The organism is Pseudomonas sp. R4-34-07 (genome assembly GCF_003852375.1).
GTDB lineage: Bacteria > Pseudomonadota > Gammaproteobacteria > Pseudomonadales > Pseudomonadaceae > Aquipseudomonas.
Genome location: NZ_CP027760.1, coordinates 1,889,104 through 2,002,919, shown reverse-complemented (window position 1 = coordinate 2,002,919; position 113,816 = coordinate 1,889,104). Strand labels below are relative to the sequence as shown.

The following is a 113,816-nucleotide window of genomic DNA, read 5'->3' as shown; positions in this document are numbered from 1 at the left end:
TCGTCCTACAGCATGTTAGACTTCGCGCCTGCTGCCTACAGTACTTTCTCATTGCAATGCTGTGCCCTACTAAAAAAATCAGAGACAACTGTTTATGACTGCTGCCCCTTCCCTGCTGCAACGTTTAATGCGCGTCAGCCTGGTCACCCAAATTATCATCGGCCTGATCGCCGGGATTCTGCTGGCCCTGTTGCTGCCTGAGGCCGCCAAGGCCACCGGGTTTATCGGCAAAGTGTTCGTCACGGCGCTGAAGGCCGTCGCGCCGATCCTGGTGTTCGTGCTGGTGATGGCGTCTATCGCCAATCATAAACACGGCCAGGAAACCCATATCCGGCCGATCCTGTTCCTGTATCTGCTGGGTACCTTTGCCGCTGCCGTGGTTGCGGTGGTTGCCAGCATGCTGTTCCCGTCGTCCCTGGTACTGGCCACCCATGACGCCACCGTGAGCGCCCCCGGCGGTATCGGCGAGGTGCTGCAAAGCCTGCTGCTGAGCGTGGTCGATAACCCGGTCAGCGCACTGATGAATGCCAACTTCATCGGCATCCTGGCCTGGGCCATCGGCATGGGCATTGCCATTCGCCATGCCGGCGAAACGACCCGCACGGTGCTCGATGATCTGTCCAACGGTGTGACGCTGATCGTGCGCGTGGTGATCCGCTTTGCCCCGCTGGGGATCTTCGGCCTGGTCGCCTCGACCCTGGCCACCTCCGGCTTCGGCGCCCTGCTCGGCTATGCCCACCTGCTGGTGGTGCTGATCGGCTGCATGCTGTTCGTAGCGCTGGTGGTCAACCCGGCCATCGTGTTCTGGAAACTGCGCCGTAACCCGTATCCGCTGGTGCTGCTGTGCCTGCGCGAAAGCGGTATTACCGCGTTCTTCACCCGCAGCTCGGCGGCGAATATTCCGGTGAACCTGGCGTTGAGCAAACGCCTGGGCCTGCATGAAGACACCTATTCGGTGTCGATCCCGCTTGGCGCTACGATCAATATGGCCGGCGCCGCGATCACTATTACGGTGCTGACCCTGGCGGCCGTGCACACGCTGGGCATTGCCGTAGACCTGCCCACCGCCGTGCTGCTCAGTGTGGTCGCGGCCATTTGCGCCTGCGGGGCTTCGGGCGTGGCCGGTGGTTCGCTGCTGTTGATTCCGCTGGCGTGCAGCCTGTTCGGCATTCCGAGCGAGATCGCCATGCAGGTGGTGGCTGTAGGCTTCATCATCGGCGTGCTGCAGGATTCGGCGGAAACCGCGCTCAACTCGTCCACCGATGTGCTGTTCACTGCGGCGGCGTGCCTGGACAAGGATGAACGGTTGGCTTGAACGCCAGCTGTAAAAAAGCCCGGGCCGTTCGTTGAAGAACGCACCCGGGCTTTTTAGTGGGTGCTTAGAAAGCGCCCATGTAATCACGCTTGCCCACTTCAACGCCGTTATGGCGCAGCAAGGCGTAAGCGGTAGTGACGTGGAAGAAGAACTGCGGCAGGCCGTAGGTCAGCAGGTAGGACTGGCCGCTGAAGCGCTTCTCTTTCGGGGTGCCTGGGCGGGTGACGATTTCGATGCCTTCCTTGCCGTCGATCTGCTCGGGCTTGATGGTATCGACGAAGGCCAGCACCTTGGCGATCAGCGCTTGCAGGTCGGCGAAGGTGACTTCGCTGTCTTCGTACTTCGGCACTTCGATCTCGGCCAGGCGCGCGGAAACGCCCTTGGCGAAGTCGACGGCGATCTGCACCTGGCGCACCAGCGCGAACATATCCGGGAACAGGCGCGCTTGCAGCAGAGCGTTCGGCTCGATGTTCTTGGCGGTGGCGTGGGCTTCGGCCTTGTTCAGCACATCGCTGAGGGCGTTGAGCATTTGCTTGAAGACTGGGATAGAAGCGGCATACAGGGAAATGGTCATGTCAGTCTCGTGGTAATGGCAGGGTTGGAACCAGCGACGATTATAGCCATGCCTGCCGCTTGTCTTTTATTTTTTCCGGCTTAGGCTAGTGGATTCACTGCATAGGGAAAGCGCGATGACCGCCGAGCACGACACCGACACGCCTGAGCCGCGCCTGAACAGCACGGAAATCCGCATCCTGGGCTGCCTGATCGAAAAACAGGCGACCAACCCGGAAACCTACCCCCTGACCCTCAACGCCCTGGTGCTGGCGTGCAACCAGAAGACCAGCCGGGAACCGGTGACCAATCTCAGCCAGGGCCAGGTCGGCCAGAGCTTGCGCGTGCTGGAAGGCCAGGGTTATACCCGGCTGGTCATGGGCAGCCGCGCCGACCGCTGGGAACACCGCGTGGACAAGGCGCTGGAACTGGTGCCCGCGCAAATGATCCTGATCGGGCTGCTGTTCCTGCGCGGCCCGCAGACGGTCAATGAGTTGCTGACGCGCAGCGGGCGCATGCATGACTTTGAGGACGCCGAGCAGGTAGTGCATCAGCTCGAACGCCTGATTGCACGGGGCCTGGCGCTATTGGTGCCGCGCCAGGCGGGGCAGCGCGAGGACCGGTATACCCATGCGCTGGGGGACCCGGCGGATATCGAAACGATTATTGCCGCCCGCGGCAACCCGGTGGAGCGCGGCGGCGGGGGCGTCTGCGTCGAGCGTATCGAAGAGCTGGAAGCGCGAATTGCGGCGCTGGAAGAACGCCTGGCGCAGTTGGAACAGGCCTGACGAGGGTCCAACTTGGAACATGCTGCCAGTTGTAGGAGCGAGCAAGGGCTAGCCGCCCGCCTCGCTCCTACATCGCTCCCCGCTTAAACCGTCAGGTGCGGGCGAACGCCACGGCCGCCTGAAATTGCTCCGGTGTAGGACGCACGCCGGTATACAGCACAAACTGCTCCAATGCCTGGATTGCAATCACTTCAAGGCCGGTAATCACCCGCTTGCCCTGGGCACGCCCGCGCACGATCAACGGGGTTTCAGCGGGGATCGCCACGACATCGAACACCGTTTCGGCTTGATCAACGGCATCGGTCTCGAACGCCAACTGATCCGCCTCTGCCCCGCCGGTCATGCCAATCGGTGTCACGTTAACCAGCATGCGTGGGCGCAACCCGCCCAGTTCAGCCTGCCACTCATACCCCAGGTTACGTGCGAGCGCCCTGCCCGCCACCTCATTGCGCGCCACGATCACGCCATTGGCGTAACCGCCGTCACGCAAGGCGCTGGCCACGGCCTTGGCCATGCCGCCGCTGCCGCGCAGGGCGAAGCTTGAGTCCTTCGGTACCTGGTGTTTTTTCAGCAGTTGCTCGACGGCAATGTAGTCGGTGTTGTAGGCCTTGAGACGGCCGCCGGTGTTGACGATGGTGTTCAGGGAATCGATGGCTTGAACCGAATCGTCCAGTTCGTCCACTAAAGCGATGGCAGCCTCCTTGAACGGCATCGACACGCCGCAACCCCGGATGCCCAGCGCCCGTATGCCACCGATCGCGCCGGGCAGGTCCTGGCTGCTGAAGGCTTTATAGTAAAAATTCAGGCCCAACTGCTCATACAGATGGTTATGGAAACGCAGGCCGAAATTCCCGGGACGCGCCGACAGTGACATGCACAGTTGGGTGTCCTTGTTGGGGTGCATCTGCATGGGTAGCTCCTTGAAGTAAGCAAATCGGTACAGACCTTACACAACCTTTACCTATCGGCTGTGCTGTTTTTCAGAAATACGTTGTCTTAAAAGTATCCCCGCGACAATCCTTGAGTCTATTGATTGCAGACCACAAGCGCAGGGGCTAACCGAGGAATGACCATGATGCGTAAAGTCCCCAGGATCGCCTTGCTTATTGGCGCACTCGCGATGGCAGGCCAAGCCTCCGCCCACGGTGGTGGTTGGGGCGGCCCGGCCGTATTGGGTGCTCTTGTCGGTGCAGCCGTTGTCGGCTCCGTGGTTGCCAGCCAGCCTCGTGAGGTTTATGTGCAGCAACCGGTGTACGTCCAGCCGCAGCCGGTGTATGCCGCTCCGCCGCCGGTCTACTACGCACCGCCACCACCGGTGTACGTGCAGCAACAGGTTTATTACCGCCCGGCGCCGGTCTATTACGGCCCGCCACGGGGTTACGGCTACTATGGCCCGCCCCACGGCTACTACCGCCACGGCTGGTAACACATTGCTGTACATGCAACAGGCCTCGCCCACACGCGGGGCCTTTTTTTGCCTTGAACGTCTGGATTTATCTTGCAAAGGTCGTTGTGAGGACAATGCTCGGGCGGCAATCCCACATGATCCGGTTGGGATCTCCTCTTGCTCGACTGGTACGAACGCTGTCATGTTTGTGTCACGAGCCCGTTTCACTATCGACCTTGTCCACCCAATAACAATTACGGACGATTGACCATGCCTACACAAAATCCGCATCGCACCGCTGGCCTCTGCACATCCAGCAAGGTTTATAGTGCCCTGACCGAACTCAAGCACCTGGAAGGCCACCGCAGCGCGAAGTTCCTGGCATTGCTGGCAGAGAACCTGGTGCGCAAGGGCCTGCTCAGCGAACAGGAAGTGGTGCACATGCTCGATCAGGTGGTGGACTGACGCCTGCCGTTGATGTTGACTATCGAGCCAGGTGATTTTTCCTACGCGCGATCGCACCGTAAGGTGACCTCCATAACGTTTGGAGGTACTTATGCCCACTGTTCAGATCATGTCCGTCATCGGCAGCGCCGTTCCCGCCCCTCTTCGCAAGCTGGGCTTGCTCGCCTGCTGGTATGTAGTACGCGATGGCGAGCCTATCAGCGGCCCGCTCACTTCGTTATCCGACGCCCAACTGCAACTGGCTGCCAACTACGGGCTTGAAGCCTAGGGCAACGGCAATTTGACGCGCGGCTTGGTTTCCACGAACAACGCCCAGCAGGAAATGAACAGCGCCGCGACCAGCGGCCCGATCACGAAGCCGTTCAGGCCGAACACCGACAGGCCGCCCAGCGTCGAGATCAGGATCAGGTAGTCCGGCATCTTGGTGTCCTTGCCCACCAGAATCGGGCGCAGTACGTTGTCCACCAGGCCGATCACGAACACGCCGAACAGCGCCAGCACCACGCCCTGCCAGATCGACCCGCTCAACAGGAAGTAGGCGGCCACCGGCCCCCATACAATCCCGGCGCCCACCGCAGGCAGCAGGGATAGAAACGCCATCAATACCGCCCAGAGCAACGCGCTGGGAATATCCAGGAACCAGAAAATAAAGCCCCCCAGCGCACCTTGAGTGACGGCCACCAGCACGTTGCCCTTGACCGTGGCTCGCACCACCCGGTTGAACTTGAGTTGCAGGCGGCGCTTTTGCGGCTCGGCCAATGGCACCGCCGTGCGCACCTTGCGTACCAGTTCCGGGCCGTCGCGCAGCAGGAAGAACAGCAGGTAGAGCATGATGAAAAAGCTCACCAGGAAATCGAACGTACCCTGGCCGAAGCTGAACGCCTGTGTGGCGAAGAACTGGCTGCCCTGCATCGCACCTTTCACCACCTTTTCCCGCAGCCCTTCCAGGTTGCCCATGCCGAAGCGGTCCAGCAGGTGCTGGAAATACGGCGGCAGGAAATGCTTGAACTGCTCGATATAACCGGCCACATCCAACTGGCCGCTTTCGACGTTCTTGTAAAGGGTGGCGCCCTCTTGCACCAGCAAGGCGCTGGTAATGATCACCGGCAAAATCGCGATCACCAGGCACACCGTCAAGGTGGTCAGGGAGGTCAGGTTGCGGTTCCAGCCAAAGCGCTGCTGCAGGCGGCGCTGCATGGGCGCGAAGATGATGCCGAGGATCACCGCCCAGAACACCGCGCCGTAGAACGGCAGCAATATCCAGATGAAGGCGACGGTCACCAGGGCCAGCAGTAACAGCAGGGTCTTGAATTGCAGGTTGGTTTGATTCATGTCCGATCCATGTCAAAAAAGCACAGGGCCGGTGTCGGCCCTGTTGCTTAGTCCGCAGCGAAACCTGGGAGTGCCCTGGTTGATCGAACAAGCATAGATCGGCTTATCTAGACGTGGGTCAATGCACCACGCCAAGGCCTGCACTACCCTCGCGCCTTTTGCGGCTCACACCTCCATGCTCCCACTGATCGCCCCCGAACTGCTCGCGCCCGCCGGCACGTTGAAGAACATGCGTTACGCCTTTGCCTATGGCGCCGATGCGGTGTACGCCGGCCAGCCGCGCTACAGCCTGCGCGTGCGCAACAATGAATTTGACCACGCCAACCTGGCCCTCGGGATCCAGGAAGCCCATGCACAGGGCAAGCGTTTCTACGTGGTGGTGAACATCGCGCCGCACAACGCCAAGCTGAAAACCTTTCTCAAGGACCTGGCCCCCGTGGTCGCCATGGGCCCGGACGCGCTGATCATGTCTGACCCAGGGCTGATCATGCTGGTGCGCCAGCATTTTGCGCAGATGCCGGTTCACTTGTCGGTTCAAGCCAATACCGTCAACTGGGCCAGTGTGGCGTTCTGGCAACAACAAGGCATCTGCCGGGTGATCCTGTCACGAGAGTTGTCCCTGGAAGAGATCGGCGAGATTCGCCAACACGTGCCGGCCATGGAGCTGGAGGTGTTCGTCCATGGCGCCCTGTGCATGGCCTATTCCGGGCGTTGCCTGCTATCGGGCTACATGAACAAGCGCGACGCCAACCAGGGCACCTGCACCAATGCATGTCGATGGAAATACCAGGCCACCCCGGCGGTGGAAAACGCCACGGGTGACATCGTCCAGGCATTCGAACCGACGCTGGGCATCGGCACGCCGACCGACCAGGTATTCCTGTTGCAGGAAGCCAATCGCCCCACTGAGCAGATGCCGGCGTTCGAAGACGAACACGGCACCTACATCATGAACGCCAAGGATCTGCGCGCCGTGCAGCACGTGGAGCGCCTGACCCGCATGGGCGTGCATTCACTGAAGATCGAAGGCCGCACCAAATCGCACTTCTATTGTGCGCGCACCACCCAGGTGTATCGCCGCGCAATTGATGATGCGATGGCCGGTCGCGCCTTTGACCGCCGCTTGATGACCGACCTCGAATCCCTGGCCCAGCGCGGTTACACCGAAGGTTTCCTGCGCCGCCATGTGCACGACGAATACCAGAACTACCAGAACGGCAGCTCCGTCTCCGAGCGCCAGCAGTTTGTCGGTGAATTGACCGGCGAACGCCGGGGCGAGCTGGCCGAGGTCAAGGTGAAGAACCGCTTTGCCGTGGGCAATCAGCTGGAACTGATGACGCCGGCCGGCAACTTTCACTTTGCCCTGGCCACCTTGCATAACGCCAAGGGCGACGCCATCGAGGTAGCGCCGGGGGATGGGCACACGGTGTATGTGCCCCTGCCGGCCGAGCTGGACCTGGCGTTTGGTTTGCTGATGCGCGACGTGTAGGTCAGATCCTGAACTGGCCCACCAACTGCCCGAGGCGCTGGCCCAGGTCCGCCAGGCTGCGGGAAGTCTGGGCGCCGAGCTGGGTTTCATCGGCCACACTGTCCACCGCCACGGCAATCTGGTGCACGCTGCGGTTGATCTCTTCCGCCACGGCGGTTTGTTCCTCGGCGGCGCTGGCGATCTGCGCGTTCATCGAGTTGATGGTGCCGATCAACTGGGCCATGGTGTCGAGCGACGCGCCGGCCTGGTTGGCCTGGGCCGACGTGCCGTCACCAGCATCGCTGGAGCGGCGCATGGCATCCACGGCGGCTTCGGTGCCTTTTTGCAGGCGGTCGATCATGCCCTGGATTTCCTGGGTGCTGGTCTGGGTGCGGCTGGCCAGGGCGCGCACTTCATCGGCGACCACCGCAAACCCACGTCCGGCCTCCCCTGCCCGCGCAGCTTCAATTGCCGCGTTGAGCGCCAGCAGGTTGGTTTGTTCAGCAATCGAGCGAATCACGCCCAGCACACTGACAATCGACGACACGTCCTGTTGCAGGCTGTCGAGGGACACACCGCTACTGCGGATATCGTTCACCAGCGCGTGAATCTGCGCGATGCTGCCGTCCACCACACGCTTGGCGGCCTGGCCCTCGGCATCGGTCTGCTGCGCGGCGACGGCGGCCCCCTGGGCACTGCGCGCCACTTCATGGGCGGCGGACGACATCTGATTGATCGCGGTGGCGACCTGGTCGGTTTCGTGACGCTGGCGTTCCATGGCCGTTTCCGAGCGCTGGGCTTGCTCGGACACCTGGCTCACCAGGCCGGTGAGTTGCGCGGTCATTTCGGTGATCTGGCGGACCAGGCCGTGGATCTTGTCGACAAACCGATTGAACGCGCCGGCCAGGTCGCCGAGCTCATCCTGGCTGGTAATGGCCAGGCGGCGTGTCAAGTCACCTTCACCGGCGGCGATATCGTCCAGATTGGCCTTCATCAGGCTCAGTGGGCGCAGGATCGTGTTGGCCACCAGCAGGCCGACGGCAGCAATCACCAGCAATACCACGACCGCCAGACCGAGAATGCTCAACAGTACGCCTTCCATGCGTTTCTCTACCTTGGCCTCGACCACCGCAACCTGAGCATCGATGCCATCCAGGTTGACCGAGGTACCGATGACCATGTCCCACTTGGGCAGGTATTCGGTATAGCCGAGCTTGGGCACCAGCTCGGTCTGGCCGGGCTGGGTCGAGCTGTATTGCAGGTAGTGGGTACCGTCCTTGCCGACTTTGACCAGGTCGCGGTTGACGTAGACGCCGTTGGGGTCGCGGTTGTCCTTGAAACTCTTGCCCACGCCGTCCGGGCTGTTGCCCTTGAACAGGCGAATGGTCTCGGAATCGTAGCCGAAGAAATAACCGTCCTTGCCGTAGCTGGTGTTGGACAGCAACTTGACCACCTGCGCCCGCGCTGCCGTATCACCGGGGGCGGCCGCATCGTAGAACGGCTTGATGGTGGTCAGGGCCACCTCGACATAACTGTGCAGAGTGGCCTTGGCGTCATTGAGCAGACGTTGGCGGGTTTCATCCACTTCGTTGCGCGCCTGGCCCTGAAGTATCCACACGGTGGTCAGGCTGATCACCAGGGCGAACAGCAACACCGGCACTATGGCAAGGGTCAGGACTTTGGCCTTGAGGCTCAGACGCATGGCTTTTCTCTCTTATTAGGGGCGGCTTGAGAGGTTAGCGGCCAAACGTCAATTTTCTAGAGCACTCTCTTGTGGCGAGGGAGCTTGCTCCCGCTCGGGTGCGCAGCGCCCGCCAGCTTTTGGGGCCGCTTCGCAGCCCAGCGGGAGCAAGCTCCCTCGCCACGATGGACGCCTCAGAGCGTCATCGCCGCCAGCCAGCCAAACGCCAGCAGCGGCAGGTTGTAGTGCAGGAAGGTCGGCACCACGGTGTCCCAGATATGATGGTGCTGGCCGTCGATATTCAGGCCGGAGGTCGGCCCGAGGGTGGAGTCCGACGCCGGTGAACCGGCGTCACCCAAGGCCCCGGCGGTGCCGACGATGCACACGATCGCCAGCGGGCTGAAATCCAGCTGCACGCACAACGGCACAAAAATCGCGGCCAGGATCGGCACCGTGGAAAACGACGAACCGATGCCCATGGTCACCAACAGCCCCACCAGCAGCATCAACAGCGCCCCTACTCCACGGCTATGGCCGATGAACGCCGCCGAGGCCTCCACCAGCGAGCGCACATCACCGGTGGCCTTGAGCACTTCGGCAAAGCCCGACGAGGCGATCATGATGAAGCCGATCATCGCCATCATCTTCATGCCTTCGGTGAACAGGTCATCGGTGTCGCGCCAGCGCACGATGCCCGACACCGAGAAAATCAGAAACCCGGCCAGCGCACCGATGATCATCGAGTCCAGCCACAACTGAATGATGAACGCCGAAGCAATCGCCAGGCCGGCGACCAGCAGGGTCAACGGGTTGTACTGCACCGCCACCTGCTCGACACGCTCGATTTTCTCAAGGTCGTACACGCGCTTTTTGCGGTAGCTGATAAACACCGCCACCAGCAGGCCGACCACCATGCCCAGTGCGGGCAGGCTCATGGCGTGGGTTACGTTGACCTGGCTGATGTCCACGCCGCTCTTGGCCACGTTGGCCAGCAGGATCTGGTTGAGGAAGATATTGCCGAAGCCCACCGGCAGGAACATGTAGGGCGTGATCAAGCCGAACGTCATGACGCAAGCGATCAGGCGGCGATCCAGTTGCAGTTTGGTCAATACATATAACAGCGGCGGCACCAGCAGCGGGATGAACGCGATGTGGATCGGCAGGATGTTCTGCGAAGCAATCGCCACCGCCCACAACAGGCCGATCAACAGCCATTTGACGTGATTGCCGCCGCTGGCTTCCTGGCGATCGACCAACAACAGCGCTTTGTCCGCCAGGGCATGGGCCAGGCCGGATTTGGCAATCGCCACCGCGAAAGCGCCGAGTAATGCGTAGGACAAAGCCACCGTCGCACCGCCGCCCAAACCGCTGTTGAACGCTTTGAGCGTGGCGTCGATACCCAGGCCACCGGTCAAGCCGCCCACCAGGGCGCCCACGATGATGGCGATGACCACATGCACGCGGGACAGGCTGAGCACCAGCATGGTGCCGACCGCGGCGATAACAGCATTAATCATGGTTACCTCAAGACAGAAACATAAAAGACAGGCATGCCCGCGCCTCAGCGGCCATTGAAGGTGCTGTCGGCGTACGGGCTCAAAGAGGTCTTATTAGAGGCCGCGCACTTTGCAGCAGCCGGGCGGCCATGTCAAAAAGCGACGCCGTTTTTAGGGTTAAATTGAATGTTTGAATAAAGAAAAAACCAGCGCAGCCGATAACAATTTTTTCTATGTGTATTCAGGTAAAGGATGTCCCGATGTCGCTCAGGCAGCTCTCCATTCAATGGAAAATCACCCTGCTCGCGGGCCTCTGCCTGCTGGGGATCGTGACCCTGCTGGTGGGTCTGTCGCTGTATCGCATGGCGCAGAGTTCCGAGCAGGTCAAAGCGTCCAGCATGCAGATGCTCGATGAGGCCGCCCAGGCGCGCATCGAGGCTCAAGGTGAAGTGCAGGCGCTGGGCATTCGCCAGCAGTTCATGGATGCCTATCAGTACGGCCATGGGTTTTCCCGCCAGGTGCTATTTTTGCGCGAGCAGGCGGAAAAACGCTTTCTCGACGCCTTCGACACCCGCGAAGACCTGACCCGTCAGGTCAGGGCCGCGCTCCAGGCCAACCCCGACCTGCTTGGCTTGTCGCTGGTGTTCGAAGCCAATGCGCTGGACGGCAAGGATGAGTTGTTCGCCAACCAGGCGGAACTGGGCAGTAACGACACCGGCCGCTTCGCCCTGTACTGGTCGCAGCCGACGCCCGGCAAAATCACCTCCATGGCGCTGCCCGAAAGCGACATGAGCGACACCTCCGTCGGCCCCAGCGGCGAAAAAGCCAACGCCTGGTTCACCTGCCCGCGCACCACCCTCAAGCCCTGCGTGATCGAGCCTTACTTTTATGTGATCGACGGGCAGAATGTGCTGATGACCAGTATCGTCTTTCCGCTGATAGTCAACGGCAAGGTCATTGCCTCGCTGTCGGTGGACATCAACCTCAACAGCCTGCAGGCCGTGAGCCAACAGGCCAGCCAGAAACTGTACGACGGCCAGACCCACGTCAGTATCCTCAGCCCCACCGGCTTGCTTGCCGGCTACAGCCCGGACGCCAGCAAGCTCAGCCAGCGCCTGGACCAAGTCGACACGGCCAACGGCGCAGAGTTGATCACGGCCCTGGCCAGCAGCACACAAACCCGCAGCCTGCGTAGCGATCAGCAACTCAAAGTGCTGGCGCCCTTTGCCCCGATCCCCGGCGGCAAGCCGTGGGGCGTGCTGCTGGACGTACCGAAAAAAGTCCTGGTGGCGCCGGCCGAGGCGCTCAAGGCCCAACTGGATGCCGACAATACCCAGGGCACCCTGCTGGAACTCGGGCTGGGCCTGCTGGCCGCCGTGGTCGGTCTGATCCTGGTGTGGTTGATGGCGCGCAGCGTGACCCGGCCGATCCTCGGTGTAGCGCACATGCTCCAGGACATCGCCAGCGGCGAAGGCGACCTGACCCGCCGCCTGGCCTACGACAAACAGGACGAGCTGGGCCAACTGGCGGGCTGGTTCAACCGTTTCCTCGACAAGCTGCAGCCGATCATCGCCGAGGTCAAACGCTCGGTGCAGGACGCTCGTGGCACGGCCGACCGATCCGCCGCGATTGCCAGCGAAACCAGCGCCGGCATGGAGCAGCAGTATCGCCAGGTTGACCAGGTGGCCACCGCTTCCCACGAAATGAGCGCCACCGCCCAGGACGTCGCCCGTAGCGCAGCCCAGGCAGCGCAAGCCGCCCGCGATGCCGACCAATCCACCCGCGATGGCCTGACCGTGATCGATCAGACCACCAGCAACATCGGCCTGCTGGCCGCTGACATGAGTACGGCCATGGCGCAGGTTGAAGGCCTGGCCAGCAGCAGCGAAAAAATCGGCTCGGTTCTGGAAGTGATTCGCGGCATCGCCGAGCAGACCAACCTGCTGGCGCTCAATGCCGCCATCGAGGCAGCCCGCGCCGGTGAGGCCGGCCGTGGCTTTGCCGTGGTGGCCGACGAAGTGCGCAACCTGGCACGGCGCACCCAGGAGTCGGTGGAAGAAACCCGCGTGGTGATCGAACAATTGCAAAGCGGCACTGAGGAAGTGGTCGGTGCCATGGGCAACAGCTACCGCCAGGCCCAAGGCAGCGTCGAACAGGTCGGCCAGGCCGTCACCGCGCTACGCCAGATCGGTGACGCCGTGACCGTGATCAGCGACATGAACCTGCAAATCGCCAGCGCCGCCGAAGAGCAAAGCGCGGTGGCCGAAGAGATCAACCACAACGTGGCGACCATTCGGGATGTGACGGAGTCGCTGTCGGAACAGGCCAATGAATCGGCGCGGGTGAGCCGGGCGTTGAACAGCCTGGCGAATCAGCAGCAGGGGTTGATGGACCAGTTCAGGGTGTAACCACTCTTATCCTGGCGCAGATCCAATGTGGGAGGGCGGTGCGACGATTCGACTTGCCCCCGATGACGGCCTGACAGCCGACCAGGATGTTGGATCTGAGCGAGTACATATCCGTTGCTGCGGTAACGGCTGCTATGGGTTCCGCCCTTACGGCGTCTCACTTTTGAAAAGCAAAAGTAAGCAAAACGCTCTTGCCCCACCACTCGGCACCTCGCCCCGGCTCGGTGTGCCCGTAATCCGACAGTGTGGTTTAACGGGGCGCCTAGATCAAAAGCAAGATCAAGAGCGGCTCGCTTCGCATCGTGGTTACCGTAGGCTGATGCTAGTTGTGTAGATACCTATGGCCATCGGGGGCAAGCCCTAATGCCAGTCAGTTAAGAAGTAGCAGGAGCGAGAACTAACTTGTGGCGAGGGAGCTTGCTCCCGCTGGGGCGCGAAGCGGCCCCAAACAATGGGACTGCTGCGCAGTCCAGCGGGAGCAAGCTCCCTCGCCACAGGTTCGGTGTCGCCTTAACTGACTGGCATTAGGGCAAGCCCCCCCCACATTTTTAAATCGGCACTACCGCCTGGGCAATTCGATCAACGCTTTGAGCCCGCCCAACTCGCTTTCCTGCAACTGCAACGTCCCGCCCCACACCTCGACGATATCGCGCACGATGCCCAGCCCCAGACCGTGGCCGTCGACCTGCTCATCCAGGCGTGCGCCACGGCTGAACACTTGGTCACGCTGGGTCTCGGGAATGCCGGGGCCATCGTCTTCGACGGCCAGCAGGTAGCTGTGCGGCGTCTCACTCACGCTCAGTCGTACTTCGGCATCCGCCCATTTACAGGCGTTGTCCAGCAGGTTGCCAAGCAACTCGAGCAAATCTTCACGGTCCCAGGGCAGTTGCAGGCCGGGGGCGACGTGGTAGCGCAGGTCCAGGTGTTCGCCGTGGATCATGTTCAGGGTGGCCAACAGCCCCGGCAGTTCTTTTTCACAGTCGAACAACGCCCCCGGCAGGGTTTCGCCAGCCAGGCGCGCGCGATTGAGCTCGCGGTTGAGGCGCTGCTGCACCTGCTCAAGCTGATCGCGCAACAACTTGCTCAACTGCGGCTGATCCCTGAGTGCCTCGCTCGACGCCGCACTCAACATCACCGCCAATGGGGTTTTCAGCGCGTGCCCCAGGTTGCCCAGAGCATTGCGCGAGCGCTTGAGGCTGTCTTCGGTGTGTGCCAGCAAATGGTTGATCTGCGCCACCAGCGGCTCCAGCTCCAGCGGCACCTGGGTGTCCAGTTGCGAACGCTGGCCCTGCTGCAACTGAGCAATCTGATTGCGCGCAGTTTCCAACGGGCGCAAGGCGCGGCGCACGGTGATCCGTTGCAATACCAGCACCACCAGCAATGCCGCCAGCCCCAGTACCAGGCCGATCTGGCGCATCAGGCGAAAGCTTTCCCGTACCGGCGTGTAGTCCTGCGCCACGCTGATGGAGATCGGCAGGCCGAAGCGTTTGTAGTCGGAGCGCAATACCAGCAGTTTCTGGCCTTCAGGCCCCAGTTGCAGGTTGCCCTTGAGCCCGGCCTCGGGGAGTGTCGGCAATTCCTGGTCCCACAAGGAGCGGGAGCGCCAGTGAGTGTCGGCAAAATCGATGCGGAAGTAATGCCCCGAGAAGGGGCGTTGATAGGCGGGCGACAGGCGATGCTCATCCAACTGTACGCCGTTGGGCCCACGCACCAGCGCCACCAGCAGGTTTTCGCTGTCGTTGCGCAGGCCGGCCTCCAGATAACGCTGCAAACCGGCTTCGAACAGCCACAGGCTGGTTTGCGCCAGCACCACGCCGACGATCACCAGCACGCTGATCAACCCCAGGCTCAAGCGCCGCTGGATCGATTTCATGCAGGGCTGGCGCCAAACCGGTAACCCTGGCCGCGCCGGGTTTCGATCACGCTGCGCCCCAGCTTGCGGCGCAGATGATTGACGTGGACTTCCAGCACGTTGGAGTCGCGCTCGGTCTCGCCGTCATAAAGATGCTCTGCCAGATGGCTTTTCGACAGGATCTGTTCGGGGTGCAGCATGAAATAACGCAACAGGCGGAACTCGGCGGCCGTGAGCTGGATCTCGTCACCGTCGCGCAGCACGCACTGGCGGCCTTCGTCCAGGTGCAGGCCAGCGGCTTGCAGGGTCGGTTGGTTGGCATGCCCGTGAGACCTTCGTAACAGCGCCTGAATACGCAAGTGCAGTTCTTCGGGGTGAAACGGCTTGCTCAGGTAATCATCGGCGCCGGCCTTGAGCCCTTCGATACGTTCGGCCCAGGAATCACGCGCCGTCAGCACCAGCACCGGCGTAGCCAGGGCTGCCGCGCGCCACTGCGCCAGCACCTCCAGCCCCGGCAAACCCGGCAGGCCAAGGTCGAGGATAATCAGGTCATAGGGTTCGCTGCGACCCTGGTACGCCGCGTCGCGCCCATCGGCCAGCCAGTCTACCGCATAGCCTTGGCGCCGCAGGCCGGCCAGCAGCTCATCGGCCAGCGGGACGTTGTCTTCCACCAGGAGCAGGCGCATCAGTCTTCCTTATCTTTGATCAATGTACCGTTGGTTGCGTCGAGCTTGATTTCGCGCACCACGCCTTCGGTGGTCACCAGTTCCACTTCATAGGCATATTCGCCGTGCTTTTTCTCCAGCTCCGCCTCCAGCAGCCGGGCTCCAGGGTAGCGTGACATGGCCGTATGCAACAGGTCCTCCAGCGGCAGGATCACCCCCTGCTGGCGCAGCGCCAAGGCTTCATCCTGATTGAGATCGCGAGCAGCCAGGCTTGAGCAAAAGGCCAGGAGCGCCAGCAGCACCAGACTACCGGCGCGTCGATATAGCGTCATTACGTGTCCTGATGATTCTTGAGAACGTGCCCGGTGAGCGCATCCAATTCAACGTCCCACTCAAGGCCATGGGCATCTTCCAGTTCGACCTGGTAGACGTACTTGCCGTACTCCTCGTCCAGGTCAGTGCCCAGCAAGGTGGAACCCGGATGCAAGGCCAGGGCCGTGGCTTCAAGCTGATCGAAGGCGACAATGGTAACAGTGCCAGGCAATTTCAGCGGTTTGTCGGGGTCCATTGCCCAGCCCTGCGTGATCGAGGATGCAATGATACCGGCGGCGACCAGCGCTGTAAGGCGCTTCATGATGAGTCTCCGTTTCAGGATGTTTTTCCTACACCTGATCACGGTACGCGCGGCAACTTAACTGAAACTGAATTGCCACCATGGCAATTTCGCTTCGATCTCCCACGCCATACTGTTTACTCTGGATACAACCATTATCGTTAACGTTTTTCGCGAGCACCCTCGCCCCTGCCCGAGACGTGTATGACCGCCATTCACATCAAATTCCCCGCCCTGACGCTCAAGGCCGGCACGCGCGCCTTCGCCCGTATTCGTGAGCAAGGCCTTGCGCCTGCTGACGTAGGCATCCTTCCCGGCGCGGCCGGCGGCCCCAAGGCCCTGGGCATTCAGGGCCTTGACCTGGCGCTGTTCGGCGACTGGCTGGCGCGTGCGCCTCGGGAGCGCGCGCTGATCGGTGCGTCCATCGGTTCCTGGCGATTTGCCAGCGCTTGCCTGCCCGACCCGGTGCAAGGCTTGCTCGACCTGGGCCGCCTGTATAACGAACAGCGTTTTGCCAAAGGCGTGACCATGACCGAAGTCAGCCAGAGCTGTGAGCGTATGCTCGACGACCTGCTGGCCGGCCGCGATGCACAGGTGCTGGACAACCCCGACTACCGCCTGAACATCATGGTGGTGAAAAGCCACGGCTTGCTCGCCGATGACCACCGAGGCCGGCTGGGCCTGGGCCTGTCCTCGGTGATCGCCGATAACCTGCGCGGCCGCGCGCGCTTGTCGCGGCATTTCGAACGCCTGATCGTCCACGACCCCCGTCAGGCGCCTCCGGTGCACCCGCTGAAGGATTTTCCGTCGCGCTTCCTTGCACTGGAAATGGCCAACCTGCGCCAGGCGCTGCTGGCGTCCGGCTCGATTCCCATGGTGATGCAGGGCGTACGCGACCTGCCCGGTGCGGGCGCCGGAACCTACCGCGACGGCGGCTTGTTGGACTACCACCTCGACCTGCCCTACTGCGGCGACGATATCGTGTTGTACCCGCACTTTACCGACCGGGTCATTCCCGGCTGGTTCGACAAAGGCCTGCCATGGCGGCGCAGCAATCCACAGGGTTTGCAGGATGTCTTGCTGCTGGCACCGTCCAGGGACTACCTGGCCCGTCTGCCTCACGGCAAATTGCCGGACCGTAGCGACTTCAAGCGCTTCATGGGCGACGACAAAAGTCGCAACAAATACTGGCAGACGGCAATGAGCGAGAGTCGGCGGTTGGGCGACGAGTTTCTGCATCTGGCGGACAACGGTGGACTGGGCGAGCGTTTGCAAGCACTTTGACCCAGCGGTATGCGCGGCGACGGGTCAAGCTGTTAAACTCGCCGCCTGCCAGATACCTGACCGAGCTGAAAATACCGTGGAAATCTTCAAAGAGTTTACGTTCGAATCCGCCCACCGCCTGCCCCACGTCCCCGATGGCCATAAATGCGGACGCCTGCACGGGCATTCGTTCAAGGTGGCGATCCACTTGAGCGGCGACCTGGATCCCCATACCGGCTGGATTCGCGACTTCTCGGAAATCAAGGCGATTTTCAAGCCGCTCTACGAGCGTCTCGACCACAACTACCTCAACGACATCCCCGGCCTGGAAAACCCCACCAGCGAAGTGCTGGCCAAGTGGATCTGGACTGAATTGAAACCCTTGCTGCCGGAACTCAGCGCGATTCGCATCCATGAGACGTGCACCAGCGGATGTATCTATCGCGGCGAGTAAGCCCTGGACTGTTGGAAAAACCACCTGCGCGTGGTTTTTTTACGCCTGCCATCCACTGATCCAATTTGTATCACGGCTGCACCGCTTTCGCGCTTGATGGGCCAGCAGTTCCCCTTGCGCCGACGACTTCCCTGCGTTTGGCTATAACTACCGGGCGCCCCAAGGTGCATGCACCCGCGCCGCCGTTTTGGCACGCACGGTGCAACAGGCCTGCGTCATTATCCAGGGAGCAAGGCACATGACCCAGCAAGAATCCGGTAACGATTACCCGCTCAGCGAAGTGCCCCTGCATGCGCGCAAGGGCCTGGCCTCCACGGCCATGGTGCTGCTGGGGTTCACGTTTTTTACGGCGACCATGTTTGCCGGCGGCAAGTTGGGGGTGGCGTTCAGCTTTACCGACATGCTCGGCGTTGTGGCCCTGGGTAACCTGCTGCTGGGTATCTACGCCGCGGGCCTGGGCTACATCGCCTTCAGAAGTGGTTTGAACTCGGTATTGATGGGGCGTTTCTGCTTTGGTGAAATCGGCAGCAAGCTCAGTGACCTGATCCTCGGTTTCACCCAGATTGGCTGGTATGCCTGGGGCACCGCCACGGCCGCCGTGGTACTGGGCAAGTATTTCGAGCTGAGCCAGGGCAGCGTGCTGGCATTGATGGTGGTGTTTGGCCTGGTGTTCTGTGCCACGGCATACGTGGGGTATCGCGGGCTGGAAATCCTGTCTTACATCGCGGTGCCCGCCATGGGCATTTTGCTGGTGCTGTCGATGTGGGTCGCGACTGTAAAGGTTGGCGGGCTGGACGGCCTGCTGGCGGTGGTGCCGACCGCCGAGCTGGACCTGTCCACCGCGATCACCCTGGTGTTCGGCACCTTTGTCAGCGGCGCGACCCAGGCCACCAACTGGACGCGGTTTTCTCGCTCGGCCAAGGTCGCGGTACTGGCCAGCCTGATCGGCTTTTTTATCGGCAACGGCTTGATGGTGTTGATCGGAGCCTACGGCGCCATCGTCTATCAGCAGCCGGACGTAGTGGAAGTCTTGCTGCTGCAGGGTTTCGCCATGGCGGCGATGGCCATGCTGCTGCTCAATATCTGGAGCACTCAGGACAACACCATCTACAACTTTGCCGTCGCCGGCTGCAACCTGCTGCGCACCCGGCGGCGCAAAACCGTGACCCTGGCCGGTGCAGTGATCGGCACCCTGCTCGCCTTGCTGGGCATGTACGACATGCTCGTGCCGTACCTGATCCTGTTGGGCACGGTGATTCCGCCGATTGGCGGGGTGATCATGGCGGACTTCTTCTACCGTTATCGCGGCCAGTACCCACGCCTGGCGGATGCCCGCCTGCCCGCGTTCAATTGGCCCGGGCTGGCGGCGTACGCGGTGGGCACGCTGTTGGCGTTCAACTCACCCTGGGTCGCACCGCTGGTGGGGATCGCTGCCGCGTCGCTCACCTACATGCTGCTCATTGCTTTACTGCGCGTGCGCGAACCTCTGGCCGACGCCCCGGCATGAGCCTGAGCACTGCCAATGGTAACCTGATGGCCGCCTGATTGAATTTAGCCAAGAGGAACTTGCCCATGCACATCATCAATGCCCGCCTGCGCAACCGTGAAGGCCTGCATGATCTGCACCTGGAACATGGCCGGATCGCCAGCATCACTGCACAAACAAGCATTCCGACCTTAATGACCGGCGACCTGGATGCCGCCGGCAATCTGGTGATCCCGCCCTTCGTCGAACCGCATATTCACCTGGACGCCACCCTTACCGCCGGCGAACCACGCTGGAACATGAGCGGCACCCTGTTCGAAGGCATCGAATGCTGGGGGGAACGCAAAGCCACCATCACGGAGGAAGACACCAAAACCCGCGCCAAAAAAACCATCCAGGCCCTCGCCGCCCACGGTATCCAGCATGTGCGCACCCACGTCGACGTGACCGACCCGGACCTCACCGCGCTCAAAGCCATGCTGCAAGTGCGCGAAGAAAGCTCGCACCTGATCGACCTGCAAATCGTTGCCTTTCCCCAGGAAGGCATCGAGTCTTTCCGCAATGGCCGTGAGTTGATGGAAGAAGCCATTCGCCTGGGCGCCGACGTCATCGGCGGCATCCCCCACTTCGAGTACACCCGCGATCAAGGGGTGAGTTCGGTGAAGTTCCTCATGGACCTGGCCGAACGCACCGGCTGCCTGGTGGATGTCCACTGCGACGAAACCGACGACCCGCACTCACGCTTTCTCGAAGTGCTGGCCGAGGAAGCACGCAGCCGCGACATGGGCGCTCGCGTCACCGCCAGCCACACCACCGCCATGGGCTCCTACGACAACGCCTACTGCGCCAAACTGTTTCGCCTGCTGGGTCACTCCGGCATCAGCTTCGTCTCCTGCCCCACCGAAAGTATCCACTTGCAAGGCCGCTTTGACAGTTTCCCCAAACGCCGGGGGGTCACACGCGTCAACGAACTGCTCGAAGCTGGCATGAACGTATGTTTCGGCCAGGACTCCATCGTCGACCCCTGGTACCCCTTGGGCAACGGCAACATCCTGCGCGTATTGGAAGCCGGTTTGCACATCTGCCATATGCTCGGCTACCGCAACCTGCAGAACGCCCTGGACCTGGTCACCGACAACAGCGCCAAGGCCATGGCCCTGGGCGACCGGTACGGCCTGGAACCCGGTCGACCGGCCAACCTACTGGTGCTCTCGGCAGACAGTGACTATGAGGTGATTCGCAGCCAGGGCCTGCCGTTGTATTCGATCCGCAACGGCAAGGTGCTGATGAAACGTCAGCCGGCGCAGGTGGAGTTTGTGTAATGCACTGAGCTAGACGATCGCGTCGATGTCCAGTATTTGCGCTTTTCCCCGGTCGCTGTGGAGGGGTGACGGAACACTGGCTACCTGGGACAAGGCGCAGTTTTCCCGGTGAGTGAACCAGCGTTTGAGACCCAGTTGCAGGTTGGCGCCGTGGGCATGGCTACCGTACACATCGCGCGCATCGAGGCGGCGCCAGCGCAGGCTGGCCAGGCGCTCGCGGCTGGTATGCAAGCGGTCTATCTCGGCGTTTAAGGCGTCGTTGTGCTCATGGGTACGGTCATTGGCCGGGCGCAATCGGGCAAGCTCGCGGCGTTTGGTCCTCAACTGCTCGCGCATGTCTTCGAGGGCGCGATCCAGCAGCTCGAATTCCCGCGCGGTCACCAGAGGGCCCTGACTCTCCAGGGTTTGCTGCCAGCGCCGCAATGTCGCCCAGGCTGCGGGAATGTAGCTGGCGGTCATGAAGTGCTGGTTGGCCTGGAACAGTTGCCGCAACAGGTTGTCGCGGTCGGGCATGTCGCCGTGTAACTGCAGCGCTCGATTACAACCACCCTCCTGGATCGACTCACAGCCAGGTTTCCACAACACCGAAGCCTGCGTGCCATCGGCAAGTCTAATCGGCATGAAGTGCTGCTGTTCACCATGGTGCTGGTAGGCACTCCCACCGACGCGTACCAGGCCAGCGGCAAACAACAAGCCGCCGGCGGTGGGGGCACTGAATAAGGTGACGGCGCCTGGCACCCAGAGTTTGACAGTGGTGTTCATCCACGGCGCCGGCACACTGGGGACGGGATCATTGTGGTTGACGATTCGGTGATGGACCAGGGCGCGGGCGCCTGCGGTGAATTCGGAATCGGCGGCGCGGGGGGCACCGTAGGTATAGAGCAGGATGTTGTAGTTGGCGTCCGGGATGCGGCGCAGCCCTTCAGCAAGTAGCAAGGCAATCGCGCCGCCGAGGCTGTGGCCGCAGATGACCACGCGTTGATCAATGTGGTATCGCGAAAGGTAATCCAGGACAAAATGATACAGGGCCTTAAATCCTTGGTAAAAACCTCGATGAGCTTTACCTGCACCTTCGACGAAAGGGACTTGATGAGCATCTGCGTCGCGCAAGGCATCTGCGCCACTGGCCGTACCACGCACAGCTATGAGGACAACTTCATCGTGATGACAAATGAAAGCTTGAGTGTCAGTGCCGGATTCAACGTCGTTAAAAAAATGTATACGCTCCGGATGCTCACCAGGCGGTTGATTGCGCTCATACAAAAGAGGATCAAAGGGCAAAATCTCAAAGCGACGGGAGTAGGCGACGTCTTCATACAATGGATAAAACCGCTGCACTTGTTCTGAGTCGAACTTCCAAGCCTCCCGGTAACACGACAACTGCTCTACAAACACGTTTCCTATACTAGGATTCAGCGGGAAACTGACCGTATCCCCATCTCCCGTTGGAGGATCTTGACCAAATTCGCAGTAGCTCAATGTGGCCATAAGCGCCAGCTGGTAAAGGTTCAATGCACAAAACTGATCATCCGTGGAAATGATCGGCCGTAGCGCTCGTAGAGGACGTATCTCCAATACCGTAAATTGGTTCGGCAATAGCGCCAACCCCTTGAATAAGGATTCCGGAGGACCGAATCCCAGGTCCGCCATCAGCCTGAGCGTATTGTGCGTGGGACGGCGAGCTTCAGACGACGGCGGAGGTAAGTGGGCTTTGTACCGAACCAGATCACTGACCTCCACCTGATGAAAACGATCTGCTTTTTGCCGTGCCGGGTTATTTTCGACACGCTGACCATCCTTGTTCTGAAAACATGTTTGCTCTGCGCGTACTTGAAGCTCCGTAATGGGTAACGCGTAATTAGGCCGCGACATAAGCCGGCGGTAAGGCGCTTCTCCTCCCGAATAAGGCTCGTCCATCAAAAGGATTACCGGGCCACAATAAATACCCTCTAGCTTGGCAAACCCGCTCCCATCCAAACGCCCTTTGTATTGCTGCCCTGCACTGTCCAGGAGAGTGTAAGGCAGGCCGCCATAGGCCTTGCCGTTCCCCGTTTCATCTACTAGGCAAAAGGACAACCAATCGCCGCGCAACGGGCAAGCAGGCATCCTGTCGTTAAAAAACTGTCGCTTCCATGCATTCTGTTTCATGAGGTTTCTCCATTATTAATTACACGCTGGATAAACGTCGCATAGGCGGCCATCTGGCATCTTGAAACGCTTGAAGTCGACTACATTCCCGCGACAAAACGCGAATAGATCCTCCTCGCTTTCGCCCCTGCAACGCCTCCAGCCACCGGCAACCTTTACCCAGTTATCAGCCACAGCCGGTTCTTCTTCCTCTGTAAATGCCAATACCATTCTTAACGTCTTCCCGGACAATCCGTCACGGTGCACATGCCCGCCAGGCCGGGCCCTCTTGAGTTTTCCAGCAGCATCCAGTGATTTGCACCAAAGGATTTTAAGAATGGCGTGCTTAGGGCCAGCGGTACGAAATAACCACTGGCATTGCCCGGGAAGCTCCTGGACTCCGTTCTCAGGCATCACAGGCATTCCAGCCTCCCATCTATCGTGGAAATAGATGAGGGCATAGTCCCTTCCGATGTCCGACCAACGCTGCCCCCAATTGGCATTAATTGCGAAAACAAGGCGGCGCAATACTAAGGGGCAGCCATTTACTTGCTCCGTGAGGGGCACTTCAAAACTAGCCCTGTTGCCGACGGGCTTGCTGGCAGCCTTGAATATCTTGAGTTCAGGACGCCTGCCATTTCTTTTAGGCAGTTTGCAGACTTCGCCTGATGCAGGTGCATATGAAGCGTCGCCTAACACGTCAAATCCCGCCGGCAAATCCACCTCCAGCGTAAAGCTATCCGCCGCCCTCCCCGCACAGCCCGCAAGCCACGCCACTCCAACAGCCAGCAATGCACCTCTCATCCACCTACTCATCCCCGAGCGCCTCCTTGCGCCACTGCTCCAGCACACGTTCAAAATGCTGTGTCGGTGCCTCCCCCTCCAACGGCTGCCACCGAATGACACTGCCCCGAGTCGCCTCTTCCAACCGGCCCACCACCAGAAACTCAAGTTGCTCAGGCGAACGCCATTGCCAGCTTCGGGCCTGCTCCAATACTTGGGCCAGCCAGATCCTGGGGTCGTGAAACTCCACCAGAGCAGCCAGGTCTTCACTGTGTTCAGCCAGCAGGTAGCGCAGGATATTGGCCTGCAGAATGGTCGCGGCCTGAGGGTTGGGCGCCTGCAACCAGGGCGCGGGATCGGGGACCGCATACTCGCCCGGCGCGGGATTGTCGTGGCTGCACCAACGGCCCTCATGCCAGTAGCACACGCTGGTCAGCGGGCCCAGGTAGATGGGCCATTGCTCTGCCGGCAGATATGCAAGGGCACGGGCCAGGGTGCGGTTGTCGTGGAAACGGTACAGGGCCTTTTTGCCTTCTGGCCCGACCAGCAGTCGCTCCCGCCAATGTCGGGTCACAGCGACCAGGTCGTCGCTGGGTAAACTGCCCAGCCAGCCCCGGTTTGCCTCAGGGTTCTGCAGATGATTGGCCAGCGCAGGCTCCCCCATCCGATCCAATAACAGGATCACGGGGCCCTTGCTCGCCAGTTCCACTACTGCTGTTTCGCTATAGAGTGGGCGATACTGCGAGAGGTCGCGCGCCGCCATGAGCGCCTGGCAGTGCTCGTTGTTCGCTTCGAGTATCAGGCACAAACTGCGCCCCGCTTGTTGCTGTTGCGCCATCCATTGATAAGGCACGTCTTGCATCACGCGGCCCTCCCGGTGATATCGCATTGACCTTCGCGACAACGCTCGCATATGGGGCAAAAATCCGCGTCCAATTGGCGGGCCATTTCCATGATGAGGCCTTGCACAACGGAAGCCTCGGGAGCGCCCGCAACAGAGGAAGGGCTGGCCGACCGTGCAGCGGATGGCGCCCCACCGACAGTGATTGGCCGGCTGCTGAAAATCCCGCCGGCCTGAATCTGCAAATGCTCGCCGCCTGCCTTGAAACTCAACTGCGCGCCTGCATCGATGACAAGGCTGGCACCCGCCTTCAGGTGAATCTGTTGACCGGCTTCGATCACCATCACCTGTGTCACCTGGGTGTGGCTGTCGCCTTGCACGGCCAGATGGTCGTTTGCCGTCAGCGCAATACTGCGGTCTCCCGTGATGTGGCGCTGCTCTCCGCTCTCAAGACGCACCGTGCTCAAGCCTCGGATGATTTCACTGCGCTCGCCGAACACTTCCAAACGGCTGTCATGGCCCACCTGCTGTTCCAGGTCACGCTGGGCTCGCAGGTAGATCAGCTCTTCACCACGGCGGTCTTCAAGATGCAGCTCATTGCTGCCCGCGCCCCCGGGGACGCTGCGACTGCGCAACACGCTGCGGGTCTTGTGCTGCGGCAGGGAATAGGCCGGCATCTGCGATGCATTGGGCAGGCAACCGTTGATCAATGGCTGGTCCGGGTCGCCCTCCAGAAAGGTTACCAACACCTCCATGCCCACCCGTGGAATCATCATGGCGCCAAACCCGGCACCGGCCCACCCGGAGGCAACCCTTACCCAACAGCTGCTCTTGTCATCCGTCTGGTCCAGGCGATCCCAATGAAACCGCACCTTCACTCGACCATAGGCATCGCAGTGCACCTCTTCATCCGCAGGCCCTGTAACAGTCGCCGTCTGGCTGCCGTTGATGGACGGCTTGGGATGTTTGAGCGGGGGCCGATGCACCGCACGCCAAGGGGTCGCAGTGAAGCGGTTGCGATACCCGACGAAGGTGTCTGTATCGGCTGCCGCTTCCTCCAGCACCTGTGGCTGATAGCCTTCGTGACGCACCGAGGTGAGCAACCACAGGTCGTTGCAGACCGGATCCGGATGGCCTTGCAACTCAAGAAAATGGCCACTGCGCAACAGGGGCTGGTCGCTCTTGCCTGACGCACAATGGCGGTCGGATTGATGTCGCTCCAGGCTGCGACGCGCCAGTTGCGCCCCCCGTGCATGGCCGGTGAAACCGGCTGGGTAACGGTAGTCTTCAAGCGCCGCGTCCGGTACACCGCCGGCGGTATCCTGCAACCGCAGCGACGGGTGTTCGAAGTCATGGTCGCGGCGCACCGTTCGCCGGCTGCGGGTCTGCAGGCGTACATCGAAGCGGTGAATACCCTTCGTTGCGGCCAGCGGATCGATCGTCGAGCAGTATCGCTGCATCGGCAGGCGCTGAAATACGGTTTGATCATCCCCAAACACCAGCAGATGAGCGTCGACACTATGGCGGAAGTGGTAATGGATACCCTCCTCCTCGCACAGGCGCTGGATGAAGTGCAGATCCGTTTCCGCATACTGCACGCAAAAGAGCCGAGGCGGATAAACCACCGGGCCGAGCTCGAAGGCGTAGGCATCTGCCAGAATGCCGTGCTGTTCAAGAACGCTGGCAATCATCTGCGGCACGCTACGCTGCTGGAAAACCCGCTGGTCGCGGCGATGGGCAAGGCAGGCCAGGCGGGGCGCGAGGGTAAGGTGATAACGGGTGAGCCGGGCACCCGGAGCATCGCGGCCGATGGTATAGACCAACCCGTGCAGGCCTTGCTCCGTTTCGCCCAGGTACAGATAGACCGGCTGATGAAGCAACGCCTCTAGATCCAGGTCAGGGCTTTCGCTGACGAATTGCACCTGGATGAAATACGGTTGATCAAGACACTCACTGCCTTTGAAAGCAAGTACCTGCAAGTGGGCAGTGACGCCGTGAATCATTAATTTGAAACGTGACGAAACAAACGCGTCAACCATCCATTGTTACCCGCCAATCAATAACTCGCTGATTAAAAGCTCTCCTCGTTGACTGCCGAATACTGGCCGAGAAAAAGCGCCTGAACGCCCTGAAGCTTAGCGATCTCAGGGAAAATTCGGCCCTTGGAAAATAAAAAAGAAGTTTCGTACGACGAGGTTGGAAGTATCTTTTACAAAATAAGAAATTCGTTTAATAAACAAATTATCAACAATAAGAAAATTCTTACTTCGACACTTCCAAATAGAACTATCCATTAAGGAAATAGCTGACCCACATCACCATGAAAATTGCTTACGCCAGTGAATGCGCGGTCCCGAAAAGACTGACGCTCGACAATGTTTCAGCTTCAACCCGCAGACGTACTGGCGCCGTGCCGCCCGGCATCACCACCGCCACTTCCCCGGCGCCGACCCAACCTGCTCGCCATGCCGCACAGGCCACCGCGCTGGCGCTGGTACCCGAAGACGCAGTAGGCCCTTCGCCGCGCTCGAACACCCGCGCGATTACCTGATTACCCGACGCACGCGCGGCCCATTGCAAATTGACCCCCGCGACACAGGGACGACCGCTGCCCACAGGCGGAGCGAAGGCGATCGCTTGCAATCGCTCAAACAGTGCAGGTTGATGCATGGCGAGATAGGTGGGCAATGCCGCCATCTGCTCGACAAGTGTTACGCAATGGGGATTGCCCACCCGCACGAACTGGCTTCTATCCCATTGCGGGTCTATCGCCGCCAACGCGGCCACGTGACTGAACTCACCCTGCTGCGCCACACCGCTATCCACTCCCGCACCGGCTGCCGATGGGCCGAAACCCGGTTGCCCCAGATCCAGCCAAAAGCCCTCGACCTGCTGGTACCCCGCAGGCTCCACCCGCGTGACCATCGGGGAAACTGCATCCGCTTTATCGTGATGCACCCGCAACTCGCAGCCTTCTGACATAACGCCTTGGTCGGTCAATGCCTGGGCAAAGATGGTTAACCCGTTGCCACTGCGCTCGGCGAGGCTGCCGTCAGTATTGACGATCAATAGATCGAAAGGTGGCGCAGCCTGAAACGGCCCAACCAGCAACCCGTCGCAGCGATGAGCCTTGGCACCGGGCGCCGGCGACACCGCTCCCCACCCGCATTCGGCAGCGATGGCCGATGCGCTCCATGCCTGGCGGGCACTCGCGGCGAGGTCGGCGCTGTCGGGCAGGTCAACACCCCGGCGACGTAAATAATCGGGGCTGGCTACCCCATAGATATTGCCGCGCGCGTCATAAAACCGAGTCACGCTGTAAGCTGCCTGAAAAAAGTCATCGGTCTGTTCGTCGGTAGCCTGAAAGAGAGAGCAACAGCGTATTACAGAACGCCCACTTCTACACACGCGACACCTTCAGGCTGGAAATACCGTCACGGGCCGCTCGCTGATCCCAAGGGAACCCGGCTCGCCCGACGAGGCCTGATGTGCAAGGATGTCACGCCGGACATCGTTCGTTGAACGCAACACCAAGGATTATTCATGACTGCCATCCCCACTTCCGCCCCCGTGGTTCCCGGGCGGCTGGAGCAAATGTCGACCCGTATCGCTTTTTTCATCGCAGGCTTCGGCATCGCGGCCTGGGCACCGCTGGTGCCGTACGCCAAGGCGCGCGCGCAACTCAACGAAGGCACACTGGGCCTGTTGCTATTGTGCCTGGGGGTAGGATCGATCCTCGCCATGCCCGTGGCCGGGGTGTTGGCGTCACGCTTTGGCTGCCGGCGTGTGTTGACCGCCGGCACGGTCTTGATTTGCCTGGCGCTGCCGATGCTGGCCACCGTCAGTTCGATTCCGCTGCTGATGGCGGGGTTGTTCCTGTTTGGCGCAGGGCTGGGCACGGTGGATTCGACGGTCAACCTGCAAGCGGTGATCGTTGAACGCGCCAGCGGGAAAACCATGATGTCGGGCTTCCACGGGTTGTTCAGCCTGGGTGGGATCGTCGGTGCGGCGGGGGTCTCCGGCTTGCTGGGGCTGGGCTTGTCGCCGCTGCAGGCAACCCTGGTGGTGATCGTCATCATGGCAGTGGCACTGCTCAAGGCCAGGCCGCATCTGCTCCCCTATGGCAGTGAAAGCTCAGGGCCGGCGTTTGCCATTCCTCATGGCGTGGTGCTGTTTATCGGCTGCTTGTGTTTCATCGTTTTCCTGGCCGAAGGCGCAGTACTGGACTGGAGCGCGGTGTTCCTCAGTGCCGAACGCGGCCTGGACGAAGCTTATGCAGGCCTCGGCTACGCGGCATTCGCCCTGACCATGACCGCCGGGCGCTTGACCGGTGACGTGATTGTGCGGCGCCTGGGCGCTACCTGGGTGATCGTGGCCGGTGGCACGTTGGCAGCGGCCGGTGTGTTCCTGGCCACGCTGTCCCCCGCCTGGGAAATGGCGCTGCTTGGGTATGCGCTGGTGGGCGCCGGCTGCTCCAATATCGTCCCGGTGCTTTATACCGCCGTGGGCAAACAGAAGGTGATGCCGGAACATATTGCCGTGCCCGCCATCACCACGCTGGGCTATGCGGGCATATTGGCCGGGCCGGCAGTGATCGGCTTCATTGCCCATGCCAGCAGCGTGGCAACCGCGTTCCTGCTGATCGGTGGGTTGCTGGCAGCGGTGGCGATCAGCGGCAAGATAGTGCGTGTATAAACGCTCGCCGGTATGAGCGGCCTGATTTGCCACCCCGCTCATACCTGCGACGCCTTCAGTTACCCTTTTCTTTCTTATCGTTTTCCAACCATCGATCGATGCTGTAGTTCTTCAGCCAGCCATCAATGTTGTGGCTCCCAAAAATGTTGGTGCCGTTCGCTTTGTTGCTGTCCAGGGAGTCGAGCAATCCTGGTCGCTCAACAATGTTCTTGGCGACGTATACCTGCTGCTCGCTGTATTTTTTCTTGGGGAACCCAGTCGCCGGGTCCCGTACGACATTACCGTTCTTGTCGGTCTCGTCAGGATCTTTGCTCATTTCGATCAGTGTGTCTGTCTTGACGTATCGGTGCTTCTCGAAAAAGAAGGTGTAGTCTTCGGATTTATCCCGCAGTTGATCAAACATGCCCCTGAACGCTTGCACGACTTGTGCATTGGTTTTCGAATGGAATGGATCCACACTTTGGGTATTGGGGTTGGTGTTGCCAACGACCAGGTCAGATGCATTGGCCAGGCTTTCAGGCGTGATTTTACCGCCGTCGACTAGAATCGCCTCGTTGAGCCTGGGGCGATTGAGTATCTCCCTGACCAACATGATGGTGCGTTCAGAGACGCTGCTTTTGTGCACGTCTTCAGCGGCAATTTGTTGCAGTCCGCTCTGGGTCAGGTGGCCATCTTTCTTGAACTTATCCAGCATGGAAAAGTTGTTATTCAGATCTGTCGCCAGCAGGCGGTCGTCCGAACTGATATAGGGATTTCCCACATTTGACATTCCGCCATACAGCCCTTGGCCGTCAAAATGCCGGCTGGCGCCATTGACCATCAAGCTGTCGGGGGCAAAACTCGAGGTCGTTCCGAGCGGCTGCTGGGTTCCCAACGCCTTGTCCACGACGCTGAGCCGCGCGTAACCACCACCGGCTGGAGCAGGCGCCTGATTCGCACCGGCAGTCCAATTCTGCAGATGCGGTAATCCAGAGCCTGAAGTATTTATCCCGTTAGTCATGTTGATTCCCACCTTATTTAGATTGCATTACTTGGACCTCGAGTGCTCCGTCTTCAAAAGCGCTGTGACGGTCAGCGCGAGGCAAGTATCGAATATGTGGCAACCTAAAAATAATGGTTCCGGCAAGCCGCCAGCCTGCTCCCGGTAAACCTTGAACATTTGTGACCAGCCAGCGACGTCAGTGGGTTGACTGTCATTGACGGCGTGACAATTTGCTCCACAGCGCTTCGAGCAATGACACTGCTGACCGAGGCGCCGGCCCGTCCTCTACGGCTCGCGAGCCCCTATCGAAGTCTTCAGTCGTAGGCGCCTTGAAACTGAACTTGGGTGACGACGTGAGATTGAGCCCCTTTGCTTGAGATGAGCCCAGGCCGTGTAGCGTAGTTGCCGGAGCGGGCAGGTTTGCAACAGCGTACTGGGAGTGAGATTGGCGAGGTTCAAATGATGTCGAATTCATAGGCCATTACCTGTTCCAGTAAACGAAGGCATCCATGGGTCACGCCAATGGATGCTTTCTTCGTGGTAAATACTTGCAAATGGTTCCAGCATCACTGCGGAGCGATTTCCTGGCCAAGTGTCTACCAACCGATGCGACGCATTGGGCCAGGTATTAGCGCAAGAGCCGATACAGGTCGTCCCGGGTGATCTTGCCATCGCGCAGGAACCCGAAGACGTTATCCATCGAGCCCTTCAACTCCGAACGCGCCATGACTTCTCGCGATAGCTGGGTAATGCTGTCGGTGGGTCCATGACCATAAAGCGGACGCGACGCAAACTTTGCGAAGGTGTTGACGTCGATGGCGTTTCTATCGGCGCTCCACCACGGCCCTTTCAACGCGTTAAAGTTATTCAAGACATTCTGGGCAAGTTGCCTGTCGTCTTGAAGCTTGAGTGGGTTCGACGAAAGAATGAATTTGCTGATGTCTTGTTTAGACAGGGATTTATCCAGAGCCCCCGTCCCATTATTTCGATCGAGGGCCTGCATCAGGCCCGGGCGCTTGAGCAATTCCCTGGCAAGCCTGATGTTCTCGTCCACCTTCGAAAACCCGGTCAAGGGTCGACCTGCCATATTATTTATATGCTCAGGCGTGACGGTCGGTGCGTACCAGGGTTTGAACTTGTCGTATTTATTCAATAGCCCCTGGGCCAACAGCTCGTTGCTCTGTTTTCCGTAAAGAGGATCCGGCAGTGTGGGGTTGGGACGTGGGGGCGGGCCTGGATTGAAGCCTGGTTTGCGCGACTGCGCTGCGCTGTCGAAAACCGGGCCGGACTGACTCGCCGACTGCTCGAAACTCGGGCCCGCCGCGCCCGCAGCCTTGGCCACCGCGCTGGGTTGTGCGTCTGCGCGAGTCTGCGCCAGGTTGTCAGTTGATGAGGCGAACGCTTGATTGGATGCGGATACCGACATGGGGTACTCCAGTGCTGAGTTAGGGCGATACCTTGCTGCCGCAGCCTTGCCAACGATGGGTGAATCGTGGCGCAGGTCTGCACCAGCAGGCCTTTGCTGTGTGGCAGAGCGATGGCAATCGGTTCCTCGACGTGTTGAAAACATCCAACTAGGGGTAGGAAGGAGGTCTTGCGTAACGAAGAGCGAACCGGGAAATTTCCCTGCCCACGGCACAACGCAAATCGCCGCTCACCCTGGACAGGGGGAGCGGCGATCGCTTGAATCAACGCGCGGTCAGAACCCGACGCTGAATCGCGTGCATGTAATGCTCAGGGTCGCCGGTATGGGGCGAGCGCTGTTCAACGGCTTGCAGCGTCATCGCCTCGCGACGGTCTTCGCGACGGTAGGCGTCAACCGCGATATTGCGCGCTGTCTGGTGCAGATAGGCACGCGGCTGCTCAACCCGGCTGGAGGCGGACTCCAGCACCCGCACAAAGGTGTCGTGGGCCAGGTCTTCGGCCTGCTGACGGTTCCTCAGGCGGCGCGTCCAGGTTCCGATCAACTTTTCGTAGTGTTCGAAAAAGCCTGTTCTGCGGGGCGGCTGCGGGATCATCGCGGATGCACTGGGGAGGCGGGGCGTGAATAGTAATGTTTCCTATTAAGTGGGGCAATTGCTGCGTCATCCCTGACGATCAATCACTTCACTCACGCAGAACGAAACGTTGCTCAATGACATCCTGCGAGTCCAGCCCCACCTGCACGCTGAATTCACCCGGCTCGGCGATGTGGCGCAATTGAGCGTCGTAGAATTTCAATGCATTTTCAGTCAGGGAAAAATCAATGACCTTGCGCTCGCCGGCCTTGAGCATGACTTTTTCAAAACCTTTGAGCTCTTTGACCGGTCGGCTGACGGAAGCTACCGTATCACGCACATATAACTGCACGACCGTTTCACCGGGTCGCGTTCCGGTATTGGTCAACTCGACACTGACTCTCAGTGGCTCATCGCGCTGCAACACGTTGCTGGACAACCGCAGGTTCGACAGTTTGAAAGAGGTGTAGCTCAAACCGTAGCCAAAGGGAAAGAGCGGCCCCTGCTCTTCATCAATATATTGCGTGGTGTACTTGTAGGGCGCGGCCGGGTTGTAGGGGCGCCCTGTGTTCAAATGGTTGTAATACACCGGGATCTGGCCGATGGAGCGAGGAAAGGTCATCGGCAGCTTGCCGGCAGGGTTGTAGTCGCCGAATAGCACATCAGCCACGGCATTTCCGCCTTCGATGCCGCCGTACCATGTTTCCAGCAGCGCATCGGCGTGTTGTTGCTCCCATGTCAGTTCCAACGGTCGGCCGTTGGCCAGGACAACAATCAAGGGCTTACTCAGTGCCTTCAGCTTGCGGAGCAATTGTTTCTGGCTGTCGGGCAAATCGATGCGGGCGCGACTGCTCGCTTCGTCATTGAAACTCCAGGGTTCGCCGACCACCGCCACGATGACGTCAGCTCGATGGGCAACCGCCACGGCCTCATCCACCAATACGTCCGGCGACCGCAGGTCCCTATTCAACGGTGTGTCGTAGTGCTTCATACGGGCGACCAACCGTTCATCGTCGCTGACATTGGCGCCCTTGGCGTAGAGCAGGGTGGCCTTGCCTGCGACTGCACGGGCTATTCCTTCATGAATACTCACCACGCGTTGCGCGCTGCAATCACCGCAATAGCTGCCCAGCAGATCCCGCTGGCTCTCCGCCAGGGGCCCCACTAGTGCCAGCGTGCCATGCTTGCTCAGCGGTAGCGTTTGGCCGGCGTTCTTCAATAACACGAAGGTTTTACGCGCAATGTCACGGGCGGCTTCACGTTGCAGTCCGGATTCGCTCGGTGCCTGCGCCGCGCGTCGCAGTTTGCGGTACGGATCGTCGAACAGCCCCATGTCATATTTCATTTCGAGGACTCGGCGCACCGCCGCATTCAAATCCTTCACCGTCACTGCCCCCGACCTCACGCCTCCCGGTAACTCGTCGATATACGCGCTCTCACATAGCGCCACGTCCACACCAGAACGCAACGCCAAGCCCGCAGCCTGCGCCGGATGTGCCGCCACGGCGTGGTCAACCAATTGTTCAATTGCGGCGCAGTCGCCAAGCGTTACACCCGTAAACCCCCACTCTTGGCGCAGTATCTGCTTGATCAGCCAGGGATTGGCCGTCGCCGGAACGCCACCCACGGTGTTGAAAGCCATCATCACCCCGCCCGCACCCGCCTTCACTGCGGCGCGGTAGGGTGGAAAATAATACTGGTACATACTGGCCGTGCTCATATCGACACTGTTGTAGTCCCGACCGCCCTCCACCGCGCCATACAGGGCGAAGTGCTTGACGACCGCCATCAAACTGTCGGCGCCGCGAAGATCGGTTCCCTGATAGCTTTTCACCAGGGTTTCGGCGATACGCGAGGCCAGAAAAGGATCTTCACCATAGCCTTCTGAAACCCTGCCCCAGCGAGGGTCACGGGCAATGTCCACCGCTGGACTGAAGGTCATATTGATCCCTGCGGCGCTGGCTTCGCGGGCACTGATTTCCCCCACGATAGCGATCGCTCGCACATCCCAACTGGCAGCAAGCGCCAGGCTGACAGGAAAGATCGTGCGCAGGCCATGCACGACGTCCTGTGCGACGAACAACGGGATCTTCATGCGGCTGCGTTCTACTGCCTGCTGTTGCAACGCGATGCCTGCGGGCCAGGTTGGAATGCCACCAAACCCGCTGGCCGAGCCATTGGCGATGAGTGCAAGCGTCTCAGGCGACGGGTTATCCCAATCGACGTTGGCGATATTCAACTGACCAACCCTCTCCTCCACGGTCATTTGCGCCAATAAATGATCAATGAAAACGTCTTTCACTGTGACTTCCTGCGCTGCTGCCAGCAGGCAACAGTGGCCTGCCAGCACCCCCACCCACCGCCTGATGTCCATAGCCCCGATCCGGTCAATCCAATGCTCGTAGGTTCACCTGAGGATAAAGACGCGTCTACTGTCAGAAATTACAGTTGCATTGGTCCGCGCCCCTTTCAAATGCACAGCAGCGTGCTGAACTTCCATCACCGCGCATCAGTCAGCACAAAAGACTCTCATTAAACAGCGGGTGGGCGATGCAGATTTCCTTGCAGCAACAAGTGGCCCTGGTCACCGGTGCCAGCTCCGGCATCGGCGCCGGTGCGGCCAAGGCGTTGGCCGAAGCCGGCGCGGCCGTCGTACTTAACTACAACTCCCAGGCGGCACCGGCCGAAGCCCTCGCCGCGCAGATCAACGCCAACGGCGGCCGGGCGATTGCCATCGGTGGCGATGTATCGAAAGAAGCCGACGTCGAACGCCTGTTCGCCCAGACCCTCGATGCCTTCGGCCACCTGGATATCCTCGTGGCCAACTCCGGGCTGCAAAAAGACGCCAACCTGGTCGACATGAGCCTCGACGACTGGAACACCGTGATCGGCGTCAACCTCACCGGCCAATTTCTCTGCGCACGCGCCGCCGTGCGTATTTTCAACCGGCAAGGCGTGCGCGCTGGCGTGTCCCGCGCGGCCGGCAAGATCATTCATATGAGCTCGGTGCACCAATTGATTCCCTGGGCCGGACATGCGAATTACGCAGCGTCCAAGGGCGGCGTGGAGATGCTGATGCGCACCCTCGCCCAGGAAGTCAGCGAGCAGCGCATTCGGATCAACGGGATTGCGCCGGGCGCGATTCGCACGGCAATCAACCGTGCGGCCACCGAAGGCGCGGCGCAAAAAGAGCTGCTCAAGTTGATCCCCTATGGCCGGGTCGGTGATGTCGAGGACGTGGCGAACGCGGTGGTGTGGCTGGCCAGCGACGCGTCCGATTACGTGGTCGGCAGCACGCTGTTCATCGATGGCGGCATGAGCCTTTATCCGGAGTTTCGTGGCAATGGTTGATTTGAAGAACGAGCCACAAAGCCCCATTGATGCCCACGGCATCATTGGCGACATGCGCAGCGCGGCGTTGGTGAATGACCAGGGCAGCATCGATTTTTTCTGCTGGCCGGAATTCGACAGCCCGTCGATTTTCTGCGCGTTGCTCGACACACCCGACGCCGGCACCTTCCAGCTCACCCCGGACCTGCCCAATGCGCGTCGCGAGCAAATCTACCTGCCCGACACCAATGTGCTGCAGACCCGCTGGCTGAGCGATGCGGCGGTGGTGGAAGTCACCGATTTGCTGGCCGTCAGTGAAGAGGTCGACGACCTGCCGCTCTTGATCCGCCGCGTGCGGGTGGTCAGCGGCACAGCCACATTCCACCTGCGCTGCGCCGTGCGCCATGACTATGCCCGCGCCCGCACCCACGCCCAAGCCTGCGACACTGGCATAGTGTTCAGCGCTGACGGCCAGCCTGGGCTACGCCTGACCGGCAGCCACGCGCTGACGCTGGACGAGAATGTGGCGGTGGCCCGCTTCAGCCTGGCCCAGGACGAAAGCGCCGAATTCGTCCTCGGCGGCCAGGACGATCCACGCGTGACGAACGCCTGCACCGACCTCTACCTGCAACGCACCCTGAAGTTCTGGCGCGGCTGGATCAGCCAATCGAACTACCGTGGGCGCTGGCGTGAAATGGTCAACCGCTCGGCCTTGACGCTGAAGCTGCTGACCTCGCGCAAACAGGGCGCAATCATCGCCGCCGCTACCTTCGGCCTGCCGGAAAGCCGTGGCGGCGAGCGCAACTGGGACTACCGCTACACCTGGATCCGCGACGCCTCCTTTACCGTCTACGCCTTCATGCGCCTGGGGTTCATCGAGGAAGCCAATGCCTATATGCGCTGGCTCAGAGGCCGGGTCAGCGACTGCTGCGGCCAGACCACCAAGATCAACATCCTGTACGGCATTGATGGCCGCCAGGAACTGCCGGAAACCACACTGGACCACTTGCGTGGTCATGGTGGCGCCCAGCCGGTGCGCGTGGGCAATGAAGCGTTCGACCAGATCCAGTTGGATATCTACGGCGAACTGATGGACGCGGTTTACCTGGTCAATAAATACGGCGAAGCCATTTCCCACCAAGGTTGGAAACACACCGTGGAAGTGGTCGACCAGGTCTGCGAAATCTGGAACCGGAAAGACGTCGGCATCTGGGAAATGCGCGGCGAGCAGCATCACTTCCTGCACTCGCGCCTGATGTGCTGGGTGGCCCTGGACCGTGCGATCCGCCTGGCCTCCAAGCGTTCACTACCGGCGCCGTTCGCGCGTTGGGACCAGACGCGCCAGGCCATCTATGCAGACATCTGGAGCAACTTCTGGAACGAGGAACGTGGACATTTCGTGCAGCACATCGGCAGCACCGCCCTTGACGGCTCGATGCTGTTGATGCCGCTGGTGCGCTTCGTTGCCGCGACTGATCCACGCTGGCTGTCGACACTGGAGGCGATCGAGAAAAGCCTGGTACGCGACGGCATGGTCTACCGTTACCGCAACGACGACAGCCAGATCGACGGGCTGCAAGGCACCGAAGGCGCGTTTACCGCGTGTTCGTTCTGGTACGTCGAATGCCTGGCCCGCGCCGGCCAAGTGGAAAAGGCTCACCTGGAGTTCGAACAGTTGCTGCGCTACGCCAACCCGCTGGGGTTGTACGCCGAAGAGTTCGACAGCCAGGCCCGGCACCTGGGCAACACGCCCCAGGCCTTGAGCCATCTGGCGTTGATCAGTGCGGCGACGTTTCTGGACCGTAAGCTCAGTGGGGAGAAAACCGTATGGCAACCCTGATTCCAGCTGCCGCGCTGCTGTATGTGCGCACGTCCATGCTCGATGTGGCTTACGAAACCCACGGCCCTGTCCATGGCGAGCCCGTCATCCTGCTGCATGGCTTTCCCTACGACCCGCGCAGCTACGACGAAATCGCGCCAGTACTGGCGCAGCGTGGCTACCGGGTGCTGGTGCCGTACCTGCGCGGCTATGGGCCTACGCGTTTTATCAACGATCAAGTCATGCGTTCCGGTCAGCAGGCAGCGCTGGCCAAGGACTTGCTGGACTTCATGGATGCGCTGGCCATTCCCTGCGCCACGCTGGCCGGTTATGACTGGGGCGGACGCGCCGCCTGTATCGTCGCGGCGCTGTGGCCGGAGCGGGTACGTGGGTTAGTGAGCGCAGACGGCTACAACATTCAGGACATCGCCAAGTCTCCCAAGCCACGGGCGCCTGCCACAGAGCATCGGTTGTGGTACCAGTATTACTTTCACACCCAGCGCGGCGTGGACGGCCTGACCGCCAACCGCCGCGAACTGTGCCAGCTGTTGTGGGCGTTGTGGTCACCGTCGTGGGCGCGCGGGCCGAGCCTGTATGGGCACACCGCGCCATCGTTCGATAGCCCGGATTTCGTCGCGGTGGTGATCCACTCCTACCGCCACCGCTTCGGGTATGCGCCGGGGGACCCTGGGCTGGAATTCATTGAGCAGGCATTGGCGCTGCAACCACCGATTTCGGTGCCGAGCATTTCCCTGTGCGGCGCCGATGACGGCGTGGGGCCGCCACCGGAAGAGGACGATGACGTCGAGCATTTCCGCAGTTTTTATCGACGCCAGGTGTTGCCCGGCGTGGGCCACAATATTCCCCAGGAAGCGCCCGAGGCCACCCTGGCAGCGCTGCTGGAGTTGCTACACCGGTGAAAACCGCTCGCGATAGGCCTGCGGCGTTACCGACAAGGCCCGCAGGAAACTACGTCGCAAGGTCTCTTCACAGCCAAATCCGCAGTGCACGGCGATGCGTTTGATCGCAATGCTGCTGTCCGCCAATTGCCGGCGTGCGCTTTCGACCCGTATCAGCTCCACGGCCCGCGCCGGGGTCTGGCCGGTTTCGGCTCGGTAGTGGCGCACAAAGCTGCGCTCGCTCATGCCAGCCTGGGCGGCCAGGGTGGAAATACTCAGGTCCAACGTCAGGTTGTCGGCGATCCAGGCGTGTAACTCGGCAAAGCGGCTGTCGCTTTTTTGCAGGGACAAGGTCACGCTGAATTGCGATTGCCCGCCGGGACGCTTGAGAAACACCACCAATTGGCGCGCTACGTCCAGGGCGACGGCGCGGCCCAGGTCCTCCTCCACCAGGGCCAGGCACAGGTCGATACCAGCAGTCACGCCGGCCGAGGTCCACAGCGTGCCTTGCTGGATAAAGATCGGATTGGCCTCCACCGTCAGCGCCGGAAACTTGCGCGCCAGTTCCTCACAGCGCGTCCAGTGCGTAGCCACACGGCATCCGTCGAGCAGGCCACTGGCGGCCAGCAGAAAAGCGCCGGTGCAGACCGAGGCCATGCGCCGAGTGTGCCGGGATTTCTCGCGTACCCAGTGCACCAGCGCCGGGTCTTCGGCGGCACCGTAGACGCCCCAGCCACCGGCGATCACCAAGGTGTCACACGGCTGATCGACGGCGGGCAGCGGCTCGGCCACCAGCGCCAGGCCTGCCGAGGTCATCACCGGTTTGGCCTGGTCAGCGACCACATTCACCGCATAGGGCGCGGGCAAACCGCGCTGGCGAGCCAGGTCGTTGGCCGAGGCGAACACCTGCAGAGGCCCGGTGACATCGAGCACCTGGGCATTATCAAAAGCGAGCACATGAATGAGTCGGGGCATGATTGGCGTGATTTGTGGGCTCAATGGCGTATGCGCCAAAGCCTAGGCCTCTACAGTGAAGCCGTCCACCCCCTTGATTGGAGTTTCATTCATGACCTTGCACATCGGCTTCCTGCTATTCCCCGGCATCCAGCAACTGGACCTTACCGGCCCCTATGACGTGCTCGGTTCGCTGCCGGACGTGAAACTGCACCTGGTTTGGCAAGACCTGGCACCGATCACCTCCAGCACCGGCCTGGTGTTCACGCCGACCATCACCTATGCCGACTGCCCGAAGCTGGACGTGCTGTGCGTGCCCGGCGGTGCCGGCGTCGGTGCGCTGATGGAGGATCCCTCCACGCTGAACTTCCTCAAGGCCCAGGCGCAAACCGTGCGCTACATGACCTCAGTGTGTACCGGTTCGCTGGTGCTGGGCGCGGCGGGTTTGCTGCGTGGTCGTAAAGCCACCACGCACTGGGCCTATCACGACTTGCTCGCGCCATTGGGCGCCATTCCGGTACAGGCGCGCGTGGTACGTGACGGCAACCTGTTTACCGGGGGTGGAATTACGGCGGGGATCGACTTTGCGCTGACCCTGGCGGCGGAGCTGTACAGCGAAGCGGCGGCGCAATTGGTGCAACTGCAAATCGAATATGCGCCGGCGCCGCCGTTCGACGCGGGCCGCCCGGATACGGCGCCCAGGCACGTGCTGGAGGAAGCCAACAAGCGCACGGCCGACTCGCGCAGGGTGCGTGGGGAGATTGTTGCGCGGGCGGCGGCACGCCTGGGTTGAATGGATTGTTCCCACGCTCTGCGTGGGAACGCCTCCTGGGACGCTCCGCGTCCCGCCAACTGCCATCTTCCTGACCCCCCGCCAAAAAAACCTTTTCCTGCCAAACAGGAAAATTCTGACATTTGTTCCTACACTCCAAATCACACCCAGATGCCCAAGTGCCAGTACTACGACCGTCATAAAAATGGCACACAAAACTCTAATTAACGTGTCTATAATGCAAACTTCGCAGAATGGTCAAGTTATTGACTGTGCCGTAAAAAGGAACTCCTTTAGCCACTAGCTCCGCAAAACTTCCTTCATTTGGATGGTTTCACTTGGATGAATGGTTGCGTTTTAACCAGAAGTGGCCCGTTGACTGCTCCGTTGAACAGCTGCGGCGCAAACTTGGTGTGCAATGAGGGATGGTTGTATGCGCGAGAAATCATCAGTGGTCAGTTTGTTTCTGACCCGGGCCGGCTTCGTTGAGTTTTTTGTTGTTTTTGTCAAGTTGGTGCATGGCTTGACCGCCATTTTGCCGCCGCTGGTCCTGGCGATTTTCCTCGACCCGATGGACGCCGAGATGCGCTCGCATTTCCTGGGGCTGCTGCTGTTTTTTGCAGTGTTGACGGTTATTTTGTTCCAGGCCCTGGGCATTTATTCCGAAGATCTGTTCAGCAACCGCTTGCGCCTGCGCGCCAATATCGTGGCCTGGTCGTCGGCGTTCTGCATCCTGCTGTTCATGTACCAGATCCTGCAGGTGTTTCCGCAATTGAACCCGCGCAACCTGGTGGTGTGGTACTTCGCCAGCCTCGGGCTGTTCTGCCTGGAGCGCCTGGTGATGCTGCGCCTGTACCGCAACCTGATGCGCAAGGGCAAGTTCCTGCAACGCACGGTGATCCTGGGCTTTACCGACACCGCCGTGCATGTCGCCGACCACCTGCAGCGCAACGGCGATATCCGCTCCGGCCTGATCGGTTTTATCGACGACCGCACCGAACGCATTCCCAAGGAACTGAGCAACCTGCCGCTGCTGGGCAATACCCGCGACCTGGAAAAGCTGATCCGCGCCGAGCAGGTCAACCAAGTGATGATCTGCCTGCCGTGGGCCGCCGAGCAGCGTATCCACGGGCTGGTCAATCGCCTGCGGCAGATGTCGGTGAACGTGATGCTGGTGCCGGACATGGCCGCCCTGCGCTACGGCCACAGCCGCATCACCGATGTGGGCGGCATCCTGATGTTCAACACCTCGCAGTTACCGCTGCGTGGCTGGTCGCCCTTTATCAAGCGCTGCGAAGACCTGCTGCTGGCGAGCATCACCCTGGTGGTGCTGTCGCCGGTGATGCTGTTGACGGCGATCGCGATCAAGCTCGATTCCAAGGGCCCGGTGCTGTTTCGCCAGAACCGATATGGCTATAACGATAATGAAATCCGCGTGTTCAAGTTCCGTTCGATGTTCACCGACCAGAGCGATTTCACCGCCGAACGCCAGACCACCCGCCAGGATCCGCGCATCACCCGAGTCGGGCGCATCATCCGCAAAACCAGCATCGACGAGCTGCCGCAGTTGTTCAACGTCCTGCAGGGCAACATGTCCATGGTCGGCCCCCGGCCCCACGCCACCGCCACCAAGGCGGCGGGCATTCCTTTCGAAGTGGCGGTCAGCGAATACAGCTCACGGCACCGGGTCAAGCCAGGCATCACCGGGTGGGCGCAAATCAACGGCTACCGGGGCGAAACCGACACCCTGTTCAAAATCCAGAAACGCGTCGAGTACGACCTGGAGTACATCTCCAAATGGTCGGTGTGGTTTGACTTGTACATCGTTTTCATGACGGTCCCGGCCGTCCTTTCCACCAAGGAAGTCTATTGATGAATACCCTCAACGGATTAATTCCCTGCATCATTTCCGGTGGTTCGGGCACGCGCTTGTGGCCGGTGTCCCGGCAGAACATGCCCAAGCCGTTCATGCGCATGCGCGACGGCCAGAGCCTGCTGCAGAAAACCTTCCAGCGCGCCGCCCGCCTGCCCGGCGTGGAGAGCGTGCTCACGGTGACCAACCGTGACCTGTTGTTTCGCACCCTGGATGACTACCGTGGGGTCAACAAGGCCCACCTGCCCCTGGACCTGCTGCTCGAGCCCTTCGGGCGCAACACCGCAGCGGCGATCGCCGTGGCAGCGCTGCATGTGCAGGAACATTTCGGTGGCGACGCGCAACTGCTGGTGATGCCCGCCGACCATTTGGTGCTCAACGAGACCGCATTCGCCGACGCCGTGGCCCAGGCCCGCGAGCTGGCCGACGCCGGTTACCTGGTGACCTTCGGCATTCAACCCGACCACCCGGAGACCGGTTTCGGCTATATCGAAAAAGGCGAAGCGCTGAGCCAGGGCAACCTGGTCAAACGCTTTGTCGAAAAACCCGACCTGGCCACTGCCCAAGCCTACCTCGACGGCGGCAAACACCTGTGGAATGCCGGCATGTTCTGCTTCAAGGCCAGCACCCTGGTGGATGAACTGAACACCCACGCGCCCGACGTGCTGATCGCTGCGCGTGCCGCCCTTGAGCACAGCCAGCACCTGCAAAACAAAACCTCGCGCCAGCGCGAACTGGACAGTGGCGCCTTCGGCAGCGCGCCGGACATTTCCATTGACGTGGCGCTGATGGAAAAGTCCACGCAAGTGGCCGTGGTGCCGTGCGACATCGGCTGGAGCGATATCGGTTCCTGGGAGGCCCTGCGCCAGCTTACCCCCAGCGATGCCCAGGGCAACCAGGTCAATGGCGAAGCGATTTTGCATGACGTGCACAACTGCTACATCGACTCGCCCAAGCGCGTGCTCGGTGCGGTCGGCGTGCGTGACCTGATCATCGTCGACACCCCCGATGCCCTGCTGATCGCCGACGCCCACCGCAGCCAGGACGTGCGCTACATCGTGGCCGAGCTCAAGCGCCAGAACCACCCGGCCTTCAGCCTGCACCGCACCGTCACCCGGCCGTGGGGCACCTACACCGTGCTGGAGGAAAGCACCCGCTTCAAGATCAAGCGCATTGTGGTCAAGCCCCAGGCGTCGTTGTCGCTGCAAATGCACCATCACCGCAGCGAACACTGGGTGGTGGTCAGCGGCGCGGCGCAGATCACCAATGGGGAGCGCGAATTTCTGATCAACGCCAACGAATCCACCTACATCCCGGCCGGGCACAAACACCGCCTGACCAACCCCGGCATCATCGACCTGGTGATGATCGAGGTGCAGAGCGGCGAGTACCTGGGCGAAGACGACATCGTGCGCTTCGATGACATCTATGGGCGTGCGCCTGCCGAAGTGAAGCCGTGACATGCGCACCTCGCTGATCATCCCGACCCGTAACGCCGCAAGCCACCTGGCGCGGCTGCTGCCCGCGCTGAAAATGCAAACCCTGCAACCGGACGAGATGCTGGTGGTCGACAGTGCGTCCAGCGATGACACCGTGGCGCGCTTTCGCGAATACGGCGCGCGGGTCGAGGTGATCGACGCCCGCGACTTCAACCACGGCGGCACGCGGCGTTGGGCCAGCGAACAGGTAAGCGGCGATGCCCTGATCGTCATGACCCAGGACGCCATTCCCGCCGCCCCCGAGACCTTCGCCAACCTGCTCGCTGAATTGCAGCAAGACCCGCTCAACGGCGTGGCCTATGGTCGCCAGCTGCCGCACCCCGACGCCGGTGTGCTGGGCGCGCAGTCGCGCCACTTCAATTACCCGGCCCACAGCCGCAGCAAGCGCCTGGCCGATGCGCCGCAGCTGGGGATCAAGACCTGTTTCAGCTCCGACTCGTTTTCCGTTTACCGACGCAGCGCCCTGCAAGCCGTAGGTGGTTTCCCCGCCGATGTCATCGGTAGCGAAGACGCCTACGTCGCGGCGCGCATGCTGATCGAAGGCTACACCGTGCGCTACGCCGCCTCTGCGCAGGTGTACCACTCCCACGATTACCGACTCATGGATGAGTTTCACCGCTACTTCGACATTGGCGTGTTCTACGGTCGCGAACCCTGGATACGCCAGGCCTTTGGCGATGCCGGCGGTGAAGGTAAACGCTATGTACTGGCTGAACTCGCGGCATTGCGCGCAGCCGGTGCATGGCACCGCGTACCCGAAGTACTGGTGCGCAGCGCGTTCAAGTTGCTCGGCTATCGGCTGGGCCAGCAGGAACGCCGGCTACCCCTCGCCCTCAAGCGGCGCATCAGCATGTTCCCCGGTTATTGGAGGTGAGCATCATGACCTACAGGAAGTCCTATTTGATGAAACGAACCCTGCTCGTCCTGGCCATGATGGCCCTGGCCGCCTGCAATACCCCCGCGCGCATCGTCGCGCCTGACGGCAAGACCGTCGAGGACGGCAAGCGCGCCCTCGACCAACTGGCCCAACTGCCGCCGGCGGTGGAACGCATCCGCATCGGCGATCAGTTGCGCATCGTGCGCGATGCCGGGGAAATGCCGACCCTGTCGGCGTTCAACGTCAGCACCATCTATGAGCTGACGCTGTACACGGTGCAAACCGACGGCAAGATCAACTACCCGTTCCTGGGCCCGATCCAGGTGGCCCGGCGCACCCCGTCCGAGGTGGCGAACGAGCTGAGCAGCAAGCTTGCGCCGGTGTATCGCGAGCCACGGGTGACGGTGAACATCAACCAGGCGCCGGGCAATTCGATCATCGTCGGCGGCGCGGTCAACAACCCGACCACGGTGCCGATCGCCTCGGCCAACACCCTGGAGCAAGCCATTGTCGGCGCCGGCGGGGTCAACCCGGCAGGCAATGCCAGCATGGTTGCGCTGCTGCGCGAAGATACCCAAGGCGTCTATCGCGCCTACTTCCTGGACTTCAGCCAATACCTCAAGACCGGGCCCAACGGGCGCAAACAAGTGCCCCTGCAACGCGGTGATGTGGTGTTCGTGCCCAAATCCAATGTGGGCGAGCGCATCCAGGGCGTGGATACCTACCTGAACCAGTTGATCCCATTCACCAAGTCGATCGGGGTTGGCTACAACTACACCCGAACCAGCGGCGGCAGTAACTAAAGGAGCGACATCCCATGATCGAGATCCGTTCTTTTCGCGATCTTCTGCGCCTGTTCTTCATCTTCCGGCATGAGTTCAAGCTGGCGGCCATCGCGGCGCTGGTGATCATTTTGCTGGGGGCCTTCCTGCTGCCCGCCAAGTTCGAATCCACCGCGCGCCTGCTGGTCAAGCCGGGGCGTGATTCGACACTGCCGATCGAAATCAGCAACCGCCAGGCGCTGGTCATGCCCAGCACCCAGCGCGACCCGATTGTCGATGAGGAGCGCCTGCTGACCGGTCGCCCGATCGTGCGCGCGGTGGCCGAGCATTACCTGGAAGTCATCGACAAAATGCCGCCGCCGGAAGGTGTCTGGAAGCGCACCAAGTACTACGTCAAAAACGCCATCGGCGCGGTGTTCGACGGCGTGCGCGTGGTGCTGGAAACCGTGGGTGTCATTGAACAGACCACACCGGTGGAACGCCTCGCCGCGAGCCTGGAAAAGAACTTCGAAGTCAGCCACGCGGCCGGGTCCACGGTGATGGACATCAGCTTCAAGTGGAACGACCCCGAAATCGCCCAGGCGGTGGTCAAGAGCTGGGTCGAAACCTACATCAACGAACGCACCCAGGCCCTGGGGCGCAAGAGCCTGTACGCCTTCTATGAAGGCCAGGTGTCCAACAGCGCCACCGAGATCAAGAGCTACAAGCAGCAGATCCTGACCCACTTGAACCAGATCGGCGCGGCGAGCATCACCGATCGCCTGGAAGATTTGTCCGAGCGCATCAACGTGCTGCGCGGCGAAACCTTCAACACCACGCGCTTGATCGCGTCTTCAGACAGCGCCCTCGAGAGCACACGCACCCAGCTCAAGACCCAGCCCAAGGAGGTGACCACGGTTCGCCAGATTGCGCTCAACCCGCAGCAGCAGGATTTGCGTCGCTTGCTTAACCAGAAGCTGCTGGAAAAAGCCGACATGATGCGCACCTACACCGATAACGCGCCGCCGGTCAAAGCCCTGGATGCGTCGATTCGGGCAATGCAGGCCCAGGTCGCCGGTGAAAGCAACACCGTACAAAGCTCGGAAAACCGCGCACCGAACACCCTGGAAATCCACTTGCAGCGCGTGCTGCTCGATGAGTCCAGCAACAACCTGGCGTTGCGCACCCAACTGGTGCAGCAGCAAAAGCAACTGGTCAACCTCGAAGCGCAACGCAAGGAAGCCCTGGAGATTGAACCGGAGCTGGCGCGCCTGTCCCGTGAGCTGAGTGCCACCGAGCGTAACTATGCGCTGTACGTGGACAACCTGGAAAAATCACGCATCGACCGTGAACTGGACAACAGCCAGATCAGCAACATCGCGGTGATCGAGGAAGCTACCCTGAACCCAGGTCGCATCTTCCCCAAAACCCTGCTGATGCTGCTGCTGGCGATCCCGTTTGCCATCGTCGTCGGCCTGCTGGTGATTTACCTGTGCTACCTGCTTGACCAGCGCATTCACGATGGCGGCCTGGTGGAACGCAAGTTCGGCCTGCCGCTGTGGACTACCCTGCCGGAGCTGGACACCAGCACCGCGCAAGGCACCAATGCGTTCAATGCGAGCATCTACCGGCTGTACGGTTTGCTGCAGTTGGACCGCGTGGCCGAACGCGGCCTGACCCTCGGGCTGACCTCGGCGCGCCACGGTGAAGGCGTGACCTTCGTGGTCGAGCAACTGCGCCAACTGCTCCAGGAAAATGGCATTACCGTGCGCGTCGGCGGGGCGGCGCCCGCAGCACCGGGCGAAGTAGTTTTGCTGGACGCCTCGGCGCTGCTGGACAACCGCGATGCGTTCGTCAACCTGCGGCGCGCCGACCTGATCGCGCTGGTGGTGGAAGCGCAGAAAAGCACGGTGCCGGTGGTGGAGCACGCGTTGTCGATCCTCAATACGGCGTTCGGCAAAGTCGATGGCATCATCATCAACCGGCGTAAATTCGAAGTGCCGGCCAAGGTGCTGCACACCATCGGCAAATACCGGGGGGCGTTCTGATGCGCATTGCCCTGCTCGCGCCTTTGCCACCGGAAAAGAATGGGATCGCCGACTACGCGCACCATTTCAAGACGGCATTGGAGCAGCTGGGCGTGACGGTGGTGACACCGTTGAGCGGCGTGGAAGGCTCGAGCGCGGCGATCAAGCAGGCCGTCGCCGCGTTCGACTGGCACAGCGTGGACCTGGTCCACGCCGAGCTGGGCGGCGGGCGCCTGGGGGAGTTCCTGGCGTTGCGCGCGTTGCGCAGCGCCTACCCGAACCTGCCGCTGACGGCCACCGTGCATGACCCCGAGCGCATCGTGTGGCGGCGCGAGCACCTGCCCTTCCCGCTCAACCTGCTCGAGCGCCTGCCCAGCCCGTTGCCGCAGGCGGCGGTGGTGCTGGCAGACCCGTTGACCCTGCGCGAAGAACGCCATGTCGCCCGTGGCCTGACGAGGCTGATCACCCTCACCCGCCTGGGCGCCGACTGCCTCAGCCAGCGCATGCAACTGCCCGCCGGCAAAGTGGCGGTGATCCACCACGCCAACCTGGCGATTGCAGCCGTAGCGCTGCCGCCGCTGGACACGCTGCACCTGCTGTATTTCGGTTTTATCTACCGTGGCAAAGGCATTGAAGACCTGTTGCAGGCCCTGGCCGCCGTTTTCAAGCAAGCCCCCGAATTGCGTGACCGTGTGCGCCTGACCCTGGCCGGTGGCACTGCCGCCGAAATGGCGTTTGGCGCGGGCGGTAATTACCTGGAGCAGTTGAACCGCCAGATCGCCGACCTCGGCCTGGCGAGCTCCATTGATTGGCGGCTGAACCTGCCGGCCGACGAGATTGCGCAAACGATCCAAGCCCACCATGTGATGGTGCTGCCGTATCGCGAATCGAAAAAACTCGGCCTGCTCGGCCGTCAGCGCGGCACCAGTGGCGCGCTGTCCTGGGCCGCCGCGTGCGGGCGTGGGGCGATTACCTCGGATGCCCGGGCGTTTGCCGAGGAAGTCGCCAGCGGTAACGGCGCGATCTACCCCGAAGGCGATGTGGCCGCGCTGGGCGAGCAATTGTTGCGCCTGGCCCGCACGCCCACATTGACCCAGGACTGGGCCGAACGCGCCGGCGCAATCGGCCGCGAACGCTTGTGGCCGCTGACGGCGCAGCGCTTCAAGCAGCTTTTCGAACAGGCGATCGCGGGGGCCCCGTATGACGCGTAAACGGACTTACTTCGCCACCCTTGCGCTGGTCGCGGCCCTGGGCCTGGTCGCCTTTATCTGGGGGCGCCCGGCCGACGCCGAGAACCATATGCTCAAGGGCAACAAGGTGGTGGTGTGGAAGGATTTCCTCGGGGTGAACGCGCAGTTCCTGTGGTTCAGCCCCGAGCGCTACCAGCTGCAGATCGACCGCCTCAAGGACCTGGGCCTGGAATGGGTGCGCCTGGACCTGCATTGGGACCGGCTGGAGCCAGCCGCCGACCGGTACCAGGTGGCGACCCTGGATGAGTTGGTGACCAAGCTCAAGGACAACCAGCTCAAGTCGGTGTTTTACCTGGTCGGCTCGGCGCCCTTTATCACCACCGCGCCAGCGGGTGCGCCCTATCAGGACCAGTACCCGCCGCAGGACCCGAATGTATTTGCGATCCGCATGGCCCTGTTGGCCCAACGCTACCCCAGCGTCGACGCCTGGCAGGTGTGGAACGAACCGAACCTACTGGGCTTCTGGCGCCCGGCGGCGGACCCGGCCGGTTATGCCAGGTTGCTGCGCACCACCGCCGCCGCACTGCGCGCAGTCAACCCGAACAAACCGGTGGTGGCGGCCGGCATGGCGTTTTTCAGCGAAATGCCCAACGGCCAGACCATGCTCGACGCCCTCGACGCCCTCGGTGTGCCCAAGCTGAACACCGTGATGTCCTACCACCCTTACACGCAACTGCCCGAGGGCAACGACCCGGCCAATCTCGACTTCGTGGCCAAGACCAGCGCGCTCAACCAGAAGCTGCGCGCCAGTGGCGTGAAAACCCTATGGAGCACCGAGTGGGGCTGGTCGAACTACGTCGGCCCCAAAGAAGCCCAGGACATCATCACCCAGCAGGGCCAGGCCGATTATGTGATACGCCGCCTGGCGCTGATGAGCGCGCTGGATTTCGACAAGATCTTCCTGTTTACCCTGAGCGACCTCGATCAGCGCGCCAGCGTGCGCGACCGTGCCTACGGCCTGCTCGATATCGACGCCAAGCCTAAGCCGGTCTACACCGCGTTGAAGAACTTCCTCGACGTCAGTGGGCCGCAGCTGACCCCCGGCGACCAGCCCACCGCCGACCAGTTGCCCGACGGCCTGTTCAGCATCGGCTGGACCCGCGCCGACGGGCGCAAACTGTGGTTTTTCTGGTCGGCCCGTGGCGGTAACGCGCACTTGCCCGGCCTCGCCAGCGCGACGCTGTATGACCCGTTGCGCGGCACACAGACACCGGTGAGCGGCACTAACGGGTTGACTGTCCCGGTCAAGTCGAACCTGCAAATTCTGTTATGGGATTGAAGCCCGCCATGCGCATTTTATGGATCCTGCCTTATTCGCCCTGGCCTGCCACCAGCGGCGGCAAGACGCGCCAGTTCCACCTTCTGCGCAGTCTGGCGGCGCGTGGGCACCGGATCACGTTGCTTTTGCATGACAAGCACCCGGTGTCGCTGAGCGATCGCCACGTGCTGGAAGGCTTTCTCGAGCAGTTGATCATCCTGCCGCGTCGGCCACTGCGCAGCCTGAAAACCCTGCTGGCCGGGCTGTTTGCACCTTACCCGCTGCTGGCCAGCGTGAATGGCCTGTCGGGGCAATTGGAGGACCGGTTCAACCAACTGCTCAACGAGCATTGGGACGTGGTGCAGATTGAGCACAGCTATACCTTCCAACCTTACGAAGATGCCCTGGCGCGCAAATCCCAACCCTTCGTGTTGACTGAACATAACGTTGAGTCGGCGCTCGGCGCGGCGACGTACGACCGTTTGCCGCGTTGCGCGCTGCCGTTCATTCGCTACGACCAATGGCGCTACACGCGCTGGGAGCGTCGCGTGATGCGCCAGGCCAGCCAAGTGGTGGCCGTCACCGACAGCGATGCGCGGGTGCTGGAAAACATCGCCGGCAAACCGGTGCCGGTGGTGGTCAACGGCGTTGATTGCGATCACTTCGCCGGCGCCCGCCCTGACCCCTCGACCCGTCGCGTGCTGTTCCTCGGCAACTATGAATACGCCCCCAATGTGGATGCCATCGAATGGACCCTGGATGAAATCCTGCCGAAAGTCTGGGAGCGCTGCCCCGACGCGCGCATGAGCGTGTGCGGCTTCGGCATGCCCGACGGTTGGCGCGAACGCTGGCCGGACCCGCGCATCGAGTGGCAGGGCTTTGTGCCAAACCTGTTGAACCTGCAATCGAGCTGTTCAGTGTTTCTGGCGCCGTTGCGCCATGGCGGCGGTTCCAAGCTCAAAGTGCTCGAAGCGTTGGCCGCCGGCCTGCCGCTGGCCAGTACCGAACAGGGCGTGTCGGGCCTGGACCTGGTCGAGGGCCTGGATTATCTGGGCGGGCAAACTGCCGTCGGCCTGGCCGACGCCGTGGTGCGCCTGCTGCACGCTCCCGAAGCCGCCGCGCCCATGGGTGAAGCCGGCCGCGCCTATGCGCGGCGAGCCCATGACTGGAGCGTTGCTGCCAGCCAACTGGAGCAGGTGTACGCCACCCTTTCGCCGCTCAATCAAAAGGAGCCCGCATGCGTGTAGGCCTGGATTACCGCACCGTCGGCACCTCACCGCAATCGGGCATCAGCCGCCAGGTGTATGCGCTGGAAAGCGCCCTGCGCAGCCTGCCGGACATCGAACTGCAGCGATTTACCGTCGCGCCCCTGGGCGATCAAACCCGCTTGCAGGCGCACTGCCCGGCCTGGGGCTGCGCGAAAACGGCGATGCACCAGCCACAGAATCGCCTGCGCTTCGAAGCCGGTTTTTTACCCCGCGCGCTGCGCGAACAGCACATTGACCTGTACATCAGCACCTTCAATATGGGCCTGCCGTTACCGCCCAAGCCTCAAGGGTTGCGTACCGTGGTGCTGCTGCACGACCTGTTTCAGATCACCCTGGACAACTACCACGCCAGCCGCCTGAAGGCGCTGGTGTACAAGACCACCGATCGCCTGTCGATTGCCTACGCGGTGCGCAGCGCCGACCGGGTGTGGACGCCTTCCCAGTACAGTGCCGACGAAACCGTACGCCTGTTTCCCCAGGCAGCGGGCAAGGTTCGCGTCCTGCCCAATCAGGTGGAGGGCTTCAATGAACCATCGGCGGACCTGTCCACGCGCCAATTGCCCACGGGCTTCTGGCTGCTGGTCGGCACCCGTGAACTGCGCAAGAACGTGCCATTCCTGGTGGATGCCTGGCAACAGGCGCGGCGCGACTCCCCCAGCGTGCCGGAACTGGTCCTGGTGGGCAGCCTTGAGCACTTGCCCGAAGCCCAGCGCCAACTGCCGGGGATTCATGCGTTGAGTGGCGTCTCCGACGCCGAGTTGCAGGCGCTGTACCGCCAGGCGTCACGCGTGTGGCAACCGTCCTACGCTGAAGGTTTTGGTTTGCCGGTGATTGAAGCGCTGAGCGTCGGCACCCCGGTCGCCGTGGCCAGCGGCACCTCGCTGGACGAAATCACCCCGCCGTCGGCGCCGCGCTTTTCACCCACCGATGGCCCCGCGTTGGTCCAGTTGATGCTGAACCTGGGTGAGCGCGCCGATGAAGCCACGCCCGAACACCACCGCCGATGGGCCGAACGCTTTAACCAACACGCCTATCGCCGGCGCCTGGCCGAACTGATCGAGGAACTGAAATGAGACTCTCCCTGGCAAGCCTCGTCGCGATCCTCTTCGGCGTGCTGTTCGGTGTGGTCGCGCTGGCGCTGTCACCGGCCAAGGCGTTTCTCGCCGTGATCGGCCTGGCGGCAGCCGTGACCATCCTGCGCTTTCCCTTCTGGGGCTTGCTGCTGTTCGCCCTGATCGCGACCTTCATGCCCTACTCCACGCTTAATCTGGGCATCCGCAGTACGGTGAGCGAAGCCATTCTTGCGCTGACCTGGGGCGCGGTGCTGTGGCACGGCTTTCTGTCGCGCCTGCCGGATGCGCCGCGCCTGGCGCGTCGCCCCACCGACCAGATGCTGCTGTGGCTGATGCTGTTCAGCGTGTTCCCGTTTATCGTCGGCCAGGCCAGCATCCACGCCGAAAGCAGCGGCGTGGCCAACTGGCTGCGTTGGTTGCTGAACCTCTCGGGAGTATTTCTCACGGCCAAGCTGCTGGTGGACTACAAACACCGCGAAAGCCTGGTGATCGCCCTGCTGCTGGGCACCCTGGCGATGCTGGTGATGTCGATTGCGGTGTTCGTGCGCACACGCTCCGGGGCGGGGATTGCGCCGATCCTGGCGCTGCTCAACTACGGCAACTTCGACACGTTGAAATTCGGCCTGGAAGCCATGTCGTCACGCATGGGCTCGCCGTGGATGCACCCGAATGCCATTGGCGGAATCATGGCGCTGCTGCTGCCGTTGGCGTTCTGCTACGGCATGACCGAACAAGGTTGGAAACGCGCACTGGGCCTGAGCGTGGCGTGCCTGGGTGCGGCGGCATTGCTGCTGGCCAGCAGCCGCGGGGCGATGGTCAGCCTGGCGCTGGTGCTGATGTGGCTGGCCACGCGGCGCGTGCCTTACACCGGACGTTTACTGATGATCGGCGCGGCGTTGACCGTGGCGTTGGTGATGGCTTACCCGCCGCTGCAGGAACGCCTGGCGACCATCTTCTCCTCAAGCAACGCCAGCACCGAGGTGCGTTTCGACGAATACCGCATGTTCCCGCAGGCCGTGGCGGCGTACCCGTTCGGCATCGGTTTCAAGGTCGACCCGCCGGTACCGGGCACGCACTTGCTGGGGATCTCCAACCTGTGGCTGAACTTCATCTACAAGACCGGCGTCGTCGGCATGCTGTTGTTTATCGCAGTCACCGTGCGCTGGTGGCGTGAAGCCCGGCCGGAAAAGGGCCCGATCCGCCTGACCAAGGACAACGCACTGTGGCTGGGCAGCACGGCCGGGATTCTGTCGGCGTTGGTCAGCGGCTTGTTTGACCACTACTTCAGTTTTGCCGTGGTGATGGTGGCGCTGTTCTGGCTGATGGTGGGGATTAACGTACTGGAGGCGCGGCGCTTGTTCCCGGCGCGCCTGCCCCAGGTCAAGGCGGTGGTGGTTCGCAAGCCGATGCTTGATGGGGCGCGGCCCTGATGCTGGGTTCTGCCGTATGGCTGACCGTGGCGACCCTGCTGGGCCTGTGCCTGGGGTTTGCGCGCGAATGGTTGCTGGTGGCGGCCTGGGGCGCGGGGGAGCGCAGTGATGCGTTCCTGATCGCGTTGTTCTTGCCCGAGGCGCTGCGCATGTCGCTGGCCGGCGGCGTGTTGAGCGCCGCCGCGTTGCCGCTGTATCTGCAACGAAAGGACGGCGAACGCCTGGACTGGCTGGCCGTGTTGTTCCCGGCGTTGCTGTTGATTGCGCTGGTCACCAGCCTGCTGCTGATGCTATTGGCGCCTTGGCTGGTAAAACTGCTCGGCCCGGGATTGGCGACCGGCGCCACGGCCCTGGCCGGCGGCAATCTGCAGATCGTGGCGTGGTGCGTGCCGGGCCTGCTGTTGCATGCGCTGTTCAGTGTGCCCTTGCAGGCCAGCGAGCGCTTTGTGCTGGCGGGGTTGGGCTCGCTGCTGTTCAACCTGCCGCCGGTGGCGTACCTCGCCTTGGCAGGCACCGCCAGCCAGCCGCACAGCCTCGCGCTGGCGTGCTTGGTCGGCAGTGGCTTGATGCCGTTGGCGCTGCTGCCGTCGCTCTGGCGTCTGGGCTGGCGGCCGTGGCGCGTGCAACTGTCGTTCGCGCCTTTGCGGGAGTTGGGCCAACGTATCGGCCCCTTGTTACTCAGCAATGGCGCCAGCCAGGGCCTGGCGTTGATCGAGCGCCTGGTGGCGTCGCTGCTGGGGGAAGGCGCGGTGACCTGGGTCAACCTGGCGCGCAAGCTGATGAATCTGCCCCTGATTGCGCTGATGAGCCTCAATCAAGTGCTGCTGGGCATGATGAGCCGACGCCAGGGCGATGAACGCCTGGCCCTGCTCAAGCGCGGCCTGGAAACCGCCAGCGTGCTGACCTTGCCCGCCGGCGTCGGCCTGGTGGCGGCGGCGCCGAGCCTGGTCGCGCTGCTGCTGCCCGCACAATCGGCAGACTCGCCGCTGCCGCTGTTGCTCGCCTGGTTTGCCGTGCCGCTGGTATTCGGTGCCTGGAACGCCCTGCTCGCGCGCTACGCCTACGCCGCCGGCGACACGCGCCAGCCGCTGCGCTGCGAGCTGCTCGGCAGCCTGGTCAATGTGTTGCTGCTGGGCGTATTGCCGTTTGCGTTTGGCCTGGCCGGCATTCCACTGGCGGCGCTGGCGGGGGTGATCTGCACCGCGCTGCTGCTGATGCAGCGCCAGGCGTTGCTCGGCGCCCTGCCTTGGGCGCGGCAATGGCTGCTCAGTACGGTGCTGATGGGGCTGGCGGCGCTGGTGTTGTTTCGAATCGAAGACGTGTGGCTGCAAGTGGGGCTGAGCACCCTGGCAGGCGCCGTGGTGTTGCTGGGTATGGGGCTGTGGCTGACGCCGTGGCGCAAGGCGTGAATGATCGTTCGGGAAGACTCACATGAAGCATCGTTGGATTCAAATGGATATCGCCAAAGGCGTCGGTATCCTGATTATCGTGTACGGCCACAGTTGGTTTGTCGCCAACTCGCTGGATTTGCTGTACCCGATCCTGGCGTCGTTCGTGCTGCCGCTGTTCTTCTTTTTGTCCGGGGTGTTCTTCAAGCCCGAGCAGCCATTCGTGGAAATGGCGGTGCGCAAGGCCGATGGCCTGCTCAAGCCGTTCTTCTTCACCATGCTGGTGTATGTGATCGTGCGCGATGTGCTGCGCGGGCAACCGTTGCTGGGGGATATCGGCGGCGTGCTGTATGCCTCCGTGGACACCATCCCATGGCAGGCGTTGTGGTTCTTGCCGCACTTCTGGGTGGCGATCCTGTTCAGTTGGTTGATGCTGCGGCTGATTCAGCGCCTGAAGCTGCCGTTGCTGGCCGCTTGCCTGCTGATCGGCGCGCAACTGTTGCTCGGCATCTGGATGTTGAAGTGGTTCTGGCAAGTGCCGGTCACCCTCGGCGAACAAACATGGACGTTACCCGGCCTGCCCTTCAGCCTCGACGTGACCCTGATCAGCAGCACCTATTTCATCTACGGCTACCTGCTGCGTGATTGGCTGCGCCGGCACGAAGGCTCGCTGCTGACCCTGCTGATTTCGCTGGGGCTGTTCGCCGCCGTGTTCCTCTACAGCCACGACACCATGGACCTGGCGCAACGTCGCTACGACCACTGGTTGTGGACCAGCCTGCTGGCGGTGATCGGTGTGTACCTGTGCTGGGCGCTGGCGCGGGTGTTGATGGTGTCGCCCCTGCTGACGCGGGCGATGACCTACATCGGCCAGTCGACGTTGATCCTGTTGATCTTCCACGGCGAGATCCAGCACAAGACCTTCGACCTGATGGAGCGCCTGGGTTTGCATCCGTTCATGGCGGCGTGCGTGGGTTTCGTGGTGGCGGTGGTGGTGCCGTTGCTGATCGGGGAAGTGATCAAGCGGGTGGCATTCCTGCGGTTTTTCTACTTTCCGTTTCCGGTGCGTAAAGCGCCAAAGCCTTGATTGCGCGTCTAGCTGACGTGCAACGGCTAGCCCTGATGTAGGAGCGAGCTTGCTCGCGAAAAACCCCCAGGCACCGCGCTCATTCTGGATAAACGTAGTGGCCCTGAGTTCTTCGCGAGCAAGCTCGCTCCTACAGGGTTATGTATTTCAATCGTCGAGGGGTTGCGGCGCCGGCTTGCTACCTGGTTTGACCGGTTTGGCGCCCTTGGCCGGTGCAGGTGCAACGGGCGCAGGTTCCGGCGCGGCCGCAGCTTCCTTCTCGGCCATCGGCATCTGGTCGATGGCACTGAAGAACTCTTTGAGATCGAGGCTATCGGGCGGCACGGTCTTCTCGAGTTTTTTCTCGCCATCCTTGCCGATCAGGATCACCTTGGTGCCGCTGCCGACACCGAGCTTGAGGGCGCGGATCAGTGCATTGGTTTCCGGCGGGGTGAGCTTTTTGCTGTCCTTGGGATCCTTGGCGAACTTCTCGCCCTCGGCGCCGATGCTGCCGAACTTCACGGTGTAGAACACCATGCTGCGCTCTTCGAAGGACTGCTTGATGGCAGGCTCTTCCAGTTGTTTCCTGAGCGTGGCCAACGTCGGGTTACCCGCATCGAGTTCCACCACCACCAGAGGGCGGGTCTTGCCCATCTCCAGCTTGAGCGGATTATCATCAGCAGCCAACAACGGCCCCGTAAAAGCCATCAAGGTAGCCAGGGTCAGCGACCGGATGAGCATGCGCACCTCCTTTGAATTCCATGCAGGGTTCTTGAGTTTCATGTCTGCGACAGTCAAATTCAAGGATGATTCCTACGCCACATTGAGAAGCGTAGGTCAGGATGCCCGCGCCGCAAGGGATTGGCGGGCGGCGGGGCATTGTTTCTTCTGATTACGAGACCTGCCACTGCGGCCAATGCCGGGCGAACACGGGCGCCACGACCGGGTCGGCATCTACGCGCTCCAGGGCGTCGGCAAAGCCCGGCGCCAGGCTGCGGAGCACCTCGCGGCCCTCGTCCCAGCGCGACACCGCCGCCGCCATGATGCCCAGTGCATTGGGTACGTTGTCGGGCGTAAACAGCTGGTCGGCAAACTGATCGGCGAACACCACCCAGGCCTGATGCAGATAACGCCGCGTGCCGGTGGTCAGTTGCGTTTGCAGGCTTTCACCGGCGTCGCCCAGCCAGCGTTGCGGATAGTCGATGATGCCGATGGCCGAATAGCAATTGGCCGCGATGTACAGCAGGCCGCGCAGGATCTGCGCGCGGTTGCCGGCCAGCAGGTTCGCGTCGGGAAACTCCAGGCCCAGGTGGATCAGGATGGCGGCGCTTTCGGTCAGCACCTGGCCATCGGGGGTGACCAGGGTGGGGATCTGTTTGAGCGGGTTGATGCGCGCTAGGGCTTCGCTGCCCTCGCCTTCATGCCAGGAGCTGGCATCCACGCGATGCCACGGCACGCCACAGCGCTGCAGGGCGATCTCGATCATGCAGGAGCCGGATTCGTCGGTGCCATAGAGTGTGTACATGGGCGTTCCTCCTAAGCTTCAGGTGTAACGGGGATTGTGGCCGATTGCCTAGAACAGGCCCATCTGCCCGCCCACCAGGGTGGCGAAATCATCGTTCACGAACGGCAGGATGGCGTCAGCCACGGGCTGCAATTGGCGCGTCACATAATGATCGTAGTCGATAGGCGCTTGCTGTACTTCCAACGGCTGCGGGCCATTGACGCTGATCACATAGCGAATCCAGCCGCCGCGCTGGTACTGGCGCGGGCGCCCCAGGCGGTCGTTGTATTCGTCGGCCAGGCGTGCGGCGCGCACATGGGGCGGGACGTTGCGTTCGTAGTCATGCAAGGGGCGGCGCAGGCGCTTGCGGTAGATCAACAGCTCGTCGAGTTCGCCGCTCAAGGTACGGCGCACATAGTCGCGTACATAATCCTGATGGGGCTGGCGATGGAAGATGCGCCGGTAGAGCTCCTGCTGGAATTGCCGGGCCAGGGGCGACCAGTCACTGCGCACGGTTTCCAGGCCCTTGTAGACCATTTCTTCGCTGCCATCGGCGCGCACCACCAGGCCGGCGTAGCGCTTCTTGCTGCCCTCCTCCGCACCGCGAATGGTCGGCATCAGGAAGCGGCTGAAATGGGTTTCGTATTGCAGCTCGAGGGCGCTTTGCAAGCCGTATTCCGTGTGCAGATGGCTGCGCCACCAGTCGTTGACGTGCTGCACCAGCGCCTGGCCGATGCGGCTGGCATCCTCCAGGGAGCGGGCGCCGCCGAGCCAGACGAAAGTGGAGTCGGTGTCGCCGTAGATCACTTCATAACCCTGGGCCTCCACCAGCTCACGGGTCTGGCGCATGATCTGATGCCCGCGCATTGTGATCGAGGACGCCAGCCGGGTATCGAAGAACCGGCAACCGCTGGAGCCGAGCACGCCGTAGAAGGCGTTCATGATGATCTTCAGGGCTTGGGACAGCGGTGCATTGTGTTCGTGCTTGGCCACTTCGCGGCCTTCGGACACCCGCGTGACGATGGACGGCAGGCAATGCCGGGTGCGGGAGAAACGCGCACCGCGAAAGCCTTCCACCGAGTCGCTGTCGTCGGGATGCTTGAGGCCTTCGATCAAGCCCACCGGGTCGATCAGAAAGCTGCGGATAATCGACGGGTACAGGCTCTTGTAGTCCAGCACCAGCACCGACTCATACAGACCTGGGCGCGAGTCCATGACAAACCCGCCGGGGCTGGCCTGGGGCGGCTTGTCGCCGAGGTTCGGCGCGACAAAGCCCTGGCGGTGCATCAACGGCATGTAGAGATGGGTGAACGCCGCGACGGAGCCGCCATTGCGGTCGGCAGGCAGCCCGGTGACGCTGGCGCGCTCGAGCAGGAACTTGAGCAGCTCGGTCTTCTCGAAAATCCGCGTGACCAACTCGCAGTCCTTGAGGTTGTAGCGCGCCAGGGCGGGCTTGTCCTCGGCGAACATGCGGTTGATTTCGTCCATGCGCTGGTACGGCGTGGAGATGTCCTTGCCTTCACCCAGCAGGGTTTGCGCGACATTTTCCAGGCTGAACGACTCGAAACTCCACGTAGCTGAACGCAGGGCTTCGATGCCGTCGATGATCAACCGGCCGGCTGCCGCAGCGAAGTAATGATTGCGGCTGCCATGTTCGCGCCAGGCCATGGCTTCACCGCCCCGCCCCAGCAGCAGCGGCACGTTCAGGCGCTGGGCATGTTCGTGGAGCACGCGCAGGTCGAACTGCACCACATTCCAGCCGATGATCGCATCCGGATCGTGGGTGGCCAGCCATTGGTTGAGGCGTTCGAGCAGTTGGGCGCGGGTGTCGCAATAGTCGAGCTTGAAGTCCACCGCGCAGGTTTTGTTGGGCGGACCGAGCATGTACACCTGGCGCTCGCCACACCCTTCGAGCGCGATGGAATAAAGATCGCCCTGGGCGGTGGTTTCAATATCGAGGGATACCAGTTTCAGGGTCGGTCGGTAATCGGCAGCGGGCTTCATCTGCGCATCGAGCAACGTGCCGCTGGCATCCGGCGTACCGCCGAACCACACCGGCGCAGTGATGAACCGTTCCATCATGTAGCGCTCGGGTGGGCGCACATCGCCTTCGTAGACATCCACCCCGGCGGCGCGCAGGCGCTTTTCGATATCCATTATCTGGCGGTGCTGCCGGGCGTAAAGACCCAGGACCGGCCGATGATGGAAATCGCACAACTGCAACCCACGCAACTCGATATCGCGCTCGCCCTTAAGCAGCCAGTCCAGCGGCTTGCGATGGGCTTCGGGAATGAACACCACCGAGGTCTGCACGGGGAGACGGATGCACCGAGGCCCTTGGTCGGTCGCCAGCCAGAAACTGACCTCCGTCCCCGCCGGGGTGTCGCGCCAATGCCGGGTCAGGACAAACCCCTGCTGTAAATCCACCGTACCGCACCTCAGGAATCGCTTTCAGGGCGTGATTCTACGCGGCATTCGGGCAAACGCGGCAGGTTAACTGTGATCTCAAAAACGTGGGTGCCCGTTCGCGTCAGGCTCGCCGGGCCTTGTCCAGATAGTTTTCGATATTGCCCATCTGCTCGTCCCAGCCACGGGAATTCATCTTGAACGCTTTCTGGCGCCTGGCCTGGGGCACCTTGTCGAAACCGGACTCGACCACCCGCAACAGAATGCCCGGCGCGCGATCCTCGATGGTGAACTCCACCAGCGTCGGGGTTTCCTGGTCATAGTCGACGTCTTTCTCTACCGCGAAGGGATGCCACCAGAAGGAAAACAGGGTTTGCGGCAGAATGCGTTCGATTCTGGCCTTCCACACGACATGTTCGTAGCCTGGGTAGGTGATCGGCGCTTCGATGGTTTCGCCGGCAACAAAGGTTTTTCCCTTGAGGGCAATACCGAACCACTCGCCAAATTGTTCGGCGTTCGTAAGCGCTTCCCAGACTTGTTTACGTGATGCGTTGAGCAGGACTTTCCGTTCGATGCGATCTAATACGTGCATAAGTCACCTCCTCCATTGAACACTAGGCGACATCGACCAATGCGCAACCTTTGGTTATGCGCAATGGTGATGCCCCCATCCTTGACCTGGCCATAAGTTATGACTGAACCGTTGAATGGAAGTTGCTTGTGTAAAGGTGTGGGCTATCAGGTGGAGCGTCTGGACATGCCCATCAGTCACTGCCATTGCGGCAGCTGTCGCAAGGCGCATGCGGCAGCCTTTGTCGCCACGGCTGGGGTGATGCGCGAGCACTTTCGCTGGACGCACGGTGAAGAATTGCTGTCGTCGTTTGAGTCATCGCCAGGCAAACGGCGCCATTTCTGTTCGCGCTGTGGCTCGCATTTGATCGCCGAGCGCGCACACCAGCCCCACGTCATCGTGCGGGTGGCGACGCTGGACGATGATCCGGGCGTCAGGCCCACCGCGCATATCTGGACAGCCCATGATGTGCCCTGGCTGGCTTATGACGACATAGAGCGCTGGGGCGAATGGCAGGTGTGACTTAAACGTGCGGATCGCCGGGCGCTTTGGCCGGCGTCGCATATTGGGGCTTCAGGTGACCCTCCTGGTCGAGCAGCCAGGCATCCATGATCTGTCGCACCACCGGGCCGGCTACACGGCCACCCGCCTCACCGTTTTCAATCATCACTGAAATCACGATCTTCGGGTGTTCGGCTGGCGCAAAGCCGACAAACAAGGCGTTGTCGCGGTGACGCTCCAGGGTCTTGTTGCGGTTGTAGCGCTCCCCCTGCTTGATCGCCACCACCTGCGCGGTACCGCTCTTGCCGGCGATGCGATATTGGGCACCCTGCGCGGCGGCCCGAGCGATACCACGCGGGTCGTGCATTACCAATTGCATGCCGTGGTTGACCTGTTCCCAATCACGCGGGTCCTTGAGCACTACGTTGGGCATCGGATTCTCATCCACCGGAGGCACGCCGTTGATGGTCTTGGCCAGGTGCGGGCGGTTCCATACACCCTTATTGGCGATCAGCGCAGTGGCTTGGGCCAGTTGCAGCGGCGTGACTTGCATATAACCCTGGCCGATACCCAGGATCACGGTTTCGCCCGGGAACCAGGGCTGGCGACGTGTCGCGCGTTTCCAGGCCTGGGAAGGCATCAGGCCGGCGGACTCTTCGAACATATCCAGGGACACCTTCTGACCCAGGCCGAATTCGGCCAGGTAATCATGCAGCCGATCGATGCCGAGCTTGTGGGCCAGGTCATAGAAGTAGGTGTCATTGGAACGCATGATGGCGGCGTCCATGTCTACCCAGCCGTCGCCACTGTGGTTCCAGTTGCGGTATTTGTGATCGAAGTCCGGCAACTGGTAGTAACCGGGATCAAACACGCGGGTTTGCGGGGTGACAACGCCGCTGTCGAGCCCGGCGATGGCCACTTCAGGCTTGATGGTTGAGCCGGGCGCATACAGCCCGCGCAGCACGCGGTTGAACAGCGGGCGATCGATGGAATCATGCAGCGCGGCATATTCCTTGAAGCTGATACCGGTGACGAACAGGTTCGGGTCGAAACTCGGTTTGCTGACCATGGCCAGCACTTCACCGGTTTGCGGGTCCAGGGCAACCACCGAGCCACGGCGGTCACCCAGGGCTTCTTCGGCGGCCCCCTGGAGCTTGACGTCGAGGCTCAGGACAATGTTTTTGCCGGGGATAGGATCAGTGTGCTTGAGCACGCGCAATACCCGTCCTTGGGCGTTGGTTTCGACTTCTTCATAACCCACGTGACCATGCAGTTCAGACTCGTAGAAGCGTTCGATACCGGTTTTGCCAATAGACTGGGTGCCGCGGTATTCCACCGAATCGAGGGCCTTGGATTCTTTCTCGTTGATTCGTCCGACATAGCCGATGGAGTGGGCGAAGTGCGCACCCAACGGGTAGTGGCGGACGAACTGAGGCTCAACGTCTACACCCGGTAGACGGAACTCGTTGACGGCCAGAACGGCAATCTGCTCTTCGGTCAGCTCGTAGAACAGCGTGACAGGGACGAACGGATGGCGGGCCTGCTTGAGCGCTTTGTCGAACACGGCACGATCTTCGGCGGGCAGGTGCAACAGACTGACGATCGCGTCCAACTCACCCTTGAGGTCGGTGGTGCGTTCGCGGGTTATGGTCAGGTTGTAGCTGGGTCGGTTGTCAGCCAGGACCACACCGTTGCGGTCATAGATCAAGCCGCGCGTAGGGGTGATGGGCAGCACGTGAACGCGATTGTTTTCAGAAATGGTGGCGTGATAGTCGTATTGCACGACCTGCAGGAAGTACATGCGCCCCACCAGGGCGCAGGTGATGCCAATCACCAGGAGTGCACAGGCGAGCAAACGTTTGTTGACCAGACGGTGTTCTTTTTCGTGGTCCTTGATGGGTATCGGTTCAGGCATTTCTACAGCATCTCGTTGAAAAAGGTCGACGCCGCGTCCTGCGGATAAGGGTCAGTCCTTGTGAAAATGTGCTGCACCATACCAAAAATGCAGAAACACTTTGCATCGATTTCCCTTAACGGCGGGTTATTTCATCATTGAGAAAGTGAGGCAAGGGCGGCGAACGCGCTGTGATGGTGCACATTGGGAGAGCCGTCGCACTTTTCGACCGCCCAAAACAAAACCCCATCTGCTTTCGCAAATGGGGTTTCGGAATTTAATCTTGACGATGACCTACTCTCACATGGGGAAACCCCACACTACCATCGGCGATGCATCGTTTCACTACTGAGTTCGGGATGGGATCAGGTGGTTCCAATGCTCTATGGTCGTCAAGAAATTCGGGTACTGAGTCGTGGCCAGATGGCCTCGCTTCAGCAAATTGGGTATGCGATAGGTTTCGGTGTTTTGTGAGCATCGAACTTTCGGTTCATTGCGTCTTCACACACCGCAATCTGGCCTCTTTCGTCTTTCAACTAGGAGCAACAAATTGCTTGGGTGTTATATGGTCAAGCCTCACGGGCAATTAGTATTGGTTAGCTCAACGCCTCACAGCGCTTACACACCCAACCTATCAACGTCGTAGTCTTCGACGGCCCTTCAGGGGACTCAAGGTCCCAGTGAGATCTCATCTTGAGGCTAGTTTCCCGCTTAGATGCTTTCAGCGGTTATCTATTCCGAACATAGCTACCCGGCAATGCCACTGGCGTGACAACCGGAACACCAGAGGTTCGTCCACTCCGGTCCTCTCGTACTAGGAGCAGCCCCTCTCAAATCTCAAACGTCCACGGCAGATAGGGACCGAACTGTCTCACGACGTTCTAAACCCAGCTCGCGTACCACTTTAAATGGCGAACAGCCATACCCTTGGGACCGGCTTCAGCCCCAGGATGTGATGAGCCGACATCGAGGTGCCAAACACCGCCGTCGATATGAACTCTTGGGCGGTATCAGCCTGTTATCCCCGGAGTACCTTTTATCCGTTGAGCGATGGCCCTTCCATACAGAACCACCGGATCACTAAGACCTACTTTCGTACCTGCTCGACGTGTCTGTCTCGCAGTCAAGCGCGCTTTTGCCTTTATACTCTACGACCGATTTCCGACCGGTCTGAGCGCACCTTCGTACTCCTCCGTTACTCTTTAGGAGGAGACCGCCCCAGTCAAACTACCCACCATACACTGTCCTCGATCCGGATAACGGACCTGAGTTAGAACCTCAAAGTTGCCAGGGTGGTATTTCAAGGTTGGCTCCACGCGAACTGGCGTCCACGCTTCAAAGCCTCCCACCTATCCTACACAAGCAAATTCAAAGTCCAGTGCAAAGCTATAGTAAAGGTTCACGGGGTCTTTCCGTCTAGCCGCGGATACACTGCATCTTCACAGCGATTTCAATTTCACTGAGTCTCGGGTGGAGACAGCGCCGCCATCGTTACGCCATTCGTGCAGGTCGGAACTTACCCGACAAGGAATTTCGCTACCTTAGGACCGTTATAGTTACGGCCGCCGTTTACCGGGGCTTCGATCAAGAGCTTCGCGTTAGCTAACCCCATCAATTAACCTTCCGGCACCGGGCAGGCGTCACACCCTATACGTCCACTTTCGTGTTTGCAGAGTGCTGTGTTTTTAATAAACAGTCGCAGCGGCCTGGTATCTTCGACCGGCATGAGCTTACGGAGCAAGTCCTTCACCCTCACCGGCGCACCTTCTCCCGAAGTTACGGTGCCATTTTGCCTAGTTCCTTCACCCGAGTTCTCTCAAGCGCCTTGGTATTCTCTACCCAACCACCTGTGTCGGTTTGGGGTACGGTTCCTGGTTACCTGAAGCTTAGAAGCTTTTCTTGGAAGCATGGCATCAACCACTTCGTCGTCTAAAAGACAACTCGTCATCAGCTCTCGGCCTTGGAATCCCGGATTTACCTAAGATTCCAGCCTACCACCTTAAACTTGGACAACCAACGCCAAGCTGGCCTAGCCTTCTCCGTCCCTCCATCGCAATAACCAGAAGTACAGGAATATTAACCTGTTTTCCATCGACTACGCTTTTCAGCCTCGCCTTAGGGACCGACTAACCCTGCGTCGATTAACGTTGCGCAGGAAACCTTGGTCTTTCGGCGTGGGTGTTTTTCACACCCATTGTCGTTACTCATGTCAGCATTCGCACTTCTGATACCTCCAGCAAGCTTCTCAACTCACCTTCACAGGCTTACAGAACGCTCCTCTACCGCATCACTTGCGTGATACCCGTAGCTTCGGTGTATGGTTTGAGCCCCGTTACATCTTCCGCGCAGGCCGACTCGACTAGTGAGCTATTACGCTTTCTTTAAAGGGTGGCTGCTTCTAAGCCAACCTCCTAGCTGTCTAAGCCTTCCCACATCGTTTCCCACTTAACCATAACTTTGGGACCTTAGCTGACGGTCTGGGTTGTTTCCCTTTTCACGACGGACGTTAGCACCCGCCGTGTGTCTCCCATGCTCGGCACTTGTAGGTATTCGGAGTTTGCATCGGTTTGGTAAGTCGGGATGACCCCCTAGCCGAAACAGTGCTCTACCCCCTACAGTGATACATGAGGCGCTACCTAAATAGCTTTCGAGGAGAACCAGCTATCTCCGAGCTTGATTAGCCTTTCACTCCGATCCACAGGTCATCCGCTAACTTTTCAACGGTAGTCGGTTCGGTCCTCCAGTTAGTGTTACCCAACCTTCAACCTGCCCATGGATAGATCGCCCGGTTTCGGGTCTATTCCCAGCGACTAGACGCCCTATTAAGACTCGCTTTCGCTACGCCTCCCCTATTCGGTTAAGCTCGCCACTGAAAATAAGTCGCTGACCCATTATACAAAAGGTACGCAGTCACCTAACAAAGTAGGCTCCCACTGCTTGTACGCATACGGTTTCAGGATCTATTTCACTCCCCTCTCCGGGGTTCTTTTCGCCTTTCCCTCACGGTACTAGTTCACTATCGGTCAGTCAGTAGTATTTAGCCTTGGAGGATGGTCCCCCCATATTCAGACAAAGTTTCTCGTGCTCCGTCCTACTCGATTTCATGACTAAGAGATTTTCGCGTACAGGGCTATCACCCACTATGGCCGCACTTTCCAGAGCGTTCCGCTAATCTCAAAGCCACTTAAGGGCTAGTCCCCGTTCGCTCGCCACTACTAAGGGAATCTCGGTTGATTTCTTTTCCTCAGGGTACTTAGATGTTTCAGTTCCCCTGGTTCGCTCCATACACCTATGTATTCAGTGTAAGGTAACCATCTTATGATGGTTGGGTTCCCCCATTCAGACATCTCCGGATCAAAGTCTGTTTGCCGACTCCCCGAAGCTTTTCGCAGGCTACCACGTCTTTCATCGCCTCTGACTGCCAAGGCATCCACCGTATGCGCTTCTTCACTTGACCATATAACCCCAAGCAATCTGGTTATACTGTGAAGACAACATTCGCCGAAAATTCGATCATACTCAATTAAGAGTGACTCACAAATTTTACCTTAGCCTGAGCCGTTACCAGTGAAAGTAACGTCCAGTCTATCTTTCTATCACATACCCAAATTTTTAAAGAACGAACTAGTCAAAGACTAGAAATCAACATTCACCATCACAGCGATGGAATGCTCATTTCTAAGCTTTCTACAAACAGAAGCAGTAGTGGTGGAGCCAAACGGGATCGAACCGTTGACCTCCTGCGTGCAAGGCAGGCGCTCTCCCAGCTGAGCTATGGCCCCGTATTTCTACAGGCGTTTCCCACACAAAATTGGTGGGTCTGGGCAGATTCGAACTGCCGACCTCACCCTTATCAGGGGTGCGCTCTAACCAACTGAGCTACAGACCCAATTTCGGGCTGCTTCTTTTCGTCTTCTTCAATGAATCAAGCAATTCGTGTGGGAGCTCATGAAGCAGCTGATGTCGTCGATTAAGGAGGTGATCCAGCCGCAGGTTCCCCTACGGCTACCTTGTTACGACTTCACCCCAGTCATGAATCACACCGTGGTAACCGTCCCCCCGAAGGTTAGACTAGCTACTTCTGGTGCAACCCACTCCCATGGTGTGACGGGCGGTGTGTACAAGGCCCGGGAACGTATTCACCGCGACATTCTGATTCGCGATTACTAGCGATTCCGACTTCACGCAGTCGAGTTGCAGACTGCGATCCGGACTACGATCGGTTTTCTGGGATTAGCTCCACCTCGCGGCTTGGCAACCCTCTGTACCGACCATTGTAGCACGTGTGTAGCCCAGGCCGTAAGGGCCATGATGACTTGACGTCATCCCCACCTTCCTCCGGTTTGTCACCGGCAGTCTCCTTAGAGTGCCCACCATAACGTGCTGGTAACTAAGGACAAGGGTTGCGCTCGTTACGGGACTTAACCCAACATCTCACGACACGAGCTGACGACAGCCATGCAGCACCTGTCTCAATGTTCCCGAAGGCACCAATCCATCTCTGGAAAGTTCATTGGATGTCAAGGCCTGGTAAGGTTCTTCGCGTTGCTTCGAATTAAACCACATGCTCCACCGCTTGTGCGGGCCCCCGTCAATTCATTTGAGTTTTAACCTTGCGGCCGTACTCCCCAGGCGGTCAACTTAATGCGTTAGCTGCGCCACTAAGAGCTCAAGGCTCCCAACGGCTAGTTGACATCGTTTACGGCGTGGACTACCAGGGTATCTAATCCTGTTTGCTCCCCACGCTTTCGCACCTCAGTGTCAGTGTTGGTCCAGGTGGTCGCCTTCGCCACTGGTGTTCCTTCCTATATCTACGCATTTCACCGCTACACAGGAAATTCCACCACCCTCTACCACACTCTAGTCAGTCAGTTTTGAATGCAGTTCCCAGGTTGAGCCCGGGGATTTCACATCCAACTTAACAAACCACCTACGCGCGCTTTACGCCCAGTAATTCCGATTAACGCTTGCACCCTCTGTATTACCGCGGCTGCTGGCACAGAGTTAGCCGGTGCTTATTCTGTCGGTAACGTCAAAACAATCACGTATTAGGTAACTGCCCTTCCTCCCAACTTAAAGTGCTTTACAATCCGAAGACCTTCTTCACACACGCGGCATGGCTGGATCAGGCTTTCGCCCATTGTCCAATATTCCCCACTGCTGCCTCCCGTAGGAGTCTGGACCGTGTCTCAGTTCCAGTGTGACTGATCATCCTCTCAGACCAGTTACGGATCGTCGCCTTGGTGAGCCATTACCTCACCAACTAGCTAATCCGACCTAGGCTCATCTGATAGCGCAAGGCCCGAAGGTCCCCTGCTTTCTCCCGTAGGACGTATGCGGTATTAGCGTCCGTTTCCGAACGTTATCCCCCACTACCAGGCAGATTCCTAGGCATTACTCACCCGTCCGCCGCTCTCAAGAGAAGCAAGCTTCTCTCTACCGCTCGACTTGCATGTGTTAGGCCTGCCGCCAGCGTTCAATCTGAGCCATGATCAAACTCTTCAGTTCAAACATCTTTGGGTTTTTAAGAAACCCTAAACTTGGCTCAGCAATCGTTGGTTACATCTTTGATTTCTCGCGGAGTAACTTGTGATGCTGATAATCTTGTTGACTATCAGTCTGACTCCACAAGCACCCACACGAATTGCTTGATTCAGTTGTTAAAGAGCGGTTGGTTAAGAGCTATTCGTCTCAACCGAGGCGCGCATTCTACAGCAGCCTCATTTGCTGTCAAGCGGTTATTTTCAGAAGTTTTCGAAGATTTCTTCAACAACTTCAACCACTTGCGCTTTCGATCTCTCGTAAGCGGGAGGCGAATTCTACAGCGTTACACGCTGCTGTCAACACCTCTTTTTCAACTTCCTTTTGGCTTCGATGGACTGAAGCAACCTGCTATCGAAACCTACTTAACTCATTGTTTACCAAGGAGTTTTCCGTTTCGACTGCGCCGGAAGTGGGGCGAATTATAGGCGCACAGAATCTGCCGTCAACGTTTAATTTGAATTTCCTATCAAACAGCCCGAAACCCTTTAAATCCTCTGCACTTGAGCAGTATATTGCGCAGTGCGTGCCCGTTAAGCGCATCAGCGCCCTTTATATGAAAGACTTCGGACGAAAACCTTCAATGACCACCCCACCCCGCAGCCTGGCCTCCATACTGTTCCCTGTTGGCCTGCTGTTAATAGCGATGGCATCCATCCAGTCCGGCGCCTCGCTGGCCAAAAGCATGTTCCCTGTCATCGGCGCGCAAGGTACCACCACCCTGCGCTTGATTTTCGCCAGCGTGATCATGCTGCTTCTATTACGCCCATGGCGCGCCAAGCTGACGGCCAAGTCCCTGCGCACGGTAGTTGTCTACGGCATGGCGCTGGGCGGCATGAATTTTCTCTTCTATATGTCGTTGCGCACCGTGCCCCTGGGTATTGCGGTAGCGCTGGAGTTCACCGGCCCGCTCGCCGTCGCCCTGTATGCATCGCGCCGGGCAGTGGACTTCTTGTGGATCGCGCTCGCAGTCGTCGGTTTACTCCTGCTGATACCGTCGGGCGAAACCAGCAGTGGCATCGACGTGACCGGTGCCGCCTATGCTCTCGGCGCTGGTGTCTGCTGGGCGCTTTATATTCTGTTCGGCCAAAAGGCTGGTAACGATAACGGTGTGCAGACCGCCGCGCTCGGCGTCATGATTGCCGCTTTGTTCGTCGCGCCAATCGGCATCGTGCACGCGGGTACCGCGCTGCTGACTCCCGCCTTGATGCCCATCGCCATCGGTGTCGCCATTTTATCGACAGCGCTGCCTTACACACTGGAAATGGTCGCGCTCACTCGCCTGCCCGCACGTACTTTCGGCACCCTGATGAGTGTCGAGCCGGCGTTCGGCGCCCTCTCCGGGCTGTTCTTCCTGCATGAACACCTGACGCTCGCGCAATGGCTGGCGATCACCTGCATCATTCTAGCCTCCGTCGGCGCCACACTGACAATGCGCAACGAATCCAAACCGCTGGTGCCCGCCGACTGACCTCTTTAAAAGGCAGCTCTGGTATTTACCGCTCATTTAGGCCATGTTTAGGCCGTAAACGAAGGTCTTTCATGGAGAAATTCGACACGGACAGCATGAACGCTACGCTCGAGAGCGAGTAAAGGCCGGCTTCGTTTCTTTTGCGAAGCGGCTATTTAAGGATGGGAATGAAACGAATTTTGATACTGTTGCTGGTCGTAGGCATTGCCGGCTGTGCCGCGACCACGAAAACAGAAGTGAAGCGAGGCAAGAAAGGGCTGCATATCAACTGCTCGGGCCTGTCCTCCTCCTGGGATAAGTGCTACACCAGTGCGGCCGATTCCTGCGGCGCCAAGGGCTATCGGGTGATCGCCAAATCCGGCGATAACGCCGAAGAACCCGGCGATTACCCCTTCGGCCTCAACCCTGCCGGCTACACCAGTCGCAGCATGATCGTCATTTGCAAGTAGACGCCTGAGCGCTGTCTTGATCGCTCGCGATCAAAACAGCACAGCGCGAAGCCGTCAGTCAGCCCGCGATCAAATCGCCGCTGTGCGCACCTGTAACCACGTGAGCGCCTCGCCACTGAGTAACGGGCTCAGGCGTTCACGCACCTGGGCGTGATAAGCGTTGAACCACTCGCGCTCATCCGCCGTGAGCAAGGAAGGCTCCAGGCAACGGGTGTCGATCGGGCACAAGGTCAGGGTTTCGAATCTGAGGAACTCACCAAATTCGGTGGTCCCCGCTTCACGGTTCAACACCAGGTTTTCGATGCGCACGCCCCAACGTCCAGGGCGGTAGGTGCCCGGCTCAATCGACGTGATCATGCCCGGCTGCATCGCCGTTTGCGGTGCAGCTGCAGCCTGGTAGGCGATCACCTGCGGGCCTTCGTGTACGTTGAGGAAATACCCTACACCGTGACCCGTACCGTGGCCGTAATCCACGCCCTCGGCCCAGATCGGCGCACGCGCGATGGCGTCCAGCAACGGCGACAGGATGCCTTTGGGGAATTGAGCGCTGGACAAGGCAATCACGCCCTTGAGCACCCGCGTGCAATCGCGTTTCTGCTCTGCGCTCGGCGTACCGATGGGCACCATACGCGTGATATCCGTGGTACCGCCCAGGTACTGGCCGCCGGAGTCGATCAGCAATAAGCCATCGCCTTCGATCACGGCATGCTCTTCTGGCGTGGCGTGGTAATGCGGCATCGCGCCATTGGCATTGAAGGCAGCAATGGTATTGAAACTCAGCGACACATACCCCGGACGGCGGGCACGCGCTGCCGCCAGATGCTCATCGATAGTCAGTTCAGTGATGCGTTCACGTCCCAGGGCCGATTCCAGCCAGGCGAAAAATTCGCACAAGGCGGCGCCATCCTGTTCCATGGCCTGACGAATATGTTCGGCATCGGCCAGGCTTTTGCGCGACTTGGCCAGCGTGGTGGGGTTCAAGCCTTCCACCCGTTTCACGCCGGCGTTGAGGTGCTCCAGTAAACCGGCCGTCACGCGGGCCGGATCAATCTGCAGGCTTGCTCCGGACGGTACGGCTCGCAGCGCATCAGCCACATCACTGTAGTCGCGCACGCTCACGCCATCGCGCTCAAGCGCAGCGCGCAACTCGGCATCGACCTTGCTCAGCGCCACGAACAAGGTGGCCTGCTGTTGATTGATCAGGGTAAAGGATACGAACACTGGGTTGAACGATACATCGCCACCGCGCAGGTTGAACAACCAGGCAATGTCATCCAGGGTCGCGATGAAATGCCAGTCAGCGCCTTTTTCTTTCAGGCTGGCGCGCAGGGCCGCGAGTTTTTCGCTGCGGCTGAGGGTAGCCTGCGGCGGCAGGTGCTGATAGATCGGCTGGTTCGGCAGCGCCGGGCGGTCGTGCCAGACGGCATTGAGCAGATCGATGTCCGTACGCAAGCGCGCGCCACGCTGCGCCAGCTTGTCACCCAGGGTGCGCGCCGAGGCCACGGCCATTACCGCGCCATCCACCGCCACAACGCCGCCTTCCGGGGTCTGTTCAGCCAGCCATTCCAGCGGTCCGGGCTGGCCCGGTTGCAGTTTCACCAGTTCGATGCCGCTGCCCTTGAGCTCCTTGCTCGCCTGTTCCCAGTAGCGGCTGTCGGCCCACACCCCGGCAAACTCCGCAGTGACGATCAGCGTCCCCACCGAACCATGGAACCCGGACAACCATTGACGCCCCTGCCAGTATCCGGGCAGGTACTCGGACAAATGCGGGTCCGCAGACGGTACCAGCAGGGCATGAATCCCCTCTCGGCTCATCAGCTCACGGGTTTGCGCCAGGCGCTGGGGAACCGTTCCATGGGTCAAAGGCTGCGTAGTCATTGTGTCTCCTGCTAACCGCTAATAATTGTTATGCACTGCGAATGAAGTTTCAGACGGCCCAGAACGCCGGTGCGCTGGCCAGTGCCGACTTGATCAGTTGTACCGCTTCGTCGATATCCCGCTCGGTGGTAAACCGGCCCAGGCTCAGGCGAATGGTACGGCCGGCGCTGCGAGCGTCATGCCCCAGGGCCAGAAGCACATGGGACGGCGCGTTGCTGGCCGAATTGCACGCTGAAGTCGCCGAAAAGGCAATCCCTGCACTCAACGCACCCGCGTTGAATTCACCTTCATTGAACGTAAGGCTAAGGGTATGGGGGATTCGCTGTGTCGGGCTGCCGTTGAGGCGCACACCCGCGATCGACCCCAATTGATCCAGCAGACGCTGACGCAAGGCTACGATCTGTGCCTTCTCCTCGGCGAAAGACGCTGCTGCCAGGGCGAACGCCGTGCCCATGCCCGCAATCTGGTGAGTGGCCAGGGTACCCGAACGCAAGCCGCCCTCATGCCCGCCACCATGAATCTGCGCCAACACCTTCTGCTGCGCACGCGGTCCTACATACAACGCGCCGATGCCCTTCGGACCGTAAAGCTTGTGCGCGGAAAACGACATCAAATCCACCGGCCACTGCGCCAGGTCGATGACCACCTTGCCCGCCCCTTGCGCCGCGTCCACGTGAAACAACGCCCCGTGCTCGCGCACCCGTGCGCCGATAGCCGGGATGTCGTTCAACGTGCCCAGCTCGTTATTGACCAGCATCAGCGAGACCAGAAAGGTGTCTTCACGCAGTGCTTCACTGACCGCCTCGACACTGATCAAGCCATCGGCATCAGGCACCAGATACGTCACCGCCACCCCGGCTTCCTGCAATTGCCGCGCGGTGTCGAGTGTGGCCTTGTGCTCGATCTGGCTGGTGATGATATGCCCGCCCGCCACGCCACGCGCCTGGGCCACGCCCTTGAGTGCAAGGTTGTTGGACTCGGTGGCGCCGGAGGTCCAGACGATCTGCTCGGGCTGGGCGCCAACCAGTTCGGCCACCTGGCGACGCGCCTGCTCGACCGTTTGCCGGGCCGCTTGGCCGAACGCGTGGGAACTGGACGCCGGGTTACCGAAATTGGCATTGAAGCCCAGACACTCAACCATCACCTGGATGACCCGCTCATCCACCGGCGTGGTGGCGGCGTAGTCGAAATACAACGGACGTTTATTCATGATGTTAAAAACTCGCAGAGCGTGTTCCCGAGAACAGTGTCGCGGGGGGCATCGAACAGAACAGAGGTCGTCAGGTTTAACTGATCGGATGCCGTTATAGAAGGACCACTTTATGAAAATGTGCGTAGGAACGCTCCTGAAATTCAGCTTAACAGGCTGAAGTCACGCCATGGAAAACAAAAAACCCGAGTTTCCTTACGGGAACACTCGGGTTCTTCACCGCAACAGCGCCGCTCAACTGGGGCGATCCTTCAAGGCTACGTTGCGCTCGGCGTTCATCTCGCCCTGATGATCAAAACCAAAGGTTTTTTGTGGCTGGCCGGTCAATGCCGCCCGCTGCTGTTGATAGTCATCGAAGGACAATCCGCGGCGGCTCAGCGCTTCCAACGCCAGCTGTCTGGTTTCCTGTTCCGTGTAAGGACGCAATTCAGGCGCCGGATGGGTTGCACATCCAGCGAGCACAGCGGTGACAAGCAACAGCGAGATGGCGAGTGAACGGTTCATGGCGGTAGCCCTGCGGAGGAGGTGTCGAGTCAATGAACACAGGCTACTCCCGCACCTGCCCAGGGAAAAATCACCGTCCTCGATAGTAGCTATCAACCGTGGCGGCAGTCTCAATAGGCACAACCATATATTCTTTTAAGATCTATAAATATGTAAATCAATTAATTTACGGAATATAAGAATCCCTCTATAAACACCACAACACTGCCCGCTAGACGAGCCCAACCCACATCCGATTGCATTGCCAAACAAGATTGAGGCTCTCCCTTGACCGCCAACCCCCAAAGCGTGCTGCCCAGTGCACTGCAGACCGCCAAACTGCTGGCCGCCGAATTCGCCCTCAGCGCCGTCGAGCGTGACGAACGCGGCGGCACACCCAAGGCCGAACGTGACGCCCTGCGCCACAGTGGCCTGCTCGCCCTGAGTATTCCCCGCCAATACGGCGGCCTCGATGCGCGTTGGAGCGAAACGCTGGGCATCGTGCGCGAGTTCGCCAAGGTCGACAGTTCCATCGCCCATGTCTTCGGCTTCCACCACTTGATGCTCGCCACCGTGCGCCTGTTTGCGCGCCCGGACCAATGGCAACCCTGGTTCGAACAAACCGCGCGCAAGAACTGGTTCTGGGGCAATGCTCTCAACCCGCTGGACACGCGTACGGTAGTCAGGGACTTCGGCGGCTGGCGGGAATTTTCCGGCAAGAAAAGTTTCTGCTCCGGCGCCAACGATTCAGAAATGCTCATCGCCTCGGCGGTGGATGAAAGCGCCGGAGGCAAGCTGCTGATTGCCGCCATTCCCAGCGGGCGCAGCGGGATCACCTTGCACAATGACTGGAACACCATTGGCCAGCGCCAGACCGACAGCGGCAGCGCAAGCTTTGAACGGGTGCGCGTTGAGGAGTCGGAATTACTGCTCGAACCGGGCCCACTGAGCACGCCTTTCGCCTGCCTGCGGCCGTTGATCGCGCAACTGACCTTCACCCATATGTTTTTAGGCATTGCCGAAGGCGCTTTCGAAGAGGCGCGCCACTACACGCTCACCGAAACCCGTGCGTGGCATAAATCCATGGCCGAGGACGTACGCCAGGACCCCTACGTGCTGCACCACTACGGCGACTTCTGGGTCGCGCTGCAAGGCGTACGCCTGCTGGTGGAACACGCCGCGGAGCTGTTCGACCAGGCATGGGCCAAAGGCCAAAGCCTCAGCGAACAGGAACGCGGCCAGCTGGCCATTGCCATCGCCACCGCCAAAGTGGCCGCGACGCGCCAGGGCCTGGACCTGTGTACCCGTCTGTTCGACGTCACCGGCGCGCGGTCCACCCACGCGTCACTGCGCCTGGACCGCCACTGGCGCAACCTGCGCACGCAAACCCTGCACGACCCGCTGGATTACAAACTCCACGAACTGGGTGACTGGGCGTTAAACCAGGCCCTGCCGATTCCCACGTTCTATTCCTGAGAGAGGTGCCCATGCAGCTGTTGACCCTTCCACCCTCGCCTGCCCTCGCGACCTCGATCCGTGCCACGACCCAGGTGTTCGAAGACCCGAAATCCCAGGCCCTGCTCGACCATATCCAGCAAGTGGCGCCCAGCGAAGCCAGCGTGCTGATCATCGGCGAAACCGGCACCGGTAAAGAACTGGTGGCACGGCATATCCACAACCTCAGCGCGCGGCGCAACCGGCCCTTCGTGGCGGTGAACTGCGGGGCGTTCTCTGAATCCCTCGTCGAAGCCGAGCTGTTCGGCCACGAAAAAGGTGCCTTTACCGGCGCCCTCAGCGCCAAGGCGGGCTGGTTCGAAGAGGCGGACGGCGGCACCTTGTTCCTCGACGAAATCGGCGATCTGCCCATGGCTATTCAGGTCAAGTTGCTGCGCGTGCTGCAGGAGCGCGAAGTGGTGCGCCTGGGCTCGCGCAAGAGCATTCCGATCAACGTCCGGGTACTGGCGGCAACCAACGTGCAACTGGAAAAGGCCATCAATGCCGGGCACTTCCGCGAAGATCTCTACTACCGTCTCGACGTGGTCAGCCTGGAGCTGAGCCCCCTGCGCGAGCGTCCCGGCGATATCCTGCCACTGACCCGACACTTCATCGAAGCCTACAGCCAACGCCTGGGCTACGGTCCGATCACCATCAGCCGTGAGGCCGAGCAAAAACTGCGCAGCTACAGTTGGCCGGGCAATATCCGCGAGCTGGAAAACGTGATTCACCACACCCTGCTGATCTGCCGCAACAGCGTGATCGAACGCGACGATCTGCGCCTGTCGAACCTGCGCATCGAACGCCAGGACGACAGCCAGCACGGCACCGACAACAGCGCCGAAGCGTTGCTGGCGCGCGCCTTTCAAAAGCTGTTCGAGGAACAGGCCGGCGCCCTGCACGAAAAAGTCGAGGATGCACTGTTACGCGCCGCTTACCGCTTCAGCCATTACAACCAGGTGCACACCGCCAGCCTGCTGGGCTTGAGCCGCAACGTCACGCGCACGCGCCTGATCAAGATTGGCGAGCTGGCGGTCAACAAGCGTCGACCTGGGGAAAACCTGCAGGGCGAGCGGATGCTGCACCTATCCATTTAGGCGGCAGTGCAAGGCGTCGTCATGGCTGCGCTCAAAACTGCGCAGCACCTGGAACGAATCAAAGGTCACCGCCCTGGCCTGGTGCGCCCGGATCAGCGTCCAGAGGTCTTCGCCGCCCTGCTCGAAGCGCCGGAATGCCGCCTCGCCATCCTCGCGCGATTGCCATTGCAGGCAGTTGAGCACCCGCCGCCCATCATCGCTGACCTGCACGCTCGCACTCAAAAAGCCGCCATGGTTCTCGGCCAGTCGCTCGCTCTGGAGGGTCAGGGCCGCCACCAGGGCAGACTGCTGGCGGGGGTCGATCTGAAATTCGATCAACTGCGTGAAGCTGCGATTCTTCTCTGATACCTGCATGAACACTCCCCTTTCTCCGTAGGCAAAATCTTGCGATTCAGTGCCACGCAGGGTAAAACCTCTAGTTAAGTCAAGGTCAAGTAATGAATCGGGGTTTTATGCTCAACAAGGAACTCACCGTTGGCCAGTTGGCCGCCCGTAGCGGCGTGGCCGTCACCGCCCTGCATTTCTACGAAACCAAGGGGCTGATCAAGAGCAATCGCAACGCCGGTAACCAACGGCGCTACCCGCGTGACGTGTTGCGGCGAGTGGTAGTGATCAAGATCGCCCAACGCCTGGGCATTCCGTTGGCCACCATCGGCGAGGCGCTGCAAGCATTACCTGAAGGCCGCACACCGACGGCCAAGGATTGGGCACGCCTGTCGGCACGCTGGCGGGAAGACCTGGATGAGCGGATCAACAAGCTGGTGCAACTGCGCGACAAGCTCAATGGCTGTATCGGCTGCGGGTGCTTGTCGATGGACGCCTGCCCTTTGCGCAACCAGGGTGACCAACTCGGTGAGCGCGGGCCGGGAGCGCAGTTGCTTGAACCCAGTTGAGGCACTACCCAGGTGGGAAGGGGCTCACCCCCTCCCACCGGACGCTATCAACGCGTGGGCGGTGAACCCGACACGTCCGGCCGGCTTCGGTAAGCCGTGCACCCCAGCCACAGGGTCATTACCGCCAGCGCCGTCAGCGGTAGCCCATGGAACAGCACAATCACCTGGGCCGGCGTCCACGTCAGGTAGAACGGCCCGACCACCAGCATCCCCACGCCGAAGCCCGCCATTTGAATCAGGGTCAATAAACTGAACAGCGGCAGGCGCAGGCTATCCGGTTCACTTTGCGCACGGGAGACCAACGCCACCTCGGATAGCCCGTCTCCCAACCCCGCCCACACCACCAACAGCAGCGCCAGCCACAATTGGGTTTGCTGGAACGTCAGGATAAAGCCGCTGGACATCAGCGCCACGCCGAACATGAACAGGCGTTCCATGCTGGGCGTGCCACGGCCTTTCAACAGCGCACTGGCAATACGTGCCCCGATAAACTTGCCGCAGGCCCAGACCGCCAGCAGATACCCCATCACCGTTTTGGCCGTGTCCGGGGAAATGTACTGGGACAGCACCGGCCAGCCGACGTTATGCGCCGCGCTGCCAAGGGTGTCGAGCATGCTGATCAACAACATGGCGGCCAATACCGGCGCGCCGCGCAGCCCCTTGGTCAACTCGCGCCATTCGGCCGAGAGCCCGCGATGGGCGGCGATGGCAACGCTGTACAACGCGCGCAGTGGCATGACCAGGCAAGCGGCAATCACATAGGTGCCGATATTCACCGCGAACACCGCCTCGAATCCTCCTGTGGCAATCAGCAGCCCCGACAGCAAACTGCCGAACACCGCGCCGGTGGCGGCCGCCGAGGTGATCCAGGCGTTGGTGTTCACCCGCTGTTCAGGGGCAACCCAGGTGGGCAACTGACTGTTGAGGCCAATGGCAAACAGCGAATTGCACAGGCCGATACCAAAGGCAATGAACGGCAACAGGCTGAGTTGATGGGTGGGAATCAGCACCAACAGCGGCGTCAGCAACAACGCTCGCGCCAGGTCCAGCCCCGCCAACGTGCCGCGCCCGGCAAAGCGCCGGAAAAACGGGATGCCAAACAGGCTGGCGACAATGCCACCGGTGACGCGGCACGCCAGGAAGATGCTGACGAACACCACGCTCTGGCTGAGCCAGTAGACATAGGTGGACAGGGCCACCAGGTTGAGAAAGGCGCCAAAGTCCGAAACGCCGCGAGCAAAAATGATCAGCCGCGCGTTGCGGGTCGACAGGTAAAGCTGTTGATCGAGACTCATGCGGGCGGCGCCTCTTCATCAGCGGGCACGCTGCGCAGGCTGACCAACAGCATATCGCGCCACGCGGGTGTCGAATCGACCTTGGGCCGTACATCCCCGGCGCGATGGTAGAGCCTGCGGTCGTTGACCACGAGGGTTTCCAGGAAGTGCTCCATGGGCACATTCAACACCCGATTGTGCTCCGCTTCAGTGGTGAACACTTCAGACACCACCGGCACGGTGTTGTGCTCGCCGATAAAATGCATGAACACCCAATCCAGGCCATCCTGGTGAATCCCCGACGTGGTGGGGCTGCTCGCTTGCGCATCCGCACGCACGCGGAACTGGTGGATGTCGATGGTGTAGCTCTGTTCGCCCAGGTGCGGTGCGATCACCGCCAGGTCGGTGGCCAGCAGCTTGCGCATCAGTGGATGCTCGATAAAGCCCTCCTCGCTATAGCTCAAGTGGTTCACCCCCTGTCGATAGTTGACGGCGTAGGTGACCGGCGACTTGAACGCGGTGCTCCTGTCGATCTGCAACTGGCGTGAAGGTGATAAACGATAGCGCAGAATCCGCCGTTCACGATGGGTGTACGCCTTGAACGCCTCGTCGCGCACCAGGTTGGCCCAGTAGGCCCGGAAACTTTGCTCTTCTGCGGGCTCGACATTGACCAGTTCGCCAAAGTCACGGCGATGGCAGTAATGCTGCTCGCGCAACTGCGCGCTAATTCGTGGGATGTCCATATCGCTAGCCTGCCACTGGGTGGTCGATGATAACGCGCAGATGCTGACTGACCGCGTCATGCAGCGCGCGGGCGTCGGCAGCGTCGTCGACCTTGGCCCAGCACTTGAGCAGATAGTGCTCCTCGATGTCCGCATCGATCATATGGCCCGGCTCCTGCTGGGCGTACTCCAGCACCGCAGCGTTACGGTCCAGGTACTCCATGCCTTCGATGCCCTCGAACCGGCCGCTGTGCTGCGGGTAAATCGCCAGCATCGCGTAATGCTGCCCCGTCTCGGCAACCTTGCGTGCCCCCGCCTCCAACTGCGCAGTGACATCCTGCCCGCCCGTCAACAATGAGAGATACACCTGGTAGGGATCAATACCGGCCAGGTCGCGCAACGCCGCGTTCACATAGAGCCCGCCCACGCGTGGGTTGATCTCGATCACCACCGGCCCCTGCTCCGTCATGCGGAACTCGAAATGCACCACGGCGTTGGTCAGGCCGACCGCGTGCAGGCACGCCACGGCGTACTCGCGGATCTGCGCGCACTGGCTGTCGGTGAAGGAGGTCGGTGGGGAAATCAGCAGGTTTTCCAGGACCGTGCCACTGCGCTCGGTCAACAGCAGCTTTTCGTTGATCAGCAGCGGATGGACGCGCTCGCCGGCCACCACGCATTCCACACTGCCTTCGATACCGGGGATGTAGCCTTCCAGCAAGAGACTGCGCCCGGGGATGTAGTCATGCCGTTGGCCGTCGTCTTCCGGCAGGGTGTGCACACAGCCGTAGAAATCCGCATACGCGGCGCCGCCGTGATCCCTGACGAACAGCGCGTAGTGGCTGCGCAGCTCGGCCCAATTGGCGCACTTCTTGATAAACGCCGAAGCACCACCAAACGGCGGTTTGGCGATCAACGGGTAACCCACCCGCTCGGCATTCTGCTGGAGTTGTTGTTCGTCATTGCACAGCGCAAACGGCACGGAACGAATGGCGTGCTGTTTCAGTACCCTGCGCATCAGGAACTTGTTGTTGCACGCGGCAATCGCCTCGGGACAGCTGTGCACCAGGCCCAGGCGCCGGGACGCCCGTGCCACGATGCAGCCGACTTCGCCTTGCGCAGACGGATGACCGGCCTGGCAGAAAATTGCGCGAATCTGATACTGCTCATCGAGCTGGCCAACCAGGTCGAGGATGGCCTCCTCGTTGAGTGCGTCGAGCAGGAACACCGCATCACTGTCATCCCTGAGCCGTTGCAGATGCCTGCGCCCAGTCACCCCCGCCGTCAGGCACACCAGGCCCTGAGCGCGGGCCACCGCAAAATGCGGCTCTCGGTAGTTATAACGGACAGCAGTACTGTCATCGACATCAATAAAAAGAATGGCGTCTTGTTTCATCACTTATACCGCCTCAGTCCATACGTTGATTCAGGCATCCTGCCAACTGCACCACTGCCCTTCCCAGTTACGGAAACAATAATGGCGCTGCCCATCGCGAACTTCGAAGTACGGCAAATTCTCAGGTTTTTCAAAGTCCAACAGCGGCACCGTGAACTTGCCTTGTGCGTGCGGTAGAACATATTCAGGCAGGGCGATATTAGACACTCGCCGTTTGAGGCGATCCATGATCGCGATGGCCTGGCTGATCGATGCCTTATATTCCGACGCACCGGGTGAAAACGGCATGAAGTGATATAAGTAATACGGTTTTACGCCCAGACGATAAAGATCGATGAAGAGTTTATGCAGGGTCGCTTCATCATCGTTGACGCCCCGTAACAATGGCATATTGGAAAAGACAATCGGCACGACGCTCTGTATACGTTTGACCGCCACCGCAAAGTCAGGGCTGAGTTCGAGCGGATGGCACACGTGCACGCCAAAGGCATTGACCTTGTACTTTTCCAACATCGCGATCAATTCATCGGTCACGCGATACGGGTTGAAGCTCAGGGCCCGGGAGTGAATACGGATCAGCAAGTCATCACTGATCCCGCGCAGGGCGGCCAGGTACTCGTCGAGCTTGCGGTCGGCCAGCATCAACGGGTCGCCGCCACTGAGAATCACTTCTTCGATGGCCGGGTTGCCGCGGATGTACTCGACCGATTCCATGAAGGAATCCTTGCTGGCGTTGGCCTTGTCAGTGCCCACCTGCAGCGTGCGCAGCGCTTCGAAGCAAAACTGGCAATAGGCGTTGCAGGTATTGGTGGTGCGCAGGATGACGCGATTGTCGTACTTGTGCTGGCAGATGGGCGTCTTCATTTCATGGCCCAACTCCCAATTTTCGGAAGTGCCATCGTAATCACCCTCGACCTGCTCGCTCCAATACGGCACCACTTGCCGCCATAGCGGGTGGTCCGTGACCGCGCCGGTGGTAAGAGAACGTTTGATCAGCTCGATGTAGTAAGGCGTGATCTGCATCTTGCGCCCTTGCAGGTTGTGTTCGATATGCGCGGTGGTGTCCTCGCCCCACCCCCCGCAGGCATCGCGAAGTGTCGGTTCATCACGCAACGCATTCTTCTGCTGCCAGCGCCAGTCTTGCCACTGTACTGAGCGATGAATGTCTTGATCGTAAATCGACATGAGTATGTACTCTCTGTTCAGGCATATGAATGCGCACTCTTCCCTGGCGGAACAGTGATATTCGCAACAATGACAATCGACTTAGGCGACAGGCCGCAATCAAGGAGCTGATTCAATCAGCCACACGGGGAAGGGATAAAAACTTATTATTGCAGCGTGCGGATAAAGCCCTGATAGGTTCATGTAATCACACTCCTTGTTTTAGATTTTTCTGACTTCCAGGCCAGCACCTAATTAAGCCTATGGTCTCTATGCCGTCAACAGACGCAAGTTGTCTTTTTTTCGGATTTAAACTACACCGTCGCTCAGATCCCCATAAACAGGGGCATTTCCTCGCTCATTTAAAAAGTAAATAACACTCGCAACCATGTATTCCCACGTTTCTCCATGGTTTTTTATACTTATACCACTACGTACCCCAATGAAAACTTGACCTACAGCTTGCGCTTTCCATGGACCGCCCGCAGTGGAATCCCAGGCGATCGTCACTCGCGCGCAGGACGTTCCTGCGAACCTGAAACATTTTCTTTCATTTCCCCCTTGGGGATTTCTCATTCTCATCCGTCTTAACTTAGATACAGCCCGTCGCGTCAGCAAAAGCTACGACCGGCCTTTTCCGGGCTTCCATCGCCCCTCCGATCAAGACCCTCATTCACATGTCGAAGAAGTCACGCTCAAAACTCTGGTTTCTCGTACACAGCTGGCTGGCGCTGCCCATCTGGTTCTTTGTACTGATCGTCTGCGTCACCGGCACCCTGGCGGTGGTCAGCCAGGAAATCGTCTGGCTGGCCAACCCGGATATCCGTGCGACCAAGCCGTCGGATGATGCCCAGCCGCTGAGCTTCGACCAGGTAATCGCCGCCATCAAGCGCGACGAGCCTCAGGTCATCGTGCGCTCGATCATCCGCCCCGACGAATCACACTTCGCGTTGACCGTCGGCCTCAGCTACCCGGACGGGCGTTCGGTCGAGGCCTATGCCAACCCCTACACGGGCGCCATCCAGGGCATCAGCCCATCGTTCGACTTCAAGCAATTTACCCGTGCCCTGCACGGCTGGTGGCTGGTGCCGTTCACCAATGGCTACAGCTGGGGCTGGTACCTGGTGTCGGCGCTCGGCCTGCCCTTGCTGGCCTCATTGATCACCGGGCTTGTGGTGTACAAGCGCTTCTGGAAAGGCTTTTTGCGCCCTACTCTGCGCATCCGCCACGGCGCGCGCATCTTCTGGGGTGATTTTCACCGCCTGAGCGGTATCTGGTCGATCTGGTTCATCGCCGTCATTTCCATTACCGGCACCTGGTTCCTGATCGAGGCGACCCTGGCCGACAACCAGATTTCCATCTCCAGCGAGCCCATCGTGCCGGTGATTGCCCGGGAGAAGGTGCCGCTGTCCGCCCCCGGCGTGCCGGCCCCGATGATTGCCCTGGACGAAGCGATCAAGATCGCCACCCAGCGCATTCCTGGGCTGGAGGCCACGTTTGCCTTCCTGCCGCTCAATGCCTACAGCCACCTGCAGATCGGCGGGCGCGGCTGGTACCCGCTGATGTTCCAGACCGCGCAACTGAACCCCTACAGCGGTGAAATCGCGGTCTCGCACCTGCTGTCCGACCGCACCACGCTGGAGTTCGTCACCGAGTCCATGCGCCCGCTGCACACCGGTGACTTCGGTGGCCTGTGGATCAAGCTGATCTGGGCCTTCTTCGGCCTGGTGCTGAGCATGATGGTGCTGAGCGGCTTGCTGATCTGGACCAAGCGCACCGCCCTGGCCACCCTCCACGCCCTCAAACGCGAGGCCAAGACCCAGCGCCCGCCTGTGCCCATCCCTGCCCTGCAGGCTGAAACCTCGGAGACGCACTGATGAGCAAGGTCGCGACCAAACCCTCTTCCCCGCTGCGCGCATGCTGGCTGAAGTGGCGTTTTCATATAAACATCCTGCTGTTGCTGGTGCCGCTGGGGTTCATGCCCAAGTATTTTGCCGATGCCGCGCTGTTTCGCGGCGATGCCGGCATCGGCGAGCGGGTCGCCGGGGACGTTCAAGTCGGCCCCTGGAGCCTGACCCTCGCGGAATTTCGCAACGAAGGCCCGCGCCCGGATCCGGCCGGCCCGATGAAAACCTTTAACGCCGCCCTGTGCGCCACCTGCGCCGAGCAGGTCAAGGCGACTTACCTGCGCATCGGCAAACCGCGCAGCCTGCGGGCGGCCGGGGTGATCTTCTTTGGCACACCCTACCGCATGGGCGCCGTCCTGCCGGTGCCGGAACGCACGCCGGTCGACGCTGAACTGTGGGTCACCATGGAAGGCTGGGACGGCAGCATGCACCAGGGTTCCATTCCACTGAGCCAGGCCTCGCCCGCCACTGTTGCCTGGCTGAACAAGCAAGGAGTCAAACCATGATGTTCAAGCGCCTGATGCGCGCCGCTTGCGTGCTAGTGCTGAGCGCCGGCTTCACTGACGTGGCCTTCGCCCACAACCCGATGTGCGAATGCAAGGAAATTCCCGGCGAGCAGATCCAGTGCAAAGGGGGGTTCTCCGATGGCAGCGGCGCTCCGGGCGTGACCCTGGATGTGATCGGCTACGACGAGACCATCCTGGTGCCGGGCAAGCTCGGTGAGGATTCGACCCTGACCTTCAAGAAACCCGCAGCCGAATTCTATGTGCTGTTCGATGCCGGCCCCGGTCACGTGGTGGAAATCGACCAAGCGGATATCCAGGCGCCATGAGTACCGTACAGGTAGTGCGCCCGGCCGGCGCGGGTCATGAAACCCTTTACGTGCTGTTGCTGTGCCTGATCATCCTGGCGGTGTCGGGAACGGTGGTGGCCTTGCACGGTGAGACCCAGCAGCTCGCAACGGTGCCAAGCCACCAACTGGATGCCCGACGCGACCTGAGCGCCGCCGAACAGGGCATCTACGCCGACCTGCGGGTGACCCTGGATGAAATCCATTTGCTGCAGCAGGAGCAAAACGCCCTGCCGACACCGGACCAATTGGCCCAGGAAGGCTTTGCGCCGTTTGCCCAGGACGCCAGCTCCGTCAGCCGTGGCGATCATCGCTGGCAGCTGCTCGCCCCCTCGGCCTACCTGGGCTTGAGCCAGGCACCGGGCACCAGCGGTTCGCTGTTGATGCGCGTGCAGGGCACCGAGCCGGATATCTGGCTCAACCGTGGCAACGACCTGGCTGCCCCCTCCGACCTCACTGACCAGGCGCTGATCGCTGCCGGCTGGCGGCAAGTGGTCGCGCAATTCGATGCTGGCGTGACCCGCCAGCACCGCCACTGAACGAGAAGACCGATTGCCCATGTCCATTTCATCTCCCCTGTTGCGCCTGTTGCTGGTTGGCCTGTTCAGCCTGATGCTCGCGCCCCTGGCGAACGCCGAGGCGGGTAAACGCCTGCGCATCGGCATCACCTTGCATCCTTACTACAGCTACGTGGCCAACATCGTCGGCGACAAGGCCGAGGTGGTGCCACTGATTCCGGCCGGGTTCAACCCCCATGCCTACGAGCCGCGCGCCGAAGACATCAAGCGCATAGGTACTCTGGACGTGATCGTGCTCAACGGCGTGGGGCATGATGACTTCGCCGACCGCATGATCGCCACCAGCGAGCGCCCGGACATCGCGGTGATCGAAGCCAACGCCAATGTGCCCCTGCTGGCCGCCACCGGCAATGCCGCGCGCGGTGCGGGCAAGGTGGTCAACCCGCACACGTTCCTGTCGATCAGTGCGTCGATTGCCCAGGTCAACAACATCGCCCGCGAGTTGGGCAAGCTCGACCCGGACAACGCCAAGACCTACACCCAGAACGCCCGCGCCTACGGCAAACGCCTGCGCCAGATGCGCGCCGATGCCCTGGCCAAGCTGACCAGCGCGCCCAACCCGGACCTGCGCGTGGCCACGGTGCACGCGGCTTATGACTACCTGCTGCGCGAGTTCGGCCTGGAAGTCACCGCCGTGGTCGAACCGGCCCACGGCATCGAGCCCAGCCCCAGCCAGTTGAAGAAAACCATTGATGAACTGCGCGCCCTGGACGTGAAAGTGATTTTCTCGGAAATGGATTTCCCGTCTTCCTATGTCGACACAATTCAACGGGAATCCGGGGTCAAGCTGTATCCGCTGTCGCATATTTCCTACGGTGAATACAGCGCGCAAAAGTATGAGGTGGAAATGACCGGCAACCTCGACACCGTGGTTCGCGCGATCCAGGAGTCGGGAACATGACGGCGGCGCAACCGCTGAACCTGGCCTGTGGCCCGACCCTCGATTTTAACCAGGTGTCGCTGACCTTGGGCCGCACCGTGATTCTCGATGGGGTGAGCTTTCAGGTACGGCCCGGCAGCATTCACGCGTTGGTCGGCCCGAATGGCGGCGGCAAAAGCTCGCTGATCAAGACCCTGCTCGGGCAAACGCCGCACCAGGGCCGCTTGAGCCTGGAGTGGCCGGGCAGCCCCGGCACCATTGGCTATGTGCCCCAGGCCCTGGAATTCGACCGGGGTTTGCCGATGACCGTGGATGACTTCATGGCCGCGATGTGCCAGCGGCGGCCGGCGTTTCTCGGCCTGTCCCGGCACTACGCCGGCGCGATTGGCGAGGCGCTGGAACGGGTTGGCATGCAGGACAAGCGCAAGCGGCGCATGGGCGCCTTGTCCGGCGGTGAACGCCAGCGGGTATTGCTGGCTCAGGGGCTGATTCCGGCGCCGCAATTGCTGGTGCTGGATGAACCGATGTCGGCCCTCGATGAGGCCGGTATCCAGGTGTTCGAGCGGCTGCTCGATGACTGGCGACTGGCCGGGATTACCGTGCTGTGGATCGAGCACGACCTGGAGGCAGTCGGGCGCCTGGCCGACCGCGTAACCGGCTTGAACCGCCGCGTACTGTTCGACGCCACGCCGAAACAGGCACTCACCCCCGACCGCCTGCTGACCCTGTTCTCCACTCACCCCAGGAGCCTGGCGCAATGAGTTATGAAGCGTTTCGCCTGATGGTCCAGGGCTGGGCGTCTGCCGGTTATCTGCCCGAGGCACTGGCCTACGGCTTTGTGGTCAACGCCCTGCTCGCCGGTCTGCTGATCGGCCCGGTGCTGGGCGGGCTGGGCACGCTGGTGGTGGTCAAGCGCTTTGCGTTTTTCTCCGAAGCGGTCGGGCATGCCGCGTTGACCGGCGTGGCCGTGGGCATCCTGCTCGGGGAACCCTATACCGGGCCCTACGGCAGCCTGTTCGGCTACTGCCTGCTGTTCGGCATCCTGCTCAACTACCTGCGTAACCGTACCGGCCTGGCGCCGGATACGCTGATCGGCGTGTTCCTGTCGGTGTCCCTGGCGCTGGGCGCAAGCCTGCTGCTGATCCTGGCCGGCAAGATCAATGTGCACATCCTGGAAAACGTGCTGTTCGGTTCGGTGCTGACGGTCAATGGCAACGACTTGCTGGTGCTGGCGGTCGTCGGTTCGCTGGTGATGGCCCTGGCGCTGCCGCTGTACAACCGCATCATGCTCGCCAGCTTCAACCCGCAATTGGCGGCGGTGCGCGGAGTGGCGGTGAAGACCCTGGACTATCTGTTCGTAATCCTGGTGACGCTGATCACCGTCGCGGCGGTCAAGGTGATCGGCGCCATCCTGGTCGGTGCGCTGCTGGTGATCCCGGCGGCGGCGGCGCGGCTGCTGAGCCAGTCGCTTAAAGGTTTCTTCTGGGTGTCGGTGGCGATTGCGACCGCCAGCACCCTGTGCGGCATCCTGCTGCCAATCATCTTCGACCTGCCGGTGCCGTCCGGCGCCGCAATCATCCTGGTCGCCGGTATCGCCTTCGCCCTCGCCGCGATCGCGCGCGGTACGGTGCCCAGCCTCAAAGGGAATCTTGGATAATGCGCCCTGACTTTCGCCCACTGGCCCTGGCCATGGCTTGCCTGATCAGCACCCCGTCGTTCGCCGTCGTGGATGGCTTTCAAACCAGGGACTTCGTCGCCAACCATGGCCTTGGCCATGCCGCGCTGACCAAGCCCAACACAGTAAAACCGGTCAAGGTGCTGGCCTCGTTGCCGATCACCTACGGCCTCGCGCAAGTGCTGCTCAAAGGCACCGATGTGCAGCTCGAACGCGCCGCCCCCGCCAACCTGCCCGGTTCGCGGCAGGTTTCGTACTTCACCGGGCGCGGTGCGCCAGCGCTGAGTCAACTGGCCCAGGATGCCGATGCCGCCATCGGCCTGCGCTCGCTGTGGGCGGATGACCCGCTCTACCCCGTGGCGCGGCGCAGCAATATCCGCATTGTCGAAGTCGACGCTGCGCGCCCGGTGGATGGCGGTTTACCGGGCATCGCCGTGCAGCCGGGCGTCAGTGATGGCTTGAACAGCCAACCGTGGCAGTCGGGCAACAACATGGGGCGCATGGCAGATGTATTGGCGGCCGACCTGAGCCGCCTGGCGCCGGGTGCCAAACCGCAGATCGATGCGAACCTGGCCGCGCTCAAGCAGCACCTGCTCAAGCTCGCCGCCGACAGCGAGGCGCGCCTGGCCCAGGCCGATAACCTGAGTGTGGTCAGCTTGAGCGATCACTTTGCCTATCTGGTCAGTAGCCTGAACCTGGAACTGGTCAGTACCGATGCACGGCCAGATGCGGACTGGACGCCTGAAGCGCTGCAACAGCTCAGTGCGCAGTTGAAAACCAACGATGTGGCGACGGTGCTGCACCACCGCCAGCCGAGTGAGGCGGTGAAAGCGGCGGTCACGGCTGGCGGCGCCACCCTGCTGGTGTTGAATGTGGACGGTGTCGACCCGGTGACGGAGCTGCAAACCAATGTGGATCAGGTGATCAAGGCACTCACGCCCTCGTCATAGCCTCAAACCACGTCCACACCTACATGTATCGCATCATGCCGCCAGAACTCCAGGTCGCAGTCGATCAAGCGCTGGTGCTGGTCATAGTTGACCCTGGCGATCCGCAAGCCCGGGCTGCCCACCGATACGCGCAACGCAGCGGCGGCCTCCACCGGCAGTGAGGTCGGTACGATCTCGAAACGCACCCGGCCATAGTGCAAGTCGTACTTGCGCGCATACAGTTCGGTCATCGACTGATTCAGGTCGCACGCCAGGATCCCAGGAAAATACTGCGGGTTCAGGTAGTGCTCGACGTACAGCACCAGCCGCCCATCGATCCGCCGCCCCCGGCAGATCTGGATCACGCTGGACAGCGCCGGCAACTGTAACCAGGCGCACACCGCAGCCGATGCCGGTTGCAGGCGCGCAGAAATCACCTGGGTCGATGCCACCCGGCCCTGGTCGTTGACCATCGCGTGAAAGTGGCTGCGCTGCATCAGGTTGTAGGCCAACCGAGGCGGCGAGACGAACCAGCCTCGGCGCTCCTCGCGATAGATCTGCCCTTGGGCTTCAAGCTGTAACAAGGCTTCCCGCACGGTAATGCGAGTGGTACCAAACAACTCGCTGAGCTTGCGCTCGGCGGGCAGTTTGCTGGCGGGCGGCAACAGGCCGTGGTCGATCTGCTCCTGCAGTGCCAGCCCGATGGAGGTTACCGCTTTGATTGCCTCGTCACGCATTAACGTTACCTATCTGGACTAGACCAGCACCATTCAAGTGCACATAGAGCTGCATAAACGGCCCACCTCAATGTTGCGCCAGCCTAGGCATTGCAGATGACCGACAGATGACAGCCGCATCACCCGCGTGCACCACACCCTGCAATACATCGGCCAAGTCCAGGCGTTACGGGCACTTGGGCATGGTCTACGCTAAGTCTGCGCCGAACGACATCAGCGCCTCAAAAACGACATCGACATGAAACTGTCATCCATCGCGTCTAGATTGGCTCAGGTATTGCTCTGACCTAGACCAACCACACCGCCTGCATAAAACGCCGCGTTGAAAACGCCCAAAGGAGCTTCGGATGAAACAGCTTTTCCTGGCATCACTGTTAGGCTCGACCATTGCCATGTGCACCGCAGCCATGGCCGCTGATACCGATCTAAAAACCCTGGAAGCCGCCGCCAAATCCGAGGGCGCCGTGAACAGCGTCGGCATGCCCGATGACTGGGCCAACTGGAAAGGCACCTGGGAAGACCTGGCCAAGACCTATGGCCTCAAGCACATCGACACCGACATGAGTTCGGCCCAGGAAATAGCCAAGTTCAAAGCCGAAAAAGACAATGCCAGCGCTGATATCGGCGACGTGGGCGCGGCCTTCGGCCCCATCGCGGTGAAGCAGGAAGTGACCCAGCCTTACAAACCGTCCACCTGGGCCCAGGTGCCGGATTGGGCGAAAGACAAGGACGGCCATTGGGCGCTGGCCTACACCGGCACCATCGCGTTTATCGTCAACAAGAAGTTGCTGCACGGCTCCGAAGTGCCCACCAGTTGGGCCGACCTGCAAACCGGCAAGTACAAGGTCTCGGTGGGTGACGTAAGCACCGCGGCCCAGGCTTCCAACGCTGTGCTGGCAGCCGCCATCGCCAATAAAGGCGACGAGAAGAACATCGCGCCGGGCCTGCAATTTTTCACCAAGATCGCCCAGCAAGGTCGCCTCTCGCTGTCCAACCCGACCATCGCCACCATGGAAAAAGGCGAAGTCGAAGTGGGTATCGTCTGGGACTTCAACGGCCTGAGCTATAAAGCCAAGATGGCCAACCCGGATGACTACGTGGTGCTGATCCCGTCGGATGGCTCGGTGAAATCCGGCTACACCACCATCATCAACAAGTACGCCAAACACCCGAACGCCGCCAAGCTGACGCGCGAATACATCTTCAGCGATGCCGGCCAGATCAACCTGGCCAAAGGCAATGCACGCCCGATCCGCGCCGAAACCGACTTGAAACTGCCGGCTGACATCGCCAAGAACCTGATCCCGGGTGAGCAGTACACCAAGGCTAACCCGCAGCCGATCAAGGATGCCGATGCCTGGGAAGCCACGTCCAAAAAGCTGCCGCAGCTGTGGAACGAGCAGGTCATCGTAGAAATGAAGTAAGCCTGTCGCCCACATTGGAAATCCACTGGAGATCCAATGTGGGAGGGGGCTTGCTCCCGATTGCGATGTGTCAGTCTCAGTATCTGTAACTGAACCACCGCTATCGGGAGCAAGCCCCCTCCCACACTTTTGACCTCGTTCCTCCAGGGAAATTGAGTCAAGTCTATTGCTGCGGAGCGCTCTCCCCCATGAAGCACCCTGTCATCCTTGTCGTGCTCGACGGCCTGAACTTCGCGGTTGCCCGGCACGCCATGGGGCATTTGCAGGCCTATGTCGGCGCAGGACGCGCAGCCCTCTACACACTGGAATGTGAACTGCCTGCCCTGTCCCGCCCGCTGTATGAATGCATCCTGACCGGCGTTGCGCCGATCCTGAGCGGCATCGTCCACAACAGCGTCTCGCGCCTGTCCAACCAGCGCAGCATTTTTCATTACGCCCGCGATGCCGGCTTGACCACCGCAGCGGCGGCTTACCACTGGGTGAGCGAACTGTATAACCGCAGCCCCTTTCTCGCCGCTCGAGATCGTCATACCGACGATCAGACGCTGGCGATCCAGCATGGGCATTTTTACTGGAATGACCACTACCCGGATTCCCACCTGCTGGCCGACGCCGAAAGCCTGCGCCTTGCGCACGCGCCGGACTTTCTGCTGGTGCACCCGATGAACATCGACGACGCCGGCCACAAGCACGGCCTCGACAGCGCGCAGTACCGCAACAGCGCACGCTCGGCCGACATCATTCTCGCCGACTACCTGCAGGGCTGGCTCGACGCCGGTTACCAGGTGCTGGTCACCGCCGACCACGGCATGAACAACGACCGCTCCCACAACGGCCTGCTGCCGGAAGAGCGCGAAGTGCCGCTGTTTGTGCTTGGCGACGCCTTCAGCCTGGATGCCAACGCCGCGCCGAAACAGACCGAGCTGTGCGGTACCGTCTGCGAGCTGCTCGGCGTACCCCACGACAAGCCTGTCTGCCGGGAGTTGCTCAAGTGAATGCCATGAATCGCGGCAAATGGCTGGCCTTGCTGTGCCTGGTGCCCTTCGCGCTGTTCTTTATCGTGTTCGAAATCGCGCCGTTGGTCTGGGTGCTGATCAACAGCCTGCAAACCGAAGACAGCGGTTGGAGCCTGGAAAACTTCACGCGCATCTTCAGCTCGAAGTTCTACCTGCAAGCGATCCAGTTCAGCCTCGAGATCAGTTTCTACTCCAGCGTCTTCGGCATCATCATCGCCACGCTGGGCAGTTACTCCCTGCGCCGGGTCGACTCGCCGCTGCGCAACTTCGTCACCGCCTTCGCCAACATGACCAGCAACTTTGCCGGCGTGCCCCTGGCCTTCGCGTTCATCATCCTGCTGGGGTTCAACGGCAGCATCACCATCATGCTCAAGCAGGCGGGGATCATTCAGGACTTCAACCTGTACTCGAAAACCGGCTTGATCATTCTTTACACGTATTTCCAGATTCCCCTCGGCGTGCTGCTGCTGTACCCGGCCTTCGACGCGTTGCGCGAAGACTGGCGTGAGTCGGCCGCCCTGCTCGGCGCCAATGGCTGGCACTTCTGGCGGCATATCGGCTTGCCGGTCCTGACGCCCGCGCTGCTCGGCACCTTCGTGATTCTGCTGGCCAACGCCCTGGGTGCCTACGCCACGGTGTACGCCCTCACCACCGGCAACTTCAACGTGCTGCCGATCCGCATCGCGGGGCTGGTTTCCGGCGACGTGTCGCTGGACCCGAACCTGGCCAGTGCCCTGGCCGTGGTGCTGGTGGCGCTGATGACCGTGGTTACGGTGGTCCATCAACTGCTGCTCAAGAGGAGCTACCATGTCTCGCGCTGAAGCCGGCCCGGCATCGCTCTACCACCGGGTGGTGGTGTACATACTGTTCCTGATCCTGGTGCTGCCGCTGGTGGGCACCTTTGTCTATTCCATCTCCAGCAGTTGGTCGGCCACCATCCTGCCCGCCGGTTTCAGCCTGAAATGGTACACGCAGCTATGGAGCGACCCGCGCTTCCTGATGGCTTTCGCGCAATCGTTGCTGGTGTGCGTGGGCGCGCTGATCCTTTCGGTGGTGTTGATCCTGCCGTTGCTGTTCGTGGTGCATTACCACTTCCCCAAGCTGGATGCGCTGATGAACATCCTGATCCTGCTGCCGTTCGCCGTGCCACCGGTGGTGTCGTCAGTGGGCCTGCTGCAGTTGTACGGTTCCGGCCCCTTGGCGATGGTGGGCACGCCGTGGATTCTGATTGGCTGCTACTTCACCGTGGCGCTGCCGTTCATGTACCGCGCGATCACCAATAACCTGCAGGCCATCAACCTGCGCGACTTGATGGACGCGTCGCAACTGCTCGGCGCCAGCACCTGGCAAGCCGCGATCTTCGTGGTCCTGCCCAATCTGCGCAAAGGCCTGATGGTGGCGCTGCTGCTGTCGTTCTCCTTCCTGTTCGGTGAGTTCGTGTTCGCCAACATCCTGGTCGGCACCCGCTATGAAACCCTGCAGGTGTACCTGAACAACATGCGCAACAGCAGCGGCCACTTCACCAGCGCCGTCGTGATCTCCTACTTCTTCTTTGTGCTGGTGCTGACCTGGGCCGCCAATATCTTGAACAAGGACAAAAGCCAATGAGCTTCGTCAGCGTCCAACACCTGCAAAAAGGCTACGCCGGCACGCCGGTATTCAGTGATATCAACTGCGAAATCGCCAAGGGCGAGTTCGTCACCCTGCTCGGGCCGTCCGGTTGCGGCAAGTCGACCCTGCTGCGCTGCATCGCCGGGCTGACCCCGGTGGACAGTGGGAAAATCCTGCTGGACGGCCAGGACATCGTCCCGCTGAGCCCGCAGAAACGCCACATCGGCATGGTGTTCCAGAGCTATGCGCTGTTCCCCAACATGACCGTGGAGCAGAACGTTGCCTTCGGCCTGCGCATGCAGAAGGTCAACGCCGATGACAGCCACAAGCGGGTGCAGGACGTCCTGCAATTGGTGGAACTCAAAGACCTCGCCGGCCGCTACCCGCATCAGATGTCCGGCGGCCAATGCCAGCGCGTCGCCCTCGCCCGTTCCCTGGTGACCCGCCCGCGCCTGTTGTTGCTGGATGAACCGCTGTCGGCGCTGGATGCCCGGATTCGCAAACACCTGCGCGAGCAGATCCGCCAGATCCAGCGCGAATTGGGGCTGACCACCATCTTCGTCACCCACGACCAGGAAGAAGCCCTGACCATGTCGGACCGCATCTTCCTGATGAACCAGGGCAAGATCGTGCAGAGCGGCGATGCCGAGACCCTCTACACCGCGCCGGTGGATGTCTTCGCCGCCGGTTTTATCGGCAACTACAACCTATTGGATGCCGACAAGGCCAGCCAACTGCTGCAACGTCCAATCAGCGGGCGCATCGCGATCCGCCCCGAAGCCATCGAACTGAGCCGCAGCGGCGAACTCGATGCGCTGGTGCGCAGCCACAGCCTGTTGGGCAACGTAATTCGCTACCGTATCGAAGCGCGTGGCGTGGAGTTGGTAGTGGATGTGCTCAACCGCAGCGCCGATGATCTGCATCCGGACGGCCAGCGCCTGGCACTTTCCATCGACCCCAGCGCCCTGTGTGAAGTAGCCTGACGGGCGACGATTGACTGAGAGAGCAGACGGATGGCATTGGTAATTTTTGATCTGGACGACACCCTGATCCACGGCGACTGCGCCACGTTATGGAGCGCACAGATGGGCCGCCTGGGCTGGGTCGACCCGGAATCCTTCATGCGCAGGAACGACGAACTGATGGCGGCCTACAGCCGGGGCGAGTTGAGCATGGAAGACTTCATGGATTTCAGCCTGGAGCCGATGATCGGCCGCACCCCGGAAGAAATCGAACACCTGGTGGAGCCCTGGGTCGAGGACGTGATCGAGCCGCTGATCTACAGCGACGCGACCAAGACCATCGCCCGGCACCGCGCCAATGGCGACCGGATCCTGGTGATTTCCGCCTCGGGTACACACCTGGTCACACCGATTGCGGCGCGCATCGGTATCGACGAAGTGCTCGGCATCGAGCTGGATGTCAGCCATGGCGTGTACAGCGGCCGTACGGTAGGCGTGCTGACGTACCGCGAAGGCAAGATCACCCGGCTGCTGGCATGGTTGGAGCAGGAAGGTGAAAACCTGGAGGGCGCGTATTTCTATTCGGATTCGCGCAATGACCTGCCGTTATTGCTCAAGGTGGACCATCCGCAGGTGGTCAACCCGGACCCGGTACTGCGCGAACACGCAGAAAACGCCGGCTGGCCGATCCACCACTGGGTCTGAACCAACCGGGATCCCATGTGGGAGGGGGCTTGCTCCCGATGGCGGTGTATCAGATGAAACATTCTTCACTGACACACGGCCATCGGGAGCAAGCCCCCTCCCACTCTGGAATTCAGCGCGCTGAGAGTTCGCTACCACCTCACAAATGCGAACTTGGCCTACATCGCACGTAGGAGCGAGCTATTCCACCGCCCGACATCACCCTCAACGCCTTGCAATGCTTTCACAGTGCCTCCATAGTGAGTCCGGACTGAGCCCGTAGCAGTAGCGCCGGGCTTTTTGCATTATGCGACCGGACCATATGGAACCGGCTCCCTCAAAGACGGCCTAATATGCGTTATCAATTGCCCCCGCGTCGAATCAGCATGAAGCATCTGTTCCCCAGCACCGCCCTCGCTCTTTTCATTGGTCTCGGCTTCGCGTCGATGTCGACCAATACGTTCGCAGCCAATAGCTGGGACAACCTTCAGCCTGATCGCGATGAGGTGATTGCCAGCCTTAACGTCGTCGAGTTGCTCAAGCGCCATCACTACAGCAAGCCGCCGCTGGATGACGCGCGCTCGGTGATCATCTACGACAGCTACCTCAAGCTGCTGGATCCGTCGCGCAGCTACTTCCTGGCCAGTGATATCACTGAGTTCGACAAATGGAAGACCCAGTTCGACGATTTCCTCAAGAGCGGCGACCTGCAGCCAGGTTTCACCATCTACAAGCGTTACCTGGACCGTGTCAAAGCGCGTCTGGACTTCGCTTTGGGTGAGTTGAACAAAGGCATCGACAAGCTCGACTTCACCGAGAAGGAAACCCTTCTGGTGGACCGCAAGGACGCCCCTTGGCTGACCAGCACCGCCGCACTCGACGACCTGTGGCGCAAACGCGTCAAGGACGAGGTGCTGCGCCTGAAGATCGCCGGCAAAGAGCCCAAGGCCATCCAGGAACTGTTGACCAAGCGCTACAAGAATCAACTGGCGCGCCTGGACCAGACCCGTGCCGAAGACATCTTCCAGGCTTACATCAACACTTTCGCGATGTCCTACGACCCGCACACCAATTATCTGTCGCCAGATAACGCGGAAAATTTTGATATCAACATGAGTCTGTCCCTGGAAGGCATCGGTGCCGTCCTGCAAAGCGACAATGACCAAGTCAAGATCGTGCGCCTGGTACCGGCGGGTCCGGCGGACAAGACCAAGCAGGTCGCCCCGGCCGACAAGATCATCGGTGTGGCCCAGGCCGACAAAGAGATGGTCGATGTGGTCGGCTGGCGCCTGGACGAAGTGGTCAAGCTGATCCGCGGGCCCAAAGGCAGCGTGGTGCGCCTGGAAGTGATTCCGCACACCAATGCACCGAACGACCAGACCAGCAAGATCGTGTCGATCACCCGTGAAGCGGTGAAACTCGAAGACCAGGCCGTGCAGAAGAAAGTCCTCAGCCTCAAGCAGGATGGCAAGGACTACAAGCTGGGTGTGATTGAAATCCCGGCCTTCTACCTGGACTTCAAGGCCTTCCGCGCCGGTGACCCGGACTACAAGTCCACCACACGCGACGTGAAGAAAATCCTGACGGAACTGCAGAAGGAAAAAGTCGACGGCGTGGTCATCGACCTGCGCAACAACGGCGGCGGTTCCCTGCAGGAAGCCACCGAGCTGACCAGCCTGTTCATCGACAAGGGCCCGACCGTGTTGGTGCGCAACGCTGACGGCCGTGTCGACGTGCTGGAAGACGAAAACCCGGGCGCCTTCTACAAAGGGCCGATGGCATTGCTGGTCAACCGTCTCTCGGCCTCGGCTTCGGAGATTTTCGCCGGCGCCATGCAGGACTACCACCGAGCGCTGATCATCGGTGGCCAGACCTTCGGCAAAGGCACCGTGCAGACCATCCAGCCGCTGAACCATGGCGAGCTCAAACTGACGCTGGCCAAGTTCTACCGGGTTTCCGGGCAGAGCACCCAGCATCAGGGTGTACTGCCGGACATCGACTTCCCGTCGATCATCGACACCAAGGAAATCGGCGAGAGCGCCCTGCCCGAAGCCATGCCGTGGGACACCATCCGTCCTGCGATCAAGCCGGCGTCGGACCCGTTCAAACCGTTCCTGACCCAGCTCAAAGCTGACCACGACACGCGCTCCGCCAAGGATGCCGAGTTCGTCTTCATCCGCGACAAGCTGGCCCTGGCCAAGAAGTTGATGGAAGAGAAAACCGTCAGCCTCAACGAGGCGGATCGTCGCAAGCAGCACGCCGACATTGAAAATCAACAGCTTGTCCTGGAAAACGTGCGCCGCAAGGCCAAGGGCGAAGAGCCGCTCAAAGAGCTGAAGAAAGAAGATGAAGATGCGCTGCCTACCGAGGCAGATAAAACCAAGCCGGAAGACGACGCCTATCTGGCCGAGACCGGTCGCATCCTGCTGGACTACCTGAAAATCACCAAGCAGGTGGCCAAGCAGTAAATGATGGCAATTTAATGTGATCGCTCCTCGGAGTGTCATCATATAGACATCATTCTGTCGTGAAATAAAGGACCGCAGGCTTCACGCCTGCGGTCCTTTTTTTTCGCTCGAGATTGCCATGACCATGACCGAACAGCTGGATGCACTGGGCTCTATCCTGGCTCAAGGCAGTTTGCACAGCCTGTTCCAACCCATCATCTGCTTGTCTGAACGGCGCGTTCTCGGCTATGAGGCCCTCAGTCGGGGCCCGTCCAACAGCCCGCTGCACTCCCCCGTCGCGCTGTTCTCCATCGCCAGCCATGCCGGGCGTCTGAGCGAACTGGAAATGGCTTGCCGTGCGAGCGCCTGCCGACGCTTCAGCGAACAAAAGCTGCCGGGCAAGCTGTTTCTCAATATCTCGCCGGAATCCCTGATGGAGACAGCGCACCAACCCGGACGCACGCTGCAGCTGCTGCGCGACTTCGGGATTGCTCCCAGCCAGGTGGTGATCGAACTCACCGAACAAACCCCCACTGATGATTTCCAGCTGTTGCAGACCGCGTTGCATCATTATCGCGACATGGGCTTTGCCATCGCTCTGGATGACCTGGGCGCCGGTTACTCCAGCCTGCGGTTGTGGTCGGAGCTGCGCCCGGATTATGTGAAGATCGATCGGCACTTTATCGACGGCATTCACCAGGACGCCCTCAAGCGCGAATTCGTCGGTTCGATCATGCAGATCGCCAAGGCGTCCCGCGCCCAAGTGATCGCCGAAGGGATCGAATTGCCGGAAGAGTTGGCGGTGTTGACCGACATGGGCGTCGATCTGGTCCAGGGCTACCTGCTTTGCCGGCCCCAGGAACAGCCGCCGCAAGAAGCACGCTTGATGCTGCCCAAGCCGGATAACGCCAATATCGCCCTCAGTGAAGAAGGCAGTGACCTGAGCGCCCTGCTCAATGAACAGCCGGCGGTGGACCAAAACACCGCAACCGCCCAGGTGCTCGAATCCTTCCGCCGCCAGGCCAATCTCAATTCACTGGCGGTGCTCGATAGCCGCGGCCACCCGGTCGGCATTGTGCATCGACACTCGCTGTCGGACGCGCTGCTCAAACCCTTCGCTACCGACCTGTTCGCCCGCAAGCCGATCAGTCGCCTGATGAGCGACGACTTCCTGGCCGTGGAGTTGAGCCAGTCCCTGCAGCAGGTCAGCCGCTTGCTGACCAGCCGCGCGCGGCAACGCATTGAAGAAGATTTCATCATTACCTTGAACGGTGATTATCTGGGCCTGGGCCGGGTCATCGATGTGCTCAAGCTGATCACCGAGCTGAAAATCCAGCAGGCGCGTTACGCCAACCCGCTCACCCTGTTACCGGGCAACGTGCCGATCCAGCAGTGCTTGACGCGTCTGCTGCAGCAGCAGCGTGAATCGGTGATCTGCTACGTGGACATCGACAGCTTCAAGCCATTCAACGATATCTATGGTTATGGGCGCGGGGATGAGGTGCTGTTGTGCCTGGCGCAGTGCCTGAACGACCGGGTCGACCCCAGCCGCGACTTTGTCGGGCATATCGGTGGCGATGACTTTTTACTGGTGCTGGGCCCACAGGACTGGCGCAAACGCCTCAATCAACTGCTGGATGACTTTCACACCCAATGCCGGCGCTTCTACCGCGCCGAGCACCTCGACGCCGGCTGCTTCGTCGCACTCAACCGCCAGGGCGTACGCCAGGAGTTCGCGTTGCTTTCACTGTCGATTGGGGTGGTGCATTTGTATCCACAGGCCTGTGCGCAACTTGATGCCAGCCAGTTGGCGGAACTGGCGTCGCAGGCCAAGCACCATGCCAAAGCAGTGGCCGGCTACAGCATCCATGTGATCGACAGCCTGGACCTGCTGCCCGCTTAGGCTTCGGCGGATTCCGGGTACTCGTACTCGAACACCCGCACCACCTCCGAAGCGTGCCAGGAGGCGGCGGCCACGCCGTCGGAAGGCCCGCTGAAACGTCCCAGGCGCTCCACACACTCAAAGAACCCCGTACGCGGCAAGCGGCTGGCGCCCTGGCTGATCACCAGCGAGCTGCGCAGCGGCTGCTCGGCCTTGGCGTCCAGCGCCGCCAGGTGCTCCAGGGCGGCGGCCAGGGTCTGCATCGCCGGCGTCGGGAACTGCAAGCGCTCGAGCAGCGCACGGTAGGTCAGCAGATGGCGCTGGCGGCGTGCCTGGTCCAGTTCGTTGAGTAACCCATCCCAATGTTGACGGCTGATACGTAGGCTCACGATTCTTCCCTCCAACCTGCAACGCCCAATTCCCAGGCCAGGCTGCGGCGAATGGCGGCATCCGGCTGGCGTTCACCCGTTTCAATCAAACCCAGGTACGAGGGGCTGATACCCACCGTGCGCGCCAGGGTTTCGATGGCCAGGCCCTTGGCTTCACGCAGGCCGCGCAGGGCTGCGAGCGGGCGCAGGTCCTGGTCGGTGACAGTGGGTGCGGCAGGGGAAGGAGCGAATGTGGGGGGTTGCTGACCGGCCGCTTTTAGCAGCGCCTGGTACTGGTCCCATGGCAACACCGCATATTCGGGTTCGCCATTGCGTGAAATGATCTGGATATCCATGACTGCCCCGTAGGATAAAAACACTTACTAAGTAAGTTCTTTCCTTAGAAGTGTAATCCTAACAGCCATAGAGGTCGCAGAGGATAGTCAATAGCATTAGTTTTTTTGCGGATTTTCCCGGGCGAGCAGCTCGGGTGTGGCGGGCAGGCGCTCGACCACGGCCAGCTTTTCCGGGCGCTGCGCGTCACGCCAGGCACGAAACGCGCTCAGCTCGCCGCTCAGGGTCTTCATGACCCATGCCAGCACGGCGATGTCATCGAGCATGCCGAACATTGGGATAAAGTCCGGGATCGCGTCAATCGGACTGAGGAAGTACATCAGCCCCGCCACCACCGAGATCAACGCCTTGGGGCTGATCGCCCGATATTCGCCGCGCCAGTAGGCCAGGCACAGGGCCTGGAGCAACTTGAGATCATCCTTGAGCTGGCCCAGGCGATTGCCCTGGCTTGAGCCCTTGGCAGCGACCGCGAACAGCAGCGTTGGCAAACGGCCACGCCCGAGCAGACGTGCGGCCATGGGCAGGAAGCGGGTGAAATTGAAGGGTGGTTTCATGGGTCACTCCAGTTCCATACGACAGAAAGGTTATCCACACAAATTGTGGATAACCTTGTGAACAGAGCCTTTTTTCCTGGCTGAAAGCCACGGACTACAAGGCTTGCAGTCAGATCGGGCGTTTTTTGCGCACATCAAAAAAACCCAAGATTTCATTGACTTGGCAGGCGTGTGCGGCTACCCGTGCTCGAGTTTTATATCAGACTGCTTCAGGTTGCGGACGTTCGTTTGGATTTGCCGGGGGTTTGCAGCGCCTAGACCCCCATAAACGACAACGCCCCGTCGAAACGGGGCGTTGTCTGTTCAAGCGCCGATTACTTCTTGGCGGCAGGTGCAGCAGGTGCGGCAGCGGCGTCAGCCTTGGCTGGGTCCTTGATGGCCAGCAGCTCCAGGTCGAATACCAGCACGGAGTTGGCTGGAATCGTCGGGCTCGGGCTCTGGGCGCCGTAAGCCAGGTCGGACGGGATGTACAGCTCGACCTTCTCGCCTACGTGCATCAGTTGCAGGCCTTCGACCCAACCTGGGATCACACCGCTGACCGGCAGGTCAATCGGGCTGCCACGGTCTACGGAGCTGTCAAAGGTGGTGCCGTTGGTGAGCTTGCCGGTGTAGTGAACAGTCACCACGTCGGTCGGCTTGGGCTGGGCGCCGTCGGCTTTCTTGACGATCTTGTACTGCAGACCGGAAGCGGTGGTGACGACGCCGTCTTTCTTGGCGTTGTCTTCGAGGAATTTCTTGCCGGCTGCCGCCGACTCTTCGCTCATTTTGGTCATGCGTTCTTCAGCGCGCTTTTGCAGCGCGGCAAAGGCTTCAACCAGTTCGTCGTCCTTGAGCTTCTGCTCTTTCTTGCCGACCGCATCTTCAATGCCCTGGGCTACCGCTTTGGAGTCCAGGTCATCCATGCCTTCCTGGGCAAGGCTTTTGCCCATGTTCAGGCCGATGCCGTAGGAAGCTTTTTGCGCCGGGGTTTTCAGCTCTACGCTGGTCTGCGAATCACAACCCGCAAGTACCAGGCTAACCAGGGCCACCGCCGCCGCCAACCGATGCTGTTTCATGCTATTTCCTTGTTCATGCGCCAAAAGGGCATTCGAATAAAGTCGCGAGCTTATCAGGCGGCCACGACCAATGGCTACCGGCATGTGAGCAGGAAACGTCTGATAAGTTCACGTGTTTAAAAGCATTTCATCCATGATGAAGGCCCGCGACGGATCGTGGGACGGCCACTACCAGGCTCATGGCCACTTGCCGCACCCTTGGCGTAGTGGCATAACAACGTGATAACTCGACAAGGATAGTTAACTTGCGCATTTTTTCCCGTGTTTTCCTCGTGATCCTCATCGCCCTGGGCCTGATTCTGGCCGTGGTGCTCTACTACATCGTCAACCCCAAGCTGCCGGATTACGTGCCCGTGGAGCAGGTGCACTACCAGGATCAATGGAGCGCCGCCGACCGCCAGACCTACTACTTCACACCCCAGGGCACCCAGGTCAAAGGCCTGCACTACGACTGGTTCAGCGCCCTGGAGCTGCCGTTTTCCGAGCGCCGTTTTGCCACGCCTGAGTACCTGGCCCGTTTCGGTTTCCTGGTCGACCCCAAGCAAGTGCCCACCACGCAAAACCCCGGCAACCTGCCTGTAGGTTTCGCCCGGCATAAAAATGCCGGCAGCGACGTTGAATACCTGGATATCACCTGCGCCGCCTGCCACACCGGTGAGTTGCACTTCAAGGGCCAGGCCCTGCGCATCGACGGCGGCTCAGCCCAGCATGTGCTGCCGTCAAGCGTGCCGACCTTGCGCGGCGGCAGCTTCGGCCAAGCCCTGGTCGCCAGCCTTGCGGCAACTTATTACAACCCGTGGAAGTTCGAGCGCTTCGCCCGCCAGGTCCTGGGCGACCGCTACGAAGCCGAGCACAGCCAACTGCGCCGGGACTTCAAACAGTCGTTGGACACATTCATTAAGGTCGCCTGGAACGATACCCACCGGGGCCTCTACCCCACCGAAGAAGGACCGGGGCGCACCGACGCCTTCGGCCGCATCGCCAATGCCAGCTTCGGCGATGCCATTTCGCCGCAGAACTACCGCATCGCCAACGCCCCGGTGGACTACCCGCAGCTGTGGGATATCTGGACCTTCGACTGGGTGCAATGGAACGGTTCGGCCCAGCAACCCATGGCACGCAATATCGGTGAAGCCCTCGGCGTCGGCGCGACCCTGGACTTCTTCGACGCTGCCAGCCAGCCTTTGCAGGGCGACGCGCGCTACCCGTCCAGCGTACGCGTGCGTGATCTGAACCTGATCGAAGAAACCTTGCAGCGCCTCAAGCCGCCCATCTGGCCGCAAGAGCTGTTCGGCGCCATCGACAAACCGCTCGCCGCTCGAGGCCGCGCACTGTTCGCGGAAAACTGCGCAGGTTGCCACGTGCCCAGCGTCACCCAGGACAAGGGTCGCCCGGTGCAACAATTGAAGATGCTGGCGGTGGACTACATCGGCACCGACCCCAATACCGCCAACAACATTGCCGACCAGCGCTACGACCTCAGCGCCCTGCAATGGGACCCAGCGGAACTGGCCACGCTCAATGTGCAGCTGCACCCCACACCAACCACGCCACTGGACCCCAAACACCTGTCCGTGGCCCAGGGCCTGGCATATGTCACCGCGTTCGTTGAAGAACACGCCTACCGCGCCGCAGGCGTGACTCCCGCCGAACGCCCCGGCCTGGATGGGTTTGACCTGCCCATCGGGGTGCGCGAATTACGTGCTTACAAAGCCCGGCCGCTAGCGGGCGTGTGGGCCACCCCGCCGTTCCTGCACAACGGTTCCGTGCCGACGATTTACCAGTTGCTTTCACCCCAGGATGAACGCAGCAGCACCTTCTATAAAGGCACGTTCAACTACGACCCGCGTCACCTGGGCTTTGAAACCACTGCCTTCAAGAACGCCTTCCTGTTCGACACCAAGATTACCGGCAACCACAACAGCGGCCACGAATTCCGTGCCGGCCAGCGTGGCAACGGCGTCATCGGCCGTGGCTTGCTGCCGCAGGAACGCTGGGCGCTGCTGGAATACCTCAAAGTGCTGGGCGGCCCGCTGGAGCAACAACTGCCATGATGACTCGATCCCGCTATGACCGACCTTCCCTGCTCGCCCGCCTCTGGCTGCGTCTCGGCGGGTTTCTCGGTAAAACCTTGCTGTGGCTGGTGGGTCTTGGCCTGCTCGGTTGGCTCGGCGCCAGCGCCTGGTACGCCTGGCAACACAGCGGCCCGGTGTCGCCAAATGAGCAGATTCCGCCCGGCGAGGCCGCCATGACCCAGGGCATCATTCAGACGGCGGTACGCATCGTCGACCAGCACCGCGAAGGCACGCGCTACCTGCGCGATGCCCATGCCAAGGCGCATGGCTGTGTGAAAGCCGAAGTCAGCGTGCTGGCCGACCTCGACCCGGCCTTGCGCCAGGGTGTATTCGCCGAGCCGGGCAAGACCTGGCAGGCGACGATGCGCTTGTCCAACGGCAACGCCTACCCGCAATTCGACAGCATCCGCGATGCCCGCGGTATGGCCATCAAACTGCTGGATGTACCGGGCAAACAGCTGATGGCCGATCAGCAAGCGCGCACGGAACAGGACTTCGTGATGTTCAGCCACCCGAACTTCTTTGTCAGCGATGTGGCCGAATATGCGCAGAACATCGGGGCCCAGGCGGATGGCAAGAAAGCGCTGGCGTTCTTCCCCAAGGCAGACCCACGCACCTGGCAGATACGCCACCTGTTCATCGCCCTGGCAACCCTCGCCCCCGCCCCGGCCAGCCCGACGCAGACCACCTACTTTTCGGTTTCGCCTTACAAGTTCGGTGCGGCCAACGCCAAGTTCCGCGTCGCCCCCGACCCGCAAAGCTGTCCGGAATATACATTGCCCAAACAGAACCTGGACCTGCCGAACTTCCTGCGCAGCGCCCTGAACCAGCAGCTCTCCGCCGACCGCGTACCCGCGTGCTTCGTGTTGCAGATCCAGCGACAGAACCCGCAGACATTCATGCCCATTGAAGACACCAGCATCGAATGGAAGGAAAGCGACGCACCTTTTGAAACCGTGGCCAAGGTGCGGATTCCCGCGCAGGACTTCGACACGCCCGCGCTGAATCTCGCCTGTGACAACCAGTCATTCAACCCCTGGTTCGGCGTGGAAGAACACCGCCCCATCGGCGGCATCAACCGCCTGCGCAAGGCGGTGTACGAGGCCGTCAGCGATTACCGCCACAGCCGCAACGCACTGTAGGCTCGGTGCCTGCTTGCCAGCAGAGGAAACCGATGTGAATTGCGCTTACCTGTATCGCCCGGCAACCGCCGCCGACATGCCCGCCGCCCATGCACTGTCCATGCACCTCAAATGGCCGCACCGCGAGGAAGACTGGGCGATGGTGCAGCGCACATCCGAAGGCTTCGTCGCCGAACAGGACGGTGTCTTGGCAGGCGTCGCATTCGCCTGCCATCAGGGGGCTTATTCGTCCATCGGCCTGGTGATCGTCAGTCATCAGCACCAGCGCAAAGGCATCGGGCGTCGCTTGATGAATCTGTGCCTGGACAGCGTGGGCCCGCGCACGCCGATCCTCAATGCCACCGAGTCAGGCGCGCCGCTGTACGCCAGCATGGGATTCGTTGAATTTGCGCGGATTCAGCAACATCAGGGCGTGCCGCAGACGCCGGAGCCCCTACCCGAGACCCGCCACGCGCAGTGTCGCGTACTGAACCGGGCCGACTACCCCAAGGTAATCGAACTGGCCAATGCCGCCAGCGGCCTGGACCGCACCGGTGTACTCAACGACCTGCTGCCGACGGCCGAGCACGTGGTGGGCGTCGAAGTAGAGGGGCACCTGCAAGGGTGCGCCCTGCTCCGCCAGTTTGGTCGCGGCCACCTCATTGGCCCCGTCGTCGCGCAACACCCGGAGCAGGCCCGACACTTGATCACTCACCTTCTTCGGTTGATCCCGGGTGCGTTCGTGCGTTTGGATATTCCCACCGCATGCGGGTTGGCCGACTGGCTGGAAAACCTGGGGCTGCCCTGCGTGGATAACTCGCCACGGATGGTGCGCGGTGTGCCGCCCCGATCAAGCGCCGGGGTCACCGAGTTTGCGCTGGTGACCCAAGCGATCGGCTGAAGCACAAAGCCTGCCGGGCGGATTCAGCGGATTATCCCTGCAGGATTGCATAACGGGGTCAGGCCCCGGGATTCTTGACGTAGCGCAGGACCACAAAACCCGCGACCAGAATCAGCGGTGCGATGGAGAGCATGCCCATGTAGGTAGAGCCGGACAGATCGTTGATTTTTCCCACCATCACCGGGGCAACCATACCGCTCAGTTGACCGATGGAGTTGATCGCCGCAGTCCCCGTGGCGATCGCCAGTCCCGAAAAGGTCGATTGCGGGATGGTCCAGAAAATCGGGATCGCAATAAAGGTACCCGCAGTAGCGAGTACGAGCGCTGCCATCATGGCCCAGGATGAATCCGAGAACAGGCAAGCCAACAGATAGCCGACGGCTGCCGCCAACAGGCACAGAACAAGGTAAGTCTTGCGCTCACCCGTACGATCGGAACGCCGGGTCAGCCATATCATGCCGATACAGGCCACGATGTAAGGCAGCGCCGAAAGCATCCCTATCCAGAATAGACTCTGTACACCGGACGACTTGATCAGGTGCGGCATCCAGAAGTTGAGGCCATAAGAAGCTGTCTTGATCACAAAGTAGATGAACGCCATGATCGCGACTTCCCGGGTCAGCAACACACGCCACAAGGACCCCAATACCGGCTTATCGTTGACTTTGTCATGCGCCAGGTTCGCCGCCAGCAGATCCTTCTCGCTACGGCTTAACCATTTGGCCGATTCGATGTCTCGGTCCAGCTTCCACAGCACTAGCAGGCCGAGCACCACACAGGGCAGTCCGGACATCAGGAACAGCCAGTGCCAGCCAGCCAGACCGAACACGCCATCCATCGTGCCCAACAGGATTCCTGCCGCTGGCCCCCCGACCGCGCCTGCCAGGGGTACAGCAAGGAACCAGAGGCCATTCATCTTCGCCAGGTGCTTCTTGGGAAACCAGCACGCCAGGTAGAACAGGATCGCCGGGCCAAAACCGGCTTCCATGACGCCGATCAGAAAACGCAGGAAGTACAGGGTGTATTGCGTGTAGGCGAACATTAACGCCGCCGTTGCCAACCCCCAGGAGATCATGATCCGACAGATCCAGGCAGGTGCGCCATAGCGCTTGAGCCCCAGGCTGCTGGGAACTTCAAACAGCACGTAGCCGAAAAAAAACATGCTCGCGGCCAGGCCGTACGCCGCGTCGGACAAACCCAATTCTTGCTGCATCTGGGTCTTGGCGAAGCTGATGTTGATCCGGTCAAAATAGGAAAAGAGAAAACAGATAATGGCCAGCGGCATGATTCGCCAGGCCACACGCCGGTAGAGCAGCAGTTCATTGATTGTTTCTGCGTTGCGCGCAAGCGCGATCTCGCCAGTCATGGCAACCATGATGTTTCTCCATTGTTGTAATTATTGGAGAGAGGCAAGGCTCTTGAGGAACCCTGCTCAATGGGTTCAGCCGATCAGAATAAGTTTGGCCTTGTAAGCCTGACCTTTGACGACATAGTCGGCGGCGTTTCGATGCATGCCGGCAATGGCTTCAGGTGTCAGTTCGCGCACGACTTTGGCAGGTGCGCCGAGAATAAGTGAGTTGTCCGGGAACACCTTGCCTTCGGTGACAACCGCCCCGGCGCCGACCAGGCAATTCCTGCCGATGACCGCGCCATTGAGCACAACAGCCTGAATCCCGATCAGCGCTCCGTCGCCGACAGTGCAACCGTGCAACATGGCCTGGTGGCCGATAGTGACGCCCTCGCCCACCGTCAGCGCAAATCCCGGGTCGGCGTGCAGCACCGCCCCCTCCTGCACATTGCTGTGCTGACCGATGTGAATCGGCTCGTTGTCACCCCGCAGAACAGCCTGCGGCCAGACACTGACGCCCTGCGCCAGCGTGACATTGCCGATGACGGTAGCGTCTTGCGCGATGAAAGTTTCGGCGTGAATGACAGGAACAAGGGTGTCGTATTGATAAATAGCCATGGCAGTTCTTCCTCAAGGCTGAGCGTCGGTTTTCAGGACACCGGCGGCACACAGCTCGGCAATGTGTTCGTCGCTGTAGCCCAGTTCACGCATGACGTTGTGGGTGTGCTCGCCGATGCGTGGGATAGATCGACGGGGTTGCAGTCGCTCGCCATCCAGGGACAACGGCAGCAGTGGCATGGCGGTGAACGATCCGTCTTCAAGTTCAAGATTTGCCAGGCCACCGCTGTGCAGCAGATGAGGATCCTCGAACAGTTCCTCGGGCCGTCGAATCGGAGCAAACGGAATACTGTTGGCCTCAAGTTCCAGGGCCAGCGCTTGAGCGTCCATGCCGGCAAAGACTTCAGCCAAGTGAGCCAGCAGACGTGGCCGCTGCAACACGCGATCATTGTTGGTAGCAAGGGTCTGGTCGTCCAGCAACGCGGTCTGGCCGAGCAATTGACACAGAGCGGTCCACTGACCTTCACCCGTGGCGGCGACGAACATCTGCTCCCCATTGGCAAACTCGAATACATCGTAAATGGCCCATGCACTGATACGGTTTGGCATCGGTGCAGCCGCTTGGCCGGTCACGGCGTATTGCTGCATATGCTGAGCAGCGAGCAATACGCAGTTTTCGTAAAGCGCGCTTTGCACTTCACGACCGACGCCGGTGACATGACGATCGTTGAGCGCAGCAAGCACACCGATAGCACCGAACATGCCGCCCATGATGTCGTTCACCGAACTGCCGGCACGCAGAGGCCTGCCTACCGGGCCGGTCATATAGGCCAGGCCTGCCATCATTTGCACAACTTCATCCAGGGCCAGGCGATTGTCGTAGGGGCCGTTGAGAAAGCCTTTGTGCGAGGCGTAGATAATGCGCGGGTTACGCGCTCGAATCGCCGCGTAACCAAAGCCGAGTTCGCTCATGCGGCCGGGCTTGAAGTTCTCGATGAATACGTCAGCGGTATCGATCAGCTCCAGTACCGCATCTCGTCCTTGTTGAGTGTTGACGTCGATGGCGATGCACTGTTTGTTGCGGTTGAACGTGCGAAAAAAACCGGCACCGGCGCCTAGCAGACGGCGTGTACCGTCGCCACGGATCGGTTCAATCTTGATCACCTCGGCACCGAGGTCACCGAGGATCATTCCGCAGGTCGGGCCCATCACCATGTGAGAAATTTCAACGACACGAATGCCGTCCAATGGAAGCCTGGACATTAGGGTTCTCCTTGATCGGGCAGGTTCAGACGCGACCGGCAACTGATGCGTAATTGAGTGGCAGGCCAGCTCGTGCAATGCAGCCATAGAGCGTCTCGTGCGGCAGTGCTTCGCTCAGCACATGGCGGGAAGCGATCAGGGCTGCCAGGTCGATGCCCGTCTCGTAGCCCATGCTTTGCAGCATGAACACCAAGTCTTCTGTAACCGTATTGCCGGATGCACCCGGTGCGAACGGACAACCGCCCAATCCGGCCAGTGACGAGTCGAGCTCGGTGATACCTTGCTGAACGGCGACCAGGCTATTGGCAAGCGCCAGGCCTCGAGTGTCGTGGAAGTGCGCGGCCCTGAGCTTGTCACCTGCGATGGCGCGAACCGCCTGCAAGGTGGTCGCCACTTGGCCGGGATTGGCGTAGCCCGTGGTGTCTCCCAGGGACACAAGATCGCAGCCGGCTTGCAGCACATGCCCGGTCAACGCGCAGAGATCGCTCAATGGCACATCACCTTGGCGGGTACAGCCGAAGGCCACGGACATGCCGGCAATCACTTGAACGTTGTGCAAACCAAATTCAGTACGCAGCTGGCACATTCGCGCCAGCTCTTCGACCATTTCCAACGGAGTACGGCGCACATTGGCCAGGCTGTGGGCTGCGCTGACGGACACGGGCGCAATGATACGGTGCGCGCCGGATTCCAGCGCATCGCGACAGCCGCGCAGGTTAGGCGCCAGGACCGTGACAACCAGATCCGGAAAACTCAAGGCATGGGCGACGACTTCTTTGGCATCGGCCATCTGCGGCAACAGTTTGGCGGGAACAAAGGACGCGACCTCCATGTACCGCACACCTGCGGCATAGGCGGCATCAATCCATTGTCGTTTGGCGGATGTCGGCATAGTGGCTTGAAGGCTTTGCAAACCATCACGCATGCCGACTTCGTTGATTGTTATTGTTGTCATGAAAAAAGCTCTCACAGGCTGAAGCGCACCTTCAGATTAGAGAGCCAGGGAGTCAGCAAAAAGACGTCATTTACGCGGTGATCCATCGCCAACGGCGACGGATACAGTCAGGTGCGGGGCGCAAGCGATGTCGCGCGCAAAAGCAGATGATCCAGCAATCGCCGGGCCGACAGCGAAAGTGCATCCCGGTCACGGACACAGATAACAAACTCACCCAATGCCCAATCGTCGGTCAGAGGGATAATCCGCAAGTCAAACAACCGCGCATACCGCTCCACTGCTTCCAGGGGGAATACGGCAAGTCCCAAGCCGAATTGCACCAGCCGAAAAGCTGCGTCAAATGACGACACATAGGAGCGAAACCGCAGCTCATGGCCCTCCTTCGTCGCTTCACTGCGCATGAAGTTATTCAACGTGGCGAAAGCCGACAGCCCCAAGTGATCAAAGGCCAGGGTCTCTGCGAACGCAATATGGGTACGACCGGCCAGGGCATGCTGCGCCCCTACGACGACCGCCAGGTGATCCCGACGATAGGGCAGAAATTCCAGATCGCCCACGGCCATTGATCGTCGACAAATACCTAAATCGGCATTGCCTTCGGCTACCCCGCGCACCACGTCGGGACTGAAACGCTCTTCGATGTCTGCCTGGATTCTTGGGTGCTCGATCATGAAGTCCGACAGTTCCTCGGGCAGGAACTCCATGATTGATGAGATGTTTGCCAATACCCGCACATGTCCTCGGGCGCCTTCAGCGTATTCGCTAAGCTCGCTATCGAGCCGCTCCATGGCCCGCGTCAGGGACCGAGCGTGCCGAAGTAGCGCCAACCCCGCCGGCGTCGGTTCGACCCCGCGCTTGCTGCGGTTCAGCAGCGGCGTACCAAACCGCGCCTCAATATCGGAAATACGTTTACTGACCGCCGACGGCGCAATGAATGCCCGCTCGCTGGCGCGTGCAATCGTGCCCTCTTCACAGACCAGAATGAACAAGTGCAAGGATAAGTGATCCAGGTGCTGCATGACGCCCCTCCCGTTGTTCTAACGACGCAGCTTAACCGTCTTATTAAAACCGTGGTTGGGGATGCAATTGCAGCGAAATTGTGCAGACGAAAAAAAGCCCGCTCAATGAGCGGGCTTCTTGTGGCGACCTGGCGTTCAGTGTTCCAGGTTACCGAATATGGCGCAGCGGACGGGACTCGAACCCGCGACCCCCGGCGTGACAGGCCGGTATTCTAACCGACTGAACTACCGCTGCGCGTAACACATGAAGCGAATGGTGGGTGATGACGGGATCGAACCGCCGACCCTCTGCTTGTAAGGCAGATGCTCTCCCAGCTGAGCTAATCACCCTTCGTTTCGGTGTGGGCGCATCATACATCAAAAAATCGTAATGTCTTGATTTAAATGCAGTTTATTTAAAAAAAGTTTACCGCACGACTTTTTGCCATATTTCGCACAATAAAAAGCCCGCTCAATGAGCGGGCTTCTTGTGGTGACCTGGCGTTCAGCGTTCCAGGTTACCGAATATGGCGCAGCGGACGGGACTCGAACCCGCGACCCCCGGCGTGACAGGCCGGTATTCTAACCGACTGAACTACCGCTGCGCGTAACACTTGAAGCGAATGGTGGGTGATGACGGGATCGAACCGCCGACCCTCTGCTTGTAAGGCAGATGCTCTCCCAGCTGAGCTAATCACCCTTCGTTTCGGTGTGGCGCGCATTCTACGGAGCGCCCCCAGGTCTGGCAAGCACTTTCTTAAATCTTTTTTTTCAGCCCTTCCAATGGCTTACGCAGGGTTGGCCTGGGGCGTGATCAAGAGAATAATGCCCCCCTTTGTATAGAGGAGAGACTCACCCCATGTGGTTCAAGAACCTGCTTATCTATCGCCTGACCCAAGATCTGCCCGTTGATGCCGAGGCGTTGGAAGCGGCCATGGCCACCAAACTGGCGCGCCCGTGCGCAAGCCAGGAGTTGACGACTTACGGTTTCGTCGCGCCTTTCGGTAAAGGTGAAGACGCGCCCCTGGTGCACGTCAGCGGCGACTTCCTGCTGATCGCCGCACGCAAGGAAGAACGCATCCTGCCGGGCAGCGTGGTGCGCGATGCGGTTAAAGAGAAGGTCGAGGAGATCGAGGCCGAGCAAATGCGCAAGGTCTATAAAAAGGAACGCGACCAGATCAAGGATGAAATCATCCAGGCGTTCCTGCCGCGCGCCTTTATTCGTCGCTCGTCGACCTTCGCCGCCATCGCGCCGAAACAGGGCCTGATCCTGGTGAACTCGGCCAGCCCGAAACGCGCCGAAGACTTGCTTTCTACCTTGCGCGAAGTGATCGGCACCCTGCCCGTTCGCCCACTGACCGTGAAAACCGCACCGACGGCGATCATGACCGACTGGGTCACCACCCAGAAACCCGCCGACGACTTCTTCGTGCTCGACGAATGCGAACTGCGCGACACCCACGAAGACGGCGGCATCGTGCGCTGCAAGCGCCAGGACCTGACCGGCGAAGAAATCCAGCTGCACCTGACCACCGGTAAAGTCGTGACCCAATTGTCCCTGGCCTGGCAGGACAAGCTGTCCTTCATGCTCGACGACAAAATGACCGTCAAGCGCCTGAAGTTCGAAGACCTGCTGCAGGACCAGGCCGAACAGGACGGCGGCGACGAAGCCCTGGGCCAACTGGACGCCAGCTTTACCCTGATGATGCTGACCTTCGGCGAGTTCCTGCCAGCGCTGATCGAAGCACTGGGCGGTGAAGAGACGCCACAAGGCATCTAAGCCGAGTGAAGCGCAAAATGTGGGAGGGGGCTTGCTCCCGATGGCAGAGTGTCAGCCAAAGCACCTTTGACTGATCCACCGCCATCGGGGGCAAGCCCCCTCCCACATTCGACCGCATTTACAAATTTCTATAACAAGGACTACCCCATGCGCGCACTCGCCGCCCTGAGCCGCTTCGTCGGCAATACCTTCGCCTACTGGGTGCTGATTTTTGCGGTGCTCGCCTTCCTCGAACCCGCGTGGTTCATCGGCCTGAAAAGCGCCATCGTGCCGTTGCTGGGCCTGGTGATGTTCGGCATGGGCCTGACCTTGAAACTTGAAGACTTCGCTGAGGTGGCCCGCCATCCCTGGCGCGTCGCCCTCGGCGTGGTCGCGCACTTTGTGATCATGCCAGGCGTGGCGTGGCTGTTGTGCCAGGTCTTTCACCTGCCGCCGGAAATTGCCGTCGGGGTGATTCTGGTCGGCTGCTGCCCAAGCGGCACTTCATCCAACGTGATGACTTGGCTGGCCCGTGGCGACCTGGCGCTGTCGGTAGCCATCGCCGCCGTCACCACCCTCCTCGCCCCGCTGCTCACGCCGGCGTTGATCTGGTTGCTGGCCTCGGCCTGGCTGCCGGTGTCGTTCATGGAGTTGTTCTGGTCGATCCTGCAAGTGGTGCTGCTGCCTATCGTGCTCGGGGTGATCGCGCAGCGGCTGCTGGGGAGTCGGGTACGGCATGCGGTCGACGTGTTGCCGCTGGTCTCGGTGGTCAGCATCGTGATCATCGTCGCAGCGGTGGTTGCCGCCAGCCAGGCGAAAATTGCCGAGTCGGGCCTGTTGATCATGGCCGTGGTGATGCTGCACAACAGCTTCGGCTATTTGCTCGGTTACTTCACCGGGCGACTGTTCAAGCTGCCCTTGGCCCAACGCAAGTCACTGGCGCTGGAAGTGGGTATGCAGAACTCCGGGCTCGGCGCCGCGCTGGCGAGCGCGCACTTCTCGCCGCTGGCGGCGGTGCCCAGTGCGCTGTTCAGCGTCTGGCACAATATTTCCGGGGCGTTGCTCTCGACCTATTTTCGCCGCATGAGCGAGAAGGAAGACCGCCGCGCGCTGGAGAACCCCCCGCAAACTTGATCGTGGGGTGCATGTTCGGCACTCTAAGCGCTTCGCGGGGACGACCCCGCGACGCCAACGAGCGTTGAATCCGGGGACGACCCCGCCTGAAGAAGCGAGGTCATCATGTCCTGGATCATTCTGTTTTTTGCCGGGTTATTCGAAGTCGGCTGGGCTGTCGGCCTGAAGTACACCGACGGTTTCAGCAAGCCCCTGCCCACCGCACTGACCATTGCCGCCATGGCCATCAGCCTTGGCCTGCTGGGGCTGGCCGTGAAGGAGCTGCCGCTGGGCACCGCCTACGCCGTATGGACCGGGGTGGGTGCAGTGGGCACGGTGATCGCCGGGATT

97 protein-coding genes, 6 tRNA genes, 3 rRNA genes and 4 pseudogenes (1 of these 110 running past the window's edge) are annotated in these 113,816 nt (G+C 60.7%); 58 read left to right on the top strand and 52 right to left on the bottom strand.

The window, feature by feature from the left end; translation table 11 throughout:
- Positions 1-94 precede the first annotated feature (94 nt).
- A complete protein-coding gene (gene sstT, locus C4J85_RS09230) occupies positions 95-1,315 on the top strand; it encodes a serine/threonine transporter SstT (protein ID WP_124366537.1) in 1,221 nt (406 codons plus the stop codon).
- A 64-nt stretch (positions 1,316-1,379) separates the two neighbouring features.
- Here sstT and C4J85_RS09225 read toward each other — a convergent pair whose 3' ends face one another.
- Positions 1,380-1,889, bottom strand: coding sequence for a DUF1993 family protein (locus C4J85_RS09225; protein WP_124362113.1), 510 nt, complete (start codon positions 1,887-1,889; stop codon positions 1,380-1,382).
- Positions 1,890-2,004: 115 nt separating this feature from the next.
- Here C4J85_RS09225 and C4J85_RS09220 point away from each other — a divergent pair, with 115 nt between their 5' ends.
- A complete protein-coding gene (locus tag C4J85_RS09220; RefSeq protein WP_124366536.1) occupies positions 2,005-2,655 on the top strand; it encodes a YceH family protein in 651 nt (216 codons plus the stop codon).
- A 91-nt stretch (positions 2,656-2,746) separates the two neighbouring features.
- Here C4J85_RS09220 and C4J85_RS09215 read toward each other — a convergent pair whose 3' ends face one another.
- Positions 2,747-3,565 carry a shikimate 5-dehydrogenase gene (locus C4J85_RS09215; protein WP_124366535.1) on the bottom strand — a complete coding sequence of 273 codons (819 nt, stop codon included), beginning with the start codon at positions 3,563-3,565 and terminating at the stop codon, positions 2,747-2,749.
- 156 nt (positions 3,566-3,721) lie between these two features.
- On the opposite strand from C4J85_RS09215, the gene C4J85_RS09210 reads away from it, so the two are divergent.
- The 3 genes from C4J85_RS09210 (at position 3,722) to C4J85_RS27460 (ending at position 4,775) form a co-directional block, all read left to right on the top strand.
- Entirely contained in the window at positions 3,722-4,081 is a 360-nt protein-coding gene (locus C4J85_RS09210) for a hypothetical protein (protein ID WP_124362110.1), read from the top strand.
- 231 nt (positions 4,082-4,312) lie between these two features.
- Entirely contained in the window at positions 4,313-4,507 is a 195-nt protein-coding gene (locus tag C4J85_RS09205; protein ID WP_033899765.1) for a hypothetical protein, read from the top strand.
- A 91-nt stretch (positions 4,508-4,598) separates the two neighbouring features.
- Complete coding sequence (locus C4J85_RS27460) at positions 4,599-4,775, top strand: hypothetical protein (protein WP_164487856.1); 177 nt, start codon at positions 4,599-4,601, stop codon at positions 4,773-4,775.
- Here the strand turns inward: C4J85_RS27460 and C4J85_RS09200 are convergent.
- On the bottom strand, positions 4,772-5,839 hold the full coding sequence (locus C4J85_RS09200) for an AI-2E family transporter (RefSeq protein WP_124362109.1): 1,068 nt from the start codon (positions 5,837-5,839) through the stop codon (positions 4,772-4,774). The genes C4J85_RS27460 and C4J85_RS09200 overlap by 4 nt on opposite strands.
- 175 nt (positions 5,840-6,014) lie before the next feature.
- On the opposite strand from C4J85_RS09200, the gene yegQ reads away from it, so the two are divergent.
- The gene (gene yegQ / locus C4J85_RS09195; protein ID WP_124406810.1) at positions 6,015-7,328 is read left to right on the top strand and encodes a tRNA 5-hydroxyuridine modification protein YegQ; all 1,314 of its coding nucleotides are present in this window, start codon (positions 6,015-6,017) and stop codon (positions 7,326-7,328) included.
- 1 nt (position 7,329) lies between these two features.
- On the opposite strand, the gene C4J85_RS27935 is transcribed toward yegQ, so the two are convergent.
- From C4J85_RS27935 to C4J85_RS09185, 3 genes and pseudogenes are all read right to left on the bottom strand, one after another.
- On the bottom strand, positions 7,330-8,085 hold the full coding sequence (locus C4J85_RS27935; protein ID WP_370004746.1) for a methyl-accepting chemotaxis protein: 756 nt from the start codon (positions 8,083-8,085) through the stop codon (positions 7,330-7,332).
- 102 nt (positions 8,086-8,187) lie between these two features.
- Positions 8,188-9,009 (bottom strand): annotated as a pseudogene (locus C4J85_RS27930) (cache domain-containing protein); the annotation flags it as partial.
- A gap of 173 nt (positions 9,010-9,182) precedes the next feature.
- Positions 9,183-10,502: a Na+/H+ antiporter family protein gene (locus tag C4J85_RS09185; protein WP_164487879.1), complete on the bottom strand. Its 1,320-nt coding sequence runs from the start codon at positions 10,500-10,502 to the stop codon at positions 9,183-9,185.
- A 215-nt stretch (positions 10,503-10,717) separates the two neighbouring features.
- Here C4J85_RS09185 and C4J85_RS27925 point away from each other — a divergent pair.
- The 3 genes and pseudogenes from C4J85_RS27925 to C4J85_RS27915 form a co-directional block, all read left to right on the top strand.
- A pseudogene (locus tag C4J85_RS27925) lies at positions 10,718-12,034 on the top strand (HAMP domain-containing protein); the annotation flags it as partial.
- A 102-nt stretch (positions 12,035-12,136) separates the two neighbouring features.
- Positions 12,137-12,892 (top strand): methyl-accepting chemotaxis protein, encoded by a 756-nt coding sequence (locus tag C4J85_RS27920; protein WP_372237494.1) that lies wholly within the window; start codon positions 12,137-12,139, stop codon positions 12,890-12,892.
- A 402-nt stretch (positions 12,893-13,294) separates the two neighbouring features.
- Positions 13,295-13,390, top strand: a pseudogene (locus C4J85_RS27915) (N-acetyltransferase); the annotation flags it as partial.
- A 61-nt stretch (positions 13,391-13,451) separates the two neighbouring features.
- On the opposite strand, the gene C4J85_RS09175 reads toward C4J85_RS27915, so the two are convergent.
- From C4J85_RS09175 to C4J85_RS09160, 4 genes are read right to left on the bottom strand one after another with little or no spacing between them, the layout of a single operon-like run.
- Positions 13,452-14,765, bottom strand: coding sequence for a sensor histidine kinase (locus tag C4J85_RS09175; RefSeq protein WP_124370265.1), 1,314 nt, complete (start codon positions 14,763-14,765; stop codon positions 13,452-13,454).
- Entirely contained in the window at positions 14,762-15,430 is a 669-nt protein-coding gene (locus C4J85_RS09170) for a response regulator transcription factor (RefSeq protein ID WP_124409489.1), read from the bottom strand. The genes C4J85_RS09175 and C4J85_RS09170 overlap by 4 nt, the downstream gene beginning before the upstream one ends.
- Positions 15,430-15,741 (bottom strand): PepSY domain-containing protein, encoded by a 312-nt coding sequence (locus tag C4J85_RS09165; RefSeq protein WP_124362103.1) that lies wholly within the window; start codon positions 15,739-15,741, stop codon positions 15,430-15,432. Before C4J85_RS09165 ends, C4J85_RS09170 begins: the two co-directional genes overlap by 1 nt.
- Positions 15,741-16,043, bottom strand: coding sequence for a PepSY domain-containing protein (locus tag C4J85_RS09160; protein ID WP_124362102.1), 303 nt, complete (start codon positions 16,041-16,043; stop codon positions 15,741-15,743). Before C4J85_RS09160 ends, C4J85_RS09165 begins: the two co-directional genes overlap by 1 nt.
- Positions 16,044-16,226: 183 nt before the next feature.
- Between C4J85_RS09160 and C4J85_RS09155 the strand changes: the two genes are divergently transcribed.
- From C4J85_RS09155 to codA, 4 genes are all read left to right on the top strand, one after another.
- The gene (locus tag C4J85_RS09155) at positions 16,227-17,306 is read left to right on the top strand and encodes a patatin-like phospholipase family protein (protein WP_124409488.1); all 1,080 of its coding nucleotides are present in this window, start codon (positions 16,227-16,229) and stop codon (positions 17,304-17,306) included.
- Between the two features lie 76 nt (positions 17,307-17,382).
- Positions 17,383-17,739: a 6-carboxytetrahydropterin synthase QueD gene (gene queD / locus C4J85_RS09150; RefSeq protein ID WP_017736453.1), complete on the top strand. Its 357-nt coding sequence runs from the start codon at positions 17,383-17,385 to the stop codon at positions 17,737-17,739.
- Between the two features lie 238 nt (positions 17,740-17,977).
- Entirely contained in the window at positions 17,978-19,246 is a 1,269-nt protein-coding gene (gene codB, locus C4J85_RS09145) for a cytosine permease (RefSeq protein ID WP_124370262.1), read from the top strand.
- A gap of 65 nt (positions 19,247-19,311) precedes the next feature.
- The gene (gene codA / locus C4J85_RS09140; RefSeq protein WP_124366529.1) at positions 19,312-20,547 is read left to right on the top strand and encodes a cytosine deaminase; all 1,236 of its coding nucleotides are present in this window, start codon (positions 19,312-19,314) and stop codon (positions 20,545-20,547) included.
- A gap of 9 nt (positions 20,548-20,556) precedes the next feature.
- Here codA and C4J85_RS09135 read toward each other — a convergent pair whose 3' ends face one another.
- The 5 genes from C4J85_RS09135 to C4J85_RS09115 form a co-directional block, all read right to left on the bottom strand.
- Positions 20,557-22,695, bottom strand: coding sequence for a lipase family protein (locus C4J85_RS09135; protein ID WP_124409487.1), 2,139 nt, complete (start codon positions 22,693-22,695; stop codon positions 20,557-20,559).
- Positions 22,696-22,710: 15 nt separating this feature from the next.
- Positions 22,711-23,478: a hypothetical protein gene (locus tag C4J85_RS09130; RefSeq protein WP_372240618.1), complete on the bottom strand. Its 768-nt coding sequence runs from the start codon at positions 23,476-23,478 to the stop codon at positions 22,711-22,713.
- Positions 23,479-23,482: 4 nt separating this feature from the next.
- Entirely contained in the window at positions 23,483-24,319 is an 837-nt protein-coding gene (locus tag C4J85_RS09125) for a DUF4123 domain-containing protein (protein WP_124366526.1), read from the bottom strand.
- On the bottom strand, positions 24,319-26,337 hold the full coding sequence (locus C4J85_RS09120; RefSeq protein WP_124409485.1) for a type VI secretion system tip protein VgrG: 2,019 nt from the start codon (positions 26,335-26,337) through the stop codon (positions 24,319-24,321). The genes C4J85_RS09125 and C4J85_RS09120 overlap by 1 nt, the downstream gene beginning before the upstream one ends.
- 292 nt (positions 26,338-26,629) lie before the next feature.
- Entirely contained in the window at positions 26,630-27,613 is a 984-nt protein-coding gene (locus C4J85_RS09115; RefSeq protein WP_124409484.1) for a diaminopimelate epimerase, read from the bottom strand.
- Positions 27,614-27,841: 228 nt separating this feature from the next.
- Here C4J85_RS09115 and C4J85_RS09110 point away from each other — a divergent pair, with 228 nt between their 5' ends.
- Positions 27,842-28,993, top strand: a complete 1,152-nt coding sequence (locus C4J85_RS09110) for an MFS transporter (protein ID WP_124406801.1) — start codon at positions 27,842-27,844, stop codon at positions 28,991-28,993.
- Between the two features lie 55 nt (positions 28,994-29,048).
- Here C4J85_RS09110 and C4J85_RS09105 read toward each other — a convergent pair whose 3' ends face one another.
- The 4 genes and pseudogenes from C4J85_RS09105 to bglX form a co-directional block, all read right to left on the bottom strand.
- On the bottom strand, positions 29,049-29,993 hold the full coding sequence (locus C4J85_RS09105) for a hypothetical protein (protein WP_256657893.1): 945 nt from the start codon (positions 29,991-29,993) through the stop codon (positions 29,049-29,051).
- A 610-nt stretch (positions 29,994-30,603) separates the two neighbouring features.
- Entirely contained in the window at positions 30,604-31,401 is a 798-nt protein-coding gene (locus C4J85_RS27650) for a hypothetical protein (RefSeq protein ID WP_256657892.1), read from the bottom strand.
- Positions 31,402-31,687: 286 nt separating this feature from the next.
- A pseudogene (locus C4J85_RS09090) lies at positions 31,688-31,993 on the bottom strand (sigma factor); the annotation flags it as partial.
- A gap of 88 nt (positions 31,994-32,081) precedes the next feature.
- Positions 32,082-34,346: a beta-glucosidase BglX gene (gene bglX, locus C4J85_RS09085; RefSeq protein ID WP_124409482.1), complete on the bottom strand. Its 2,265-nt coding sequence runs from the start codon at positions 34,344-34,346 to the stop codon at positions 32,082-32,084.
- A 176-nt stretch (positions 34,347-34,522) separates the two neighbouring features.
- On the opposite strand from bglX, the gene C4J85_RS09080 reads away from it, so the two are divergent.
- The 3 genes from C4J85_RS09080 to C4J85_RS09070 are packed head-to-tail and all read left to right on the top strand — an operon-like array spanning position 34,523 to position 38,041.
- Entirely contained in the window at positions 34,523-35,323 is an 801-nt protein-coding gene (locus tag C4J85_RS09080) for a glucose 1-dehydrogenase (RefSeq protein ID WP_124409481.1), read from the top strand.
- Complete coding sequence (locus C4J85_RS09075; protein ID WP_124409480.1) at positions 35,316-37,142, top strand: glycoside hydrolase family 15 protein; 1,827 nt, start codon at positions 35,316-35,318, stop codon at positions 37,140-37,142. The genes C4J85_RS09080 and C4J85_RS09075 overlap by 8 nt, the downstream gene beginning before the upstream one ends.
- Positions 37,130-38,041, top strand: coding sequence for an alpha/beta fold hydrolase (locus tag C4J85_RS09070; protein ID WP_124409479.1), 912 nt, complete (start codon positions 37,130-37,132; stop codon positions 38,039-38,041). Before C4J85_RS09075 ends, C4J85_RS09070 begins: the two co-directional genes overlap by 13 nt.
- Here C4J85_RS09070 and C4J85_RS09065 read toward each other — a convergent pair.
- On the bottom strand, positions 38,030-38,995 hold the full coding sequence (locus tag C4J85_RS09065; RefSeq protein WP_124409478.1) for a GlxA family transcriptional regulator: 966 nt from the start codon (positions 38,993-38,995) through the stop codon (positions 38,030-38,032). The genes C4J85_RS09070 and C4J85_RS09065 overlap by 12 nt on opposite strands.
- Before the next feature lie 91 nt (positions 38,996-39,086).
- On the opposite strand from C4J85_RS09065, the gene C4J85_RS09060 reads away from it, so the two are divergent.
- The 13 genes from C4J85_RS09060 (at position 39,087) to C4J85_RS09000 (ending at position 55,537) form a co-directional block, all read left to right on the top strand.
- Positions 39,087-39,767, top strand: coding sequence for a DJ-1/PfpI family protein (locus C4J85_RS09060; RefSeq protein ID WP_124409477.1), 681 nt, complete (start codon positions 39,087-39,089; stop codon positions 39,765-39,767).
- A gap of 412 nt (positions 39,768-40,179) precedes the next feature.
- Entirely contained in the window at positions 40,180-41,619 is a 1,440-nt protein-coding gene (locus C4J85_RS09055) for an undecaprenyl-phosphate glucose phosphotransferase (RefSeq protein ID WP_124406795.1), read from the top strand.
- A complete protein-coding gene (locus C4J85_RS09050) occupies positions 41,619-43,079 on the top strand; it encodes a mannose-1-phosphate guanylyltransferase/mannose-6-phosphate isomerase (RefSeq protein ID WP_124406794.1) in 1,461 nt (486 codons plus the stop codon). Before C4J85_RS09055 ends, C4J85_RS09050 begins: the two co-directional genes overlap by 1 nt.
- Position 43,080: 1 nt before the next feature.
- The gene (locus C4J85_RS09045; RefSeq protein ID WP_124366516.1) at positions 43,081-43,992 is read left to right on the top strand and encodes a glycosyltransferase family 2 protein; all 912 of its coding nucleotides are present in this window, start codon (positions 43,081-43,083) and stop codon (positions 43,990-43,992) included.
- A gap of 29 nt (positions 43,993-44,021) precedes the next feature.
- Positions 44,022-44,798: a polysaccharide biosynthesis/export family protein gene (locus C4J85_RS09040; protein ID WP_124362084.1), complete on the top strand. Its 777-nt coding sequence runs from the start codon at positions 44,022-44,024 to the stop codon at positions 44,796-44,798.
- A gap of 14 nt (positions 44,799-44,812) precedes the next feature.
- Positions 44,813-46,804: an exopolysaccharide transport family protein gene (locus tag C4J85_RS09035; RefSeq protein ID WP_124409476.1), complete on the top strand. Its 1,992-nt coding sequence runs from the start codon at positions 44,813-44,815 to the stop codon at positions 46,802-46,804.
- Positions 46,804-47,994, top strand: a complete 1,191-nt coding sequence (locus C4J85_RS09030; RefSeq protein WP_124409475.1) for a glycosyltransferase — start codon at positions 46,804-46,806, stop codon at positions 47,992-47,994. Before C4J85_RS09035 ends, C4J85_RS09030 begins: the two co-directional genes overlap by 1 nt.
- Positions 47,984-49,312 carry a cellulase family glycosylhydrolase gene (locus C4J85_RS09025; RefSeq protein ID WP_124409474.1) on the top strand — a complete coding sequence of 443 codons (1,329 nt, stop codon included), beginning with the start codon at positions 47,984-47,986 and terminating at the stop codon, positions 49,310-49,312. The genes C4J85_RS09030 and C4J85_RS09025 overlap by 11 nt, the downstream gene beginning before the upstream one ends.
- Positions 49,313-49,320: 8 nt before the next feature.
- The gene (locus tag C4J85_RS09020) at positions 49,321-50,538 is read left to right on the top strand and encodes a glycosyltransferase family 4 protein (RefSeq protein ID WP_124409473.1); all 1,218 of its coding nucleotides are present in this window, start codon (positions 49,321-49,323) and stop codon (positions 50,536-50,538) included.
- Positions 50,529-51,632 (top strand): glycosyltransferase family 1 protein, encoded by a 1,104-nt coding sequence (locus tag C4J85_RS09015; RefSeq protein ID WP_124409472.1) that lies wholly within the window; start codon positions 50,529-50,531, stop codon positions 51,630-51,632. The genes C4J85_RS09020 and C4J85_RS09015 overlap by 10 nt, the downstream gene beginning before the upstream one ends.
- Positions 51,629-53,062 carry an O-antigen ligase gene (locus C4J85_RS09010; protein WP_124409471.1) on the top strand — a complete coding sequence of 478 codons (1,434 nt, stop codon included), beginning with the start codon at positions 51,629-51,631 and terminating at the stop codon, positions 53,060-53,062. The genes C4J85_RS09015 and C4J85_RS09010 overlap by 4 nt, the downstream gene beginning before the upstream one ends.
- On the top strand, positions 53,062-54,471 hold the full coding sequence (gene murJ, locus C4J85_RS09005) for a murein biosynthesis integral membrane protein MurJ (protein WP_124409470.1): 1,410 nt from the start codon (positions 53,062-53,064) through the stop codon (positions 54,469-54,471). The genes C4J85_RS09010 and murJ overlap by 1 nt, the downstream gene beginning before the upstream one ends.
- A gap of 22 nt (positions 54,472-54,493) precedes the next feature.
- Positions 54,494-55,537 carry an acyltransferase family protein gene (locus tag C4J85_RS09000; RefSeq protein WP_124409469.1) on the top strand — a complete coding sequence of 348 codons (1,044 nt, stop codon included), beginning with the start codon at positions 54,494-54,496 and terminating at the stop codon, positions 55,535-55,537.
- 147 nt (positions 55,538-55,684) lie between these two features.
- On the opposite strand, the gene C4J85_RS08995 is transcribed toward C4J85_RS09000, so the two are convergent.
- From C4J85_RS08995 to C4J85_RS08980, 4 genes are all read right to left on the bottom strand, one after another.
- Positions 55,685-56,257: a DUF4174 domain-containing protein gene (locus C4J85_RS08995; RefSeq protein ID WP_124406785.1), complete on the bottom strand. Its 573-nt coding sequence runs from the start codon at positions 56,255-56,257 to the stop codon at positions 55,685-55,687.
- A 151-nt stretch (positions 56,258-56,408) separates the two neighbouring features.
- Positions 56,409-57,041, bottom strand: coding sequence for a glutathione S-transferase N-terminal domain-containing protein (locus C4J85_RS08990; RefSeq protein ID WP_124406784.1), 633 nt, complete (start codon positions 57,039-57,041; stop codon positions 56,409-56,411).
- A gap of 48 nt (positions 57,042-57,089) precedes the next feature.
- On the bottom strand, positions 57,090-59,447 hold the full coding sequence (locus tag C4J85_RS08985; RefSeq protein ID WP_124409468.1) for a DNA polymerase II: 2,358 nt from the start codon (positions 59,445-59,447) through the stop codon (positions 57,090-57,092).
- A gap of 103 nt (positions 59,448-59,550) precedes the next feature.
- Positions 59,551-60,018: an SRPBCC family protein gene (locus tag C4J85_RS08980; RefSeq protein ID WP_124409467.1), complete on the bottom strand. Its 468-nt coding sequence runs from the start codon at positions 60,016-60,018 to the stop codon at positions 59,551-59,553.
- A 99-nt stretch (positions 60,019-60,117) separates the two neighbouring features.
- Here C4J85_RS08980 and C4J85_RS08975 point away from each other — a divergent pair, with 99 nt between their 5' ends.
- Positions 60,118-60,519, top strand: coding sequence for a GFA family protein (locus tag C4J85_RS08975; protein WP_124409466.1), 402 nt, complete (start codon positions 60,118-60,120; stop codon positions 60,517-60,519).
- A 1-nt stretch (position 60,520) separates the two neighbouring features.
- Here C4J85_RS08975 and mrdA read toward each other — a convergent pair whose 3' ends face one another.
- The 6 genes from mrdA to C4J85_RS08945 all read right to left on the bottom strand — a co-directional run bounded on the left by mrdA (position 60,521) and on the right by C4J85_RS08945 (position 67,900).
- Positions 60,521-62,413 (bottom strand): penicillin-binding protein 2, encoded by a 1,893-nt coding sequence (gene mrdA, locus C4J85_RS08970; protein ID WP_124409465.1) that lies wholly within the window; start codon positions 62,411-62,413, stop codon positions 60,521-60,523.
- Positions 62,414-62,673: 260 nt separating this feature from the next.
- A 5S ribosomal RNA gene (gene rrf / locus C4J85_RS08965) occupies positions 62,674-62,789 on the bottom strand.
- A 168-nt stretch (positions 62,790-62,957) separates the two neighbouring features.
- Positions 62,958-65,849 (bottom strand): 23S ribosomal RNA (locus C4J85_RS08960).
- Positions 65,850-66,098: 249 nt separating this feature from the next.
- Positions 66,099-66,174, bottom strand: a tRNA-Ala gene (locus tag C4J85_RS08955).
- Between the two features lie 30 nt (positions 66,175-66,204).
- Positions 66,205-66,281, bottom strand: a tRNA-Ile gene (locus tag C4J85_RS08950).
- Between the two features lie 82 nt (positions 66,282-66,363).
- Positions 66,364-67,900: ribosomal RNA gene (locus tag C4J85_RS08945) — 16S ribosomal RNA — on the bottom strand.
- Together the 16S, 23S and 5S rRNA genes with 2 tRNA genes alongside form the textbook arrangement of a ribosomal RNA operon.
- A gap of 616 nt (positions 67,901-68,516) precedes the next feature.
- On the opposite strand from C4J85_RS08945, the gene rhtA reads away from it, so the two are divergent.
- Both rhtA and C4J85_RS08930 read left to right on the top strand, forming a co-directional pair.
- Entirely contained in the window at positions 68,517-69,404 is an 888-nt protein-coding gene (rhtA, locus tag C4J85_RS08935) for a threonine/homoserine exporter RhtA (protein WP_124409464.1), read from the top strand.
- A gap of 167 nt (positions 69,405-69,571) precedes the next feature.
- Complete coding sequence (locus C4J85_RS08930) at positions 69,572-69,853, top strand: hypothetical protein (protein ID WP_124406779.1); 282 nt, start codon at positions 69,572-69,574, stop codon at positions 69,851-69,853.
- A 69-nt stretch (positions 69,854-69,922) separates the two neighbouring features.
- Here the strand turns inward: C4J85_RS08930 and C4J85_RS08925 are convergent, their stop codons facing one another.
- The 3 genes from C4J85_RS08925 to C4J85_RS08915 form a co-directional block, all read right to left on the bottom strand.
- Entirely contained in the window at positions 69,923-71,731 is a 1,809-nt protein-coding gene (locus C4J85_RS08925; protein WP_124409463.1) for an aminopeptidase P family protein, read from the bottom strand.
- Between the two features lie 49 nt (positions 71,732-71,780).
- Positions 71,781-72,941 carry a cysteine desulfurase family protein gene (locus C4J85_RS08920; RefSeq protein WP_124366499.1) on the bottom strand — a complete coding sequence of 387 codons (1,161 nt, stop codon included), beginning with the start codon at positions 72,939-72,941 and terminating at the stop codon, positions 71,781-71,783.
- Between the two features lie 234 nt (positions 72,942-73,175).
- A complete protein-coding gene (locus C4J85_RS08915) occupies positions 73,176-73,445 on the bottom strand; it encodes a hypothetical protein (RefSeq protein ID WP_124366498.1) in 270 nt (89 codons plus the stop codon).
- A 267-nt stretch (positions 73,446-73,712) separates the two neighbouring features.
- Between C4J85_RS08915 and C4J85_RS08910 the strand changes: the two genes are divergently transcribed.
- Both C4J85_RS08910 and C4J85_RS08905 read left to right on the top strand, forming a co-directional pair.
- Positions 73,713-74,900: an acyl-CoA dehydrogenase family protein gene (locus tag C4J85_RS08910; protein WP_124409462.1), complete on the top strand. Its 1,188-nt coding sequence runs from the start codon at positions 73,713-73,715 to the stop codon at positions 74,898-74,900.
- An 11-nt stretch (positions 74,901-74,911) separates the two neighbouring features.
- The gene (locus C4J85_RS08905) at positions 74,912-76,015 is read left to right on the top strand and encodes a sigma-54-dependent Fis family transcriptional regulator (RefSeq protein WP_124409461.1); all 1,104 of its coding nucleotides are present in this window, start codon (positions 74,912-74,914) and stop codon (positions 76,013-76,015) included.
- Here C4J85_RS08905 and C4J85_RS08900 read toward each other — a convergent pair.
- Positions 76,004-76,369: an antibiotic biosynthesis monooxygenase gene (locus C4J85_RS08900; RefSeq protein ID WP_124403614.1), complete on the bottom strand. Its 366-nt coding sequence runs from the start codon at positions 76,367-76,369 to the stop codon at positions 76,004-76,006. The genes C4J85_RS08905 and C4J85_RS08900 overlap by 12 nt on opposite strands.
- A 98-nt stretch (positions 76,370-76,467) precedes the next feature.
- Here C4J85_RS08900 and soxR point away from each other — a divergent pair, with 98 nt between their 5' ends.
- Positions 76,468-76,908, top strand: a complete 441-nt coding sequence (gene soxR / locus C4J85_RS08895; RefSeq protein ID WP_124411175.1) for a redox-sensitive transcriptional activator SoxR — start codon at positions 76,468-76,470, stop codon at positions 76,906-76,908.
- Positions 76,909-76,955: 47 nt separating this feature from the next.
- On the opposite strand, the gene C4J85_RS08890 is transcribed toward soxR, so the two are convergent.
- Genes C4J85_RS08890 through C4J85_RS08875 form a run of 4 tightly spaced genes read right to left on the bottom strand, consistent with a single transcriptional unit; the run spans position 76,956 to position 81,482 of the window.
- Positions 76,956-78,203, bottom strand: coding sequence for an MFS transporter (locus C4J85_RS08890; RefSeq protein ID WP_124409460.1), 1,248 nt, complete (start codon positions 78,201-78,203; stop codon positions 76,956-76,958).
- On the bottom strand, positions 78,200-78,925 hold the full coding sequence (locus C4J85_RS08885; protein WP_124366491.1) for a 2OG-Fe dioxygenase family protein: 726 nt from the start codon (positions 78,923-78,925) through the stop codon (positions 78,200-78,202). Before C4J85_RS08885 ends, C4J85_RS08890 begins: the two co-directional genes overlap by 4 nt.
- Before the next feature lie 4 nt (positions 78,926-78,929).
- The gene (locus C4J85_RS08880) at positions 78,930-80,297 is read right to left on the bottom strand and encodes an ATP-grasp domain-containing protein (RefSeq protein WP_124409459.1); all 1,368 of its coding nucleotides are present in this window, start codon (positions 80,295-80,297) and stop codon (positions 78,930-78,932) included.
- 30 nt (positions 80,298-80,327) lie between these two features.
- Complete coding sequence (locus C4J85_RS08875) at positions 80,328-81,482, bottom strand: KamA family radical SAM protein (RefSeq protein WP_124409458.1); 1,155 nt, start codon at positions 81,480-81,482, stop codon at positions 80,328-80,330.
- A 656-nt stretch (positions 81,483-82,138) separates the two neighbouring features.
- Here C4J85_RS08875 and C4J85_RS08870 point away from each other — a divergent pair.
- The 8 genes from C4J85_RS08870 to C4J85_RS08835 are packed head-to-tail and all read left to right on the top strand — an operon-like array spanning position 82,139 to position 88,301.
- Positions 82,139-83,338: a PepSY domain-containing protein gene (locus tag C4J85_RS08870; RefSeq protein ID WP_124370226.1), complete on the top strand. Its 1,200-nt coding sequence runs from the start codon at positions 82,139-82,141 to the stop codon at positions 83,336-83,338.
- A complete protein-coding gene (locus C4J85_RS08865) occupies positions 83,338-83,874 on the top strand; it encodes a thiamine pyrophosphate-binding protein (protein WP_124409457.1) in 537 nt (178 codons plus the stop codon). Before C4J85_RS08870 ends, C4J85_RS08865 begins: the two co-directional genes overlap by 1 nt.
- Positions 83,871-84,200, top strand: a complete 330-nt coding sequence (locus C4J85_RS08860; RefSeq protein ID WP_124366486.1) for a hypothetical protein — start codon at positions 83,871-83,873, stop codon at positions 84,198-84,200. The genes C4J85_RS08865 and C4J85_RS08860 overlap by 4 nt, the downstream gene beginning before the upstream one ends.
- Complete coding sequence (locus C4J85_RS08855; RefSeq protein WP_124409456.1) at positions 84,197-84,757, top strand: DUF6162 family protein; 561 nt, start codon at positions 84,197-84,199, stop codon at positions 84,755-84,757. The genes C4J85_RS08860 and C4J85_RS08855 overlap by 4 nt, the downstream gene beginning before the upstream one ends.
- A 19-nt stretch (positions 84,758-84,776) precedes the next feature.
- Positions 84,777-85,697 (top strand): metal ABC transporter substrate-binding protein, encoded by a 921-nt coding sequence (locus C4J85_RS08850; protein ID WP_124409455.1) that lies wholly within the window; start codon positions 84,777-84,779, stop codon positions 85,695-85,697.
- The gene (locus C4J85_RS08845; RefSeq protein ID WP_124409454.1) at positions 85,694-86,437 is read left to right on the top strand and encodes a metal ABC transporter ATP-binding protein; all 744 of its coding nucleotides are present in this window, start codon (positions 85,694-85,696) and stop codon (positions 86,435-86,437) included. The genes C4J85_RS08850 and C4J85_RS08845 overlap by 4 nt, the downstream gene beginning before the upstream one ends.
- The gene (locus C4J85_RS08840; protein ID WP_124409453.1) at positions 86,434-87,333 is read left to right on the top strand and encodes a metal ABC transporter permease; all 900 of its coding nucleotides are present in this window, start codon (positions 86,434-86,436) and stop codon (positions 87,331-87,333) included. The genes C4J85_RS08845 and C4J85_RS08840 overlap by 4 nt, the downstream gene beginning before the upstream one ends.
- Positions 87,333-88,301, top strand: coding sequence for a metal ABC transporter solute-binding protein, Zn/Mn family (locus C4J85_RS08835; RefSeq protein ID WP_124406765.1), 969 nt, complete (start codon positions 87,333-87,335; stop codon positions 88,299-88,301). Before C4J85_RS08840 ends, C4J85_RS08835 begins: the two co-directional genes overlap by 1 nt.
- A 2-nt stretch (positions 88,302-88,303) precedes the next feature.
- On the opposite strand, the gene C4J85_RS08830 is transcribed toward C4J85_RS08835, so the two are convergent.
- The gene (locus tag C4J85_RS08830; protein ID WP_124362047.1) at positions 88,304-89,017 is read right to left on the bottom strand and encodes a UTRA domain-containing protein; all 714 of its coding nucleotides are present in this window, start codon (positions 89,015-89,017) and stop codon (positions 88,304-88,306) included.
- A gap of 347 nt (positions 89,018-89,364) precedes the next feature.
- Here C4J85_RS08830 and C4J85_RS08825 point away from each other — a divergent pair, with 347 nt between their 5' ends.
- The 8 genes from C4J85_RS08825 to C4J85_RS08790 all read left to right on the top strand — a co-directional run bounded on the left by C4J85_RS08825 (position 89,365) and on the right by C4J85_RS08790 (position 99,064).
- A complete protein-coding gene (locus tag C4J85_RS08825; RefSeq protein ID WP_124366480.1) occupies positions 89,365-90,441 on the top strand; it encodes an ABC transporter substrate-binding protein in 1,077 nt (358 codons plus the stop codon).
- A 188-nt stretch (positions 90,442-90,629) separates the two neighbouring features.
- Positions 90,630-91,436, top strand: coding sequence for an alkaline phosphatase family protein (locus C4J85_RS08820; RefSeq protein ID WP_124409452.1), 807 nt, complete (start codon positions 90,630-90,632; stop codon positions 91,434-91,436).
- 5 nt (positions 91,437-91,441) lie between these two features.
- Positions 91,442-92,278, top strand: coding sequence for an ABC transporter permease subunit (locus tag C4J85_RS08815; RefSeq protein WP_164487878.1), 837 nt, complete (start codon positions 91,442-91,444; stop codon positions 92,276-92,278).
- A complete protein-coding gene (locus C4J85_RS08810; protein ID WP_124366477.1) occupies positions 92,265-93,065 on the top strand; it encodes an ABC transporter permease in 801 nt (266 codons plus the stop codon). The genes C4J85_RS08815 and C4J85_RS08810 overlap by 14 nt, the downstream gene beginning before the upstream one ends.
- Positions 93,062-94,051 carry an ABC transporter ATP-binding protein gene (locus C4J85_RS08805; protein WP_124366476.1) on the top strand — a complete coding sequence of 330 codons (990 nt, stop codon included), beginning with the start codon at positions 93,062-93,064 and terminating at the stop codon, positions 94,049-94,051. The genes C4J85_RS08810 and C4J85_RS08805 overlap by 4 nt, the downstream gene beginning before the upstream one ends.
- 30 nt (positions 94,052-94,081) lie before the next feature.
- Positions 94,082-94,735 (top strand): HAD family phosphatase, encoded by a 654-nt coding sequence (locus C4J85_RS08800; RefSeq protein ID WP_124409450.1) that lies wholly within the window; start codon positions 94,082-94,084, stop codon positions 94,733-94,735.
- A gap of 365 nt (positions 94,736-95,100) precedes the next feature.
- Positions 95,101-97,182 carry a carboxy terminal-processing peptidase gene (locus tag C4J85_RS08795; RefSeq protein ID WP_177412791.1) on the top strand — a complete coding sequence of 694 codons (2,082 nt, stop codon included), beginning with the start codon at positions 95,101-95,103 and terminating at the stop codon, positions 97,180-97,182.
- Between the two features lie 118 nt (positions 97,183-97,300).
- Positions 97,301-99,064, top strand: coding sequence for a bifunctional diguanylate cyclase/phosphodiesterase (locus C4J85_RS08790; protein ID WP_124366473.1), 1,764 nt, complete (start codon positions 97,301-97,303; stop codon positions 99,062-99,064).
- Here C4J85_RS08790 and C4J85_RS08785 read toward each other — a convergent pair.
- The 4 genes from C4J85_RS08785 to C4J85_RS08770 all read right to left on the bottom strand — a co-directional run bounded on the left by C4J85_RS08785 (position 99,061) and on the right by C4J85_RS08770 (position 101,374).
- The gene (locus tag C4J85_RS08785) at positions 99,061-99,432 is read right to left on the bottom strand and encodes a hypothetical protein (RefSeq protein WP_005786715.1); all 372 of its coding nucleotides are present in this window, start codon (positions 99,430-99,432) and stop codon (positions 99,061-99,063) included. The genes C4J85_RS08790 and C4J85_RS08785 overlap by 4 nt on opposite strands.
- A complete protein-coding gene (locus tag C4J85_RS08780) occupies positions 99,429-99,767 on the bottom strand; it encodes a helix-turn-helix transcriptional regulator (RefSeq protein ID WP_124370214.1) in 339 nt (112 codons plus the stop codon). The genes C4J85_RS08785 and C4J85_RS08780 overlap by 4 nt, the downstream gene beginning before the upstream one ends.
- Positions 99,768-99,863: 96 nt before the next feature.
- The gene (locus C4J85_RS08775) at positions 99,864-100,319 is read right to left on the bottom strand and encodes a YkvA family protein (RefSeq protein WP_124362037.1); all 456 of its coding nucleotides are present in this window, start codon (positions 100,317-100,319) and stop codon (positions 99,864-99,866) included.
- Between the two features lie 314 nt (positions 100,320-100,633).
- On the bottom strand, positions 100,634-101,374 hold the full coding sequence (locus C4J85_RS08770) for an FKBP-type peptidyl-prolyl cis-trans isomerase (RefSeq protein ID WP_124362036.1): 741 nt from the start codon (positions 101,372-101,374) through the stop codon (positions 100,634-100,636).
- 245 nt (positions 101,375-101,619) lie between these two features.
- Here C4J85_RS08770 and C4J85_RS08765 point away from each other — a divergent pair, with 245 nt between their 5' ends.
- The 3 genes from C4J85_RS08765 to C4J85_RS08755 all read left to right on the top strand — a co-directional run bounded on the left by C4J85_RS08765 (position 101,620) and on the right by C4J85_RS08755 (position 105,471).
- Complete coding sequence (locus tag C4J85_RS08765; protein WP_124409449.1) at positions 101,620-103,428, top strand: di-heme-cytochrome C peroxidase; 1,809 nt, start codon at positions 101,620-101,622, stop codon at positions 103,426-103,428.
- A complete protein-coding gene (locus tag C4J85_RS08760; protein ID WP_124409448.1) occupies positions 103,425-104,591 on the top strand; it encodes a catalase family protein in 1,167 nt (388 codons plus the stop codon). The genes C4J85_RS08765 and C4J85_RS08760 overlap by 4 nt, the downstream gene beginning before the upstream one ends.
- A 76-nt stretch (positions 104,592-104,667) precedes the next feature.
- Positions 104,668-105,471 (top strand): GNAT family N-acetyltransferase, encoded by an 804-nt coding sequence (locus C4J85_RS08755; protein ID WP_177413580.1) that lies wholly within the window; start codon positions 104,668-104,670, stop codon positions 105,469-105,471.
- 58 nt (positions 105,472-105,529) lie between these two features.
- On the opposite strand, the gene C4J85_RS08750 is transcribed toward C4J85_RS08755, so the two are convergent.
- The 9 genes from C4J85_RS08750 to C4J85_RS08710 form a co-directional block, all read right to left on the bottom strand.
- Positions 105,530-106,846 carry an MFS transporter gene (locus tag C4J85_RS08750; RefSeq protein ID WP_124409446.1) on the bottom strand — a complete coding sequence of 439 codons (1,317 nt, stop codon included), beginning with the start codon at positions 106,844-106,846 and terminating at the stop codon, positions 105,530-105,532.
- A gap of 66 nt (positions 106,847-106,912) precedes the next feature.
- Positions 106,913-107,437 (bottom strand): gamma carbonic anhydrase family protein, encoded by a 525-nt coding sequence (locus C4J85_RS08745; protein WP_124409445.1) that lies wholly within the window; start codon positions 107,435-107,437, stop codon positions 106,913-106,915.
- Between the two features lie 12 nt (positions 107,438-107,449).
- The gene (locus C4J85_RS08740) at positions 107,450-108,640 is read right to left on the bottom strand and encodes a CaiB/BaiF CoA-transferase family protein (protein WP_124406755.1); all 1,191 of its coding nucleotides are present in this window, start codon (positions 108,638-108,640) and stop codon (positions 107,450-107,452) included.
- Between the two features lie 25 nt (positions 108,641-108,665).
- Positions 108,666-109,595, bottom strand: coding sequence for a hydroxymethylglutaryl-CoA lyase (locus C4J85_RS08735; protein ID WP_124406754.1), 930 nt, complete (start codon positions 109,593-109,595; stop codon positions 108,666-108,668).
- Between the two features lie 107 nt (positions 109,596-109,702).
- Positions 109,703-110,614, bottom strand: a complete 912-nt coding sequence (locus C4J85_RS08730) for a LysR family transcriptional regulator (protein ID WP_124409444.1) — start codon at positions 110,612-110,614, stop codon at positions 109,703-109,705.
- 158 nt (positions 110,615-110,772) lie between these two features.
- Positions 110,773-110,849, bottom strand: a tRNA-Asp gene (locus tag C4J85_RS08725).
- 19 nt (positions 110,850-110,868) lie between these two features.
- A tRNA-Val gene (locus tag C4J85_RS08720) sits at positions 110,869-110,944 on the bottom strand.
- Between the two features lie 177 nt (positions 110,945-111,121).
- Positions 111,122-111,198: transfer RNA gene (locus C4J85_RS08715), tRNA-Asp, on the bottom strand.
- Between the two features lie 19 nt (positions 111,199-111,217).
- A tRNA-Val gene (locus C4J85_RS08710) sits at positions 111,218-111,293 on the bottom strand.
- Between the two features lie 159 nt (positions 111,294-111,452).
- Here C4J85_RS08710 and rdgC point away from each other — a divergent pair.
- The 3 genes from rdgC to sugE all read left to right on the top strand — a co-directional run.
- A complete protein-coding gene (gene rdgC, locus C4J85_RS08705) occupies positions 111,453-112,373 on the top strand; it encodes a recombination-associated protein RdgC (RefSeq protein WP_124357762.1) in 921 nt (306 codons plus the stop codon).
- 147 nt (positions 112,374-112,520) lie between these two features.
- Entirely contained in the window at positions 112,521-113,486 is a 966-nt protein-coding gene (locus C4J85_RS08700; RefSeq protein WP_124409443.1) for a bile acid:sodium symporter family protein, read from the top strand.
- A 105-nt stretch (positions 113,487-113,591) separates the two neighbouring features.
- Positions 113,592-113,816: the 5' portion of a quaternary ammonium compound efflux SMR transporter SugE gene (sugE, locus tag C4J85_RS08695; protein ID WP_124406751.1), read on the top strand. Its footprint extends 90 nt past the window's final position; 225 of the gene's 315 nt are visible here — the first part of the coding sequence; it begins with the start codon at positions 113,592-113,594; its stop codon lies off the right edge, out of view.

Coding starts and splice junctions, on each gene's coding strand:
- sstT (WP_124366537.1), top strand. CDS start 95: ATGACTGCTGCCCCTTCCCTGCTGCAACGTTTAATGCGCGTCAGCCTG.
- C4J85_RS09225 (WP_124362113.1), bottom strand. CDS start 1,889: ATGACCATTTCCCTGTATGCCGCTTCTATCCCAGTCTTCAAGCAAATG.
- C4J85_RS09220 (WP_124366536.1), top strand. CDS start 2,005: ATGACCGCCGAGCACGACACCGACACGCCTGAGCCGCGCCTGAACAGC.
- C4J85_RS09215 (WP_124366535.1), bottom strand. CDS start 3,565: ATGCAGATGCACCCCAACAAGGACACCCAACTGTGCATGTCACTGTCG.
- C4J85_RS09210 (WP_124362110.1), top strand. CDS start 3,722: ATGACCATGATGCGTAAAGTCCCCAGGATCGCCTTGCTTATTGGCGCA.
- C4J85_RS09205 (WP_033899765.1), top strand. CDS start 4,313: ATGCCTACACAAAATCCGCATCGCACCGCTGGCCTCTGCACATCCAGC.
- C4J85_RS27460 (WP_164487856.1), top strand. CDS start 4,599: ATGCCCACTGTTCAGATCATGTCCGTCATCGGCAGCGCCGTTCCCGCC.
- C4J85_RS09200 (WP_124362109.1), bottom strand. CDS start 5,839: ATGAATCAAACCAACCTGCAATTCAAGACCCTGCTGTTACTGCTGGCC.
- yegQ (WP_124406810.1), top strand. CDS start 6,015: ATGCTCCCACTGATCGCCCCCGAACTGCTCGCGCCCGCCGGCACGTTG.
- C4J85_RS27935 (WP_370004746.1), bottom strand. CDS start 8,085: ATGGAACGCCAGCGTCACGAAACCGACCAGGTCGCCACCGCGATCAAT.
- C4J85_RS27920 (WP_372237494.1), top strand. CDS start 12,137: ATGGAGCAGCAGTATCGCCAGGTTGACCAGGTGGCCACCGCTTCCCAC.
- C4J85_RS09175 (WP_124370265.1), bottom strand. CDS start 14,765: ATGAAATCGATCCAGCGGCGCTTGAGCCTGGGGTTGATCAGCGTGCTG.
- C4J85_RS09170 (WP_124409489.1), bottom strand. CDS start 15,430: ATGCGCCTGCTCCTGGTGGAAGACAACGTCCCGCTGGCCGATGAGCTG.
- C4J85_RS09165 (WP_124362103.1), bottom strand. CDS start 15,741: ATGACGCTATATCGACGCGCCGGTAGTCTGGTGCTGCTGGCGCTCCTG.
- C4J85_RS09160 (WP_124362102.1), bottom strand. CDS start 16,043: ATGAAGCGCCTTACAGCGCTGGTCGCCGCCGGTATCATTGCATCCTCG.
- C4J85_RS09155 (WP_124409488.1), top strand. CDS start 16,227: ATGACCGCCATTCACATCAAATTCCCCGCCCTGACGCTCAAGGCCGGC.
- codB (WP_124370262.1), top strand. CDS start 17,978: ATGACCCAGCAAGAATCCGGTAACGATTACCCGCTCAGCGAAGTGCCC.
- codA (WP_124366529.1), top strand. CDS start 19,312: ATGCACATCATCAATGCCCGCCTGCGCAACCGTGAAGGCCTGCATGAT.
- C4J85_RS09135 (WP_124409487.1), bottom strand. CDS start 22,695: ATGAAACAGAATGCATGGAAGCGACAGTTTTTTAACGACAGGATGCCT.
- C4J85_RS09130 (WP_372240618.1), bottom strand. CDS start 23,478: ATGAGAGGTGCATTGCTGGCTGTTGGAGTGGCGTGGCTTGCGGGCTGT.
- C4J85_RS09125 (WP_124366526.1), bottom strand. CDS start 24,319: ATGCAAGACGTGCCTTATCAATGGATGGCGCAACAGCAACAAGCGGGG.
- C4J85_RS09120 (WP_124409485.1), bottom strand. CDS start 26,337: ATGGTTGACGCGTTTGTTTCGTCACGTTTCAAATTAATGATTCACGGC.
- C4J85_RS09110 (WP_124406801.1), top strand. CDS start 27,842: ATGACTGCCATCCCCACTTCCGCCCCCGTGGTTCCCGGGCGGCTGGAG.
- C4J85_RS09105 (WP_256657893.1), bottom strand. CDS start 29,993: ATGACTAACGGGATAAATACTTCAGGCTCTGGATTACCGCATCTGCAG.
- C4J85_RS27650 (WP_256657892.1), bottom strand. CDS start 31,401: ATGTCGGTATCCGCATCCAATCAAGCGTTCGCCTCATCAACTGACAAC.
- bglX (WP_124409482.1), bottom strand. CDS start 34,346: ATGGACATCAGGCGGTGGGTGGGGGTGCTGGCAGGCCACTGTTGCCTG.
- C4J85_RS09080 (WP_124409481.1), top strand. CDS start 34,523: ATGCAGATTTCCTTGCAGCAACAAGTGGCCCTGGTCACCGGTGCCAGC.
- C4J85_RS09075 (WP_124409480.1), top strand. CDS start 35,316: ATGGTTGATTTGAAGAACGAGCCACAAAGCCCCATTGATGCCCACGGC.
- C4J85_RS09070 (WP_124409479.1), top strand. CDS start 37,130: ATGGCAACCCTGATTCCAGCTGCCGCGCTGCTGTATGTGCGCACGTCC.
- C4J85_RS09065 (WP_124409478.1), bottom strand. CDS start 38,995: ATGCCCCGACTCATTCATGTGCTCGCTTTTGATAATGCCCAGGTGCTC.
- C4J85_RS09060 (WP_124409477.1), top strand. CDS start 39,087: ATGACCTTGCACATCGGCTTCCTGCTATTCCCCGGCATCCAGCAACTG.
- C4J85_RS09055 (WP_124406795.1), top strand. CDS start 40,180: ATGCGCGAGAAATCATCAGTGGTCAGTTTGTTTCTGACCCGGGCCGGC.
- C4J85_RS09050 (WP_124406794.1), top strand. CDS start 41,619: ATGAATACCCTCAACGGATTAATTCCCTGCATCATTTCCGGTGGTTCG.
- C4J85_RS09045 (WP_124366516.1), top strand. CDS start 43,081: ATGCGCACCTCGCTGATCATCCCGACCCGTAACGCCGCAAGCCACCTG.
- C4J85_RS09040 (WP_124362084.1), top strand. CDS start 44,022: ATGAAACGAACCCTGCTCGTCCTGGCCATGATGGCCCTGGCCGCCTGC.
- C4J85_RS09035 (WP_124409476.1), top strand. CDS start 44,813: ATGATCGAGATCCGTTCTTTTCGCGATCTTCTGCGCCTGTTCTTCATC.
- C4J85_RS09030 (WP_124409475.1), top strand. CDS start 46,804: ATGCGCATTGCCCTGCTCGCGCCTTTGCCACCGGAAAAGAATGGGATC.
- C4J85_RS09025 (WP_124409474.1), top strand. CDS start 47,984: ATGACGCGTAAACGGACTTACTTCGCCACCCTTGCGCTGGTCGCGGCC.
- C4J85_RS09020 (WP_124409473.1), top strand. CDS start 49,321: ATGCGCATTTTATGGATCCTGCCTTATTCGCCCTGGCCTGCCACCAGC.
- C4J85_RS09015 (WP_124409472.1), top strand. CDS start 50,529: ATGCGTGTAGGCCTGGATTACCGCACCGTCGGCACCTCACCGCAATCG.
- C4J85_RS09010 (WP_124409471.1), top strand. CDS start 51,629: ATGAGACTCTCCCTGGCAAGCCTCGTCGCGATCCTCTTCGGCGTGCTG.
- murJ (WP_124409470.1), top strand. CDS start 53,062: ATGCTGGGTTCTGCCGTATGGCTGACCGTGGCGACCCTGCTGGGCCTG.
- C4J85_RS09000 (WP_124409469.1), top strand. CDS start 54,494: ATGAAGCATCGTTGGATTCAAATGGATATCGCCAAAGGCGTCGGTATC.
- C4J85_RS08995 (WP_124406785.1), bottom strand. CDS start 56,257: ATGCTCATCCGGTCGCTGACCCTGGCTACCTTGATGGCTTTTACGGGG.
- C4J85_RS08990 (WP_124406784.1), bottom strand. CDS start 57,041: ATGTACACACTCTATGGCACCGACGAATCCGGCTCCTGCATGATCGAG.
- C4J85_RS08980 (WP_124409467.1), bottom strand. CDS start 60,018: ATGCACGTATTAGATCGCATCGAACGGAAAGTCCTGCTCAACGCATCA.
- C4J85_RS08975 (WP_124409466.1), top strand. CDS start 60,118: ATGACTGAACCGTTGAATGGAAGTTGCTTGTGTAAAGGTGTGGGCTAT.
- mrdA (WP_124409465.1), bottom strand. CDS start 62,413: ATGCCTGAACCGATACCCATCAAGGACCACGAAAAAGAACACCGTCTG.
- rhtA (WP_124409464.1), top strand. CDS start 68,517: ATGACCACCCCACCCCGCAGCCTGGCCTCCATACTGTTCCCTGTTGGC.
- C4J85_RS08930 (WP_124406779.1), top strand. CDS start 69,572: ATGAAACGAATTTTGATACTGTTGCTGGTCGTAGGCATTGCCGGCTGT.
- C4J85_RS08925 (WP_124409463.1), bottom strand. CDS start 71,731: ATGACTACGCAGCCTTTGACCCATGGAACGGTTCCCCAGCGCCTGGCG.
- C4J85_RS08920 (WP_124366499.1), bottom strand. CDS start 72,941: ATGAATAAACGTCCGTTGTATTTCGACTACGCCGCCACCACGCCGGTG.
- C4J85_RS08915 (WP_124366498.1), bottom strand. CDS start 73,445: ATGAACCGTTCACTCGCCATCTCGCTGTTGCTTGTCACCGCTGTGCTC.
- C4J85_RS08905 (WP_124409461.1), top strand. CDS start 74,912: ATGCAGCTGTTGACCCTTCCACCCTCGCCTGCCCTCGCGACCTCGATC.
- C4J85_RS08900 (WP_124403614.1), bottom strand. CDS start 76,369: ATGCAGGTATCAGAGAAGAATCGCAGCTTCACGCAGTTGATCGAATTT.
- soxR (WP_124411175.1), top strand. CDS start 76,468: ATGCTCAACAAGGAACTCACCGTTGGCCAGTTGGCCGCCCGTAGCGGC.
- C4J85_RS08890 (WP_124409460.1), bottom strand. CDS start 78,203: ATGAGTCTCGATCAACAGCTTTACCTGTCGACCCGCAACGCGCGGCTG.
- C4J85_RS08885 (WP_124366491.1), bottom strand. CDS start 78,925: ATGGACATCCCACGAATTAGCGCGCAGTTGCGCGAGCAGCATTACTGC.
- C4J85_RS08880 (WP_124409459.1), bottom strand. CDS start 80,297: ATGAAACAAGACGCCATTCTTTTTATTGATGTCGATGACAGTACTGCT.
- C4J85_RS08875 (WP_124409458.1), bottom strand. CDS start 81,482: ATGTCGATTTACGATCAAGACATTCATCGCTCAGTACAGTGGCAAGAC.
- C4J85_RS08870 (WP_124370226.1), top strand. CDS start 82,139: ATGTCGAAGAAGTCACGCTCAAAACTCTGGTTTCTCGTACACAGCTGG.
- C4J85_RS08865 (WP_124409457.1), top strand. CDS start 83,338: ATGAGCAAGGTCGCGACCAAACCCTCTTCCCCGCTGCGCGCATGCTGG.
- C4J85_RS08860 (WP_124366486.1), top strand. CDS start 83,871: ATGATGTTCAAGCGCCTGATGCGCGCCGCTTGCGTGCTAGTGCTGAGC.
- C4J85_RS08855 (WP_124409456.1), top strand. CDS start 84,197: ATGAGTACCGTACAGGTAGTGCGCCCGGCCGGCGCGGGTCATGAAACC.
- C4J85_RS08850 (WP_124409455.1), top strand. CDS start 84,777: ATGTCCATTTCATCTCCCCTGTTGCGCCTGTTGCTGGTTGGCCTGTTC.
- C4J85_RS08845 (WP_124409454.1), top strand. CDS start 85,694: ATGACGGCGGCGCAACCGCTGAACCTGGCCTGTGGCCCGACCCTCGAT.
- C4J85_RS08840 (WP_124409453.1), top strand. CDS start 86,434: ATGAGTTATGAAGCGTTTCGCCTGATGGTCCAGGGCTGGGCGTCTGCC.
- C4J85_RS08835 (WP_124406765.1), top strand. CDS start 87,333: ATGCGCCCTGACTTTCGCCCACTGGCCCTGGCCATGGCTTGCCTGATC.
- C4J85_RS08830 (WP_124362047.1), bottom strand. CDS start 89,017: ATGCGTGACGAGGCAATCAAAGCGGTAACCTCCATCGGGCTGGCACTG.
- C4J85_RS08825 (WP_124366480.1), top strand. CDS start 89,365: ATGAAACAGCTTTTCCTGGCATCACTGTTAGGCTCGACCATTGCCATG.
- C4J85_RS08820 (WP_124409452.1), top strand. CDS start 90,630: ATGAAGCACCCTGTCATCCTTGTCGTGCTCGACGGCCTGAACTTCGCG.
- C4J85_RS08815 (WP_164487878.1), top strand. CDS start 91,442: ATGAATCGCGGCAAATGGCTGGCCTTGCTGTGCCTGGTGCCCTTCGCG.
- C4J85_RS08810 (WP_124366477.1), top strand. CDS start 92,265: ATGTCTCGCGCTGAAGCCGGCCCGGCATCGCTCTACCACCGGGTGGTG.
- C4J85_RS08805 (WP_124366476.1), top strand. CDS start 93,062: ATGAGCTTCGTCAGCGTCCAACACCTGCAAAAAGGCTACGCCGGCACG.
- C4J85_RS08800 (WP_124409450.1), top strand. CDS start 94,082: ATGGCATTGGTAATTTTTGATCTGGACGACACCCTGATCCACGGCGAC.
- C4J85_RS08795 (WP_177412791.1), top strand. CDS start 95,101: ATGAAGCATCTGTTCCCCAGCACCGCCCTCGCTCTTTTCATTGGTCTC.
- C4J85_RS08790 (WP_124366473.1), top strand. CDS start 97,301: ATGACCATGACCGAACAGCTGGATGCACTGGGCTCTATCCTGGCTCAA.
- C4J85_RS08780 (WP_124370214.1), bottom strand. CDS start 99,767: ATGGATATCCAGATCATTTCACGCAATGGCGAACCCGAATATGCGGTG.
- C4J85_RS08775 (WP_124362037.1), bottom strand. CDS start 100,319: ATGAAACCACCCTTCAATTTCACCCGCTTCCTGCCCATGGCCGCACGT.
- C4J85_RS08770 (WP_124362036.1), bottom strand. CDS start 101,374: ATGAAACAGCATCGGTTGGCGGCGGCGGTGGCCCTGGTTAGCCTGGTA.
- C4J85_RS08760 (WP_124409448.1), top strand. CDS start 103,425: ATGATGACTCGATCCCGCTATGACCGACCTTCCCTGCTCGCCCGCCTC.
- C4J85_RS08755 (WP_177413580.1), top strand. CDS start 104,668: ATGCCCGCCGCCCATGCACTGTCCATGCACCTCAAATGGCCGCACCGC.
- C4J85_RS08750 (WP_124409446.1), bottom strand. CDS start 106,846: ATGGTTGCCATGACTGGCGAGATCGCGCTTGCGCGCAACGCAGAAACA.
- C4J85_RS08745 (WP_124409445.1), bottom strand. CDS start 107,437: ATGGCTATTTATCAATACGACACCCTTGTTCCTGTCATTCACGCCGAA.
- C4J85_RS08740 (WP_124406755.1), bottom strand. CDS start 108,640: ATGTCCAGGCTTCCATTGGACGGCATTCGTGTCGTTGAAATTTCTCAC.
- C4J85_RS08735 (WP_124406754.1), bottom strand. CDS start 109,595: ATGACAACAATAACAATCAACGAAGTCGGCATGCGTGATGGTTTGCAA.
- C4J85_RS08730 (WP_124409444.1), bottom strand. CDS start 110,614: ATGCAGCACCTGGATCACTTATCCTTGCACTTGTTCATTCTGGTCTGT.
- rdgC (WP_124357762.1), top strand. CDS start 111,453: ATGTGGTTCAAGAACCTGCTTATCTATCGCCTGACCCAAGATCTGCCC.
- C4J85_RS08700 (WP_124409443.1), top strand. CDS start 112,521: ATGCGCGCACTCGCCGCCCTGAGCCGCTTCGTCGGCAATACCTTCGCC.